115 protein-coding genes and 1 pseudogene (1 of these 116 running past the window's edge) are annotated in these 110,572 nt (G+C 68.2%); 49 read left to right on the top strand and 67 right to left on the bottom strand.

Translation table 11 applies throughout. The annotated features are described in order from the left end of the window. The 5 genes from ON21_RS26745 to ON21_RS26765 all read right to left on the bottom strand — a co-directional run. Positions 1-535 carry the 5' portion of a phosphoglyceromutase gene (locus tag ON21_RS26745; RefSeq protein ID WP_039802172.1) on the bottom strand. 203 nt of this gene lie to the left of the window's left edge, so the window shows 535 of its 738 coding nt (coding positions 1-535); its start codon is at positions 533-535; its stop codon lies off the left edge, out of view. 82 nt (positions 536-617) lie between these two features. Next, positions 618-1,508, bottom strand: a complete 891-nt coding sequence (locus ON21_RS26750; protein ID WP_039802174.1) for an ROK family protein — start codon at positions 1,506-1,508, stop codon at positions 618-620. A 71-nt stretch (positions 1,509-1,579) separates the two neighbouring features. Continuing rightward, the gene (locus ON21_RS26755) at positions 1,580-2,083 is read right to left on the bottom strand and encodes a type III secretion system chaperone family protein (RefSeq protein ID WP_039802175.1); all 504 of its coding nucleotides are present in this window, start codon (positions 2,081-2,083) and stop codon (positions 1,580-1,582) included. Continuing rightward, positions 2,080-3,525: a D-inositol-3-phosphate glycosyltransferase gene (mshA, locus tag ON21_RS26760; protein WP_039802178.1), complete on the bottom strand. Its 1,446-nt coding sequence runs from the start codon at positions 3,523-3,525 to the stop codon at positions 2,080-2,082. Before mshA ends, ON21_RS26755 begins: the two co-directional genes overlap by 4 nt. A 77-nt stretch (positions 3,526-3,602) precedes the next feature. Continuing rightward, positions 3,603-4,424, bottom strand: coding sequence for an alpha/beta fold hydrolase (locus tag ON21_RS26765; protein ID WP_039802180.1), 822 nt, complete (start codon positions 4,422-4,424; stop codon positions 3,603-3,605). A 70-nt stretch (positions 4,425-4,494) separates the two neighbouring features. On the opposite strand from ON21_RS26765, the gene ON21_RS26770 reads away from it, so the two are divergent. Both ON21_RS26770 and mscL read left to right on the top strand, forming a co-directional pair. Further along, complete coding sequence (locus tag ON21_RS26770; RefSeq protein WP_039802183.1) at positions 4,495-5,232, top strand: SDR family NAD(P)-dependent oxidoreductase; 738 nt, start codon at positions 4,495-4,497, stop codon at positions 5,230-5,232. Between the two features lie 128 nt (positions 5,233-5,360). Then, a complete protein-coding gene (gene mscL / locus ON21_RS26775; protein WP_051021378.1) occupies positions 5,361-5,834 on the top strand; it encodes a large conductance mechanosensitive channel protein MscL in 474 nt (157 codons plus the stop codon). A 6-nt stretch (positions 5,835-5,840) separates the two neighbouring features. On the opposite strand, the gene ON21_RS26780 is transcribed toward mscL, so the two are convergent. Together ON21_RS26780 and ON21_RS26785 are read right to left on the bottom strand one after the other, a co-directional pair. Further along, the gene (locus tag ON21_RS26780) at positions 5,841-7,064 is read right to left on the bottom strand and encodes a L,D-transpeptidase (protein ID WP_039802185.1); all 1,224 of its coding nucleotides are present in this window, start codon (positions 7,062-7,064) and stop codon (positions 5,841-5,843) included. Positions 7,065-7,147: 83 nt separating this feature from the next. Beyond that, positions 7,148-8,188, bottom strand: coding sequence for a UDP-N-acetylmuramate dehydrogenase (locus tag ON21_RS26785; protein WP_039802354.1), 1,041 nt, complete (start codon positions 8,186-8,188; stop codon positions 7,148-7,150). A gap of 140 nt (positions 8,189-8,328) precedes the next feature. Between ON21_RS26785 and ON21_RS26790 the strand changes: the two genes are divergently transcribed. The 3 genes from ON21_RS26790 to ON21_RS26800 all read left to right on the top strand — a co-directional run bounded on the left by ON21_RS26790 (position 8,329) and on the right by ON21_RS26800 (position 10,232). Then, the gene (locus ON21_RS26790; protein ID WP_039802187.1) at positions 8,329-8,814 is read left to right on the top strand and encodes a DUF2505 domain-containing protein; all 486 of its coding nucleotides are present in this window, start codon (positions 8,329-8,331) and stop codon (positions 8,812-8,814) included. A 120-nt stretch (positions 8,815-8,934) separates the two neighbouring features. Further along, positions 8,935-9,456: a DUF2505 domain-containing protein gene (locus ON21_RS26795; protein WP_039802189.1), complete on the top strand. Its 522-nt coding sequence runs from the start codon at positions 8,935-8,937 to the stop codon at positions 9,454-9,456. Then, a complete protein-coding gene (locus ON21_RS26800) occupies positions 9,426-10,232 on the top strand; it encodes a class I SAM-dependent methyltransferase (protein WP_245562744.1) in 807 nt (268 codons plus the stop codon). Before ON21_RS26795 ends, ON21_RS26800 begins: the two co-directional genes overlap by 31 nt. A 10-nt stretch (positions 10,233-10,242) precedes the next feature. Here ON21_RS26800 and ON21_RS26805 read toward each other — a convergent pair whose 3' ends face one another. Next, positions 10,243-10,851: a hypothetical protein gene (locus ON21_RS26805; protein WP_039802358.1), complete on the bottom strand. Its 609-nt coding sequence runs from the start codon at positions 10,849-10,851 to the stop codon at positions 10,243-10,245. Between the two features lie 99 nt (positions 10,852-10,950). On the opposite strand from ON21_RS26805, the gene ON21_RS26810 reads away from it, so the two are divergent. Next, the gene (locus ON21_RS26810; protein WP_051021380.1) at positions 10,951-11,673 is read left to right on the top strand and encodes an LmeA family phospholipid-binding protein; all 723 of its coding nucleotides are present in this window, start codon (positions 10,951-10,953) and stop codon (positions 11,671-11,673) included. Between the two features lie 68 nt (positions 11,674-11,741). Here ON21_RS26810 and deoC read toward each other — a convergent pair whose 3' ends face one another. Then, entirely contained in the window at positions 11,742-12,410 is a 669-nt protein-coding gene (gene deoC / locus ON21_RS26815) for a deoxyribose-phosphate aldolase (RefSeq protein WP_039802191.1), read from the bottom strand. Positions 12,411-12,565: 155 nt separating this feature from the next. Between deoC and ON21_RS26820 the strand changes: the two genes are divergently transcribed. Continuing rightward, complete coding sequence (locus ON21_RS26820; RefSeq protein ID WP_039802193.1) at positions 12,566-13,105, top strand: GNAT family N-acetyltransferase; 540 nt, start codon at positions 12,566-12,568, stop codon at positions 13,103-13,105. A 108-nt stretch (positions 13,106-13,213) separates the two neighbouring features. Here ON21_RS26820 and ON21_RS26825 read toward each other — a convergent pair whose 3' ends face one another. Both ON21_RS26825 and ON21_RS26830 read right to left on the bottom strand, forming a co-directional pair. Then, positions 13,214-13,630 carry a type II toxin-antitoxin system VapC family toxin gene (locus ON21_RS26825; protein WP_039802195.1) on the bottom strand — a complete coding sequence of 139 codons (417 nt, stop codon included), beginning with the start codon at positions 13,628-13,630 and terminating at the stop codon, positions 13,214-13,216. Beyond that, positions 13,627-13,878, bottom strand: a complete 252-nt coding sequence (locus tag ON21_RS26830; RefSeq protein WP_039802363.1) for a FitA-like ribbon-helix-helix domain-containing protein — start codon at positions 13,876-13,878, stop codon at positions 13,627-13,629. The genes ON21_RS26825 and ON21_RS26830 overlap by 4 nt, the downstream gene beginning before the upstream one ends. 136 nt (positions 13,879-14,014) lie before the next feature. Between ON21_RS26830 and purU the strand changes: the two genes are divergently transcribed. Continuing rightward, positions 14,015-14,914: a formyltetrahydrofolate deformylase gene (gene purU, locus ON21_RS26835; protein ID WP_373281157.1), complete on the top strand. Its 900-nt coding sequence runs from the start codon at positions 14,015-14,017 to the stop codon at positions 14,912-14,914. Positions 14,915-14,933: 19 nt separating this feature from the next. On the opposite strand, the gene ON21_RS26840 is transcribed toward purU, so the two are convergent. The 5 genes from ON21_RS26840 to ON21_RS26860 all read right to left on the bottom strand — a co-directional run bounded on the left by ON21_RS26840 (position 14,934) and on the right by ON21_RS26860 (position 19,074). Continuing rightward, complete coding sequence (locus ON21_RS26840; protein WP_039802197.1) at positions 14,934-15,977, bottom strand: alpha/beta fold hydrolase; 1,044 nt, start codon at positions 15,975-15,977, stop codon at positions 14,934-14,936. A 92-nt stretch (positions 15,978-16,069) separates the two neighbouring features. Beyond that, a complete protein-coding gene (locus ON21_RS26845) occupies positions 16,070-16,360 on the bottom strand; it encodes a DUF2516 family protein (RefSeq protein ID WP_040870424.1) in 291 nt (96 codons plus the stop codon). A gap of 82 nt (positions 16,361-16,442) precedes the next feature. Beyond that, the gene (locus tag ON21_RS26850; RefSeq protein WP_039802201.1) at positions 16,443-17,114 is read right to left on the bottom strand and encodes a heparin-binding hemagglutinin; all 672 of its coding nucleotides are present in this window, start codon (positions 17,112-17,114) and stop codon (positions 16,443-16,445) included. After that, positions 17,111-17,617, bottom strand: coding sequence for a helix-turn-helix domain-containing protein (locus ON21_RS26855; RefSeq protein WP_039802203.1), 507 nt, complete (start codon positions 17,615-17,617; stop codon positions 17,111-17,113). The genes ON21_RS26850 and ON21_RS26855 overlap by 4 nt, the downstream gene beginning before the upstream one ends. 104 nt (positions 17,618-17,721) lie before the next feature. Beyond that, positions 17,722-19,074, bottom strand: coding sequence for a DUF445 domain-containing protein (locus ON21_RS26860; RefSeq protein ID WP_157170980.1), 1,353 nt, complete (start codon positions 19,072-19,074; stop codon positions 17,722-17,724). A 217-nt stretch (positions 19,075-19,291) separates the two neighbouring features. Here ON21_RS26860 and ON21_RS26865 point away from each other — a divergent pair, with 217 nt between their 5' ends. From ON21_RS26865 to ON21_RS26880, 4 genes and pseudogenes are all read left to right on the top strand, one after another. Further along, a complete protein-coding gene (locus tag ON21_RS26865; RefSeq protein ID WP_039802205.1) occupies positions 19,292-19,975 on the top strand; it encodes a TetR/AcrR family transcriptional regulator in 684 nt (227 codons plus the stop codon). Positions 19,976-20,197: 222 nt separating this feature from the next. Beyond that, entirely contained in the window at positions 20,198-21,610 is a 1,413-nt protein-coding gene (locus ON21_RS26870) for an ABC1 kinase family protein (protein ID WP_039802206.1), read from the top strand. Positions 21,611-21,647: 37 nt separating this feature from the next. Next, positions 21,648-22,898 (top strand): annotated as a pseudogene (locus tag ON21_RS26875) (saccharopine dehydrogenase family protein). A 13-nt stretch (positions 22,899-22,911) separates the two neighbouring features. Next, positions 22,912-23,547 carry a class I SAM-dependent methyltransferase gene (locus tag ON21_RS26880; protein WP_039802209.1) on the top strand — a complete coding sequence of 212 codons (636 nt, stop codon included), beginning with the start codon at positions 22,912-22,914 and terminating at the stop codon, positions 23,545-23,547. A 1-nt stretch (position 23,548) separates the two neighbouring features. Here ON21_RS26880 and ON21_RS26885 read toward each other — a convergent pair whose 3' ends face one another. From ON21_RS26885 to ON21_RS26905, 5 genes are all read right to left on the bottom strand, one after another. Further along, complete coding sequence (locus ON21_RS26885) at positions 23,549-24,133, bottom strand: TetR/AcrR family transcriptional regulator (protein WP_063821144.1); 585 nt, start codon at positions 24,131-24,133, stop codon at positions 23,549-23,551. Positions 24,134-24,223: 90 nt separating this feature from the next. Beyond that, complete coding sequence (locus ON21_RS36085) at positions 24,224-25,003, bottom strand: RsmA family anti-sigma factor (protein WP_157170981.1); 780 nt, start codon at positions 25,001-25,003, stop codon at positions 24,224-24,226. A gap of 131 nt (positions 25,004-25,134) precedes the next feature. Further along, positions 25,135-25,365, bottom strand: coding sequence for a tautomerase family protein (locus tag ON21_RS26895; protein WP_039802211.1), 231 nt, complete (start codon positions 25,363-25,365; stop codon positions 25,135-25,137). A 19-nt stretch (positions 25,366-25,384) separates the two neighbouring features. Then, positions 25,385-26,143: a 2-keto-4-pentenoate hydratase gene (locus tag ON21_RS26900; RefSeq protein ID WP_039802212.1), complete on the bottom strand. Its 759-nt coding sequence runs from the start codon at positions 26,141-26,143 to the stop codon at positions 25,385-25,387. 124 nt (positions 26,144-26,267) lie between these two features. Beyond that, positions 26,268-27,329 (bottom strand): YncE family protein, encoded by a 1,062-nt coding sequence (locus tag ON21_RS26905; protein WP_039802214.1) that lies wholly within the window; start codon positions 27,327-27,329, stop codon positions 26,268-26,270. Between the two features lie 148 nt (positions 27,330-27,477). Here ON21_RS26905 and ON21_RS26910 point away from each other — a divergent pair, with 148 nt between their 5' ends. Then, a complete protein-coding gene (locus ON21_RS26910; RefSeq protein ID WP_051021399.1) occupies positions 27,478-28,419 on the top strand; it encodes a LysR family transcriptional regulator in 942 nt (313 codons plus the stop codon). 156 nt (positions 28,420-28,575) lie between these two features. Further along, positions 28,576-29,466, top strand: a complete 891-nt coding sequence (locus tag ON21_RS26915) for an SDR family oxidoreductase (RefSeq protein ID WP_245562745.1) — start codon at positions 28,576-28,578, stop codon at positions 29,464-29,466. A gap of 57 nt (positions 29,467-29,523) precedes the next feature. Here the strand turns inward: ON21_RS26915 and ON21_RS26920 are convergent, their stop codons facing one another. Together ON21_RS26920 and ON21_RS26925 are read right to left on the bottom strand one after the other, a co-directional pair. Next, entirely contained in the window at positions 29,524-29,715 is a 192-nt protein-coding gene (locus ON21_RS26920) for a hypothetical protein (RefSeq protein WP_039802216.1), read from the bottom strand. Between the two features lie 61 nt (positions 29,716-29,776). Further along, on the bottom strand, positions 29,777-30,523 hold the full coding sequence (locus tag ON21_RS26925) for a GntR family transcriptional regulator (protein WP_063821141.1): 747 nt from the start codon (positions 30,521-30,523) through the stop codon (positions 29,777-29,779). Between the two features lie 177 nt (positions 30,524-30,700). On the opposite strand from ON21_RS26925, the gene ON21_RS26930 reads away from it, so the two are divergent. The 6 genes from ON21_RS26930 to ON21_RS26955 all read left to right on the top strand — a co-directional run bounded on the left by ON21_RS26930 (position 30,701) and on the right by ON21_RS26955 (position 34,918). Continuing rightward, a complete protein-coding gene (locus ON21_RS26930; protein WP_039802218.1) occupies positions 30,701-31,093 on the top strand; it encodes a hypothetical protein in 393 nt (130 codons plus the stop codon). Between the two features lie 38 nt (positions 31,094-31,131). Next, positions 31,132-31,794, top strand: coding sequence for a hypothetical protein (locus tag ON21_RS26935; RefSeq protein ID WP_051021384.1), 663 nt, complete (start codon positions 31,132-31,134; stop codon positions 31,792-31,794). Continuing rightward, entirely contained in the window at positions 31,791-32,516 is a 726-nt protein-coding gene (locus tag ON21_RS26940; protein WP_039802220.1) for an ESX secretion-associated protein EspG, read from the top strand. The genes ON21_RS26935 and ON21_RS26940 overlap by 4 nt, the downstream gene beginning before the upstream one ends. A 23-nt stretch (positions 32,517-32,539) precedes the next feature. Then, positions 32,540-33,388, top strand: coding sequence for a polyphosphate kinase 2 family protein (locus ON21_RS26945; RefSeq protein ID WP_039802222.1), 849 nt, complete (start codon positions 32,540-32,542; stop codon positions 33,386-33,388). A 187-nt stretch (positions 33,389-33,575) separates the two neighbouring features. Continuing rightward, entirely contained in the window at positions 33,576-34,355 is a 780-nt protein-coding gene (locus tag ON21_RS26950; RefSeq protein WP_039802224.1) for a DsbA family protein, read from the top strand. Next, positions 34,352-34,918: a vitamin K epoxide reductase family protein gene (locus ON21_RS26955; RefSeq protein ID WP_051021385.1), complete on the top strand. Its 567-nt coding sequence runs from the start codon at positions 34,352-34,354 to the stop codon at positions 34,916-34,918. Before ON21_RS26950 ends, ON21_RS26955 begins: the two co-directional genes overlap by 4 nt. A 6-nt stretch (positions 34,919-34,924) precedes the next feature. Here ON21_RS26955 and ON21_RS26960 read toward each other — a convergent pair whose 3' ends face one another. Further along, positions 34,925-36,049, bottom strand: coding sequence for a S1C family serine protease (locus ON21_RS26960; RefSeq protein WP_051021386.1), 1,125 nt, complete (start codon positions 36,047-36,049; stop codon positions 34,925-34,927). Positions 36,050-36,207: 158 nt separating this feature from the next. Here ON21_RS26960 and ON21_RS26965 point away from each other — a divergent pair, with 158 nt between their 5' ends. After that, a complete protein-coding gene (locus ON21_RS26965) occupies positions 36,208-37,260 on the top strand; it encodes an NAD(P)-dependent alcohol dehydrogenase (protein ID WP_039802225.1) in 1,053 nt (350 codons plus the stop codon). A 70-nt stretch (positions 37,261-37,330) separates the two neighbouring features. Continuing rightward, the gene (locus ON21_RS26970) at positions 37,331-38,527 is read left to right on the top strand and encodes an AI-2E family transporter (RefSeq protein ID WP_051021387.1); all 1,197 of its coding nucleotides are present in this window, start codon (positions 37,331-37,333) and stop codon (positions 38,525-38,527) included. A gap of 19 nt (positions 38,528-38,546) precedes the next feature. On the opposite strand, the gene ON21_RS26975 is transcribed toward ON21_RS26970, so the two are convergent. Then, complete coding sequence (locus ON21_RS26975; protein ID WP_039802227.1) at positions 38,547-39,848, bottom strand: phthiocerol/phthiodiolone dimycocerosyl transferase family protein; 1,302 nt, start codon at positions 39,846-39,848, stop codon at positions 38,547-38,549. Positions 39,849-39,963: 115 nt separating this feature from the next. Here ON21_RS26975 and ON21_RS26980 point away from each other — a divergent pair, with 115 nt between their 5' ends. Together ON21_RS26980 and ON21_RS36090 are read left to right on the top strand one after the other, a co-directional pair. Next, positions 39,964-40,527, top strand: a complete 564-nt coding sequence (locus ON21_RS26980; RefSeq protein WP_039802229.1) for a TetR/AcrR family transcriptional regulator — start codon at positions 39,964-39,966, stop codon at positions 40,525-40,527. A 315-nt stretch (positions 40,528-40,842) separates the two neighbouring features. Next, the gene (locus ON21_RS36090; protein ID WP_051021388.1) at positions 40,843-42,168 is read left to right on the top strand and encodes a tetratricopeptide repeat protein; all 1,326 of its coding nucleotides are present in this window, start codon (positions 40,843-40,845) and stop codon (positions 42,166-42,168) included. Here ON21_RS36090 and ON21_RS26990 read toward each other — a convergent pair. The 6 genes from ON21_RS26990 to ON21_RS27015 form a co-directional block, all read right to left on the bottom strand. Further along, complete coding sequence (locus ON21_RS26990) at positions 42,158-42,724, bottom strand: TetR/AcrR family transcriptional regulator (RefSeq protein WP_039802231.1); 567 nt, start codon at positions 42,722-42,724, stop codon at positions 42,158-42,160. The genes ON21_RS36090 and ON21_RS26990 overlap by 11 nt on opposite strands. Further along, positions 42,724-43,146 (bottom strand): VOC family protein, encoded by a 423-nt coding sequence (locus ON21_RS26995; RefSeq protein WP_039802233.1) that lies wholly within the window; start codon positions 43,144-43,146, stop codon positions 42,724-42,726. The genes ON21_RS26990 and ON21_RS26995 overlap by 1 nt, the downstream gene beginning before the upstream one ends. A gap of 106 nt (positions 43,147-43,252) precedes the next feature. Then, a complete protein-coding gene (gene metE, locus ON21_RS27000) occupies positions 43,253-45,559 on the bottom strand; it encodes a 5-methyltetrahydropteroyltriglutamate--homocysteine S-methyltransferase (RefSeq protein WP_039802235.1) in 2,307 nt (768 codons plus the stop codon). A gap of 367 nt (positions 45,560-45,926) precedes the next feature. Next, positions 45,927-46,799: a 3-hydroxybutyryl-CoA dehydrogenase gene (locus ON21_RS27005; RefSeq protein WP_039802237.1), complete on the bottom strand. Its 873-nt coding sequence runs from the start codon at positions 46,797-46,799 to the stop codon at positions 45,927-45,929. Between the two features lie 246 nt (positions 46,800-47,045). Beyond that, complete coding sequence (gene aceA, locus ON21_RS27010; RefSeq protein WP_039802239.1) at positions 47,046-48,335, bottom strand: isocitrate lyase; 1,290 nt, start codon at positions 48,333-48,335, stop codon at positions 47,046-47,048. Between the two features lie 858 nt (positions 48,336-49,193). Then, a complete protein-coding gene (locus tag ON21_RS27015) occupies positions 49,194-49,565 on the bottom strand; it encodes a hypothetical protein (RefSeq protein ID WP_039802241.1) in 372 nt (123 codons plus the stop codon). Positions 49,566-49,684: 119 nt separating this feature from the next. Here ON21_RS27015 and ON21_RS38735 point away from each other — a divergent pair, with 119 nt between their 5' ends. From ON21_RS38735 to ON21_RS37400, 3 genes are all read left to right on the top strand, one after another. Continuing rightward, positions 49,685-49,921 carry a hypothetical protein gene (locus ON21_RS38735; protein ID WP_157170982.1) on the top strand — a complete coding sequence of 79 codons (237 nt, stop codon included), beginning with the start codon at positions 49,685-49,687 and terminating at the stop codon, positions 49,919-49,921. A 268-nt stretch (positions 49,922-50,189) separates the two neighbouring features. Next, complete coding sequence (locus tag ON21_RS27025; protein ID WP_039802244.1) at positions 50,190-51,083, top strand: helix-turn-helix domain-containing protein; 894 nt, start codon at positions 50,190-50,192, stop codon at positions 51,081-51,083. Next, complete coding sequence (locus ON21_RS37400; RefSeq protein ID WP_083880917.1) at positions 51,080-51,292, top strand: DUF397 domain-containing protein; 213 nt, start codon at positions 51,080-51,082, stop codon at positions 51,290-51,292. Before ON21_RS27025 ends, ON21_RS37400 begins: the two co-directional genes overlap by 4 nt. An 88-nt stretch (positions 51,293-51,380) precedes the next feature. Here ON21_RS37400 and ON21_RS27030 read toward each other — a convergent pair whose 3' ends face one another. From ON21_RS27030 to ON21_RS27040, 4 genes are all read right to left on the bottom strand, one after another. Continuing rightward, positions 51,381-52,808: a class I SAM-dependent DNA methyltransferase gene (locus tag ON21_RS27030; protein WP_245562746.1), complete on the bottom strand. Its 1,428-nt coding sequence runs from the start codon at positions 52,806-52,808 to the stop codon at positions 51,381-51,383. Between the two features lie 152 nt (positions 52,809-52,960). Then, the gene (locus ON21_RS37405) at positions 52,961-54,199 is read right to left on the bottom strand and encodes a restriction endonuclease subunit S (RefSeq protein ID WP_157170983.1); all 1,239 of its coding nucleotides are present in this window, start codon (positions 54,197-54,199) and stop codon (positions 52,961-52,963) included. Beyond that, on the bottom strand, positions 54,196-56,952 hold the full coding sequence (locus ON21_RS27035) for a type I restriction endonuclease subunit R (protein WP_039802248.1): 2,757 nt from the start codon (positions 56,950-56,952) through the stop codon (positions 54,196-54,198). The genes ON21_RS37405 and ON21_RS27035 overlap by 4 nt, the downstream gene beginning before the upstream one ends. A gap of 407 nt (positions 56,953-57,359) precedes the next feature. After that, positions 57,360-58,205: an alpha/beta hydrolase gene (locus ON21_RS27040; protein WP_039802389.1), complete on the bottom strand. Its 846-nt coding sequence runs from the start codon at positions 58,203-58,205 to the stop codon at positions 57,360-57,362. A 71-nt stretch (positions 58,206-58,276) separates the two neighbouring features. On the opposite strand from ON21_RS27040, the gene ON21_RS27045 reads away from it, so the two are divergent. Then, positions 58,277-58,717: a MarR family winged helix-turn-helix transcriptional regulator gene (locus tag ON21_RS27045; RefSeq protein WP_039802251.1), complete on the top strand. Its 441-nt coding sequence runs from the start codon at positions 58,277-58,279 to the stop codon at positions 58,715-58,717. Positions 58,718-59,110: 393 nt separating this feature from the next. Here the strand turns inward: ON21_RS27045 and puuE are convergent, their stop codons facing one another. The 9 genes from puuE to uraD form a co-directional block, all read right to left on the bottom strand. Continuing rightward, the gene (puuE, locus tag ON21_RS27050) at positions 59,111-60,013 is read right to left on the bottom strand and encodes an allantoinase PuuE (RefSeq protein WP_039802252.1); all 903 of its coding nucleotides are present in this window, start codon (positions 60,011-60,013) and stop codon (positions 59,111-59,113) included. Beyond that, positions 60,010-60,987: an allantoicase gene (gene alc / locus ON21_RS27055; protein ID WP_039802390.1), complete on the bottom strand. Its 978-nt coding sequence runs from the start codon at positions 60,985-60,987 to the stop codon at positions 60,010-60,012. The genes puuE and alc overlap by 4 nt, the downstream gene beginning before the upstream one ends. 44 nt (positions 60,988-61,031) lie before the next feature. Further along, positions 61,032-62,246, bottom strand: coding sequence for a DUF6986 family protein (locus tag ON21_RS27060; RefSeq protein WP_039802254.1), 1,215 nt, complete (start codon positions 62,244-62,246; stop codon positions 61,032-61,034). Next, on the bottom strand, positions 62,243-65,005 hold the full coding sequence (locus tag ON21_RS27065) for a molybdopterin-dependent oxidoreductase (protein WP_039802392.1): 2,763 nt from the start codon (positions 65,003-65,005) through the stop codon (positions 62,243-62,245). Before ON21_RS27065 ends, ON21_RS27060 begins: the two co-directional genes overlap by 4 nt. Then, complete coding sequence (locus ON21_RS27070) at positions 65,005-65,847, bottom strand: FAD binding domain-containing protein (protein WP_039802256.1); 843 nt, start codon at positions 65,845-65,847, stop codon at positions 65,005-65,007. Before ON21_RS27070 ends, ON21_RS27065 begins: the two co-directional genes overlap by 1 nt. Before the next feature lie 378 nt (positions 65,848-66,225). Next, complete coding sequence (locus tag ON21_RS27075) at positions 66,226-67,587, bottom strand: 8-oxoguanine deaminase (RefSeq protein WP_039802258.1); 1,362 nt, start codon at positions 67,585-67,587, stop codon at positions 66,226-66,228. Next, positions 67,575-68,480, bottom strand: a complete 906-nt coding sequence (gene pucL / locus ON21_RS27080; protein ID WP_039802260.1) for a factor-independent urate hydroxylase — start codon at positions 68,478-68,480, stop codon at positions 67,575-67,577. Before pucL ends, ON21_RS27075 begins: the two co-directional genes overlap by 13 nt. Positions 68,481-68,482: 2 nt before the next feature. Then, positions 68,483-68,800: a hydroxyisourate hydrolase gene (uraH, locus tag ON21_RS27085; protein ID WP_039802262.1), complete on the bottom strand. Its 318-nt coding sequence runs from the start codon at positions 68,798-68,800 to the stop codon at positions 68,483-68,485. Continuing rightward, positions 68,797-69,300, bottom strand: a complete 504-nt coding sequence (uraD, locus tag ON21_RS27090; RefSeq protein WP_039802264.1) for a 2-oxo-4-hydroxy-4-carboxy-5-ureidoimidazoline decarboxylase — start codon at positions 69,298-69,300, stop codon at positions 68,797-68,799. The genes uraH and uraD overlap by 4 nt, the downstream gene beginning before the upstream one ends. A 136-nt stretch (positions 69,301-69,436) precedes the next feature. On the opposite strand from uraD, the gene ON21_RS27095 reads away from it, so the two are divergent. Then, positions 69,437-70,033, top strand: coding sequence for a nucleotidyltransferase family protein (locus ON21_RS27095; RefSeq protein WP_051021389.1), 597 nt, complete (start codon positions 69,437-69,439; stop codon positions 70,031-70,033). 13 nt (positions 70,034-70,046) lie between these two features. Beyond that, the gene (locus ON21_RS27100) at positions 70,047-71,066 is read left to right on the top strand and encodes an XdhC family protein (RefSeq protein WP_039802269.1); all 1,020 of its coding nucleotides are present in this window, start codon (positions 70,047-70,049) and stop codon (positions 71,064-71,066) included. A 1-nt stretch (position 71,067) separates the two neighbouring features. On the opposite strand, the gene ON21_RS27105 is transcribed toward ON21_RS27100, so the two are convergent. From ON21_RS27105 to ON21_RS27120, 5 genes are read right to left on the bottom strand one after another with little or no spacing between them, the layout of a single operon-like run. Then, positions 71,068-72,156, bottom strand: a complete 1,089-nt coding sequence (locus ON21_RS27105) for an ABC transporter substrate-binding protein (protein ID WP_039802271.1) — start codon at positions 72,154-72,156, stop codon at positions 71,068-71,070. Positions 72,157-72,216: 60 nt separating this feature from the next. Next, entirely contained in the window at positions 72,217-73,014 is a 798-nt protein-coding gene (locus ON21_RS27110; RefSeq protein WP_039802273.1) for an ABC transporter permease, read from the bottom strand. A 52-nt stretch (positions 73,015-73,066) separates the two neighbouring features. Beyond that, the gene (locus ON21_RS27115; RefSeq protein WP_039802275.1) at positions 73,067-73,813 is read right to left on the bottom strand and encodes an ABC transporter permease; all 747 of its coding nucleotides are present in this window, start codon (positions 73,811-73,813) and stop codon (positions 73,067-73,069) included. After that, positions 73,810-73,941 (bottom strand): hypothetical protein, encoded by a 132-nt coding sequence (locus tag ON21_RS40655; protein WP_281032699.1) that lies wholly within the window; start codon positions 73,939-73,941, stop codon positions 73,810-73,812. The genes ON21_RS27115 and ON21_RS40655 overlap by 4 nt, the downstream gene beginning before the upstream one ends. Further along, complete coding sequence (locus ON21_RS27120) at positions 73,938-74,741, bottom strand: ABC transporter ATP-binding protein (RefSeq protein ID WP_039802394.1); 804 nt, start codon at positions 74,739-74,741, stop codon at positions 73,938-73,940. The genes ON21_RS40655 and ON21_RS27120 overlap by 4 nt, the downstream gene beginning before the upstream one ends. A 142-nt stretch (positions 74,742-74,883) precedes the next feature. On the opposite strand from ON21_RS27120, the gene pnuC reads away from it, so the two are divergent. Together pnuC and ON21_RS38740 are read left to right on the top strand one after the other, a co-directional pair. Beyond that, a complete protein-coding gene (gene pnuC / locus ON21_RS27125) occupies positions 74,884-75,585 on the top strand; it encodes a nicotinamide riboside transporter PnuC (RefSeq protein WP_039802276.1) in 702 nt (233 codons plus the stop codon). Positions 75,586-75,974: 389 nt separating this feature from the next. Then, positions 75,975-76,871 carry a hypothetical protein gene (locus ON21_RS38740; RefSeq protein ID WP_157170984.1) on the top strand — a complete coding sequence of 299 codons (897 nt, stop codon included), beginning with the start codon at positions 75,975-75,977 and terminating at the stop codon, positions 76,869-76,871. Positions 76,872-77,150: 279 nt separating this feature from the next. Here the strand turns inward: ON21_RS38740 and ON21_RS27135 are convergent, their stop codons facing one another. The 5 genes from ON21_RS27135 to ON21_RS27155 all read right to left on the bottom strand — a co-directional run bounded on the left by ON21_RS27135 (position 77,151) and on the right by ON21_RS27155 (position 81,871). Continuing rightward, on the bottom strand, positions 77,151-77,942 hold the full coding sequence (locus tag ON21_RS27135; RefSeq protein ID WP_039802280.1) for a DeoR/GlpR family DNA-binding transcription regulator: 792 nt from the start codon (positions 77,940-77,942) through the stop codon (positions 77,151-77,153). 111 nt (positions 77,943-78,053) lie between these two features. Further along, positions 78,054-78,755, bottom strand: a complete 702-nt coding sequence (locus ON21_RS27140; RefSeq protein ID WP_051021391.1) for a TetR/AcrR family transcriptional regulator — start codon at positions 78,753-78,755, stop codon at positions 78,054-78,056. 92 nt (positions 78,756-78,847) lie between these two features. Beyond that, the gene (locus ON21_RS27145; RefSeq protein WP_083880921.1) at positions 78,848-79,741 is read right to left on the bottom strand and encodes a carbohydrate ABC transporter permease; all 894 of its coding nucleotides are present in this window, start codon (positions 79,739-79,741) and stop codon (positions 78,848-78,850) included. Continuing rightward, complete coding sequence (locus tag ON21_RS27150; RefSeq protein WP_039802282.1) at positions 79,738-80,619, bottom strand: carbohydrate ABC transporter permease; 882 nt, start codon at positions 80,617-80,619, stop codon at positions 79,738-79,740. Before ON21_RS27150 ends, ON21_RS27145 begins: the two co-directional genes overlap by 4 nt. A gap of 1 nt (position 80,620) precedes the next feature. Beyond that, positions 80,621-81,871: an extracellular solute-binding protein gene (locus ON21_RS27155; protein WP_245562747.1), complete on the bottom strand. Its 1,251-nt coding sequence runs from the start codon at positions 81,869-81,871 to the stop codon at positions 80,621-80,623. A gap of 160 nt (positions 81,872-82,031) precedes the next feature. Between ON21_RS27155 and ON21_RS27160 the strand changes: the two genes are divergently transcribed. From ON21_RS27160 to ON21_RS27180, 5 genes are all read left to right on the top strand, one after another. Continuing rightward, on the top strand, positions 82,032-82,943 hold the full coding sequence (locus ON21_RS27160; RefSeq protein WP_039802284.1) for an SIS domain-containing protein: 912 nt from the start codon (positions 82,032-82,034) through the stop codon (positions 82,941-82,943). A 223-nt stretch (positions 82,944-83,166) separates the two neighbouring features. Next, entirely contained in the window at positions 83,167-84,207 is a 1,041-nt protein-coding gene (locus ON21_RS27165) for an ROK family protein (protein ID WP_245562748.1), read from the top strand. A gap of 501 nt (positions 84,208-84,708) precedes the next feature. Further along, positions 84,709-85,866 (top strand): N-acetylglucosamine-6-phosphate deacetylase, encoded by a 1,158-nt coding sequence (locus tag ON21_RS27170; RefSeq protein ID WP_039802404.1) that lies wholly within the window; start codon positions 84,709-84,711, stop codon positions 85,864-85,866. An 8-nt stretch (positions 85,867-85,874) separates the two neighbouring features. Next, a complete protein-coding gene (locus tag ON21_RS27175; RefSeq protein WP_281032700.1) occupies positions 85,875-86,816 on the top strand; it encodes a hexose kinase in 942 nt (313 codons plus the stop codon). Between the two features lie 103 nt (positions 86,817-86,919). After that, entirely contained in the window at positions 86,920-87,744 is an 825-nt protein-coding gene (locus tag ON21_RS27180) for a class II fructose-bisphosphate aldolase (protein ID WP_039802286.1), read from the top strand. Positions 87,745-87,982: 238 nt separating this feature from the next. Here ON21_RS27180 and ON21_RS27185 read toward each other — a convergent pair whose 3' ends face one another. Together ON21_RS27185 and ON21_RS27190 are read right to left on the bottom strand one after the other, a co-directional pair. Continuing rightward, positions 87,983-88,195, bottom strand: a complete 213-nt coding sequence (locus tag ON21_RS27185; protein ID WP_174372210.1) for a DUF397 domain-containing protein — start codon at positions 88,193-88,195, stop codon at positions 87,983-87,985. 9 nt (positions 88,196-88,204) lie between these two features. Further along, complete coding sequence (locus tag ON21_RS27190) at positions 88,205-89,065, bottom strand: helix-turn-helix domain-containing protein (RefSeq protein ID WP_039802289.1); 861 nt, start codon at positions 89,063-89,065, stop codon at positions 88,205-88,207. A gap of 188 nt (positions 89,066-89,253) precedes the next feature. On the opposite strand from ON21_RS27190, the gene ON21_RS27195 reads away from it, so the two are divergent. Continuing rightward, complete coding sequence (locus ON21_RS27195; protein ID WP_039802407.1) at positions 89,254-89,556, top strand: hypothetical protein; 303 nt, start codon at positions 89,254-89,256, stop codon at positions 89,554-89,556. 58 nt (positions 89,557-89,614) lie between these two features. Then, positions 89,615-90,055, top strand: coding sequence for a DUF4254 domain-containing protein (locus tag ON21_RS27200; protein ID WP_051021393.1), 441 nt, complete (start codon positions 89,615-89,617; stop codon positions 90,053-90,055). On the opposite strand, the gene ON21_RS27205 is transcribed toward ON21_RS27200, so the two are convergent. From ON21_RS27205 to ON21_RS27230, 6 genes are all read right to left on the bottom strand, one after another. Beyond that, entirely contained in the window at positions 90,056-90,340 is a 285-nt protein-coding gene (locus tag ON21_RS27205; protein ID WP_039802292.1) for a DUF3349 domain-containing protein, read from the bottom strand. It abuts the gene before it with no gap. A gap of 13 nt (positions 90,341-90,353) precedes the next feature. Further along, positions 90,354-90,689 carry a DUF3349 domain-containing protein gene (locus ON21_RS27210; protein ID WP_063821143.1) on the bottom strand — a complete coding sequence of 112 codons (336 nt, stop codon included), beginning with the start codon at positions 90,687-90,689 and terminating at the stop codon, positions 90,354-90,356. Positions 90,690-90,700: 11 nt separating this feature from the next. Next, positions 90,701-90,985 carry a hypothetical protein gene (locus tag ON21_RS27215; protein WP_039802294.1) on the bottom strand — a complete coding sequence of 95 codons (285 nt, stop codon included), beginning with the start codon at positions 90,983-90,985 and terminating at the stop codon, positions 90,701-90,703. Between the two features lie 11 nt (positions 90,986-90,996). Continuing rightward, positions 90,997-92,205, bottom strand: coding sequence for an inorganic phosphate transporter (locus ON21_RS27220; protein WP_039802296.1), 1,209 nt, complete (start codon positions 92,203-92,205; stop codon positions 90,997-90,999). A 90-nt stretch (positions 92,206-92,295) separates the two neighbouring features. Continuing rightward, on the bottom strand, positions 92,296-93,516 hold the full coding sequence (locus ON21_RS27225; RefSeq protein ID WP_083880922.1) for a lipase family protein: 1,221 nt from the start codon (positions 93,514-93,516) through the stop codon (positions 92,296-92,298). A gap of 191 nt (positions 93,517-93,707) precedes the next feature. Then, positions 93,708-95,219, bottom strand: coding sequence for an ATP-dependent DNA ligase (locus ON21_RS27230; protein ID WP_039802413.1), 1,512 nt, complete (start codon positions 95,217-95,219; stop codon positions 93,708-93,710). 93 nt (positions 95,220-95,312) lie between these two features. Here ON21_RS27230 and ramB point away from each other — a divergent pair, with 93 nt between their 5' ends. Beyond that, complete coding sequence (ramB, locus tag ON21_RS27235; RefSeq protein WP_039802298.1) at positions 95,313-96,719, top strand: acetate metabolism transcriptional regulator RamB; 1,407 nt, start codon at positions 95,313-95,315, stop codon at positions 96,717-96,719. 86 nt (positions 96,720-96,805) lie between these two features. Here ramB and ON21_RS27240 read toward each other — a convergent pair whose 3' ends face one another. Beyond that, positions 96,806-98,032: an MFS transporter gene (locus tag ON21_RS27240; protein ID WP_039802299.1), complete on the bottom strand. Its 1,227-nt coding sequence runs from the start codon at positions 98,030-98,032 to the stop codon at positions 96,806-96,808. 74 nt (positions 98,033-98,106) lie between these two features. Here ON21_RS27240 and ON21_RS27245 point away from each other — a divergent pair, with 74 nt between their 5' ends. Further along, positions 98,107-98,952 carry a TetR/AcrR family transcriptional regulator gene (locus tag ON21_RS27245; protein ID WP_245562749.1) on the top strand — a complete coding sequence of 282 codons (846 nt, stop codon included), beginning with the start codon at positions 98,107-98,109 and terminating at the stop codon, positions 98,950-98,952. A gap of 11 nt (positions 98,953-98,963) precedes the next feature. Here the strand turns inward: ON21_RS27245 and ON21_RS27250 are convergent, their stop codons facing one another. Continuing rightward, the gene (locus tag ON21_RS27250) at positions 98,964-100,793 is read right to left on the bottom strand and encodes an acyl-CoA dehydrogenase (RefSeq protein ID WP_039802300.1); all 1,830 of its coding nucleotides are present in this window, start codon (positions 100,791-100,793) and stop codon (positions 98,964-98,966) included. Between the two features lie 373 nt (positions 100,794-101,166). Here ON21_RS27250 and urtA point away from each other — a divergent pair, with 373 nt between their 5' ends. The 6 genes from urtA (at position 101,167) to ON21_RS27280 (ending at position 106,831) form a co-directional block, all read left to right on the top strand. Next, positions 101,167-102,441 carry an urea ABC transporter substrate-binding protein gene (gene urtA, locus ON21_RS27255; RefSeq protein WP_039802301.1) on the top strand — a complete coding sequence of 425 codons (1,275 nt, stop codon included), beginning with the start codon at positions 101,167-101,169 and terminating at the stop codon, positions 102,439-102,441. Between the two features lie 126 nt (positions 102,442-102,567). Next, positions 102,568-103,452, top strand: a complete 885-nt coding sequence (urtB, locus tag ON21_RS27260; RefSeq protein ID WP_039802302.1) for an urea ABC transporter permease subunit UrtB — start codon at positions 102,568-102,570, stop codon at positions 103,450-103,452. Further along, complete coding sequence (urtC, locus tag ON21_RS27265; RefSeq protein WP_039802304.1) at positions 103,449-104,585, top strand: urea ABC transporter permease subunit UrtC; 1,137 nt, start codon at positions 103,449-103,451, stop codon at positions 104,583-104,585. The genes urtB and urtC overlap by 4 nt, the downstream gene beginning before the upstream one ends. Continuing rightward, positions 104,582-105,436, top strand: a complete 855-nt coding sequence (gene urtD / locus ON21_RS27270; RefSeq protein ID WP_039802307.1) for an urea ABC transporter ATP-binding protein UrtD — start codon at positions 104,582-104,584, stop codon at positions 105,434-105,436. Before urtC ends, urtD begins: the two co-directional genes overlap by 4 nt. Next, positions 105,429-106,121 (top strand): urea ABC transporter ATP-binding subunit UrtE, encoded by a 693-nt coding sequence (urtE, locus tag ON21_RS27275; RefSeq protein WP_039802309.1) that lies wholly within the window; start codon positions 105,429-105,431, stop codon positions 106,119-106,121. Before urtD ends, urtE begins: the two co-directional genes overlap by 8 nt. A gap of 8 nt (positions 106,122-106,129) precedes the next feature. Then, positions 106,130-106,831, top strand: a complete 702-nt coding sequence (locus tag ON21_RS27280; protein WP_039802312.1) for a GntR family transcriptional regulator — start codon at positions 106,130-106,132, stop codon at positions 106,829-106,831. Positions 106,832-106,835: 4 nt separating this feature from the next. On the opposite strand, the gene ON21_RS27285 is transcribed toward ON21_RS27280, so the two are convergent. After that, positions 106,836-107,708: a hypothetical protein gene (locus ON21_RS27285; RefSeq protein ID WP_039802314.1), complete on the bottom strand. Its 873-nt coding sequence runs from the start codon at positions 107,706-107,708 to the stop codon at positions 106,836-106,838. A 228-nt stretch (positions 107,709-107,936) separates the two neighbouring features. Here ON21_RS27285 and ON21_RS27290 point away from each other — a divergent pair, with 228 nt between their 5' ends. Further along, complete coding sequence (locus tag ON21_RS27290; RefSeq protein WP_083880926.1) at positions 107,937-108,470, top strand: carboxymuconolactone decarboxylase family protein; 534 nt, start codon at positions 107,937-107,939, stop codon at positions 108,468-108,470. On the opposite strand, the gene ON21_RS27295 is transcribed toward ON21_RS27290, so the two are convergent. Continuing rightward, positions 108,467-109,243: a TetR/AcrR family transcriptional regulator C-terminal domain-containing protein gene (locus ON21_RS27295; protein WP_039802316.1), complete on the bottom strand. Its 777-nt coding sequence runs from the start codon at positions 109,241-109,243 to the stop codon at positions 108,467-108,469. The genes ON21_RS27290 and ON21_RS27295 overlap by 4 nt on opposite strands. Before the next feature lie 120 nt (positions 109,244-109,363). On the opposite strand from ON21_RS27295, the gene ON21_RS27300 reads away from it, so the two are divergent. After that, positions 109,364-109,741 carry a VOC family protein gene (locus ON21_RS27300; RefSeq protein WP_039802318.1) on the top strand — a complete coding sequence of 126 codons (378 nt, stop codon included), beginning with the start codon at positions 109,364-109,366 and terminating at the stop codon, positions 109,739-109,741. A gap of 29 nt (positions 109,742-109,770) precedes the next feature. Here ON21_RS27300 and ON21_RS27305 read toward each other — a convergent pair. Further along, positions 109,771-110,572: NAD(P)H-binding protein (locus ON21_RS27305; RefSeq protein ID WP_039802320.1), on the bottom strand; the 802-nt coding region annotated here is incomplete at its 5' end.

Genomic DNA, 110,572 nt, shown 5'->3' on the forward strand with positions numbered 1-110,572 from the left:
CCGCGACCAGCACGGTCTTGCCGGACAGCAGTTCCTTGGAGATGGTCGACTCCCAGTACGGCACCATCCGGTTGACCACGTCGAGCAGGCACTCGGTCTTCGGCACTTCGATGCCCGCGTAGCGCGCGTCGCCCTCCTGGCTGTACTCGTTGGCCGGATCGATCGGCGGCGGCGGGGTGTCGTAGCTGCGGCGCCACAGCATGAACTGCTCGTCGCCGTACTTCTCCCGGATCTGCGCCTTGTTCTTGCCTTGCAGCTCACCGTAGTGGCGCTCGTTGAGCCGCCAGTCCCGGATCACCGGGATCCAGTGCCGGTCGGCGGCGTCCAAGGCGATGTTCGCGGTGGAGATCGCGCGACGCAGCAGCGAGGTGTAGACCACGTCCGGCAGGATGCCGTGCTCCGCCAGCAGTTCCCCGGCACGCTTGCCCTCGGCGATGCCCTTGTCGGTCAGATGCACGTCCACCCAGCCGGTGAACAGGTTCAGGGCGTTCCATTCGCTTTCGCCGTGGCGCAGCAGCACGAGGGTGTACGTCATGCGGCCATCCTCCCATGCGCGCTGCGCCGGGTCGCATCGGTTCCCGCCCCGCCGCCCCGCCACCGGCGGGGAAAGCGCGATGTCAGACGGGTTCCTCCGCGGCGAGCACGGCCGCGCCCGCCAACGTGGCGCCATGGGTGATCGCTGAGAGTTCGACCCGCAGCCCGCGCAGGAACTTCAGCCCGGCATGCGCGTCGACCGCGGCGCGCAGCGGATCCCACAGTGGCGCACCGGATTGCGCGAACCCGCCGCCGATCACCACCCGGTCGACGTCGAGCAGGGCGGCGGCCGAGGCGATCGCCGCGCCGAGCGCGGTGCCCGCCCGGTGCAGCGCGGCGACGGCGATCTCGTCGCCCGCGTGCGCGTCCGCGGCCAGCCGCACACCCGTGCCGCCGGACCACCCCTGCTCGCGCGCCCAGCGCACCGACGACATGCCGCTGGCGACCGCCTCGACGCAGCCGCGGCCGCCGCAGCCGCACGGCGTGTCCCAGCCGGGGACGACGATGTGGCCCACGTGCCCCGCATTGCCGGTGCGCCCGAGCAGCACTTTGCCGTCCGCGACGATCCCGCCGCCGATTCCCGAGGACACCGTCATGGCCAACGCGTCGGACACCCCGCGCAGCGCGCCCAAGCGGTGCTCGGCCAGCGCGAGGCAAGCCCCGTCGATGGCGAAACGAATCCTGGCGGCGGGAAAAAGCTCCTGCACGGCGGCGACGATCGGGAAGCCCGTTTTCCACTCCGGGATGTTCAACGGTCCCGTGACGCCGGTGCGCACATCCACCGGCCCGGCCGCGCCGATCCCCACCGCGCCGACCGGTTCCGGACCGGCCACCGCGAGCAGCAGTTCACGGCAGGCGTCCCACACCCGCGCGTCCGGCACGTCCACCCGGCGCACCTCGCGCACCTCGGAACCGGGGCCGACCACCCCGGCCGCGAACTTCGTCGCACCGATGTCCAGAGCGAGAATCGCCACTGCCGTATCCCCTTCGCCGAGCCGAGCCACCCGAGATTGTCACCCGGCGGGCCGGAGCGGGCGATGACCGGCTACGGCTTGTCGGCGGAATCGACCAGGTGCTCGAAGGCGCGCAGGTTCTGCAGCGACTCGCCGCGCGAGACGCGCCACTTCCATTCCCGCCGAATGGATTCGGCGAAACCGAGTTCGAGCAGCACGTTGAAGTCGGCGTCGACGGCCTCCAGGATCTGGCCGAACACCCGATCCAGTTCGTCGGCGGTGACGGCGTGCCCGGACATGCGGCCCACCAGATAGATGTCGCCGACCCGGTCGAGGGTGTAGGCGACGGCGTAGAGCCTGCGGTTGCGGCGCAGCAGGAACTTGTACACGCCCTCGAAGTTCTCGTCGGGCTTGCGGCAGACGAACGCTTCGAATCGGACCCCGTGCTTGCCGACCGTGACCATCACCGTGGTCTTCAGCTTGCGTTCACCGGGCAGGACGACGACGAACGTCTCCTCCCCCGGCCGGGTGTATTCGATCTCCCTGTCGCGCAGCGTCTCATCGATCAGCCGCGCGGTTGTCTGTACCTCGTTCACCGGCGTACTCCCATCCGGCGCCGCCACAGCGCCCGCGATCTCGCCTGACTGTTCTCGCCGAGGAGGGCGGCCGTCCGCTCTGCGGCGAGGCCGGTGCGGTCGGCGGATACCTTGTCGTAGGCATCCTCCCGCACCTCGCTATGCGCCAGGCCGCGTCCGCCGAAGGCCGCTCGCTCGTCCCGGAAGCCGGCCAGGGCCGCGGCGTAGCTGGCGAGCAGCCCGTCGGCGGTGTGCGCCCAGGAGAAATTGGCCGCGTGCGTGACGGCCCGCTCGCCCATCCGGCGCAGCCGCTCCGGGTCGTCCAGCAGGTGGCGCAGCGCGTTCGCCCAGTCCGCGGTGCGGTGACCGGGGACGAGCAGGCCGGACACTTCGTGCCGTACGGCCGTGCCGAGACCGCCCACGTCGGCGGCCAGCACCGGCGTGCCGCTGGCCTGCGCCTCGATCGCGACCAGGCCGAAGGACTCGTTGTAGCTCGGCACGGCGACCAGGTCGGCGGCGCGGTAGACCAGTACCAGCCGCTGCGGCGGCTGCGGAGGCAGGAAGCTGACCCGCTCGGCGATGCCCAATTCGGCGGCCAGATCGATCAGCGCGTCCGGCCGCTCCAGCCCGCTGCCGGACGGACCGCCCACGATCAGCACGCGCAGTTTGCGGTCCGGGTCGGCACGCAACACCTCGGCCGCGGCGCGCACCAGCACGTCGGGCGCCTTCAGCGGCTGGATCCGGCCGACGAACGCCACGATCCGCTCGTCGGCGGCCAGTCCGAGTTCGGCGCGGGCGACGGCCTTGTCACCAGGGCGGTAGCGGGTCAGGTCGGCGCCAGGCGGTACGACGTCGATGCGCTCGGGGTCGGCGCCATAGAGGTCGACCAGTTGGCGGGCCTCGTCGGCGGTGTTGGCGACCAGCCGGTCGGACTCGGCGATCACCTGCTTCTCGCCGATCTCCCGGGTCGCCGGTTCGGGACAGTCGCCTTCGGCCAGCGCGGCGTTCTTCACCGCCGCCAGGGTGTGCGCGGTGTGCACCAGCGGCACCCGCCAGCGGTCCCTGGTCAGCCAACCGACCTGGCCGGACAGCCAGTAGTGCGAGTGCACCAGGTCGTAGTGGCCGGGCAGATGCCTGGCCTCCTGCCGCAGCACCTCCGCGGTGAACGGGCACAGCTGGGTCGGCAGATCGTGCTTGTCCAGCCCCTCGAACGGACCTGCCACCACGTTGCGCACCAGCACGCCGGGCGCGGCCTCCTGGACCGGCGGGACGTTCGACGCCGTGGCCCGGGTGAAGATCTCCACCTCGGTGCCGCGCCGAGCCAGCTCGACGGCCGTTTGCAGCACATAGACGTTCATGCCGCCCGCGTCGCCGGTGCCCGGCTGAGCGAGTGGTGAGGTGTGCACCGATAACACGGCGATACGGTTCGGCCGTAGGTCCAGGCGCTGACTCACACTATCCATAGTGCACGTTGCGTTCCCCGGCCCAGACACGCTACCCGCGGCAAGTGAGAGCTATCACAGAGCAGACATGAATCCGATCACAGGCTCTCGACGAACGCGCTCACCTCGGCGACGAACCGGGAACGGTCCTCGATGAACAGGCCGTGCTGGGCGCCCTCCCAGAACGACGCACGCGCGTTCGGCACGGCTTCTGCGATGTAGCGGCCGTTGTCGACGGGGACGACACGGTCGGCCGTCCCGTGCAGCACGAGCACCGGAACGTCCAGCGCGCGAAGGGTCTCGGTGTTGTCGACGGTCCGGTAGAACAGCGCTTTGCGCACCGCGGGCGGGGTGGCGAGACTGGCCCCGAACAAGCGCTGCGCGTCCGGCCCCTTGTCCGCGCCCGGTCCGGTGTTGGCGTTGCCGAACACACCGAAGGCGCGCACCGCCCGCCCCGCGCTCTCCTCGAAGACGCCGGGAATCGCCTCCCGCATCATGCTGCCGGTCGCCGCGCCCGGCACACCGGGGCCGATGTTCGCCATCGAGCCGGTGTACACGACGCCCGCCACGGCGCCGGTGCCATAGGCGGTCAAGTAGTCGGTCAGCACGATCCCGCCGTAGGACCAGCCGAGCAGCACCGCCCCGGACGTGATGCCCTCGGCCGCCAGCACCGCCGCGACGTCGGCCGCCCAGTTCTTCGGATCGTCGTAGCCCACCGCGGGCGCGTCGGAGTAACCGTGGCCGCGCAGGTCCACGGCGATCACCCGCGAGTGCGCGGCGAGGTCGTCGGCGGCTCCACCCCAGCAGCGCAGATTCGCCGACCAGCCGTGCAGCAGCACCAGCGGCCTGCCGTGCGCCGGGCCGCTCACCCGGTAGACGATGTTGGTTCCGTCCGCGCTCACCACGTCCCGAATAGCCATGCACCGAGGCTAACCGTGCTCGCGGGACCGCCAGGACCCGGCAAACCTCGCGCACCTAGGATCTGTTCGCATGAGCACTCGCACCGCCGTCGTCACCGGAGCCAGCTCGGGAATCGGGGAGGCCACCGCCCGTGAGCTGGCGAAGCAGGGCTATCACGTCTACGTCGGCGCGCGCAGGGTCGATCGCCTGCGCCGCCTCGCCGACGAGATCGGCGGCACCGCGGTGGCACTCGACGTCACCTCGGACGAGTCGGTGCGGGCGTTCGCCGAAGCGGTCGAGCGCGTCGACGTGCTGGTCAACAACGCGGGCGGCGCCAAGGGCCTGGCCCCGGTGGCCGAGGCCGACCTGGACGACTGGCGCTGGATGTGGGAGACCAACGTGCTCGGCACCCTGCGCGTCACCAAGTCGCTGCTGCCGAAGCTGATCGCCTCCGGCGACGGGTTGATCGTCACCGTCACGTCGGTGGCCGCGTTCACCGCCTACGACAACGGCGCCGGTTACACCTCCGCCAAGCACGCCCAGGCCGTGCTGCACCGCACGCTGCGCGGAGAACTGCTCGGGCAGCCGGTGCGCCTCACCGAGATCGCGCCTGGCGCGGTGGAGACCGAGTTCTCACTGGTGCGTTTCGGTGGCGACGCCGAGCGCGCGGCCAAGGTGTACGAGGGCATCGATCCGCTGGTCGCCCAGGACATCGCGGAGGTCATCGGGTTCGTCGCGTCGCGACCGGCGCACGTCAACCTGGATCAGATCATCATCAAGCCGCGCGACCAGGCGGATGCGGGCCGATTCGCCCGCCGCACCTCATAGCTGGAGTGGATCACTCGGCCGGCGGTGTCGGTCCGGCCGCGAATTGCTGGGACTTCGCTCTTCACCCGTAGCCGTTAGCATCCGAGAAGCCGCAAGCGTAAAGACATCGGATGGGAGTGATTCGGCTCATGCTCAAGGGCTTCAAAGAGTTCCTGATGCGCGGGAACGTCATCGACCTCGCGGTCGCCGTCGTCATGGGCACCGCGTTCACCTCTGTGGTGACCTCGGTGACGAAAGGTGTGGTCAATCCGCTGCTCGCGGTGTTCGGCAGCACCAACCAGCTGGGCCTCGGCGTGCAGCTGATTCCCTCGAAGCCCGCCACCTTCATCGCCGTCGGCCCGATCATCACGGCCGCCATCGATTTCTTCATGGTCGCGGCGGTGCTGTACTTCGTGCTGATCCTGCCCATGAAGACGATCAAGAACCGCTTCGGCACGCCCAAGGCGGCCGAGCCGACCCAGATCGAGCTGCTGACCGAGATCCGCGACCTGCTCGCCGAGCGGCACGAAGCGGTTCGCGCCCAACGCGACGCCGACCGCAAGGTCGAAGCGGAACACGCCGACGACGACGCGACCGAAGAGCAGAGCGTGAAGGTGCGCTAGCACCGGTCAGCGCGCGCCGGCGGGCCGCGGGGGCAGGGGTGTGGCGGAGACCACGGCCGACGGCGCACCCTGCAACGCCGACATGGTCTTCCAAGTGTCCCAGTCGATGGTCCAGTCGTAGAGGTCGCCGTCGGCGGCCGAGAGCGGGATCGAGGTCCCGGTCACCTCGACCGGATCGCCGTACAAGGACGTGGGGAAATACGCCTGGGCATCACCGGGCGACAGATTGATGCAGCCGTTCGTGACGTTCGCCGAGCCCTGGGCCGACAGCGATTCCGGGTTGGCGTGGATGAATTCGCCGTTGTTGGAGATGCGTACCGCCCAGCGTTCGCGAACGTTGGTGTAGTACGGCGGGTTCGACATCATGAAGTCTTCGTACTTCTCGGTGACGACGTGGATGCCCGAACGGGTCACGTTGCGCGCCTCGTTGCCCTCGCCGTAGCTGACGGCGAAATCGAAGATCGTCTGCCCGTCGCGGACCACCTGCATGCGGTGACTCGGGGCGCTCGCCTTGACGATCTGGCTGCGGCCGATACGGAAATCCGTGGTGAGATCGGAATCGCCGTAGTTGCCGCCGCCCAGGTCGAGGCCGTAGAGCCGGGCCGAGACGTGCACGCTGGTCCCGGGTGTCCAGTAGTTCTTCGGCCGCCAGTGCAGGCGGGAACCGCCGTCGTCGGGGAACCACGCCCACGCGCCATCGGTGGGCGGGTCGGTGGTGATCGTGAGCGCCTTCTCCACCGCGGCCTTGTTCGTGACGGAGGTCTTGAACTGCAGGATGATCGGCGCCGCGATACCGACTTCCTGGTTGTCGCCGATGTTCAGCGTCGCGGGGACGGTGCTCTTGGGCGTGATGGTGTGGAACGAGCCGTCGATCGGGATCGGCTTGCCGTCGGTGCCGACGGCGGTACCCGACCAGGTATAGGTGGCGTCGTAACCGAGCGGCTCGGTGATGGTGTAGGAGCGTCGGTCCGGCGCGAGTTCGCCGCGCACCTGCTTGCCCGCGGCGTTGGTCAGCGCGACCTGATCGAGCGTGCCGTCGCTGATCGTCACCGACACCGGCGCGGTCGGATTGACGTTCGTCGCGTCGTCGGCGGGGGTCAACGTCGCTTTGGCGATCGGACCGGCAGCGGGACGCGGCTTGCCGGAGCCGCGGTCTATCGTGCAACCGGCCACCAGGGCGACGACCACCAGCAGGACGGCCGACACCACGGCAACCGATCGGTGGATCATCGGGCGGTGGTTCACTTCGTCGAATCTACGCGCGGCACACGCGGCGACCCGTCGACCCAGCGTGTGGTGTCTGCCTCAACGGATCAGAGCGTGACGCCCACGGTGACCGGTTCGGGTTCCAGCCGGATCCCGAAGCGCTCGGCCACGCCGTCGCGGACCGTCCTGGCCAGCGCCACCACATCTGCCGCACTGGCGCCGCCGCGATTGGTCAGCGCCAGTGTGTGTTTCGTCGACAGCCTTGCGGGCGCCCCGTCACCGGGGAAGCCCTTGGCGAAACCCGCCCGCTCGATGAGCCAGCCCGCGGAGAACTTGACCCCGTCCTGCGCCGGGTAGGTCGGCACCGCGACGTCGCCCACGTGAGCCGCGATCGCGGCGCGCACCTGGGCCACTCGCTCCGGCGCGACCACCGGATTGGTGAAAAAGGAACCAGCACTCCAGGTGTCGTGGTCGGCGGGATCGAGCACCATGCCCTTGCCCGCACGCAACCGCAGCACCGCCTCCCGCACCTGCGCCGCGGGGCGGGACTCGCCGTCCGAAGCGCCCAGCACCGAGGCCAGCTCGCCGTAACGCAGCGGCACGCTGGAACCGTCGGCGCGCAGCGCGAACTCGACCGCCAGCACGACGGCGTCGTCGCGGTGCTTGAGCACGCTGGTGCGGTAACCGAAGCCGAGTTCGCCCGGTTGCACCCAACGGATCTCGCCGCTGCCGCGATCCAGCAGGCGTACTCGGCGCAGCAGGTTCGCCACTTCCGCGCCGTAGGCGCCGACGTTCTGCACGGGCGTCGCCCCCGCCGAGCCGGGAATGCCGGACAGGCACTCCAATCCCCCGAAGCCCGCCTCGACCGTCGCGCGCACGACGGCGTCCCAGTTCGCGCCCGCCTCGGCGAGCACACCACCGTCGCCGATGTCGACGCCGGTGGTGGCGACCCGGACCACGACACCGTCGAAGCCGTCGTCGCCGATGAGCAGATTGGAGCCGCCCGCGAGCAACAGCACCGGGACGCCCGCCGCGTCCAGCGCGCGCACCGTGGCGACCAAGGCGTCGGTCGTCGCGCATTCGGCGACCAGGGCGGGCCCGCCGACCCGCAGCGTGGTCAGCTCCGCCAGCCGCACATCGGCGCGCAGCCGCGCACCGGTACCGGCGAGGAGGTCCGACGGCGCCACTCGTGAAGTTCGCACGGTGGTAAACGGTAGCGTGCGCACCGATGGCGGATCGGACAGCATGAATCGTGGGACTCGAGCGCTACACGGTAGCGTGTGGACCCATGGCTACACCGCTGGCGTACACGGCCCGCTATACCCATCCGACCGCCGCGGTACGCGCGGCCTTCGCGAACGACCAGTACTGGAAGGATCGCATCGCGGAGGTCGGCGGCCCGAACGCCCGGCTGGAGTCGGTCACCGTCAGCGGTGACGATGTGCGCGTCGAGATGGTGCAGGCCATCGCCGCCGAACGGCTCCCCGCCGCGATCACCGCGGTGCGGCCCGGCGATCTGATCATCCCGCGCGTCGAACACTGGACCGGGGACCAGGCCACCTTCGAAGCCCGCGTCGAGGGCGCGCCCGCCGAGGTCCGCGGCGCCATCGCCCTGGCCGCCGACGGCTCCGGCGCCGTGATCACGGTCGACGGCACCATCGAGGTGAAGATTCCGCTGTTCGGCAGCAAGATCGAAAAGGCGATCGCGGAGCACCTCACCGAGCTGCTGAAGAACGAGGCGGAGTTCACCGATAAGTGGCTCGCGGCACACTGACCGGCCTCGCGAGCACGTAACTGTTCGAGATCACATCGTGCGGTCCCGGCCTTCGTGTCGGTTCCACACTCCACCCGCCCGCCGAGGTCGGCGCCACCGTCCCCGGTAACGTGTGAGCCCATGGCACGCCGATTGGACTACTCCGCCCGCTATCCGCTGCATACCACAAAAGAGCTGTACGCGGCGCTGTCGAACCGCGATTACTGGGATGCGCGGATGGGAGAGATGCGGAAGTACACCCCCGGCAACGAGGTGGTCAGGCTGGAGGCGACCGACGACGGGATCACCGTCGAACTGCACCACGTCCTGCCCCGCGACATGCTGCCGGAGATCGCCCAGACGGTGATGCGCAAGGACATGGTGATCACCCGCAAGGAGTTCTACAGCCCGTACGACGCGGAAGAGACCACCGGTAAGTACTCGGCGTCCATCCCCGCCGGTCCCGGCAGCCTCGGCGGCACCATCCGCCTGTTCCCCACCGACACCGGCTGCACCATGCGGTTCTCGTCGGAGGCGAAGGTGTTCATCCCCATGGTCGGTCCGCGCCTGGAGCAGCTGATGCTGGTGAACCTGGTCGACCTGTTCCGCGGCGAGGCCGAGTTCACGGTGCAGTGGCTGGAAGAACAGCACCCCACTCGCTGACCAAACCGGTCGGCACCATCACTCGTGGCACCACCGCCGTCAACCGTCTCCGCCGCAGCGACCGCTGGCTGATCAACGACGAATCCGTCGCCGACCGGCTGCGCGTCGCGCCCGATCCGCTGGTCGTCGACCTCGGGTACGGCGCGAGTCCGTGGACCACGTTCGAGCTGGCCGCTCGGCTGCGCACGATCCGCCCCGACGTGCGGGTGGTCGGCTTGGAGATCGACCCGCAACGGGTGGTGCCCGGCCGCGACGGCGTCACCTTCGCACGCGGCGGGTTCGAATTGGCCGGGCTGCGACCGGTTCTCGTGCGCGCCTTCAACGTGCTGCGGCAGTATCCGGAATCGGCGGTCGGCGAGGCATGGTCGACGGTGCTGGCCGGGCTGGCGCCGGACGGCGTGCTGGTCGACGGCACCTGCGACGAATTGGGCAGGCGCTGCGCATGGATCCTGCTCGACCGGGACGGGCCGCGCTCGCTCACGCTGGCCTGGGACCCTTTCACCGTCGAGCGCCCCTCCGACCTCGCCGAACGCTTGCCGAAGGCGTTGATCCACCGCAACATCCCAGGCGAACCGATCCACGCGCTGCTGACCGCCGCGGATCGCGCGTGGGCCCACGCCGCGCCGATGGCGCCGTACGGCCCCCGCGTCCGCTGGCGCGCGGCAGCGCGGGCACTGCACGCGGAAGGTTTCCCGATCCGCCACTACCGCCGCCGCCTGCGCGACAACGTGCTCTCGGTGCCGTGGTCGGCGGTGGCGCCGCTCGCTCCGAGCTAGCGCAGTTTCGTCACGCTACGGCAAGCGCCTGGTACACCCGTCGTGCGGCGCGCGGCGACAAGCGCGCCCCCGCGTCGGTGATCTCCTCGCCCGCGCACCGGTGGATGGCGACCGCGTCGGCCACCACCTCGTTCAAGGCGGACTGCCCGATATCGGCCTCGGCCAGATCGAGCACCGTGCGCACCGGAGTCGTCACCAGGAACGCGCCTGCCGATTCCACGTCGGCGGCAGTCAGCGCGCGGCGCACGACCACCAGCCGCGGCGTCACCGGCGGACGTCCCGCGCGCGCCGACAGATGCAGGAAACGCGGGTGCAGACTGCCGAGCCCGTGCAGGTCCGCCGCACTCTGATGGGAGACGACCGCGGCGCCGTCGAACCAGGCCGCCCACATCGCGTATTCGTCGAGCGGGCCTTCCGGCCATCCGGCCAATCGCAGCATGCCGACTCCCGCCCTGGTCACCGAACCGTCCCCGAGAGCCGCTCGCACCCGCGCTCCGCACCCGGTGCGCAGCACCTGGCGGGTCGTGAAGAAACCGGCGTGCCGACCAGCCCAGCGGCGCAGAACACGCCATCCTTGTTCCGCGGACCCCATCGCGCGGCTTGCCGCTTCGCCAGCCATGCGCATCAGGCTACGCTCGCATTTTGTGCTTCATGTCACATTCGAACCCCTCACTGCCTCCTCAGAGACGGCACAGAAAGGTCGGGAAGAATTTCGGCCATGAGTACGAACGCAACCTCAACCTCGACGATCAACCGGCGGACCCTGCTGATCGCCCTGACCGTGGTAGCGATTCTGCTCGCCACGGTCTTGGTGGGCGGCGAGGCCTACGCCAGGCACACGGTGTCGAACTGCATCAGCTCGCAGTTCGAGAAGGAGATGGGGTCGAAGATCGACGTGAGCTTCGGGCCCAAGCCGATGCTGCTCACCTGGATCGACGGCAAGGTGCCTTCGGTGAAGGTGGACAGCGCCGACTCCAAGTTCGGCCCCGCCGTCGGGATGGTGGTGCACGCCGTCTTCCGTGACGTCGACGTCGACGACCACAGCGGGGGCCGGATCGGCAGTTCCTCGGCCGACGTCTCCTGGAGCAACGAGGGGATCAAGGAGACCCTCGGCGGCATGGTCAGCGGAGTGAGCTCCTCGGAGAGTACCGGCATGCTCACCCTGTCGGTGCTCGGCGGCTTCGCCGAACTCCAACTGAAGCCGCAGATCGTGAACGGCACGGTGCACGTGGAGACGATGTCGGCGGAGTTGCTCGGCATCGGCCTGCCCGCCGACCTGGTGCAGGGCATCGTCGACCTGTTCACCAAGAGCCTGGAGAGCTACCCGCTCGGCATGACGGCGACCGACCTGAAGGTCACCGACTCCGGCGTCGACGTCCACCTCTCCGGTGGGCCTACCCAGCTCGAGCCCGCGGGCAACAGCTCCGACACGCGCTGCTGAACGCGCACCGCGGCAAGGTCTTCGCGGCGACGAGCTTCGGTGAACTCCACGAACGTTCGGGCCGATGGTCAGAGCGGGAAACCGTCGAGCACTTCACGCGATTTCGACAGCCCCAGCCGGGTCGCGCCCGCCGCGATCATCTCCGCGGCCGCCTCGGCGGTCCGGATGCCGCCACTGGCCTTGACGCCGAGCCGGTCGCCGACCGTCTCGGCCATCAACCGCACCGCGTGCGCGCTCGCGCCGCCCGCGGGATGAAATCCCGTGGAGGTCTTCACGAAATCGGCTCCCGCGCGCTCGGCGACCCGGCACACCTGCACGATCGCCTCGTCCGGCAGCGCGGCGGATTCGATGATCACTTTCAACAGCGCCCGATCACCGACCGCCTCGCGGACCGTGACGATGTCGGACAGCACCGCCGTGTGATCACCCGCGCGAGCCGCGCCGACGTCGATGACCATGTCCACCTCGGCGGCGCCCTGATCCACCGCGAGCCGCGCCTCGGCGCCCTTGACCAGCGAATGATGCTTCCCGGAAGGGAATCCGGCGACCGTCGCGACCACCAGTCCCGGCGCGCGCACCGGCAACATGGACGGCGATACACAGATCGCGAGCACGCCCAGCGCCCGCGCGTCTTCGATCAACGCGCCGACCTGCGCGGGAGTCGCCTCCGGGGCGAGCAACGTGTGATCGATCATGGCGGCCACTTCGGCCCTGGTCAGCGACGTGGAACTTGCCATGGGGTCAGAGTCTGGCACACCGCGCGCGAATTCCGTTGCGCGCCTGGCAGCAGTTCGCGCACACTCGTAACTGATGGCGCATCGGACAACGTGACGCCACGGTCGACTGACTAACGTGTGCGGATGGGCCCTACTTCGTTCGGGAGGAGACGACCGTGCTGATCCGTCGCGAACGCGTCGACGACGCCGCTGCGATCGCGGCGGTACATCGCAGCGCATTCGCGCCGCGCTATGCCCCCGCCGCGGCCGGTGACCGTCCCGACGCCGATCCGCCCGAGGTGGACTTGGTCGCGAAGTTGCGCAGTGACGAGGGCTGGATCCCGACGCTCTCGCTGGTGGCGATCGAGCACGACAGCGTGGTCGGCCACCTGTGCCTGACCAGAGCCGCTGTCGGCCCGTTCCCCGTGCTGGCGCTCGGCCCGATCGGCGTGCTCGCCGACCATCAGGGCTCCGGAGTCGGCTCGGCCCTCATGCACGCGGCGCTCGGCGCCGCCGACGCCCTCGACGAACCGCTGATCGGCCTGCTCGGCAGCCTGGAGTTCTACCCGCGCTTCGGTTTCGTCCCCGCCGCCCGCTTCGGCATCACCCCCGACGACCCTGCGTGGATCAGCCACTTCCAGGTCCGCTCCCTGTCGGCCTACGACTCCCAGATCACCGGCGAATTCCATTACGCCGAACCGTTTTACAACCTCTGATCGCCCGCTCAGCTCAGGCGCCCGGCTGCGCAGACGAACTGCGCTGCAGGACGCCCAGCACGTCAGCCTGATGCACAATCCTCGCCCTTGCCGAGTACGTAGACGACACTAGGCCCACGGGTCGATGACGGGCACCCCGGCAGCTTTGAACGGCGCGGTATCGCGAGTGGCGACGGCCATCCGAGCAGCACTAGCAGTCGCGGCGATATAGCCGTCGGCAATGCCGATCGCGGCTCCGGTAACGCGGGCCGCGGCCATGAGTTCGGCATACACCGCGGAGGTGGCGACATCGAAAGCGAGCACTCGCCCCGCGAATAGGGGCAACACGCGGGTTTCGAACCTGTCGCGCAGGTTGTCTCGCCGCCTGCCGGGAGGCATCGCGGCAATCCCGAACCGCAACTCGGCCACAGTGACGGCCGACAGGTAGAGAGTGCGCAGAGGTTGAGCGTTGATCCAAGCGACTACGCCAGGGTCCGGAGCCTTGCGCAGCGGTTCGGAGATCACATTCGTATCGAGAACGATCACTCGAACTCCATAGGGCCAGCCGGCCGTCGATCACGAGCGTTCAACGCTTCGAACTCGTCATCGGTGAGCTCGACCTCGCGCCCGATCTCCGCCAACAACGACCCGAGCTCGACCTGCGCCACAGGAGAAACGGCTTCGATGAGGATTGCCCGGACTTCCGCCTCGGTGCTGCGTCCATGCTGCGCGGCACGTACGCGCAGGGCCTCACGGACGTCGTCAGGTAGATCACGAACGGTCAGCCTTGCCATATCCACTCACCCGCTCCAGTTGATAGCAATAGCGCCATTGCCTTCATTGACTCCAATCGTAGACCACACTGGAACTCGGAGCATTCTCTCGACATCGGCCCAGGCTCGGTGATCTGCGGACAGCGCACCTGAAAGGATGGTGCTCATGAGTTCCGCTCCACCCGCCCTGGACGACCGCCGTTACGTGCTGACTCTCGGCTGCCCGGATCGTCCGGGCATCATCGCCCGGATCACGTCGTTCATCGCCGAGTTCGGCGGCTCGATCGTGGAGGCGGGGTATCACTCCGACGCGGACACCGGCTGGTTCTTCACGCGTCAGGCGATCCGAGCCGCGACGGTGCCGTTCGGGATCGCGGAACTGCGTGACCGGTTCGCCGGGGTGGCGGCCGATCTCGGTCCGGAGACCGAATGGCAGCTACTGGACTCCGGCGCGCGCCGCCGCGCGGTCCTGCTGGTCAGCAAGGACGGCCATTGCCTGCACGACCTGCTCGGACGCGCCGTCAGCGGTGAGCTGCCCGCCACCATCGAGGCGGTGATCGGCAACCACCCGGATCTGGCGGCGATGACCGAGGCGCACGGAGTGAAGTTCCATCACGTGCCGTTTCCCAAGGACCCGGCCGAGCGCGGTCCCGCCTTCGAGGAAGTTCGCGCCCTGGTGGACGCGCACGATCCGCACGCGGTGGTACTGGCGCGATTCATGCAGGTGCTGCCGGCCGAGCTGTGCGAGCACTGGGCGGGCCGGGCGATCAACATCCATCACAGCTTCCTGCCCTCGTTCGTCGGCGCTCGCCCGTACCACCAGGCCTTCGCCCGCGGCGTGAAGCTGATCGGAGCCACCTGCCACTACGTGACCGCGGAACTGGACGCGGGCCCGATCATCGAGCAGGACGTCATCCGCATCGACCACGCCGACGAAGTGCGCGACATGGTCCGCCAGGGCCGCGACATCGAGCGAGTGGTCCTGGCGCGCGGCCTGCGCTGGCACCTGGAGGGCCGCGTTCTTGTGCACGGCCGCCGGACGGTCGTCTTCTCCTGACCGGCGCGAACCCGGAGCGTCAGCCCGCGAGATCGGCGCGGCTGGACTTGTGAGCCGCGGCCAGGACGCGCGCGAGTTCCTCGTTGAACCGCTCGTAGGCCTCGACGTTGCCGAGATGTCCGGTGGGCAGCACCTGGTACCGCGCCAGACTGCCGGTCTGCCGGAGCAATTCGACGATGCGCTCGGAGTGCACCGGCGGCGTCATATCGTCGAACTGCCCGGAGATCACCGTCGTGGGGACCACCAGGTTCCTGGCCGCCTCCCCGACGTCCATCGTGGCCAGCAGGAAACCGAACTTCGAGCGCACCCGGGCCGGACACGACCGCACGATGGCCATGCTGAAATCCAGCAGCTCGCCCTTGGCCGCGGTGCTGAGGATCTGACGCGCGAACAGCCAGCGCACCGGCGCGATGGGCGGGAAGACGATCGGGGCGCCGAGACCGAGCCTGCCGAACAGGAACGGCAGCGGCACCTTCAGTTGCAGCAGCCGCAGCGGACGGTTCAGCAGCGGAACGACCGTGGTCTCGAAGACCAACCGGTCCGCCGCGGTATTGGTCAGCAGCACCGCGAGCGCCTGCCGCGCGACCCGCTCGGGATAGCGTGCGGCCCAGGCCTGCAGCGTCATGCCGCCGAGACTGTGGCCGACCAGCACGGCCCGCTGTCCGGGCGCGAGCGCGGCGTCGAGCACGGCGGCCAAGTCGTCGGCCAGCAGGTCCATGGTGAGTTCGCCGGCCCCGTATTCGCTCTCGCCGTGACCGCGCTGGTCGTAGGCGATCACTCGATGGTCGCCTGCGAATGCGTTGATCTGCGGATTCCAGTATTCGAGGCAGCAGGTCCACCCGTGGACGAGCACGATGGCCGGGGCGTCCGACGGACCGTAAGCGTGCACGCGCAGCCGGGCGCCGTCACCCGCGCGGACCGGTATCACCTCGCGAGGCGCGGTCGGGGGGTTGAACGCGGTGGTCTCGTAGGTACGAGACCGCAAGTCGGCGCTGTGCGCGTCGCGCAAGCTCCGGAGCAGACCCGGGAAGCTCGTCAACGCGGTCGGCAGCATGGCACGCATCGGACACTCCTTTGTGTTACTGGTAGATACAGTAACCCCGATTCGCGCCGCTTGCTAGTGCAAGCACCCTTACCTGTCGGCAGACTCCGCCCTCACCAGCGCGGACCCCGCTGCACCTCGTCCACCTTGGGCCGGACGTCGGCCAAGTAGACACCCGTGGCGATGATCGCCGCGAAGGAGAGCAGGCCCAGACCCGCGGGCGAGAGCAGGAGCACGAGCACAGCCGCCCCGAGAATCGCCAGCCAGATCGGCTTGGTCAGCTTGTCCACCGCGGTGAACGCGTCCGGACGCTGACGCACGGCGTGGATCAGCGCGAAAATCGTCGCACCGAGCGCCGCCAGCCACAGCACCAGCAGGATCATCCCGGTCAATCCGTGCACCATGTTCACCCCACCCATCATAGAAGCAACGCCCCCGCACACCAGGGGTGTGCGAGGGCGTCGAAATGCCTCAGCGGCGGGTTGTTCAGGCCTTCTTGGGGGCGGCCTTCTTCGCCGGGGCCTTCTTGGCGGCGGGAGCCTTCTTGGCCGGAGCCTTCTTGGCCTCACCGTTGGCGACCGGAGCGTCCTCGGTGGTCACCTCGACGACCTCGGCCTCGACGACCGGCGCAAGATCGGCCACCTCGTCGGCCGCGACCTCGGCCTCGGTCTTCGCCGGACGGCCGATCAGTCCGTTGACGCGCCCGAGCACGTCCTCGGCGCGGCTCACCGCGTCGCCGTAGAGGGTCTCGACCTTGCCGATCCGCTCGTCGACGACCTGGTTGGCGCGCAGCCGCTCGATGGTCTCCTCACCGCGGACGGCGAGGTCGGCGTAGATGTCGAGCGCCTGCCGGTAGTACTTCTCGGCCAGCGCGCGCAGCTCCTCGGCGGTGAACCGCTCGCGCAGCTCGGCGAGGTCGTCCGGCAGCTCCGAGGGCAGTCCGGACAGCCGCTCGCGCAGCGACTCGAACCGGTCCTGGACGTCGGCGGGAACGTTGGCGAAGCGCTCGCGCGCCTCCTCCACCCGGGCCTGCACCTCGGTGGCGGCCGCACGTTCACGCACCTGGGCGAAAACGTCGTTGACGGCGGCGTAGAGGGCGTCACCCGCGCCGACGGTGGCGAGCAAGGGCTTGGTGACGGTGGCGTTCTTCTCGGTCATGGTGTTTCGTTCTCCTGGCGTGGCGGAGTTTCGGTTGTCGTGCGCGGAACGTCGCTGTCCCATACGTCCCCCCCTACCTCGTTTCCTCCGTTTTCCCGGCGAAACGATTCATAGATGTCCAGCAGCACCTGCTTCTGCCGCTCACTGATGAAGGTGTCGGCGAGCAGTGCGTCCCGGACCGGACTGTGCGGCCGCTGCTCGAGATAGCCAGCCCGTACGTACAAGACCTCCGAAGAGACCCGCAGCGCCTTCGCGATCTGCGTGAGCACTTCGGCGGACGGATTACGCAGTCCGCGCTCGATCTGACTGAGGTACGGATTGCTCACCCCCGCCAGCTGGGCGAGCTGACGCAACGAGACTTGCGCGGCTTCTCGCTGCGCCCTGATGAAGCCTCCGATGTCGTGCGCCGCACTGACGACGCGACCCCCTCGTTCGCCGACGCCGGACGAATGCTCGTTCGGTCTATCGGTGTACTCGGCGGAAACCTCGGGCTGGTCAGCCATCACTCACCTTCTGGCGGTTGTACGAATTCGATTCTAGGTCAGGGTGCTAGCTATTGCAAGCAGTCTGCTAGCAGCGTTTCGGCAAACGTTCCGCACGCCGCGGATCAACCGCCGAACATCAGGTGGGAAATCGTGTAGATCGCCAGTCCGGCAAGCGAACCGACGACGGTTCCGTTGATGCGGATGAATTGCAGATCCCGGCCGACCTGCAATTCGATCTTCTTGCTGGCTTCTTCGGCATCCCACCGGGCAACCGTGTCGGTGACCAGGGTGCTGATCTCACCGGCATAGTTTTCCACCAGGTAGCGCGCGCCGCGATCGATCCAGCCGTCGACCTTGGCCCGCATATCCGCGTCGTCGCGCAGGCGTTCGCCGAGCTGCTGCACGTTCTCGGCGACCTTGCGCCGCAGCGTGCTGCTCGGATCGTCGGCGGACTCCAGGATCAGCCGCTTCGCCGCGCGCCATGTGGCCGAGGCCAGCCCGGTGATCTCCTCCCGGCCCATGATCTGCGCCTTGACCCGCTCCGCCTTTTTGATCATGGCGTCGTCGAATTGCAGGTCCTCGGCGAATTCCTCCAGGAACCGATTGGCGGCGAGCCGAGCCTCGTGCTCCGGATCGGAGCGGACTTTCCAGGTGAACTCGACCAGTTCCCGATAGATCCGCTCGGAAAGCAGGATGTTGACGAATTTCGGCGCCCACTGCGGCGCGTCCCGCAAGACGATCCGATCGATCGTCTCCTGGGATGCGAGCGCCCACTGGTGGGCGCGCTCGGCGAGCAGATCCAGCAGCGCCAGCTGCCGGTTGTCGGCGAGCAGTTCCGCCAGCACCCGACCGATCGGCGGACCCCACAGCGGCTCGGCGATCCGCTTGACGATGGTGTTGTCGATGACCTGCTCCACGTCCTCGTCGCGCAGGACGCCGACGACGGCGCGCAGGATCGTCGAGCTCTCCTGCGCCACGCGCGCGGCGTGACCGGGATCGGCCATCCAGCGCCCGACCCGCCAGGAGATCTGCGCCGAGTTCACCTTGGCCGACACCACCTCGGGCGCCAGGAAGTTGGTGCCGACGAAAGTACCGAGACTCGCGCCGAGCTGGTCTTTCTTCCGCCGGATGATCGCCGTGTGCGGAATCGGCAGGCCGAGCGGGTGACGGAACAGGGCGGTCACCGCGAACCAGTCCGCCAGCGCGCCGACCATGCCCGCCTCCGACGCGGCCCGCAGGTAACCGACCCAGTCGCCGCCCGCCCCGCGCGATTCGGTCCAGCGGCAGAACAGATAGATCGCGGTGGCCAGGGCGAGCAAGCCGGTGGCGAACGCCTTCATGCGCCAGAGGTCACGACGCTTGGCCGCCTCGTCGAGCACGGCGGCGAAGCCGAGGGGCGCGGCGGCGGGCGTGGCGTCTCCGGCGCGCTCGCCCCGGGCGTTCAGCACCGCGGTGTTGCCGGGAGCTTTCTCCATGCCTCCCATTCTGCTGTGCGCGGCGAAGTCGGCCAGTCCGCGAGCGAATGTGCACACTCCGGACGCCCCCTGCGCTGTGGTTCCTACCGCATCCGGGCTCAAAAGCGCATATCACGGGTAGCGGGGACCTAAGCTGGTAGCCACCGAGCCCGAACGAACGAGGGAGCCCACGCTGTCCACCGAAGACCTTGTCGATATCGACGAGCGACCGTCGGCGGTGCGCGGCGGCCGGATGGACGGCCGCAAGCGCCGGTGGCGGCAACACAAGATCGACCGCCGCGAAGAGCTCGTCGACGGCACCCTCGCCGCCGTGCGCGCTCGCGGCAGCAACGCGGGCATGGACGAGATCGCCGCGGAGATCGGCGTCTCCAAGACCGTGCTCTACCGCTACTTCTCCGACAAGAACGACCTGGTCCACGCGACCATGCAGCGGTTCATCGAGACCACGCTGATGCCGCGGGTGTACGGCGCGATCAGCCTGGACGCCGACGAGTACCAACTGGTGCGCTCGGCCCTGGCCGAGTACGTCGGTACGGTCGACGAGGATCCCGAGGTCTACCGCTTCATCATGGGCAACGGCTCGGCCGACCAGTCCTCGCTCGCGGAGTTCGAGAAGCTCTTCGCCGAGGTGGTGTGCGCGGTCATCACCGAGCGCGCCAAAGACCGTGGCGTGGCGACCGAGGGCGCCGCGCTGGCGTCCTACGTGCTGGTCGGCGGTATCCAACTGGCCACGCACTGGTGGACCACCAACAAGTCGCTGTCCCGCGAGGACGTGATCGACTACCTCACCATGCTCGCCTGGAGCGCCATCGAGGGCATGGCCCGTGCGGGCGGCTCGCCCGCGGCGTTCAACGCGCAGCAGCACGTGCTGCCCGCACCCGAGACGCCCGCGCAGGACTGATCGAGCCCATCGCCCGTGGTGCTAGCTGGACCGCTTGCAAAAGTTCACCAGCGCTCTCGACTTTGCCGAAACCTTGGCTAGTCTGAACCCGAGCGGTGCGCCGAGTGCGTTGCGTCACCGCCGGCGCCGTACTCGACGGCGGTCCGCGCGGGACACCACTGTCCCCCGTGCTGCCGCCTGCGCGTCCGTCGCTCCGACCGCGGCACCAACGGAGGTACCTCGATGGCGAAGCAAGTACCGACCTCTCGGCTTGCTCGTGGCACGAAACTGGGCGCGGTGGCAGCCAGTACGGTGCTTCGCAACCAGCGCACGCGGTTGACCATGCGGGGCAGATCCGAGGCCGTCCGGGCGAAGATGGCCGAGGAATCGATGATCCGCACCACCGAGCAGGTGGTCACGGTGCTGGGCACCATGAAGGGCGTCGCCATGAAGCTCGGCCAGATGATGTCGGTGCTCGATCTGGATCTGGTGCCCGAGGATCACCGGGAGCGGTTCCAGAAACGCCTTGCCGTGCTGCGCAACGCGGCACCGACGGTCTCCTTCGCGGCCATGCGCCAGGTGATCGAGGACGATTTCGGCAAGCCGCTCGACGCGGTCTTCGCCGAGTTCGACGCCGAGCCCGTCGCGGCCGCCTCGATCGGCCAGGTGTACCGGGCGCGACTACACGACGGCCGCGAGGTCGCGGTGAAGGTCCAGTACCCGGGCATCGACGCCGCGGTGCGCGCCGACCTGAAGAATCTGGCCATGTTCCGGCGCGTGCTGCAGTCCGCGATGCCGTGGGTGACGCCAGCGGTGCTGGACGAGCTGCGGCTGAACATGGAGGCCGAACTCGACTACCGGGCCGAGGCGGCCACCCAGTTGCAGATCGCCGAGCTGTACGCCGGGCACCCGTTCGTCATCGTTCCGCGCTCGCTGCCGGAGTTCTCCACCACGCGGGTGCTGGTCACCGAATACGTGGAGGGCAAGGGCTTCGAAGAGATCCGGCAGCTGCCCCAGGCGGAGCGCGACCGGATCGGCGAGATCATCTACCGGTTCTACGTAGGATCGCTGTTCACCTTCAACGAGTTCTGCGGCGATCCGCACCCGGGCAACGTGCTGCTGGCCGGGGACGGCCGGGTCGGCTTCCTGGATTTCGGATTGTTCAACCGCATGGATGCCGAGCACGTGCAGTTCGAGCTGGTCTGCCTGCGGGCCGCCGCCGAAGATCGCGCCGAAGACCTGCGCGAGTTGATGATCAAACGCGGCGTCATCGATTCACCGCAGGAGATCGGCGCGGAGGAGTGCCTGGAATACGTGCTGGCCGCCTCGGAATGGTGTCTGATCGACGAGGAGCTGACCATCACGCCCGAGCTGGCCAGCGGCGCCTTCCTGCTCGCGGTCGACCCGAGGGCCAGCGAGTTCACCGGGATGAAGCAGCAGAATCTGCCGCCGGAGCACCTCTTCTCGCGCCGCGCCGACTTCCTGACCTTCGGCATGCTCGGTCACCTCGGCTGCACTGGGAACTGGCATCGCATCGCCAGGGAATGGCTCTACGACGAACCACCGGTCACCGAGCTCGGCCGGGCCCATCACGCCTGGCTCGCCGACCGCCCGCACGCCGCGCCGCAACGGGCGCGCAAGAAGACCACCAAGTAGCCGCCGACCCGGCGGCGCGACCGCAGAACGGAAGACCATGGCAGACACACGGGAATTCGACCTAGTCCTCTTCGGCGCGACGGGTTTCGTCGGCAAGCTCACCGCGGAATATCTCACCGGAGCCGCGCCGGAATCCGCGCGGATCGCGCTGGCGGGACGATCGCTGGACAAGTTGACCGCCGTACGCGACGGCCTCGGTCCGAAGGCCGCGAACTGGGGCCTGGTGGTGGCCGACTCGAAAGACCAAGCCGCGCTGGACGAACTGGCGGCGCGCACCAAGGTCGTGGTCACCACGGTCGGCCCGTACCTGCGCTACGGGATGCCGCTGGTGGCGGCGTGCGCCAAGGCAGGCACCCATTACGCCGACCTCACCGGTGAGCCGCTGTTCATCCGTGAGGCCATCGACGCCTATCACGAACAAGCCGTCGCGACAGGCGCGAAGATCGTGAATTCCTGTGGCTACGACTCGATTCCGTCCGATCTGAGCGTGTACCAGCTCTACCGCCGCACGGTCGAGGACAACAGCGGCGAGCTCGTCGACACCACGCTGGTGGCTTCGCTCAAGGGCGGCGTCAGCGGCGGCACCATCGATTCCGGCCGCGCCATGATGGAGGCGGTCGCCGCCGACCCGGCCAAGGGCAAGGTGCTGTCGCACCCGTACTCGCTGAGCCCGGACAGGTCGATGGATCCCGACGTCGGCCGCCAGTCCGATCAGGCGCTGTCGCGGGCGAGCGCCATCGACCCCAGCCTGGACGGGTGGGTGAGCACGTTCGTCATGGCCGCGCACAACACCAAGGTCGTTCGCCGCTCCAATGGGCTGCTGGGCTGGGTGTACGGCAAGAACTTCCGCTATCGCGAGGTGATGAGCGCGGGGAAGTCGCGGCTGGCGCCGCTGGTCGCGGCGGGCATGGCGGGCGGCATCGTGGCGGGCTTGACCGCGGGCGCGCTGCTGTCGCGGGCCTCGGCCGGGCGCAAGCTGCTCGATCGCGTGCTGCCGAAGCCGGGCACCGGGCCCAGCGAGCAGGCCCGCAAGAGCGGCTGATTCTCCATGAAGACGTTCGCGCACACCACCTCGGGCGCGAAGTACGTGGCCACCTTCTCCGGCACCGGCGACCCGGGCTACCAGGCCACCGCCGTGCTCCTCGGCGAGAGCGGTCTGTGCCTGGCGTTCGACACCGACAAGCAGCCCGAGCTAGCTGGCATTCTCACCCCGGCAGCGGCGATGGGCGACGCGCTCACCGAGCGGCTGCGCGCGGCGGGCATGACGATCGCCGTCGAGCGTGCCTGAGGGACGCGCTTCGGTGAATCTCGCACGAAAGACGATGAATGCCCCTGCGCTCGCCGCGGTGTACGAGCGAGCCTGGCGGCCCACACTGTTCTATCTCGCCAGTGGGCGAACCACCGCGGCCGACCGGCGCGACGCGGTCTCCACCCTGCGGCTCGGCGGCGCGCAGAAGGTGCTCGACATCGCTTGCGGGCCGGGCAATTTCACCAGGTATCTGAGTGAAGCGCTGTCCGGCAACGGCTATGCGATCGGCTTGGACTATTCCGAGCCGATGCTGGCGCGCGCCGTCGCGGACAACGCCGGACCGCGCGTCGGATATCTGCGCGGCGACGCCCGCGCACTGCCGTTCGCGGACGAGACCTTCGACGCGGTCTGCTGTTTCGGCGCGCTCTACCTCATCCCCGACCCGATCGTGGCCGCCCGCGAGATGATCCGCGTCCTCGCCCCCGGTGGCCGCATCGCCATCACGACCAGCCACCGGGCCCCCAACCCCATCGGCGAGATGAGCCGCGTCGTAGGCGGTTTGAGCGGCCTGCGGGTGTTCGGCAGCCGGACGTTTCCCGCCCTGTTCGCCGAGCAGGGCTTGGTGGAGATCGACCAACGGGTCCATCGCCTGCTCCAGTACGTCAGCGCGACGAAACCCCCGCGCTAGATCAGCACGACGGAGCGCCGCCTTCGGCGGTGCGCGGTACTCGATCGACGGTGACGGTCCGGATCAGGAACTCGAGTTTGTCCACGACCTGATCGAGCGCCCGGGGGCTGCGCTCCACCCGGCACATCGCCACCGTGCCCTCGACCGCGGCGACGATCAGCGTGGCGGTCTGCTCGGCGTCGACCTCGTTCGCGCCGTGGTCGCGCAACGACCGCGCCAGCAGTCCGGTCCAGTTCTCGAACGCGGAAGCGGCGGCGCGCTGCGGCTCGTCGTCGTCTCCCCGATCCTCGATCGAGACCGCGAGCACCGGGCAACCGGCCTGGAAATCGTTGTCGACCAGAACCTTTCGCCACATGTCCACGAACGACCGCAATCCGGCGACCGGCCCGGCGGGCAGCCCTCGCGCGAGTTTGCGGGCGGCCAGCGCATCGGCGAAGCGCACGGCTTCGGCCGCCAGCTGCGCTTTGCCACCCGGGAAGTAGTGGTAGGTGGAGCCCAGCGGGGCCTGGGCGTGCTTGGCCAGCTCCCGCACGCTGGTCGCGTTCAGACCGCGGCGGCGGATCATGTCGGCCGCGCCTGCCACCATCCGATCCCGCGCCTGCGGCGTTTCGGCCACCCTTCTCCTCCCTCGCTCATGACGACTGTCATAGCCTACCGCGTCCGCCTCCGCGCGAGGTCAGCCGATGTCCTGCAACACCCTCCGCTGCGGGTCATCGGTAGTGCAGCCGGTTCCGACGACCAGAGCGGTGATGGCGGGCGGTTGCGGGCCGTTGAGCAGGATGAGCACCGCGTCGCGGCCGTGGAACGCGATGTCGGCCGCGCCGAGGACGGCACGGTCGAGCCCGTTGGCGTGGACACAGCGCCGCAGCGCCTCCGGGTCGGCGAGAGAGCCGGTGACGGTGTGGCGGCCCAGCGCGCCGAGGGCCATGGTGGCGGTGAGGCCGTCGTTGCCGATGGTGGATCGTGCGATGGGGGCGGGGTCGTCACGGCCGTCCAGCGTCGAGATGACCGAGCCCGCTGCGATGACGGCGACGATTGCCGCGGCCGCCGCGGCGAACCAGCGCGCCCTGGTGCGGTGTACGTCGACAGCGACCGAGGGAAGCGTGCCTGATTCGGAAACTTCTGGGTCGCAGGGAAATTCGCCGTCCCGCACGCGCGCGGGCAGATGAACCGTGGCGTTCTGCGCCACGTCGTCGGATGGCCGGAGCGTGTCGACGAATTCGGTGAGCCGGGCGGTGACCTCCTCCGGCATGGCGTGGATGATGTGTTCGTCCCGGCCCAGTGCACCCAATTCCGCGCTCACCTCGTCCAGCCCGCGCAGATATCGCACCGCCTGCTGATCACGCGAGACGATGGGCCACAACCGCTCGTGTTGCGCGGCAGTCACATTGCCGGCATGCAGGTCGGCCAGCAACTCCGGCGTGAACGGAGGCTGCGGCACCGTCCGCGTTGCCATCGCACCTCCGTTGTTCGCATCCGACATCGCACGATTCCCTCGACACAGGACCCGCCTGCGCATCGGTCACACGTTCGTCACTACTACTGACGCATCCCGACCACCCCAGGTTCCCTGGATGGCCGAGAAAATCACCCCGCGCTGCTGGTGTCGTATGCCGATGCTGCCGACTCGGCGTGGTAGTCGGAATAGGTCTCACCCGCGATGAAGAACAACTCGGGCGAGTACTTGTCGATGAGGATGCGGACAGTCTCACCCGGTGCACCGAGAAACCGCGACGCCGCTTCGGTGACGGCTCTGGCGAATTCCTGAAGTTCTTGCGTCTGGTGCTTTTCGACGAGCGACACCTGGATGATAGGCATGGACTTGCTCCTTTACCGGCTATGCGCAGCGCAGCGTGAGGCGACCGAGATGGCCGATGTCGACGGTGACGGCATCGCCGGCCGCGATCGGAACCGCGGCGGTCAGCCCGCCGGAGAAGATGATCTGGCCTCGGCGCAGGCCGGTGTCGCCGTCGGCGTGCAGACGGCGAGCCAGCCAGGCCACGGCCCGCGCGGGATGGCCCATGACTGCTGCGCCGGTCGCGGATTCCACGACATGGCCGTTCTTTTCCATCGTCACGCCGACGAGGTCCAAATCGAAGTCTTCGAGAGGTCTGGATGGCCCTACGAGATAGCGGCCCGCTGCTACGTTGTCGGCGGCCAGGTCGGCGGGGGTGAAACGGTAGTCCTCGAAGCTGGAGTCCAGTATCTCGATGCCCGCGGCGACGGCTACGGTGGCGCCCAGAACGTCGGCGACGTCGATGTGTGGGCCGGTGAGGTCGGCGCCGAGGGTGAACACGATTTCCGGTTCGGCACGGGGCTGGATGAGTTCGCCGGTCGGCAGAGGTCGACCTGGGTCCAGCGCCATGGCGGCCTCCAGGTACCCGTAGAGGGGGGTTTCGACGCCGACCTGCCGTTGCTTGACGGTGGAAGTCAACCCCAGCTTCCACCCAGCCAAGCGCCTGCCCCGTCGGCGGTACCGCTGGACCGCGTAACCCATTGCGAGATCCAGGCTCGGATCACTGTCGGTGAATGGCGCGATTGCGACGTGTCGACGACGGGCGGTATCGAGCCGTGCCGCGATGTCGGTGATGGTCATTATGTGAGGGCTCCCTGGGTGACCTCGAGGCGTACGCGCCCGAGATGGTCGAAAGCAGTGAGTGGGCAACGTCGCCTGGTCGCATTCGTGGCAGCGGAAGGCACCCGCACCGATGCCCGGCGGATCAGTGGGGACGCGGTATGTAGGCCAGGCCGTGAGCGCCGGGTTCGCCCCGCTTCGGGATGTCCAGCGAGCTGAGCAGTTCCCAAGTCCGCAAGTCGACGATGTCGACGGTCGATGAACTGACGGACGCGATGTAGCCCAGTCGCCCGTCGGGAGAAGAGGTGATCGTGAGAGGGAACGCGCCGGTCAATTCGACTTGGGCGATCTGCTCGCGGGTATCCGTTGCGAAAGCGGTCAACCTCCCCGGGATCTGTCGTCCGAGTTTCGAAGACGCGTCGGCCGACATCCGCAGTTCTCCGGCGAGGAGGCTGCCGGTGCTGGTCAGACAGACCGGGAACACTACGTTCTCGGTGGACAGCACATCGACGACCGTGGCGGTCTTGGTATCGATGACGCGGATCCCGGCAGGTGGTTGTTCGGCGTTGCGACCCGGCTCGAACGACCCATATGGCGCGGCGACATAGAGTTCGCCGCCGTCCGCGGAAACCGCGAGCCCCTCACTGCCGGGAACTTCTACGGTGGTGGTCAAGGTCTCCGCGACCAGGTCCACGATGGAGATGAACGGTGCCTCCTTATTGCTGGCATAGCCTTTCTCGCCGGACGGGTCGATGACGAACCAGTGCGGCCCGGGCGCGCCGGTGTCGATGCGCCCTAGCGGTTTCCGCGTCTCCGTATCGATGACAACAACGCCACCAGGGCGTTCGTTGGATCCCTCGACGCTGACGTACAGGCGGCTGCGTGCGGTATCGATGGCCAGACCGTGCGGCCCGTGCTCTGGAGTTATGTCGATGACGTCGACGATCCGTCGTAGGTCGGGGTCGATGACGGTCAACTGGGTACGTCGGCCGGCGTTCGCATGGTAGTAGCCCGAGTAGTAGGTGTTGGTGCACCACAGCAGACGCCGCGTCGGGTCGAAACACAGTTCGTGGGGCTCGGCGAGGAGTTCGACGGCCCCCAACTCCTTGTCGGTAGCGGCGTTGAAAAACGTGACTGTCGGGCCACTTTGGCTGACCACGGCCAAGATATCTCCGTCGCGGCCGTCGCGGGCCGAGGGAACAGTCATTGCGGTTGCCTCCTGGACTCGGGTGCATGGATGGATCTCGTGGGTAGCTACGCTCCTAGCCTTCACTCAGGCCATTTATCAGGCAATGCAATGATTGGTAATTAATAGTTATCGCTGAAGTTAATAAACTTGGGGTGTGGTGTCGTCGATGGATCTGAATCTGCTGCGCGTCTTGGATGTTCTCCTGCAGGAGAACAGCGTCACAGTGGCTGCCGAACGGCTGGGGACCTCTCCGCCCGCGGTCAGCCGTTCGCTGTCCACACTTCGCAGAGTCACTGGAGATCCCCTGCTCGTGCGTGCCGGACAGGGCATGGTCCCGACCCAGCGCGCCATCGAGATCCGGGATACCTTGAGCGCATTGCTACGTCAGGCCGATCAAATCCTGCGCCCCGGTGTCGAATTCGATCCCCGCGACCTCCGACGAACCTTCGCTGTGCAGGCCGCCGATCTCTTCCTGACCGGATGGGCCGTGCCCCTGCTCGAAAGACTGCGGCGCTGCGCACCCGGGATCGATGTCGTCTTCGTGCCCGAGTCGACGGAAGGCACCGCCGCGCTCCGGCGCGGTGATGTCGACGTGGAATTGGGCGTCTTGCAACACCTCGACCCGGAAAGCCGCGCCGAAACTTTGCTGACGATGCCGGTCATCGGAGTGGCCGGGGAGGGGAATCCGCTGTTCGACGCACCGATCGACGCTGCCAGGTTCGCCGCGGCGGACCATATCGGAGTCTCGCGGCGGGGGAAGCTCCGTGGCCCCATCGACGATGCCCTTGCGCGATTGGGCTTGGACCGCAGAGTCGCGGTCGTCGTACCCAGTCACACCAGTGCGATTCTGTTGGCCCGATCTACCGATCTTGTCGCTTTGACAGCCGCGAACTGGCTGAGCGCCCTCGCCACCGATCTGGGTCTGCGAACCTTTCCGATTCCACTCGAACTGCCACTCGTCGAAATAGGGATCGCCTGGCATCCGCGCAACGACAACGATCCCGCTCACCGATGGTTTCGCAGCCAATTGTCGGCGATAGTCCTACAGTCGCGGCTGGTCACAGGCAGCGACGCTGCTGCCGACCGGCGGACCGGCGACGACGTGTAACCGTCGACGGTCACGCCCACTCGCCAGCTCACGGCGCGCCCCGGAGTATCGCGATCGACGACGCACACCCATCCGGACTCGATCGCGCACTATCGGATACGACGGGGCACTAGCCTGACTCGACAAGATCGCGTATTCCAGCCAGAGGACCCCACCATGAACAGTCCCCTATCCATGCCCGCGTCCGCTCGAGGAGAGGCGACCGGGGAGCTGCTCGCGGGAAGGACCGCCGTGATCACCGGAGCCAGCCGTGGCATCGGCCTTGCCATCGCGATCAGGTTCGCGGCGGAGGGCGCGAACGTCGCGATGATCGCCCGCACCCAGGAGCCACACCCCAAACTGCCCGGCACCATCCACACCGCCGCCGCGGAGGCGGAAGCCGCGGGCGGCGCCGTACTGCCCCTGGTGGCGGATGTCCGCGACGACAAGGCGATGGCCGAAGCGGTCGATCGGATCGTCGAGCGCTTCGGCGGCATCGACATCCTGGTCAACAACGCGGGATCGGTCGACCTCACCGGTGCCGAGCAGATCGGCATGCAGCGCTACGACCACATGCAAGCCGTCAATCTCCGTGCGCCTTTCCTGCTGTCCAAGCTGGCGCTGCCGCACCTGCGCGCCTCGGCGCCGGCCGGGCGGAATCCGCATATCCTCACGCTTTCCCCACCGCTCAACATGAACCCTGAACATGTGGGCAACGGAGTGGCCTACACCGTCTCCAAATACGGTGTCAGCGTCGCCACCATCGGTCTGGCACAAGAGTTCCGGCCCTATGGCATCGCGGTGAACTCGCTGTGGCCGCGCACGAAGATCGACACCGCGGCGGTGCGCAACCTGCTCGGCGGCGCGGAAGCGGTCGCCGCATCGCGCAACCCGTTCATCTGCGCGGACGCCGCTTTGCTGATCGTGACCAGCCCCGCGACGACCTACACCGGGCAGCTTCTCCTGGACGAGGATGTCCTGGCTGCCCATGGCCGCACCGATCTGGACCACTACCGGGTCGTACCGGGTTCCGGCGCGCTGGCCAACGACCTCTTCATCGACGCGTAGACCAGGTATCCGAAACACGCACCGGCACTGAAGTTTCGGACGACCACCGTGAATCGGTCACGGCGCGGGCGAAGCGGTGCCGAGATCGACCATGCGGTGCAGGATCGCGGGCGCGAGCGCCAATTCGAATTCGGTTCCGCCGCTTTCGAAGACGAAGGCCAAGAAGTCGTCACGCGGCACCGGGGCCAGGCGGACCGAACACTGCTCTCCCACGACCACCCAGCCGCCGACGGTCAACTGATCGGACATCGCCCCTCCCACCCTTCGACACTTCCGACAAGTGGACTATGCCAGTGGCGGCACCGGGGTGTCAACGGCGGAAATCGGCCGCTGAACTGGCCGGATACTCGTGCTCCATGATCGGGCGGCCGGGCGGGTGGACGCTCTCGCGGTACTCCAGCGCGACGCCGAGGGCGTCCAGGCCGATGCGGTACACGACCAGCACCGCCGCCGGATGCGGGAGCGCGAGACGGCGGCATTCGTCATCGGTGGCCAGCCGAGCGCCGACGCTCTCCCGCACGACCGCGGCGGCGCGGCCGATCGCGGCTTCCAGATGCCGCACGACCGCGCCCGACACGGGCACGGACCCGCGGACCAACGCGGCGGCCTCGGCGAAATCGCCCGGATACCAGCATGTGACCAGCCGCATGGCCCCGGAATTGCTCTCGCTCGTCAGCTTCAGAGTGATCACCGGACTCGCCTCGGGCAGACCGAGCGAATCGGTGACCTCCCGTGGTCCTTCCACCATCTCCGCTTCCAGCACGGTCACCGAATCGCCCTCGGACGCAGCCGGTCCGTACCGGGGCGCGCTCTCGCGCAGCAGCGCCGACCGGTCGGCCACATAGGTGCCCGACCCACGGCGGGAAGTGACGATTCCCTGCTGACGCAGGGTATTCAGCGCTTTGGCGGCGGTGGGCCTGGCCACCTTCCAACGTGCGGCGAGTTCGCGCTCGGACGGCACTTCGGCGCCGGGAGCCAGGTCCCCGCGCTCGATCAGATCTCGCAAATGCCCGGAGATCTGCAAGTATTTCGGAACTACGCCATCGATTTCGGCCACTGGTCGCCTTCCCCACACCGCCCCTCGGACCGCTGGTCAGTGTAACAACGGCGAAGCCAGGCACCGGGGCCTGCGCACAAGCTCCTACCGAGGCGATCCGCCGCGTTGTACCGAGCGGTAAAGTGCCGATCCAGTACAGCGCGGTACGAACAGGACCGAGCGGAAGGGGGCTTCCAGGTGGCGGTACCCGATACCGGGCAGGGGACGGCGCGAGAGCTGTACGCGGCGGCCATCGGCGCAGGCGGGGGTGAGCGGTTCGAGCTGGACACCGCGGTCGCGGAGAATCTCGCCGCCGCGTGCGACCGGCTGGTCGACGATCTGGGCCGCGCGATGGCCGACGAACACTTCGTCACCGACGTGAGCGGTTTCCCCGATCTGCCCACCGGACACGGCCTCACCCGCGGGTTCGCCGCCAAGGGACGGCAATACCTGGACACCCTGGCCGCGTTCCAGGAAACGGCGCTGCTGTTCAAGGCCGCGTATCTCGCCGCGGCCAACCGGCTGGCCGACGCCGAGGCGGCGAATCAGGCCGCGCTGCGGCTGGTCGCCGATTATCTGGAGCCGCATTGAGCGCGAACCCGTGCGCGGGGACCGACTGAGGGGGACCGATGGCAGACTCCGCGGCACGCGCCGCCGCCGACGGCATCCGGCAGGAGCTGGCCGGCTTCACCGACGGCGCAACCGATCCCGCCTACGCGCCGGATCGCGAACTGTTCGGCGCCTACACCCACCAGCAGATCTGGGAGCTGGTGCACGAAGCGCTCGACCCGGCGGCGCTCGGCCGGATCGCCGCGGCATGGCAGGTCAACGCGACCGCGGTGGCCGAAGCGTTCCAAGCCTTCTCCGATGCCACCAACCGGGAGTTCGCGCGCTGGTCCGGCCGGGCAGCCGACGCCGCCGTGAGCGCGACCAGGCAGTTCGTCCGCACGGGCGGGGAAGCGCACGACGTGTGCCGGGCAGTCGCTCGCCTGATGGAGTTGAATAGCGATGCCGCGCAGGCGATCCGGGGCGCGATCGCGCCGCCCCAGCGGTACCGTCCGCTGGCGGACCCGGCCGCCGAGGCGGTTTACGGTGGAAAACGTAGGATGGAACACGATAGTGCGGCGGCAGACATCGAGGCGGATGTCCGGGACACGATGACGTACGTCTACACCCCGACGATGCCCGCCACCGGCGATCGCGTTCCCCGATTCCCCCGGCCGCACGACGGTTCGGCGGCCGACAACGCGCCGGGCGATCCGGATTCCGTCCGCGGAGGCGGCGCACGGTGAAATGGGTGCTCACCCCGGACGAGTTCACGCATGTCTGGACGAACGAAACGAGCCTGGACCGTAGGCCCTACCCGGTCAACATGGTCCCCGCGGCCACGGCGCGGACCGAGTCGGAGTACCACGCCCTCCATCTGCCGCAGCGCTTCGCCAGGCAGGCCGACCCGGATCTGGCCGCCGCGCTGGTGCTCTGCGCACGCAACGACGCCACCACCATCACCGTCTCCGGCGAACGCTCCGCGCTCTCGCGCAACGGCAGCGGGTCGGAGGTCGAACGGATTCTCGCGTTCGCCGCCGTGGTGCACAACCACGCGGGCATTCTGGTCGCCACGCCGGACCGGGTGACCGTGCAGATGTGCCACGCCCGTGCCGTGGGCGAACGTTTGGTGCAGATCATCGGTTCGGCCCGGCCGGGCAAGCTCGCCCCGATGCGGGAGCCGCAGGACGCGGTGCTGAATTCGGATCGCACCGAGCCGTTCGTCACCAATGGCCATCGCGGTGCGGCGAAGTTCCGCCAAACCCTGCGCAAACCGGTGGACGGACGTGGCTTCATCACCGTCACGGTGCAGCCGGAGAACCCGATGTCCCCGCCCACCCGCCATCGCACCTGGCTGGACTTCACCGGCGACGGTCGCTACTTGCTCACCACCACGCACGATCTCATCCTCACCCCCGTGTCGGACGAGGAGTTCGCGGCTCAGTTGCTGCGGCTCGCGCAAGTGTGACACGGGCGGATTAGGGTTGAGCCATGCCGAAGCAGTGGACGGTGTCGCCTACCGAGGCTCTGCGGGCCGACGGCTTGCGCGTGGCCGAGTTGGACACCTCCGGGACACCGGGTTTCACCGGCGGCAAGAAGGCGGGCTCGGCCTTGCTCGCCGAACGCGCCCAAGTGCTGTCGGATCTGCAGGAGAAGCTGTACGCCAACGGCCGGGCAGGCGGCGACCGGCGCAACGTGCTGCTGATCCTGCAAGGCATGGACACCGCGGGCAAGGGCGGCATCGTCCGGCACGTCATCGGCTCGGTCGACCCGCAGGGCGTCGACCATGCCGCGTTCGGCGTGCCGACGCCGGAGGAGAGCCGCCATCACTATCTGTGGCGCATCCGCAAGGCGCTGCCGCGCGCTGGCCAGCTCGGGGTGTTCGATCGCTCGCACTACGAGGACGTGCTCGTGGTGCGGGTGCACAATCTGGTGCCGCCGACGGTGTGGGAACCGCGCTACGACGAGATCAACGCGTTCGAGCGGGAACTGGTGGACGAGGGCACCTCGCTGGTGAAGGTCGCCATGTTCGTCTCGCTCGACGAACAGAAGCGGCGGCTGGCCGAGCGACTGGAACGCACGGACAAATACTGGAAGTTCAACCCGTCCGACATCGATGAGCGCGCGTTCTGGCCCGCGTACCTGGACGCGTACCAGGCGATGCTGGACCGCACGTCCACCGAGTACGCGCCCTGGCACGTCGTACCCGCCGACCACAAATGGTTCTCCCGTCTCGCCGTCACCGAACTGCTGATCGCGGCCCTCGAGCGGCTGGGACTCGACTGGCCGCAACCCACCTTCGACGTCGAGGCGCAGAAACGTCGGCTTGCGCGGGCCTAGACGAGCGCGTGCTCACCTCATGGGCATCACACCGCGCTGAACGGCGGCCGATCGGGACTTTTCGGAATCTCTCAGGTAGGCCGACGATGATGGCGGCGGTGGGCCGACCACGCGAGGAGGTGGTCGGCGGATCTACGATCGTGGCGGCAGAAAACGTCCGGCGAGCGAAAGGCGTGGTGAGCGCACGGTGAGCAAGAACCAGGGTGGGAAGTCGAACCCGCTGCTGGCGGCGGAACGCGCCGACCGCAACCGCAAGATCTTGATCCAGGTGGCCGTCGCCGCCGTGCTCGTCGCGCTGATCGCGGCGATCGGCATCGGCATCGCGGTGAAGAAGGCCCGCAAGGACGATCCCGGCCCCGCTCCGTCCATCGCCGCGACCGGCACCGCGAACGCGGGCCCCGTGCCCGCCTCGATCACCGACAACGGCGCCGTCCGCGTCGGCAAGCCGGACGCGAAGGTCACCGTGCGGGTCGTCGCCGACCTCCAGTGCCCCGCGTGCAAGGCCTTCGAGGCGGCCAACGGGCAGGTGCTCGAGGAGGCGGTGGCGAGCGGCACCGCGGCGGTCGAGTACAACATCATCGCCTTCCTGGACAAGGCGTCCACCACGCGCTACTCCTCGCGCGCGGCCAACGCCGCCTACTGCGTCGCGGAGGCCGACCCGTCGAAGTACCAGGCCTGGCTGAGGACGATGTTCGCCCAGCAGCCCGCTGAGGGCGGCGCGGGCCTGCCCGACGAGCAGTTGGTCCAGATCGCCAAGAGCGCCGGTTACACCGACGACGCGGTCGCCCAGTGCATCACCGACCACAAGTACGACAAGTACGTCCAGGCCCGCACCAAGGAAGTGCTGGACAGCGGCATCCAGTCGACGCCGTCGGTGTTCGTCAACGGCAAGAAGGTCGAGTCCAGCCAGCAGGTCTTCGGCGCAGGCGGTCTCGCACCCGTGATCAGCGCCGCCGCGGGCCAGTGATCACGGCGGGGCCCCGGGCCGCGTGGGTCCTGTTGATCGGCGGGCTGGCCGGCTGGCTGGCCGCGGTGGCACTGACCGTGGAACGGTTCAAGCTGTTCACCGATCCCGGCTATACGCCCTCGTGCAGCATCAACCCGATCCTGTCCTGCGGGTCGGTGATGGTGACCGATCAGGCCGCGGTGTTCGGGTTCCCGAACCCGCTGATGGGCATCGTCGGCTTCTCGGTCGTCGTCACGCTCGGCGTGCTGTCGGTGGCCGGGGTCGGCTTCCCGCGCTGGGTCTGGGGCGGACTGTGGCTGGGCACCCTGCTCGGGGTGGGCTTCGTCTGCTGGCTGATCTTCCAGAGCCTGTACCGGATCAACGCGCTGTGCCCCTACTGCATGGTGGTGTGGGCGATCATCACGCCGCTGCTCGCGGTCTGCACCGACCAACTGTGGGGGCGCTCACGCGGTCCGCTCGGCGTGCTCGCCGAGTGGCGCTGGACGATCGTCGCGCTGTTCTTCGCGGTCGTGCTGCTGCTGGTGTTCCTGCGCTTCCAGGACTACTGGCTGTCGCTGGTCTGAGCCGGATCAGTTCGGCGGGCCCGCGACCAGCCCCACCGGCACCGTGCGCGAGCCGCCTGCGCCGGTGATGCCCAATCGCACGGTCTCGCTGGGCTTGCGCCTGTTCAGCGCGGTGCGCAGCGACTGAGCGTTGGTGACGGCGTGATCGTCGATCGAGGTGATCACGTCCCCGGCGGCCAGGCCTGCGGAGTAGGCGGGCATGCCGTAGATCGCCATGTCCACACGGGCTCCGGTACCGGACGGCAGCGCGTTGGAGACGAGCACACCGAGCGTGGCCGTCGGGCCGATGTGCACGGTGTCGGTGGGGGTGCCGGAGCGGATCTGCCGGACCACCCGCATCGCGGCGTCGATCGGCACCGCGTAGCCGTTCGCCGGGTGGTCGGCCGTGCGCGTCCCCTCGCCCGACGCCGCGGCGATGACCCCGACGACGGCCGCCTTGTGATCGACCAGGGCTCCGCCGGACTGCCCCGGCGTGACCGCCGCCGCGACCTCCAGCATACCGTTGAGCGCCTTGCGCGACAGATCGGCGGCGTTGATCGCCACGATCGCGCTGTCCAGATCGGTGAGCGGGCCGTGCACCGCGGTGGGCGTGCCGCCGGTACCGCCCGCGTTGCCGATCGCGAGGACCTCCTCCCGCAACCGCAAGTCGGCCGAACTGCCGATGGTCGCGATCGGCAGCGCGTTGGCCGCGGCCAAGTCCAGCAGGGCGATGTCGGCGTCGGCGTCATAGCCGAGCACCACCGCGTCGTAGACCTTGCCGTCGCCCACGTCGGTGACGGTCACGGTGTCCGCGCCCTTGACCACGTGATGGCTGGTGAGCACCTCGCCGTCGGCGGTGAGGACGATGCCGGACCCCGCCGCACCCGGCCCGGAGCGCTCGGCCGAGGCGTTGATGTTGACCAGCGCCGGCCGCACCGCCGCGGAGACGAGGCCCGCGTCGAGCGGCTCGGGCGGAACGAACGCGACCGAGGCCGCCGTCCCCGCGGGGCCGGGGTGGTCGCGGTCCGGCAGATCGCCGCGATAACCGAGGAACGCGGCGACCACGAGCATCAGGGTGACGACCAGCACGAACACCCGGCCACCGCCCGGCGCGCGACGCGCCCCGATCCACTGTTGCCGTTCTTCGTCCATGGCTCTCCCGCCTCGGCCGAACCTCCCGACTCCATTGTCGCCGCTGCGCGCCGCCGAAGATCATCGAACCGGTGAGCTCGCCGGAAAAATGACCCGTGAGCGTGCCTTTTTCGGATCACAGTTGGCAACAGCACCCATGCGACGGTAGGCATGTCTCCATGAGCACTGCCGCCGCCTACGCCCTGCCCGCCCCCGATGGCTCGTTCGAGAAGGTCACGATCCAACGCAGGGACCTGGGTTCGCGCGATGTGCTGATCGACATCAAGTTCGCGGGAATCTGCCACTCCGACATCCACACCGCCCGCGACGAGTGGGGCGGAACCCGCTACCCCTGCGTGCCGGGGCACGAGATCGCGGGTGTGGTCGCCGCGGTCGGATCCGCGGTCACCAAGCATCGGGTCGGCGACCGCGTCGGCGTCGGTTGCATGGTCGATTCCTGCGGGGTCTGCGCGCCGTGTCTCGCCGACGAGGAGCAGTACTGCACCGCGGGCGCGACCATGACCTACAACACCCCGGTCGACCCGGCGGTGGAGCCCGGCGGGCACACTCTCGGCGGGTACTCCACGCAGATCGTGGTGACCGAGAACTTCGTGGTCGCGATCCCCGACGGGATCGGCCTGGACGTCGCCGCGCCGCTGCTGTGCGCGGGCGTCACCCTGTACTCGCCGCTGCGGCACTGGGGGGCCGGGCCGGGCAAGAAGGTCGCCATCATCGGCATGGGCGGGCTCGGCCACGTCGGGGTGAAACTGGCGGCCGCCATGGGCGCCGAGGTCACCGTGCTGAGCCACTCGCTGAGCAAACAGGACGACGGCAAGCTATTCGGCGCCACCGGCTACTACGCGACCAGCGACAAGCAGACCTTCCGCGAACTGCGCGGCCGGTTCGACCTGATCCTCAACACGGTGTCGGCGAACCTGCCCATCGATGACTATCTGCGCCTGTTGAACCTGGACGGCACCCTGGTGATCCTCGGCCTACCGGAGAACCCGATGAGCGTCAAGGGGTTCAACCTCGCCGCGTACCGCCGCTCGCTGGCGGGCTCGATGATCGGCGGCATCGCGCAGACCCAGGAGATGCTGAACTTCTGCGCCGAGCACGGTATCGGCGCCGAGATCGAGTTGATCGCCGCCGACGAGATCGACGGAGCCTACGACCGGGTCGTGGCCAGCGACGTGCGCTACCGGTTCGTCATCGACGCCTCCACCATGTGAGTCCGCTCGCACCGGTGCGGCGGCGCGGTATCGGGCCGCTAACCGGCCGTCGCGTGGGTACCTTGGCCTTGTGTCTGCGGAGGACGAAGACGAGACGCCAGAGCCGGCCAGCACCGCGGGCGGTATGCCGCCATGGCTACCGCGCGCGTTCCTGCTCGCCGCGGCGACGGTCACCGGGTTGCTCGCGGCCTTCTGGGTGCTGGAGCGACTGCGGAGCCTGCTGACGATTCTGCTCGTATCGGTGTTCCTCGCCTTCGCGATCGAACCGGCGGTGAATTCGCTGGCACGGCGCGGCATGCGGCGCGGCCCCGCGACCGGACTGGTGTTCCTCGGCCTGATGGTCCTCGTCGTCGCCTTCTTCTGGACGCTCGGGGCGCTGCTGGTCGAGCAGGTCACCACGTTGGTGCAGCACGCACCCGTATACGCCGATCGCGGCGTCGACTGGATCAACCACACCTTCCACAAGGATCTGTCCAGTACGGACATCCAGAAGTACGCCACCGACTGGAGCTCGACCCTGGAGGGTTACCTCACCGGATTGGCGGGCAACGTCTGGGGCATCGGCACCGCCGCGCTCGGCGCGATCTTCCAGGGCCTCGGCATTCTCCTGTTCACCTACTACTTCGCCGCCGACGGCCCCAGGATCCGCACCACAGTCTGCTCGCTCCTGCCGCCGCGGCGGCAGCGCCACGTGTTGCGCGCCTGGGACATCGCGGTCGACAAGACCGGTGGCTACATCTATTCCCGCGGACTGCTCGCGCTCGCCTCGACGCTCGCGCACTACGTCATGCTGCGGCTGCTGGACGTGCCGTCGGCGTTCGCCCTCGCGCTGTGGGTCGGTGTGGTCTCCCAGTTCATTCCCACGGTCGGCACGTATCTCGCCGGCGCGCTGCCGGTGATCGTCGGTCTGGTGCACGGGCCGAGCACCGCGCTGTGGATACTCGGCTTCATCGTGCTCTACCAGCAGTTCGAGAACTACGTGCTGCAACCGCGCATCACCGCGTCCACCCTGGACATGCACCCGGCCGTCGCTTTCGGGGCGGTACTGGCGGGCGCGGCCCTGCTCGGCGCCACGGGCGCGCTGCTGGCCATTCCGGTCACCGCGACGGTGCAGGCGTTCTTCGGCGCCTACATCCGCCGCTACGACGTCCCCGCCGACGTGGAGGCCGATATCGATCGCCGGACGGGCGCACCCAAGCGCCGCCGTAAGTTCGCCAGGCGGTTGACCCTTCGCCTGGCAGGCCGTCACGAGCCACCCACGGAGTGAGCTCGCGACGGCCCCCGCGCTAAGCGGCGCGAACCGCGGCCAACGCCCGAACCAGCTCCCTGCGCACCTCGCCCAGCTGTGCCCGGCTGTGCCGTGCGATGTCGTACTCCACCTGAATGGTCATCCGGTCGCCGATGGTGAACACGGTGAGCTTCGGCGGCATGCCCGCCGCCATGGCGAAGACGTCGTTGCGGACGATCCACAGCCCGGGCGGGGTCGAAAGCGCGGGCAGGCGACCGATATTGGAGATGGCGAAGGTGTTCGGCGACGAGAACAGGGCGGCGATCGCCGGGTCGGTCACCCGCTGGGCGGCGAGCATCATCAGCAGTGCCTCGCGGCGCTCGACCGAGGCGCGCATGCCCGACGCCACCGCGTGCGCCAGCGCGATCGGATCCGCTTCCGACTCGACCAGCGCGTAGGTGCCCACTCCCGAAACGCAGTTGAGCACGGTGCTCGCGGGCAACGGCGGCACCAGGTCCGCGCGAACGTCGACCGCGTGGCCGCAGATCATCGGCAGCGCCCCGGCCGATGGCTCCAGCTGCGCGCGGAAGGCGGCGAACGCCGCCCCGCTGACCAAGCTGTTGACCGACACACCGTGGACGCGCGCGGCGGCGACCACCGCGGCGGTTTCGGTGTCGTCCAATTCGATGCGGTCCAGGGTCATCCGGTGCGGCGGGTGCGCGGCGCCGTCGCCGAGTTCGGGCAGGTTTCGCGGCGCGAGATCGGGGCTCATCATGGCCGCGCCCGCCCGCATCAGATCGAGCAGCCCAGCGACCTCGGCGTCGGAGACGATCCGCGCCAGCCTGGTGTCCATCGCCTCGGGCAGGCGCTGATCCGGATTCGCCGGTGGTGCGGGCGCGTCGGTCACCTGTGCTGTGTAGCGCTCCCACAACTCGGCGAGCAGCGCGAAAGCTGATCTGCCGTCGGCGATTCCGTGGTGGATCGCCAGCACGATCCGGTCGCGGTCGCCGTCGTGCAGGAGATACGCGTGGAACAACCCGTCGGTCCAGTCCTGCGGCGTGTTCACCAATTGCAGGTATTCCGGCTCGCCACCCTCGGTGATCGTCAAGCGCGGCCGATAGGACTCCTGGAGCCGGAAGTACTTCGTCCCCTCGGCGTCGACCACCTGGGTGCTGCGCAGGAGCGGATGCCCGGCGGCCAGTTCGGCGAGTACGCGGCGCAGCGCGGACACATCGAGGCCGCCTCGCACGGTCGAACCGATGAACAGCGGCATGCCGCCCACCGGGATGCTGCCGATTCTGGTGTCGGAGCCGAAGTAGCTGCTCTCGAAGGGGGACAGGGGGCGCTGATCGGTCATCATCTCGTTCCTTCTCGCGGGGATGAGCTCAACATACGCATGTTTCAAACGCTTGTCACATACGTACGTTTCAAACGATCGTCACAAACGCTCGTATGGCCCTTGCTAAGGTGCTGGAGTGGGAACCCGCGAAGACCTTCTCGCCGCGGCCAAGCAGTGCTTGGCCGAGCGCGGCTACGCGCGCACGACCGTGCGCGAAATAGTCGCCGCCTCCGGCAGCAACCTGGCCGCGATCAATTACCACTTCGGCACCAGGGACAAGCTGCTCAATCAGGCGATGATCGAATCGAGCGCGGAGGCGGTGCAGCGGATCGCCGAGGCCCTGCCGCAAGACGACCCCGTGACACCCGGAGCGCGCCTGGAAATCTTCTGGCGCAAGCTCATCGCTTCGTTCGCCGAGGACCGACCGCTCTGGTCGGCGAATATCGAGGGCATGGCGCAGGCTCTACACTCCCCCGAGGTACGCGCCGAGCTGGCGATCGCGGAGGAACACGCGCGCGAGCAGCTCTGGCAGCTGTTCGGCCCGACCCGCGGCGCGGCGACCGACCGCGCCGTCGGCGCTGTGCTGCACGCGTTGATCGGCGGTCTCATGGCCCAGTGGCTGGTCGATCCGGAAAACGCGCCCACACCCGACGACGTGATCACCGGATTGCGCACGCTCGCAACCGAGATCGGCGACTGAACCGCCGGCGTCCCGGCCGCGCCGACCCGCCTACCCGAGCGGTTCCGGCCCGTCGGCAGCTCGCCGGGCGTCCCGCTCGGCGGAGGCGCCCGACGTATCCGCCAGAGCCTGGGCGAGCAAGGCCCGCGCCGTCCCGGCAGAGGGTGTCGGCGGCGTCGGCACGGGACAGATCTCCGGTCGAACAGCGACCGGCAACGCGTGCCGCCTAGCGTTTCTCGGCTCGAGAAAGAGCCTTGGGTAGCCATGGATCGCGCGCCGATGTAGAACTCTCGGAAAAGGATCCGCACCACTCGGTGCCGAGGCTGGATGGGAACAATGCTGAAGCGGCCGCCTGACCTGGCCTTCGACCTCGGCAAGATGCACCGCAGGCGCAACGACGTGGCGGCCGCACGCGAGGCGTTCCAGATCGCCATCGCCTCGGGCCATCCGAACTGGGCGCCCTTGGCGGCCGCGGAGCTGGGCGGGCTGCTCAGCGCGGCGGGCGACAAACCGGCCGCGGAAGGCGCCTACCACGTCGCGGTCGATTCCGGCCATGAGGACGCGGCGCCGCGCGCGGCCTACAACCTCGGCCTGCTGCTGGCCGAGCGCGGCGACATCGCGGCAGCGGAAGCGATGTACGAGCGCGCCGCCGAATCCGGGCATCCCGACGCGGCGCCGCGGGCCTGGATCAATCTCGGCTACTCGCGCGCCAAGCGTGGCGACTCGGACTCGGCGCGCACGGCCTACCAGCACGCGATCGGCGCGGGCCCCGGCGATATCGCCCGCTTGGCCCTGTCCAACCTGGCCTATCTTTTGCGCACCGAGGACGATTTGGACGGCGTGAAGGCCGCCTACCGCGCCGTCATCGACGGCTGGCCCGCGGATCAGTCGCTCATCGTCGCGGGCGACCTGGTCCAGCATCTGAGCGAGGCGGGCGATCTGGCGGGCGCCAGGCAGGTGAGCCGGTCCCTGGCCGAATCGGACGATCCCGCGGTGGCCGCGCGGGCCAGTTTCGACGTCGGGGTTTTCAGCGAACAGCTCGGTGAGCCGGACATGGCCCTGGCGGCTTTCCAACGCGCACTCGATTCGACGGATGCGGAAGCTCGTGTCCGGGCGGCGGCGGCGCTCGCGCCGATCTACCACGAACGCGCGGCGACCGTGCTGCGCGAGACGGACTGGGCGGGGCTGGCGCACGCCCACGGACCCGCGAGCGACGCTCCCGCCATGCTCGCCGACCTGATCAGCGACGCCGTCGAGGACCAGGCACGCGGCATCGTCTTCCTGTACTCCTCGGTGCTGCACCAGGGTTCGATCTACTCGGTCACCGCGCCCGCCGCCGAGGTCGTGCTGGGCGCCCTGCTGCACGAGCGCACCGACGTGACGTACGCCCGCGCCTGGGTGCGCGAGCCGCAGCCGCTGCGCTTGGAACTGCTCAACTGGCTGCACGAGGTGATCGCCACCGCGGCATGGCAATCCGCCGACGAGGACGCCGGCGAACTCCCTGCGACCGACCGCACCGCCGCCGCGGCCTGCTTGGCACTGCTGCCGCGCGTCCGGGCTGCCACGGCGGCCGCACTGGCCATGGCCGAGGCCGAAGCGGTGTCCAACGCCGCGACCGAGGTGCTCGCGACGCTCAGCGCGCTGCCCGCCGTCAACGGGTGATCGCGCGCAGCACCGCCGCGACCGACTGTTCGGCGAGTTCGTCGGTCAGCGGCAGGTGCCCGAACAGCGCACGGTAGTAGATCGGCGCGGCGACCGCGTCCAGCACGAAATCCAGGTCGATGCCCGGGTCCACTTCACCGCGGGCGATGGCCGCGCGCAACGCCGTCGCCGTGGTCCGCCGCCGCGGTTCGAAGACGGTGGCCAGGAAGTGGGCGCGCAACTGTTCGTCCCCGGCCAGGTCCGCGACCAGCGCGGGCAGCACTCGGTGCAGCGACGTATCACGCAGGGCGACGACCAGATCCCGCATGGCGTGGGTCAGGTCGGCGCGCAGGTCTCCGGTGTCCGGGGTCGGTCGCAGGCCGAGCAGTCCGGCGACGACGTCGACCACCAGGTGCCGCTTCGACGGCCATCTGCGGTAGATGGCGGGACGGTGCAGCCCGGCCCGGGACGCCACCTGGCCGATGGACAGGTTCGCGTAGCCCACCTCGTCGAGCAGTTCCCGCGCGGCGGCGAGCACCGCGGCGTCGATTCGGTCGTCGCGGGTTCGTCCCGCCATCAGAAGACCGGCCGCGGCATCAGCACGACGCGCCAGCCGTCCGGATCGGGAAAGGTCAAGCCGCCGTTGGCCGCCCAGAACGGATTCTCGGCGGGCACCGGTTCGACGCCGAACTCGCCGAGCCGCTGTGCCACGTCGTACATATGCGACTCGCCCGCGAAGTAGAGCACCAGCAGATTCTCCTGGCTCGGCGCATCGCCGGGGCTGCCGTGCACATGCGTGGTGAATTCCAGATGGTATGCGGCCCCGGGCAATCCGAGCATCACCCCGTCGTAACCCGCGTGGTTGCGAAATCGGTAGAGCTCACGCAGGCCGAGCCCTTCGACATAGAACCGCACCACTTCGTCGAGCCGGTCGGTCGGGCGGGCGATGCGGACCTGCGCGACGCGCAGCCCGTCCGGCCAACTGTTGTCGGTGTCCATAGGTCAACGATACAGTACGAACTGTACCGAAATGAGCCGCCTGGAACGCCGCGGGCCGCCCCCGTTCGATCGAACGAAGACGGCCCTCGGCACGTTCCGCCTCAGCTCACTCGGCGGACTCCACCCGTCTGCGGACACGGCGCGCCGCCGCGACCAGGTTGCGCAGCGACGGCTCGAGCTGCCAGTAGTGCCGGGTCTTCAGGCCGCCGTCCGGGTTGGCCCACAGCCGCTGCGGCGTCACCGCTTCGGCGGCCGCGGTGAGCAATTCGTCCAGCTCGTCGATGTCCGGGATACGCGCGGACCGGCTCTCGTACACGCCGGGGCCGACGCCGTGGCTGAGCCCGTGCCCGGAGGCGTAGTCCTCCTTCAACGCGCGCAGCACCCATTCGATCGAGCGCGTCGCGACGATGGCGGTGACGTCGGCGTCGAGTTCCTCGATCGCCTCGACCACCTCGGCGCGGCCGGAATAGCCGATGTGCGTGTGGATCTGCGTCTCCGCCTGCACCCCCGAGGTGGCCAGGCGGAACGCGCCGATCGCCCAGCGCAGGTACTCGGCGCGGCCCTCCGGCCGCAGCGGCAGCATCTCCCGGATCGCGGGCTCGTCGACCTGGATGATCGCGATGCCCGCCTTCTCCAGATCCACCACCTCGTCGCGGATGGCCAGCGCCACTTGATCGGCGGTCTCGTGCAGCGGCTGGTCCTGCCGCACGAAGGAGCGGGCGATCATGGTGACCGGCCCGGTGACCATGCCCTTGACCGGCTTGTCGGTGAGCGACTGCGCGTAGGTGATCCACTCCACCGACATCGGCGCCGGGCGCGACACGTCGCCGTAGATGATCGGCGGCCGCACACAACGTGATCCGTACACCTGCACCCAGCCGAAGCGGGTGGTCGCGAAACCGTCGAGCAGCTCGGCGAAGTACTGGATCATGTCGTTGCGCTCGTGCTCGCCGTGCACCAGCACGTCCAGGCCGATGTCCTCCTGCAACCGGATCGTCGCCTCGATCTCGGCTTCGATCCGCTTGCGGTACTCCTCGTAGGACAACCGGCCCTCACCGAGTTCGTAGCGCGCCTGGCGGATCCGGTCGGTCTGCGGGAAGGAGCCGAGCGTGGTCGCAGGCACCGGGGGCAGGTTCAGCTTGCGCTGCTGGGCTTCCCTACGCACCTCGTAGGGCTCCCGCGAGCGCATGTCCGAGGTGATCGCGTAGACCCGCTGCCGCACCGCGTGCTTCTGCTTGAAGTGCACCTCGGTCGGCCGCTTGCGCCACTTGTCCGACGGGCCTTCGGTGAGCGCCTTGGCGAGCGAGACCACCTCGCCCACCTTCTGTTTCGCGAACGCGAGCCGGTCGGCGACATGCCCCTCGATGTCGTATTCGACCAGCAGGTCGTAGGGCACGTGCAGCAGTGTGGTCCCGGTCGAGACGACCAGGTCCGGGCACACCTGGGCCAGCTCGTTGAGGTATTCCAGCGTGACGTAGCGGTCGGCGCGCCAGACATTGCGCCCGCTGATCACGCCCGCGTACAAGCGCTTGCGGCGGATGCCGGGCACCTCGGCCAGGTCCTCCGGGCGCATCCGGTGACTGGCGAGGTCGAGGCCGATCGCCTCGACGTTGGTGCTCGCGAGGATGGTCAGCGCTTCGCCGAAATCGCCGTACTGGCCGGTGACCAGGATGCGCGGCCGCAGCGGGGCCTTGCCCAGCCGGTGATAGGTCGTTTCGAACGCGGCCAGTTCGGCGGGTGTGCGCTCGCTGGTGAACGCGGGTTCGTCCAGCTGCACGCAGGTGGCGCCGCGCTTGGCGAGGATCTCGAACAGCTCCTCGTAGACCGGCAGCAGCTTCTCCAGCAAGCTCAGCGTGTCGAATCCGCCCGACTCGCCGGGGATGTGCCCGGCCTTGGACAGCAGCAGCAGCGAGACCGGGCCGAGGACGACCGGGCGCAGTTCGATGCCGACTGCCTTCGCGCGGTCGAATTCGTCCAGCAGCGCCTCCGGGTGCAGCGAGAACTCGGTGTCGGCGTCCACTTCCGGCTGACGGTAGTGGTAGTTCGTGCCGAAGAACCGGACCAGCTCGAGCGGCGGCAGATCCGGACGGCCGCGCGCCATCAGGAAGTAGAAGTCCAGTGGATGCAGGCCCTCGCGATACGGCTCGAATCGCTTGGGCACCGCGCCGAACAACAGCGCGTTGTCCAGCACGTGGTCGTAGAACGAGAAGGTGTTGCCCGGCACCTGGGTCAGTCCGGTGGCGGCCAGCTCGTTGAACTGGGTCTCCTGGATCTCACGGCCGACCGCCAGCAGTTCCTCGCGCTCGAGCGAACCGTGCCAGTAGGCCTCCAACGCCCGCTTGAGCTCGCGGTGCGGCCCGATCCTGGGATAGCCGAGGATGCTGGACCCGTAGCCGTCGGTCACGTTCACCATGAGCGGGATACCTTCTTTCGATCACCTGCGCGGCCCTTGCCGGGATCGACGGATCGATCTCGGCGCTGCGCTCCGGATACCCAGCCGAACCGTCGCCATTGCCCGGCTGTTGTGCAGCTTATGCCGATTGCCGTGCCCGGCTCGGCAACACCGATTTCTGGTCGGCTCCGCATCGAGGTCCGACAGCGCCACCGATCGGGAGCCATCGCCGCGGCGCACCCGCCGACAGTCGTCCGGTGCCCGCTTTCCCGACCATGTCGGGTGCGAGTCTTACGAGCGCCGTTCGCGGCCCGTCTCGCGTCCGAGTGTCCGTTGCGCATGCGCCGCAGGCGCGAGCAGCGGACGCTCGGACGCGAGACTTCGAGATCTAGCGGTTGTTGTACTGGTAGAAGCCCGCGCCGGTCTTCTTTCCGAGCAGTCCCGCCTCGACCATGCGCATCAGCAGCGGAGGAGCCGAGTACAGCGGCTCCTTGAACTCGCCGTACATCGAGTCGGCGATGGACTTCACGGTGTCCAGGCCGACCAGGTCGGTCAGCGCCAGCGGACCCATCGGATGGGCGCAGCCGAGCACCATCGCCTTGTCGACGTCCTCCTTGGTGGCGAAGCCGGACTCGACCATGCGGATCGCCGACAGCAGGTACGGCACCAGCAGCGCGTTGACCACGAAGCCCGAGCGGTCGGCCGAGCGCACGACCTGCTTGCCGAGCACGTCGCCCGCGAAGGCCTCGGCCCGCGTGGAGACCGACTCGCTGGTCTTGAGCGTGGTGACCAGCTCGACGAGCGGCAGCACCGGGACCGGGTTGAAGAAGTGCATGCCGACCACGCGCTCGGGGTTCGCCGTGGCGACCGCGATCTTCATGATCGGGATGGAGGAGGTGTTGGAGGCCAGCACGGCCGAGGGATCGGTGACGACCTTGTCGAGCTCGGCGAAGATGCTCGTCTTCACCTTCTCGTCCTCGAGCACCGCCTCGACCACCAGCTGGCGGTCGGCGAAGTCGCCGAGGTCGGAGGTGAACCGCAGGCGCCAGGCGGCCTGTTCGCGCTCGCGCTCGGTGATCTTGCCGCTGCTCACGCCGCGATCGAGGGACCGGAGGATGCGTGCGCGGCCCGCCGCGGCCAGTTCCCGGGTCTGCTCGTACACCAGTACGTCGACGTGCGCCCTGGCACACACCTCCGCGATTCCCGCGCCCATCTGGCCGGCGCCGATGATGCCGACGCGTTGGATCTTTTCGCTGCTCACGTCCCGCTCCTGCTGGGTTGTCTGGCTCTGGGGTGGCTGGTCTGCGAAGGTGTCGCTCCGGTGTGAGCGCGCCCTTCGATGGTCCAAGGTATAGGGATGCCCTCCCCGCCGGGGCTGTTCAGCGGGGAGGGCAGTACACCCCTACCGGAGTAGAGGATTGTCGGTCTTCACGTCGGGAACCTCACTTCCCTGGTGACCACCTGATGTGTTTTTCGAACGGCCGCGACGAGGCACGGCCGTTACGACTCAGTGGAACTGACCCTCTTCGGTCGAGCCCTTGAGCGCCGCGGTGGAGGTGTTCGGGTCGACGGTGGTGGCGATGGTGTCGAAGTAGCCCGCGCCGACCTCACGCTGGTGCTTGATGGCGGTGAAGCCACGCTCGGCGGCGGCCTTGAACTCGCGCTCCTGCAGGTCGACGAAGGCGGTCATGCCCTCGCGGGCGTAGCCGTAGGCCAGGTCGAACATGCCGTAGTTGAGCGAGTGGAAGCCGGCCAGGGTGATGAACTGGAACTTGAAGCCCATCGCGCCGAGCTCACGCTGGAACTTCGCGATGGTCGCGTCGTCCAGGTGGGCCTTCCAGTTGAAGGAGGGCGAGCAGTTGTAGGCCAGCAGCTGGTCCGGGAACTCGCCGCGGACGGCCTCGGCGAACTTGCGCGCGACCTCGAGGTCCGGCACGCCGGTCTCCATCCAGATGAGGTCGGCGTAGGGGGCGTAGGCCTTGGCACGCGCGATGCAGGGCTCGATGCCGTTCTTCACGCCGAAGAAGCCCTCGGGGGTGCGGGTGCCGTCCAGGAACTCACGGTCGCGCTCGTCCACGTCCGAGGTGATCAGGGTGGCGGCCTCGGCGTCGGTGCGGGCGATGATCACCGACGGCACGTCGGCGACGTCGGCGGCCAGACGCGCGGAGGTCAGGGTGCGGATGTGCTGCTGGGTCGGGATCAGCACCTTGCCGCCCAGGTGGCCGCACTTCTTCTCGGAGGCGAGCTGGTCCTCCCAGTGCACACCGGCGGCGCCGGCGGCGATCATGGCCTTCTGCAGCTCGTAGGCGTTCAGCGCGCCACCGAAGCCGGCCTCGGCGTCGGCGACGATGGGGGCCAGCCAGTTGGAGACGGAGGTGTCGTTCTCGATCTTGGCGATCTCGTCGGCGCGCAGCAGCGCGTTGTTGATGCGGCGGACCACGGCCGGAACCGAGTTGGCCGGGTACAGCGACTGGTCGGGGTAGGTGTGGCCGGACAGGTTCGCGTCACCGGCGACCTGCCAACCCGACAGGTAGATGGCCTTCAGGCCGGCGCGGACCTGCTGGACCGCCTGGTTGCCGGTGAGGGCGCCGAGGGAGTTGATGTAGTCCTCGTTGTTCACGAGATCCCACAGGATCTCCGAGCCGCGGCGGGCGAGGGTGGCCTCCTCGACGACGGTGCCCTGGAGCTTCGACACCTGCTCCGCGGTGTAGTTACGGGTGACGCCCTTCCAGCGGGGGTTGGTGTCCCAATCCTTCTGGATTTCCGCGGCGGTCCTCGGGGTGCCGGTGGTCGACATCTGTGACTCCACTTCTTCGTTCGGTGCTGCCGCCGGTCGAGCTACGAAGCAGCTCGTACTGCTGGAGCGGCAATTTGCAGGCTTGCTAGGCCCTTGGGGTGTACTTCCACACGATGGCACACGAAGAAATAGCCGTCTACCTGTTGTTAGTGTGAATCTAAGCTAGGTTTTCCACCCTCTTTGCTAACCCTGCAAAATTTGCCCTCGAATTGCAGCAGTGCAATCTACCGGCCGGTAGCTCTGACATGGGCTTTTAGCGTAACGCTCGTACTGTTAGCGATCGACGAGCGGTCCCCCTTACCCCGGTGCCGCCATTCCCAACTGTGAGGACCTTCACAAGCTCGCTGTGGCCTACACCACCTCTCGATCACAGGCTCCGATCGCCCGGCCTCCCTCGGTTTTCCGCGATCCCTCCACCCGCCCACCTGCCATGCGCGCTCCGCCCCCATGCGCGCTTTCCAGCCACCCGCAGCCACCCTCATCTGCGCTTCCCAGCCCCATGCGCGCTTCCCGACAACCGTCAGTCGGATTTCTCGGACCATCCCCCTAGCCCGTGCCGTCGCGCGGAGTCCGGCGTGATGCGCCCGGCCGCGATCAACGCCGCGAAGGCGGCGCGTTTGCGGGGACAGTCGTGTTCACGATGCAACTGCATCGCGCGATGAGCGTCCGCGAGCGTCAATGTTCGCCCCGGCCGGTTACACGTCCACGCCTCAGGCCAGGCCACCGGCCGCAACGAACAACGGGTTCGGGCGGCCCCGCGCGTGGGGCCGGGACGGCGCGGCCGGGCGATCGGCCAGACACACGCGATCCCGACCGCGGCGAACGCGCCACTCCCGACCACGGCGAGAACGCTGTGCACTATATGCCAGACGCCCACGGCCGCTCGCCTTCCACAGCACCGCCGTTGTCCGCGTCCGCCGGAGACAGCGCCAACTGCGCGAGCCCGTCGAGCACTTGCCGAAAGGTCGCCACGTTCGGGGCTTCCTCGAGCGCCAGCCCGTGCTCGCTGTTGTCGATAGGGAAAGCGATACCGCGTCGATGAGCCCGCTCTCGCGGGCTGAGCCGCTGCGGCACGATCCGGCCGCTCTGCACCAGCGTGCAGTAGGCGACCCATTTCCAAGCGCACTGCTCGATCCGGCAGGCACGATGACGCCGCATCTGCTGGTGCGCCAGTTCGAGATCAGCGGGCGCGCAGACGCGCGGCGGAGCGACGATCACGTGTCGGTTCATCACGCCGCCCCCGCTCCGACCCTCGGCCCAGCCTGCGCCGACCGCACCCAAGTGCACTGCGGGCAAACGGTTTCCAGATCGAACCCCGCATCACAGACCAACGCGGGCTGGTTGTCCACATGCTCGAGATCGAAAACAACGAGCACTTCGATCTCGAGCCCGCCCGCGATCGTGAGCACGTACCCGATCGGATCATCGACATCGACCGGCGGACGAACCGTGTAGATGTATTGATAGCCGAGCGCGAGAGCATGCCTCTGCACTGCATCGGCATGCCGTGGTGCGTCCGCGCCGGACACGTGATTGCGAACGAGCCCGATCGCCTTCGGCTTACCACCTACCTCGTTCCGCCGTGAAACGGCGCTACGCGCATCTGCCATGGTGCCCCCAGAACCTCGTCGATGTATTGACTTCGGGGCGTCCGGATGACCAGCAGTTCCAGGATGTTTCGGTATGGATGACACCCGAACGCTGTGATCCAGCACACCATCACCCGATACAATGAATCGAGCTGATCTGGGATTCCCAAGTGAACTCGTCCCAACTCGCAGGATCGGTCCCAGATCGCGGTTGCGGAGCGTTCCAACTCCGCCTTCCATCAATCCCGAATCTGCAGGGGGTGCAATGAACTCGACTGGGGAAGACGAGGCCTCAACCCTGCCCAGGCGACAGCTTGGGCGGTTTCTTCGCGAGACGCGTGAGGGACAGGGGCTCGCAATCGACCAAGCCGCGAAGCTGGCCGAACTGAGCAAGAGCGGACTGCACCGCATCGAGACAGCGCAAGTAGCCAAAGTGAAGATTCGCGAGGTCAAAGCCCTCTGCGAGGTCTACGGTGTGAACCCCCCGGACACTCGCCGCGCGGTGGAACTCGCCGAACAAGCGCAACTCAAGGGCTGGTACACGGCTTTCGGGGGCCTGTTCACCGACACCTTCAATATGTACGTCGGACTCGAGGCGTCTGCACGTCGACTGGTCATTTATCACGAGCAGATTCCAGGGCTACTGCAAACGGCCTCCTATGCGCGAGCGGTGATCAGCGCGTTCTACGCGGATGACGCACCGGAACACATCGATCGGCGCGTAGAACTTCGAATGAAGAGGCAGGCGATCGTCACTCGCAAGTCTCGCCCCCTCGAGCTGGAGGTTTTGCTGCACGAATCGGCGCTGCACCGGGTCATCGGTTGTCCGCGAGTCATGGCGGCTCAGCTGCGGCATCTGGCCGAGATGAGCAAGCTGCCGAATGTCACCGTGCGCGTGCACCCATATACCGCTGGCATGGTTTGGGGCATCCTGCACGGCCAGTTCGTTGTCCTCGACTTCGGCGTCGATCACAAGGGACGACCTGCAGAGCCGCCGATCGTCTTCCTCGAAGGCGGCCCAAGTGCGGACGTTTACCTCGAAAAGACGGACGAAGTGCGGAAGTACTATGAACTCGCTGCGGCCATCCGGACGTCGTCGCTGGATGAAACCAGATCGCGAGACCTGCTGAGGCGGGTAGCAAGGAGCTACGAGGCGTGAAGACCGACCTATCCGGGGGGAAGTGGTTCAAAAGCAGCCACAGCGAGAGCGGGGGCCAATGTGTCGAGGTCGCCTGGCTGGGCAATACCCATGTCGGCATCCGCGACTCCAAGAAATCCACTGGCCCGGCCCTAGTCTTCACACTTGGCGAGTGGGACGCCTTTACTGCAGCCGTTCGACACGGACAGTTCAGCCGGCCAGCCGGATAGCAGCTCCGGACGACCGCCACGAGTGGCACATGAGCGAGAGCCCTTCTCGCGTTTGCCGCAGGCTTGTGCCACTCGTGGCGAGAGATGGTCAATCCCTGAAGATTACAGGTGCGGCACCCGGCTCCAATGCGGAGGCGATCGCCTCGAACTCGGCAAGGGCGGCGGTCAGGTCTTCGACGATCTCGCGGGCGATGATCTCTGGTGCCGGCAGGTTGTCGCTGTCTTCGAGCGAGTCGTCACGCAGCCAGGTGATGTTGAGGTTGGTTTTGTCACGGGCGCAGATTTCGTCATAGGTGAACGACTTCCAGCGCTCCGACTCGACACGCTCGGCGCGGTCCTTGCCAGGCAGGTAAGCGGAGACGAAGTCATCGAGGTGGTGTCTACGTAGCGGGTTCTGCTTGAGGGTGAAGTGCTGGTTGGTGCGCAGGTCGTACACCCACAATCTGCTGGTCCAGGGCTCTTCGGCCGCGGGCTTTTTGTCGAAGAACAACACGTTGGCGTTGACATTCTGGGCGTAGAAGATGCCGGTCGGCAACCGCAGGATGGTGTGCAGGTCGAAATCGTTCAGCAGCTTCCGCCGCAGGGTCTCACCAGCACCGCCCTCGAACAACACATTGTCGGGCAACACAACGGCGGCACGGCCGTTCATGTCGAGGATCGTCATGATGTGCTGCAGGAAGTTGAGCTGCTTATTACTCGTGGTGACAACAAAATCCGAACGCTCGATCTCGCGATCCTCCCGGACCTCCCGCCCATCAGCCCCGACCATCGTCAGTGACGACTTGCGTCCGAAAGGCGGATTCGACAGTACGATGCTCCACCTCTGCCCGGGATCGGCGATAAGAGCATCTCGGACCTCGATGAGGGAATCACCGTTCGGGGTGCCGATTCCGTGCAGCAACAAATTCATTGCGGCCAGGCGAGCCGTACCGTCGACCAGCTCGAACCCGGTGGCGAAATCGTCACGCAGATGGGCACGCTTGGCCGGTGTGAGGTTTTCGGCGCCGCGGGAGGCATGTTCGTGAGCGACAAGCAGGAAGCCACCGGTGCCGCAGGCCGGATCAACAACGGTGTCGGTGGGCTTCGGGTCGATGACATCGACGATTCCGGTGATCAACTCGCGCGGGGTGAAGTACTGCCCCGCGCCGGAGCCCTTGTCGGAAGCACCCTTGGAAAGCAACTCCTCGTAAGCATCCCCCTTGAGATCGGTGCCGGATGCAGACCAGTTCTCCCGATCAATGAGGTCGACGATGAGCCTCTTCAGTTTCGCCGGATCCTGAATCCGATTCTGTGCCTTGCGAAAGATCGTGCCCAGCGTGCCGGGCTGCTCCGCCAGACCCACCAGAATCTGCGTGTAAGCCACCTCGAGCGCGGTGCCTTCGGCATCCAACAGCTTCTGCCAGGAGTATTCTGCCGGAACGACCCGCTGGGGATTCAGCCTGCGAGTTTCTCTCTCGTGCGCCATCTTCAAGAACAGCAGGTAGGTGAGCTGCTCGGTGTACTCGATGACGCCCACGCCATCATCCCTCAGGACGTGGCAGTAGGACCACAGTTTTTCTACAAGGCGGCGGGACTCGGTCATAATTGAACAGTCTCCCAGGTACTAGATGCCGATCAGGCGACACGCTGGCCGCCGGAGGATGGAATACAGCCAGAGCCTGCTGGTGGTTACGCGAGGATCAGTTCCGCTGCTGCGGCGAAGTCCGAGTTGTGACCGGACAGTCGGCCCGAGAAGGCGGCAGTGAGGAGCGCATGGCGAAGGGCATCTGCGTGGGCGATTGCAGTCTTCCGATGCCGATCGAGTCGAGCAACTGCTACGCGGAGGCCGTAAACCCGCTTCACGAGCGCAACCTGATCCCCCATGCTGGGTAGTGGGAGTTGCACGGCTCCGAGGTCTCTTTGATTGACCTTAAATATGCCAGCCGTGGTTCGTGCGATATTCTCGATCTGCTTCCGCACCATCGGGGAATTCCACACAAGCGCGAGATACTCGGCTGATATTTTGCTGACATCGGGGCGAGCCCGAACCAAAGTATCGGGGAACGCAACTGGATCGGGAGTTTGATCGACGAGACCACCCCGACCAACTAGGCGAAGGCTTCCATTGCCGCGCGAAATCAAAAAGTCGCCGCGCTGCACCAGCCAACGCTGGGCTTCATTTTGTGTCCACGCGCCATCTTTGCGTTCACTCAGATCGATTCGGTCCCCCTGAAGGGCGGTGAGACGCAGGACCGGGAATCCACCTTCAAGAGACGGAACCGACCGCCCGTTCGCCAGCGGTACTGTAAGAAGGCCTGCGAGCGGGCATAGCGAGAAACTGATGTCTTCGAGTGCGGAACTGAGCAGCCGCTCATGCAGTCTTTCGGTACGGGATGCCGCTGTAGCTAGATATCCGCAGCCCGCGTCGATATGGGAGAGGTAATCTTCGAGGACTTGGACAATACGATACTGTTCAGCGAGAGATGGAAGCGGAACAGGTACTTGGCGAAGTTTTTGTTGAGGAAGGTGCGCAATCGCGGAACCGGTCGACAGGCTCGCGAGAGTACCATTGCGTGAATAGTATTCGAGCAAGTAGCGCAAGTACCGAGTATCGAGAGCCGCGCTGGGGCGTACTCGGTGAAGCGCTTTCTGGTAGGCGAGGTACTCGGTACGACCGTGCCAAATCGCACAGCGTCCAACTTCGCCGCCCTCGCACACAAGAAGATCGCCTTCCTCCACGGCGAAACGCTCACGTTCCTCGTCTGCCATTTCCATCGTTAGGAGGTCCGAAGTGTCGATCCGGCCCCACTGAACGTTGATGTTGCGGAGATAAGGAACGTGCGGCAGCCCTTGAGATTTGCCATTATCGAGCATCTTGCCGAGAGCCGTGTCTGCCACCTCGCCCAGCGCAACAATCGGCCAATTCACGCTGTCAGCTCCGTGTTCAGCTCGTCGATGAGGTCGGCGGCGCGATCGCCGAGGTCGCGCAACGCACCGTCGGTACCGCCTCGTTCGGTGAATGGAGCGTCGTCAAGGTCTTCTGGGGAGATCCCCGCCGAGGCTGCTATCACCGACACCATGCGGTCCAGCCACCACCTTTCCGTTTCGTTGAACACAACTCCGGCTTGCTCCTGCTGAGCGAGCCACCCGGCGTACCGCTGCCGAACCCGATCAGCGTAGGGGACGAGTTCGTCGTCGACGCCGACGGTGTAGCGGACCAGGGAGACCAGGTCGGTCAGGGTGCGGTGGCTGCTGCGCGCACCGTCGCCGACGCGGACTTCCAGCGCGCTGTACGCGTTCCAGATGATGTCGGGTGTCCAGTTGTGCGGTGGACGGGCGATGCGGTCGGCGAGTTCCTGAATGTCTCGGAAGGATGCGCGGCGGTCGCGGGCTTCGGACAGCAACTGGATGGCGGTGATCTCGTCGCGATGTTCGTCTAGGTACGCGCGCCAAGATTCGACAACCGAGCGGGCACGAGAGGTGTCGACGACGCCGTGCGCGTCGAGCAGCACGTCTCGACTCACCTCGTCGATGATCCGATCATGCGCGCGGCGGAGTTCGAGTATGCGGTTGCGCAACTCGGGGTTGGCGGCGATCGGCTCGATCGCGCGGTCCAACAGGTCCGACACTGCCATGCCGTTCTCAATCGCCTCGGCCTGGATGTCAGGATTGACTGCGTCCACCAGTCCGCGGACGATGTCGCGCACCGTTCCACCAGCAACCTCGTCGAGTTCGGTCCGTTCTGCATCGGTCAGATCGAGTTCGAGTTTGGCGAGGCGAGCGGCGAGAGTTGCGGTCTCGTCCTCGGTGAGAGTAAGCGCGGCTGCTTTGTCCAGGAGTTTCTTCAGCGACGCCTTGCGGTCGCGATTCAAGGGCGGTTCGACGAAGACGTGTTCGGTGACTCCGATGGCATCAACGATCACGAAGCGAGTCTTAGCGGTGGCATCTGGGGTCACTGCCCGGTAGTCCGCAGTCGAGATTGTCCGAGCGCCACGACCCTTCATCTGCTCGAAGTACTGCGCCGATCGCACATCACGCATGAAGAACACGCATTCGAGCGGCTTCACGTCGGTGCCGGTAGCGATCATGTCGACCGTGACAGCGATACGCAGAAATTGGCTGGTGCGGAACGCTCGTAAGTGCCCCTTCGCGTCGCGGGTACTGTAGGTTATCTTCGCGGCGAAATCATTCCCCTTGCCGAATACCTCTCGGACAATCGTCACGATCTCCTCAGCGTGGGCATCATCCTTGGCGAAGATCAACGTCTTGGGCACTGTCGTACGACCCGGGAAGATCTCGGTGAACAGCCTGTCCCGGAATGTTTCCAGCACGGTGCGGATCTGCGACTTGCTGGTGACGGCACGATCGAGCTGGCGGGCGGTGTAATCTACATCGTCATCGAGTGCTTCGAGCCTTTCCGCACGGGTACGCCGATCAACCTTTGGCACCACTGTTCCGGCTTCGATGTGGGAGCCCTGCTCACTGATCTCAGTGCGAATCCGATAGATTTCGAAATCGACGTTCACGGAATCGGCCACAGACTGGGGGTACGTATACTCCGAGACGAGGTTCTGTTCGAAGAATCCGAACGTCTGCTTCCCTGGCGTTGCGGTCAGGCCCACAATATGTGCGTCGAAGTAACGCAGAACTCCCTGCCACACACCATAGATCGAACGATGCGCTTCGTCGACGATGATGAGATCGAATGTCTCCGGCGGCAGTTCCCCGTTGTATGAAACAGTTACGGGTGCATCGGGGATGTAGTCGTCCAGGCTGGGGTCATCGACATCGGTAACTTCTTCACCACGCAGGAATTTAAACACCCGCTGGATGGTCGAGACGACCACATTGGATGATCCCAGTAACCCGGCCTTGGTGAGCTTGTCGACATTATATATCTCGGTAAACCGGCGGCCGTCGCCGGGCGTGCGGTAGTTCTGGAACTCCGCAAGGGTCTGGTCAGCGAGATTGTTGCGATCGACCAGGAACAGGATACGGACGAACCCACCGTACTTGAGCAGTCGGTATGACTGCGTCACCGCTGTGTACGTCTTCCCCGCTCCCGTGGCCATCTGCACCAGACTGCGCTTGTAACGCTGCTGCGCCAAACTCCGCTCGACGCCTCGGATCGCCTCGATCTGCGCCGGTCGCAAACGCGACGTATCCAACTCGGGAAGCGAGCGAACCTTACCCCGCCAAGTGGGTGCTTCGCGGCAAGCCTCAGCGTCTCTCAGAACCCGCGCCAGCGTCGCAGGCTTGGGGAAGTGGAAGAGCGCGCGAGAGCGGGGTTCGGGGTCGTATCCATTGGTGAAGTGGAGTTCGGTGCCACTCGACTCGAAGACGAACGGTAATCGGCCGTCGACCGTCAGCGCCTTCAATCGAACCTCCGGCGGCAGTCCCTCGGCGTACATCGCCGACTGCCACTCCACCCCGGACAAGGGCGTCCCAGTAGGTTTGGCCTCGATGACGCCGACCGCCTTCTTGCCAACGTAAAGCAGATAGTCCGCGCGGCCGTGCCCCCGCGCCATAACGGCCTCGCGCACCGCGACCCCCTGCGCAGCGAACAGGTTGAGGGCACGCCGGTCTTGAACCACCCAGCCCGCGGCGGCGAGCTGAGAGTCGATCAGCACCCGGGCACGCTGCTCCGCGGCCAGATGCTGTTCCGCGGCAATGTCATTCATAGAAGTCGAAGATATCGGATAGCAACAGCATCTAATAGGTTCAAGTTGAGCAGATTACGCGGCGCAGGAGCAACGCGCCTGAATCCGTGCGCGGTTGCGATGTCTTCATCTGGTGGCGATGAGTCCGTTATGCAGACCAAGCAGTCGGCTTTGCGAACGGATGTTCGCCAGACGGGCTGATAACGTTCAGCGATTTCGGTACTCGACACGGCGTTCGACCCGCGCACGAGCTACCGACCGGGTCATCACATCAATCGATGAGAATCGCATCGGGCTCGCCGGTGGCGCGCCCGATGCGGATTGCGTGCACATCATAGCGCTCCTGTCACTCGGCACATAATCGCTCGTGATGTGCGCGGCCTACGCCTAAGACAACCAGCACGAACCCGGTCTCGCGTGTCTGTCGCCTAACGGCAACACCCCTCTTCCGCGAGGATTACGCGAATGCGCGCATCCCATCCCGCCGGATGCGTCAGATTCCCGTTGTGCCCGCCGGGAAATTCCACCACCGACACGCCGCGCAGTGCCGCCAGCTCGTGGGCGGCCTTGCAATCGAAGACATGCTGCGGGGTGGTGCGCCCGCAGGCCGGGACGATGCGCACCGGCGAGTGCAGCAAGGCCGCGACGTCGAGGTGGTCGGCGCGGATCGCGGCGAAGTCGTGCCCGAGGAAGTATTCGAAATTCGCGGCGCGCTCGGGACCGAGCGGCGGTGCGGTCACGCCGGGTTCGCGATCCTGGCTGTTCGGATCGATCCCCAGCGTCCGCACCATCGGAGCGAGTGCCGCCTGCCAGCCGAGCTCGGCGAACACCTGCTCGCAGTGTTCGAGTTCGCCCATTTGGGTGGCGCGGTCGGCGGCGGCGAGCAGCCACGGCGTGACGGGCTCGTGCGCGATGAGAGTGTGCAGCCGGCCCGGGTGCTCGACCGCCAGATGCAGTCCGATGGCCGCGCCCATGCTGCAACCCAGCATTGCCACGGGCTCGTCGGTCAACGTCGAGAGCAGGCGGTTGACATCGTCGGCGTGCGTCGCGACCGAGGCGGGCACACCGGGATCGCGAATGATGCTGCGGGACAGGCCGCGGCGGTCGTAGGTGACGACGGTGAAACGCCGCTCCAGATGACCGACCAGATCTTCGCCGCGCCGCGCGTCCCCCTCTCCGCTCTGCCCGATCAGCAGCATCGGGCCGCTGCCGCGAACTTCGTAGTACAGGTCGGCGCCGGGGACTTCGAGAGTGCCGGTGGAAATCGTGTTCATGCCGACCACGATAATCCATCAATTTAGATACATCAACTCTGATGCATCTAGTTTGATGTAAAATCCTCGTCGTGGACGGAGTCGAACTGTTCCTGCTGGGCCGGGCATTGATGAAGATCGGCGAGGAGGCGTTGCCGGCGGCCGGACTCGGCGGCGGGCACCGCCCCGTGCTCGTCGTGTCGAGCGACATCCTCGAGCACCCGGACAGCACCGTTGGCGAAATCGCCACCCGCACCGGACTACCGCAAAGCGCGGTATCCACCGCCGTCGCCCGGCTCAAGGAAACCGGCGCGGTCACCTCCACGGTCGACCCACGCGACCGCAGGCGCACCCTGATCCGCGCGGCCGACCAAGCCTCCCCGCGAGTCGCCGAAGTGCGAGCGACACCCGTGGACGAAGCGGTCGCGGCGGCGCTGCCCGACAACGACCCGGCCGCCGTACGCGAGGTACTCGACGCCCTCACTACCCTCACCCGCCACCTACGTCCCCGCGAACACCGCGCCGCCCCCTGACACCCACCCGACCAGTGCGACGAGTGGCACATCAGCGAGCGTCTTCTCGCGTTTCGCCCAGCCATGTGCCACTCGTGGGCGGGTCAGGGGAGGTAGACGCAGCCGCCCATGCCGAGGTAGCTGCGGATGGAGCAGATCAGGTTGTTCACCGTTTTGCCGGAGCCGGAGGAGGAACCCGTGCTGGGCGTCTCGGCGATCGCGGCGGGTGCGGTGGCCGCGGTCGGCGAGGACCAGGTTCAGCACTTGACCCCTGACGCCACGAAGCCTACGAATCACCGAATGCCCGACACAGACCGCACTTTTCAGGGGTCGCGCTGTCTCCGCGCACGGCTCAGCCTCCGGCGTAGCGGAAAGTCGATTGCTGTCGGCGATCCGGCTTGCCGGTTCGGCCGTTCAGGACGACGCGGGCGGGGGGTGGACCGCGTGCCAGTGGCGGGCGATGTCGATGCGGCGGGTGATCCAGACCTGGTCGTAGGACTGGATGTGGTCGAGTAGGCGTTCCAAGGCGGCGGTGCGGGCGGGGCGGCCGATGAGGCGGCAGTGCAGGCCGATGGACAGCATCTTGGGGGCGCCCTCCGCCCCCTCGCGGTAGAGCACGTCGAAGGCGTCTCGGACGTGCGCGAAGAATTGCTCGCCGGTGGGGAAACCGGCGGGTGAGGCGAATCGCATGTCGTTGGTGTCCAAGGTGTAGGGCACGACCAAGTGGTCGTGGTCGTGCACGCGCACCCAATAGGGCAGGTCGTCGGCGTAGGAATCGGCGTCGTAGACGAAGCCGCCGTGCTCGACCACCAGCTCCCTGGTGTTCGGCGAATCGCGGCCGGTGTACCAGCCCAGCGGTGCCGAGCCGGTCAGTTCGGTCAAGATGCGCACCGCCTCGGCCATGTGCGCGCGCTCGGTGTCGCGGTCGGTGAGCTGATAGGACTTCCAGCGCAAGCCGTGGCAGGCGATCTCGTGGCCCAGTTCGCGGAAGGCCGCCACCGCCTCCGGGTTGCGCTGCATGGCACGGGCTACGGCGAAGATCGTCAACGGCAACCCGCGTCTTTCGAAGACGCGCAGCACCCGCCACAGGCCGGCACGCGAGCCGTACTCGTAGAGCGACTCCATGCTCATATGGCGGTTCGGAAATGCCTCGGCGGGAGTCATTTCCGACAGGAACGTCTCGGAGAACTCGTCACCGTCGAGAACGTTGTTCTCGCCGCCCTCTTCGTAGTTGAGCACGAACTGGACCGCGATTCGCGCCTCCCCCGGCCACTTCGGGTCCGGCGGACGCGGGCCATAGCCGACGAAATCCCTCATGCGCCGAGCTCGCCGTACAGCCGCAGCCGCGCCATGCCGCCATCCGGATAGATGTCCAAGCGCACCTCTTCCACCGAGGCGGCCATCGGCGCGATCGGGAACCGGTGCCTGGTGTCGGGTTGCAGTGCTGTGCGCGGCAACAGCTCCAGCTCGGTGCCGTCGTTGGTGCGCCCGGTCAGCCGGGCCGCGCCAGGACTGTTGCCGAGGAAGTAGGACGTGTCCAGCTCGGCGAGCCGGATCAGTCCAGGTCCGGCCAGGCGGATGCGCACCCAGTCGTTGCCGTCGTCCCGACGGCGTGCGGTCTCCCAGCCCTCACCCATGGAGCGCGCCCGGCCCGGGTACAGCAACTGGTTCGGCGAACTGTAGAAGCGATTGGAGCAGTCCAGCACCAGCGCGCCGTTCTCCAACGCGGCCAGATCCAAGGGGCCGAGGCCGAGCAGGCGCGGATCGGGTCGTCCCTCGCCGTGCACCCGCAATCTCGCCACGCCACCGTCGGGGTGCATGGTGAGCTTCACGTGGGTCCAGCGCTTCTCGTTCTCGACGGCGAACAAGTTGCGGCTGTCGCCCGTTACCGGCGAGCGATCGACCAGCATCACCCAATCGTCGCGCGCGGCGATGGTTTCCGCGGGCGGATAGTCCTCGATCTCCAGCGCGGACACCGAGACGGCGGGCGGGTAGTTGCCCTTGAACCACGCCGTGTCCACCACGATCCCGCGGATCACGCCCGGCACCCCCAGCCGCACGATCGCGGAGTCGTCGCCGGGCTGCCCGCGGTGCCGACGAGTCTCCCAGCCGTCGTAGATCTGCCCTTTGTGCCCGAAGTCGGACGGCCGGTATCGGGCGGGCCCCGGGTTGATCAAATTCTCCTTCTCCGCGAAGAAATCGTCGTTCGCCCAGATCACCGCGCCGCCGAGCGGCCGGACCGCCAGATCGGGCAGCAGCAAGAACTCTTCGTCGTCGCCCCGGTCGCGCATCGCGTCTCCTGTGTCGTGCGGGGTCGTCCCGTCCGGATGGCCGATCACGGCGCCTCCGGTATCGGCGCGCGTGCCGCCAGTGCCCGCAGAACCGTTTCGGTGAGTTCCGCGGCGCCCGCGTCCGGGCGGGCCCCGCAATCGATGCCGCGCAGGACGGTTACGGCCAGCGCTTCCGCGGTGGCGGGCTCGTCGATGATGTCGCCGCCGCGCCGCGCGAGGTAGTCCCGCAGGCGCGGCACCGCGACGTCGATCGCCCGGCGGAAGAAGTCGTAGGTGGCCAGCCAGCGGGTGACCAGGTGACCCGGATGCATGTCCCAGCCCTGGTAGTACCCGCGCCGCAACGCCCGGGCGACCAACCGGTGGTGGTTGCGCAGCGCGGCCTCCGGATCGGCGTCGGGCACGATCTGGGTGGAACCGTCGCACACCCACACCCCGGTCTGCGCGGCCGCGACCTGCATCACCGCCTTGGCGTAGTCGGCAGCCGGATGGTCGAGCGCCTGATCCGGTGCGGCGACACCGCACGCGGCGGTGTAGTCGTAGGTACCGAAATGCAATGCGCTGCAACGTCCTTCGGAACGAGTGAGCATGGCGGCCACCGGCGCGGCGCCATCCGCGGCCAGGATCGCCTGCGGGCTCTCGATCTGCAACTCGAAGCGCAGGCTGCCCTCGGCGATGCCGTACCCGCGTTCCAGGCCCACGCACAGCTGCACCAGAGCCGTAACCTGCTGCACGGCACGAATTTTCGGCACGGTGAAGACGAATCCATCGGGCACGCCACCCGCGCCCTCCAGCACGAGGTCGAGCGTGCGCAGCGCCCGCCGCCGCTCGCCGCCGCCCAAACCCTTCATCCGGATGCCGCTGCCGGCCGGGCCTCCCGGGCGCCGCGCCCAGGCCGCCAGCACCGCGCCCGCCGCCGTGGCCGCGCGGTCCTCCTCGGCGTCGGCGCGCAGGCCGTAGCCGTCCTCGAAGTCGATACGCAGATCCTGGACCGGGTCGGCTTCCAGCCGCTTGCGCACGTCGGGCAGCGAATCGGTCTCGTCCAGGGTGGCCAGCAGGTCGTGGTGGCGGTCGAGCAGTTCCACCGCGGTCGCGCCCCATTCCTCGGGAGTCTCCTCGGCGACCCGGTCGGCCGGGACGTACACGGTGTGGATCGGTTGGGAGCGGCCGTTCGAGCCGGGATACCGGCGGCGCAACTCGGTGTCGACCTCGTCGAGCAGGGCCTCGACCCGGGCGCGGACGTTCTCCGGCAGCTTCGTCATCGTGCCTCCTTGTCCCGCAGCGCGGCCCAGACCCGGTCCGCGGTCATCGGCAGCCGGTACAGCCGAACGCCGATCGCGTCGCGGATCGCGTTGGCCAGCGCGGGTGCGACCGGGTTGTACGGCGATTCGCTCATCGACTTGGCGCCCAGCGGGCCGAGCGCGTCGGACGTCTCGGCGAAGTAGACCTCCGTGCGCGGCACGTCGGCGAACTGCGGTATGTGGTAGTGCCGCAGGGTCTGCGCACCCACCACCCCGTGCGCGCTGCGCATGTCCTCGTACAGCGCCGTGCCGATGGCCTGCGCCGCGCCGCCCTCGACCTGCCCGCGGCACTGCACCGGGTTGAGCACCGTGCCCGCGTCGGCGGCCTGGATCGACTGGAGGATGCGCACCGCGCCCGTGTCGGGGTGCACGGCGACGCGGAACGCGTGCACGTTGAAGCTCACCGATCTGGGGCTGCCGTCGTGCTCCGCGCGGGCGGTGAGATCACCGCCGGTCAGCAGATCGGCCGCGGTGAGCAGCCGGTCGCCGCAGTGAACGCCGCCGGAATTCAGCACGCACTCCCGCTCCGCGACGCCCGTCAGCTCCGCCGCCCTGGCCAGCAGGAGCCCGCGCAGCGCGCACGCCGCCGCGTACACGGCCTTGCCCGCGACCACGATGCCGGTGGAACCGAACGCGCCGGTGTCGTGATCGACCAGGTCGGTGTCGCCGTGCCGGACCACGATGCGGTCGACCTCGGTGTCCAGCGCGGTCGCCGCGAGCTGCGCGTGCACCGTTGTCGTACCGTTGCCGAACTCCGCCGTGCCGGAACGGATCTCGTAGCGGCCATCGGGCAGCAGAGTGGCCGTCGCGGTGGACCGGTGACCGCGCGGCGGAACGGTCGCGATCATCGCCGCGGCCATGCCGGTGCCGACCCGCCACTGCGGGCCGGGCGCGTGCACGTCGTTGCCGCGCAGCAGCGCGCGTTCGGCGAGGTCGAGGCACTGGTCCAGGCCGTAGCTGCCGAACATGAGATCGCTCTCGTTCACCGCGGCGCCGACGAACCGGTCGCCGGGCACCACGGCATTGCGGCGACGCAGTTCGAACGGGTCCATGCCGAGCGCGTGCGCGAGCTCGTCCAGAGCCGACTCCACCGCGAAGATCACTTGTCCGAGACCGTATCCGCGGAACGCGCCGGAGGGAATGTTGTTGGTGTACACCGCCTGCGCGTCGACCCGCTTGTTGGCGCAGCGGTACAGCTCCACCGACTCGGCGACGCCGTGATACATCACCCCGCCGCTGTGATTGCCGTAGGCGCCGGTGTCGGCGAGCACGTCGACGGCCAAGGCGGTCAGCACACCGCGCGCGTCGGCGCCTGCGGTCACCTCCACCCGCATCGGATGGCGGCAGGTCGCGGCGGTGAACTCCTCGGAACGGGTGTACTCGTACTGCACCGGCCGACCGGTGCGCAGCACGGCCAGGGCGATCAGGTCCTCGGCCAGCAGCTCCTGTTTCGCGCCGAACCCGCCGCCCACCCTGGCCGTGAACACCCGCACCTGTGCGGCCGACCGGCCGAACAGGCGGCACAGTTCGTCGCGGACGAGGAACGGAACCTGGGTGCTGCACCGGATGACCAGCCGTCCGGCGTCGTCCAGCCAGCCGACCCCACCGTGCGTCTCCAGGTGCACGTGCTGCCCGCGCGGCGAGTGCCAGACCCCGCGCACGACCTGGGCGGCGGCGGCCAGGCCCGCCGCGACATCGCCCACCTCGCCGTGCAACTCGGCGACCAGGTTGCGTTCCGGATCGGCGATCCGGGCCGAGGCAGGCTTGTCCCCGTGCAGCTTCGGCGCGTCGGCGCGTAGCGCTTCCTGCGGGTCGAACACCGCGGGCAGGACCTCGTAGTCGACCTCGAGCAGACGGCAACCTTCGCGGGCGATCGCGACGCTGTCGGCCACCACCGCCGCCACCCGCTGCCCCACGAACCGCACCGTCCGGTCCAGCACGTAGGTGTCGTCGGGGTCGTCGGTGCGCAGTTCGTGACGCGCGGTGGAGAACGGCACGTCCGGTGCGTCGGCATGGGTGAGCACGGCGTGCACGCCCGGCAGCGCTTCGGCGGCGGCGGTGCCGATGGAACGGATCCGCGCGTGGGGGTGCGGACTCCGCAGCACCGCGATGTGCAGCGGGGCGGCCGGTGGCGCGTTGTCGGCGTCGCCCGGTCGCGGCCAGTCGAAGGTGTACGGCTCGCGTCCGGAGACGATGCGCGGCCCGGCCGGGGCGCCCGCTCCGGCGATCGCCGCGTCCGGATCGGGCGCGACGGCGGCGGGATCGTCCGGGGTGAGCTGCTCGCCGAGCGCGGCGCGGATGGCGCGGTAACCCGTGCAGCGGCAGAGGTTGCCCTTCATCAACTCGGCGAGTTCCTCGCCCGGAACGCCGGCCTGCTCGTCCGCGGCACATCCGAGCCCCGCGGCCGTGACCACCATGCCCGCGGTGCAGAACCCGCACTGGAACGCCGCGTCGGCGACGAACCGGCGCTGCACCGGATGCGGGTGCTCGGGCGTTCCCAGCCCGGCGGCGGTGGTGACGGACCGTCCGGCGGCGCGATAGGCGGGAAAGACGCAGGAGTGCACCGCCATTCCGTCGACCAGCACCGAGCAGGCCCCGCAATCGCCCGTGTCACAGCCCTTCTTCACCGCCAGACTGCCGCTGTCCCGCAGCGCCGTCCGCAGGCACTGCCCAGGCCGCGCCGCGATGTCGACGGTCCTGCCGTCCACTTCGAATCGCATCAGCATCCCCGCAGTTCCGCCGCGACCTCGCCGGCGAGCACCCCCGCGACATGCCTGCGCCACTCCGGCGACCCGTGCGGATCGTCGAACCACAGGGCCGGATCGACAGTGTCCACGGCATCGCGTATCTCGCCCTCGGCGGGCGGTGCGGCGAAGTCCAGCACGACGGGTCTGATCGTGGCGGCCGTAATGGTGACCGCGCTACGGCCACTTCCTTCTCGCCGCCCCATCACGACGGCGCCGGACCGGCCAAGCGGGGCGAGCGCGATCTTCCGAAAACTGGTGCGCGCCAGCAAACTCGAGCGCGGCAAGCGGATCGAGCGCAGCACTTCCCCGGGCCGCAGCACCGTACGTCCGGGACCGACGACGAACTCCCGCATCGGGATTTCCCGATCGGCGCCGTCCTGGGCCCACACGAGTGCCGTTCCGTCCAGCGCCACCAGCGCGCCGAGCACCGCTCCCGCGGGCAGCGCGAGGCAGACGTTGCCCCCGACGGTCGCGGTGCGCCAGATCTTGTGCGAGGCCAGCAGCGCCCGGCAGGAGCTGGCGAACAGCGCCGTCCCCGGCCACTGGTCGCGCAGCACCCCCGTCCCCAGCTCACGGCCCGGCGCGGCGCCGGCGAACTCGGCCAGGGTGCAGGTCGCGGCGATGTCCAGCCCGCCGTCCACGATCTCCAACGCGGGCCACCCCAGGCCGGTGATGTCGACCAGACGCAGCAGCTGGTCCTGCGGCTCGGAGAACAGGAAGGTCCCTCCGGCGAGCACCGCGGTGGAAGCACCGAGCACGGCCAGGTCTTCTCGCTCCCGAGCGATCACCACCTCGCGGATCGTGTCCAGGTCCACGTCTCACCTCGTTCCTGCCTCTCCGTCACCGTAGAGCCAGTCGGTTGCCGCCATATTGCGCGCGACCCACCGCAGATTGCGCGGCCGTTACCGCGCCGCACGACGGCCGCCCACGCCCGGGAACCGCCCCGCCCGCAGGCTGTGCGGGCAGGCCGTCCACGACACCACGCCTCCGCCTCGTCGGCCCGTCCGAGCCGACCCTGCTTCAGTATTGCTCGTCCCGCCTGACCAGGCACGACACCTCGCCCAGATCAGCGCGGCGATTCTCGGCGACGAGCTGTCCCGACCATCCACAGCACCGGCCTCGACCAGCACGGGCCATACGGCCACCGCACCCCCTCCCGGCGGCATCACCGACGCCCGATCAGCGCGAGTCGTTCAACCGGCCTTCGCGAGCAACGTCGCCTGCGCCCGCGCGACCTCGGCCGCCACCACCTCCGTGTCGACCGTCCTGACCTCGCCGTCACGCACCACCTCGCGCCCGTTCACCAGCAGCGCCGCCAGCGGCGGGGGCGAGCCGAGCACCAGGGCGGTCACCGGATCCGCGATCCCGGCGTGCGCGACGGTGTCCAGCCGCCACAGCGCCAGATCCGCCAGCTTGCCCACCTCGATCGAACCGATGTCGGCGGCGCGGCCCAGCACCCGCGCGCCGCCCATGGTGGCCAGTTCCAGCGCGGTGCGCACGGTCATCGCATGCGGTCCACCCCGGTTGCGCGCCCACAGCAAGGCATGACGCGGCTCCTCGATCATCGAACCGGCCTCGTTGCTGGCCGCCCCGTCGACGCCGAGTCCAACCGGGACGCCCGCGCCTACCAGATCGACGATGCGAGCGACGCCCGCGCCGAGCCGCGCGTTCGACGTGGGGCAGTGCGCCACGCCGGTACCGGTCCGCGCCATGGCGCGGACAGCGCCGTCGTCCAGGTGGACGGCGTGGGCGTACCAGACATCGGGACCGAACCAGTCCAGCCGCTGCATGTACTGCGCGGGCGTACAGCCGAAAGTCGCCAGACAGTAGTCCTGCTCGTCGACGGTCTCGGCGAGGTGGGTGTGCAGCCGGACCCCGGTGTCGCGGGCCAGCGCCGCCGACTCGCGCAGCAGGTCCGGCGTCACCGAGAAGGGCGAGCACGGCGCCAGCGCGATCCGCAGCATGGCGTCGGACGACGGGTCGTGCCACCGCGCGACGGCCTCCGCGCTCGCGGCGAGGATGTCGTCCAGGCGTTCCACCAGGTGATCGGGCGGCAGGCCGCCCGAGCTCGCGCCCAGATCCATCGAGCCGCGACAGGGATGGAACCGCAGGCCCACCCGCGCCGCCGCGGTGATCTCGGCGGCCAGCGGGTCACCGCCGTCGCGCGGGAACACGTAGTGGTGATCGGTGGTGGTGGTGCACCCGGTGCGCGCGAGGGCGGCGAGCGCACCCGTGGCCGCCACGCGCACCCCGTCCTCGTCGATGCCTGCCCAGACCGGGTACAGGGCGGTGAGCCATTCGAACAGCGTGTGGTCGGTGGCCAGGCCGCGGGTGATCCATTGGTAGAGGTGGTGATGGGCGTTCACCAACCCGGGTGTGAGCAGGCAGCCGCGCCCGTCGACGCGCCGCGCACCCGGGCCGAGCTCCGGCGGATCGCCCGCGCCGACCGCGTCGATCCGGTTGCCGCGCACGACGACGTGCCCGCGGGCGTACTCGGTGCCGTTGGCGTCGACGGTCGCGACGGCACAGTCCGCGATGACGGTCACCTGGTCCACGCGGGGCCCGCTTCCGGCGCGTCGGCCCGCGCCACGGTGGCGTGGATCAGCCCGTAGGGACGGTCGTCGGCGTGGTAGACCTCGCCGTGGTTCTCGATGCCGAAGCGGCCGAGATCGTAGTCGAAGTGGTGCTTGTTCGGCGCCGCGAGCCGGATCTCGGCCAGCACCGGGAACGCCCCCAGCGCGGCCTTGCCCATTTCGAACAGCGTCTGCTGCAACGCCTTCGAATGCACGGTCGCGAAGGTCTCCACCAATCGCGCCCGCACGCCGGTGTAGACCTCGTCCCAGTCGACGCCCTCGCTGCTCGCGAAGCGCCACTCGGCGATCAGCGAGGTGGCCAGCATCCGATCGCGCGTCGGCGCGAGCACGGTGAACTCGTCGGTCAGGAAGTCGGCGAACTCCGAGCCGGTCGACTTCAGAATGGTCAGGTCCTTCACCCCGCCGACGACCCAGGCCCGCCGCTCGGCGCCTTTCCCGGTTACGGTGACCGCGGCCGTGCGCACTTCCGGACCCTGCCGCACCCAGGTGTGATCGTGTTCCACACCGCCGACCGTGACGCGCTGCCAGGCGTATTCGTCGACCTCGATCCGCGCGCTGCGCACCGGTTCGATCTCGGCGACGAAATGATCGGCCAGCGCGAGCGCGTAGTCCTCGACAGCCCGCAGCCCGGGACGCTTCGCGAAGGCGTAGGCCGTCTGCTTCTGCGAGTCGGTGGGCAGGACCTTCGCTTGGTCGCCCGCGACGTACGCGTCGGCGAAATCGCCGCGCAGCACCGTGGATACGTTCACGTCGCGGATCTCGTGGCGTGCGCTCTGCCGGTGGATGCGCACGATCCGATTCTCCGCCTTGCCGTATCGATGGTCGGTCAGCACGATGGGTCCGGTCAGTTTCATGCTCAGCTCCCTCGATAGGTGGAAAAGGCGAAGGGCGACAACAGCAACGGGACGTGATAGCGCCGTTCCTCGGTCACGGTGAACACGATGCTCACCTCGGGATAGAAGGTTTCCACCCCTTGGCCGGCGAAGTAGGCGCCGGTGTCGAACACCAGCCGATAGGTTCCGGATTCGAGCGCTTCGCCCAATGCCCTGATCCGCCCGTCCGCGCCCGTTTCGCCCGAATCGAGCTGGCGGTTCTGTTGGTACAACGTCACCGTGACGCCCGCGGCGGGCACGCCGCGCACCGCGTCGAGCACATGCGTGCTCAGCGTGCTCACGACCGCCCCACCAGCAGCGCGCGCAGCCGGATCCGATTGATCTTGCCCAATTCTGTTCGCACGACCTGCCTTTCGGTCTCGGGATCATTGCGTAACCGGGCGTTGAGCAGCGCGAGCAGCTCCTCGCCCGTCTTTCCGCTCGCACACACCAGATAGATGTGCCCGAACCGTTCCTCGTAGGCACGGTTGCCTTCGGCGAGCGCCGCGCGTACCGCGTCGGCCGCACCCGCCACCCCGGCCTGCTCCCGCGTCGACGCGGCGGAGCGCGGTCGCTCGCCGATTCTGGGATGACCCGCCAGCGCCAGGTCGAGCTCGGACTCCGGCAACCGCGCCAACGCTTCGTCCGCCGCCTCGAGCAGCGCCTCGACGCTGCGGTACGGACGGCCCGCGACCAGCGACCGCGCGAAGCCCGGCGACGAGCAGCAACCGAGCACCGCCCGGTAGGCCGCGTCGTCGGACAGCGCGTCGAACGCCGCGATACCGCGTCGCTGATCCGTCATCGGACCAGCATCGAGTACGACCGGACGAGCCGCCACCGGAAGCGGAGGGATCAGCTTCGGCGTGTCGCTCCGGGACCACGCCTGAGCACCGGTTTCCCCTCGTGCGACGCAGACCTGCCGGTATTACCTTTTATGCATGGCCGACCCTGATCGCTCCGCTGTCGCACCATGCGCCGGCGTCGTGCTCGCCGCCGGCGCCGGAACCCGCTACGGAAAACCCAAAGTGCTCGCCGAGGACGGCGCCTGGCTGCGGGCCACGGTCGCCGCGCTGCGCGACGGCGGTTGCGACCCGGTGATCGTGGTGCTCGGCGCGACCGGCCCCACGCCGCGGATCGTCGATCTGCCGTCGGACGTGCGGCACGTGTGGGCGGCGGACTGGGCGACCGGGCTGAGCGCATCGCTGCGGGCGGGCCTGATCGCCGCGGCGAGCACCCCGGCGCGCTACGCCGCGATCATGCCGGTCGACACCCCCGATATCGGCGCCGACGTGGTCGCCCGAGTGCTCGCCGCCGCGCTCGCGGCCCCCAGCGGCTTGGCCCGCGCCGTGTTCCACGACACACCCGGCCACCCTGTTGTCATCGCCCACAAGCACTGGAACGCCATTTCTGGATCGGCCTCAGGAGATTCCGGCGCCCGCACCTATTTGACCGGCAGAAACGATATGGTGTGCGTCACGTGCGACGATTTGGCGACGGGGGTCGATCGTGATTTCCCGGCCACGACCGCACGGTGATCGGAGCTAGCAGATGCGGGACATCGTCGACGACCTGTTGCGGGTGTGGTACTCGGGCCGTACCGGCGGACTCGGCACCATCGTGCGCACGGTGGGCGCCGCCCCCTTACCGGTGGGCTCGGCGATGCTGGTCGACCCGGACGGGGGCGTCTACGGGTCGATCGCCGCGGGCGGGCTGGAGGACATCGCGTACGAGGCCGTGCTCCAGGCCGCGCGGACCGGCCGTCGTGCGATGCACCGTTTCGGCTTGGACGGGGGCGCGAACGGCGAGGGGATGGTGGACGTCTTCACCGAACCGTTCTCTCGAAGACACTTCCCGGAGTTCCCGGACGTCGCCGCCGAGATCGCGGCGCACCGCAGGGTCACCGTCTTCACGGTGGTGTGGAACTCCGACGCCGACCTGATCGGCCAGCACCTGATCACCGACAAGAGGCACGCCACCGAGTTGGTCGCGCTCCCCGATTCCGACGTCTTCGTCGCCTCGTTCGCTCCGCCGCCGCGCCTGATCATCTTCGGCGCCAATTCCTTCGCCGCCGCGCTCACCGTGCAGGCCGATTTGCTCGGCTACCGGGTGACCATCTGCGATTCCCGCCCCAATTTCGCTACGCCGGAATCGTTTCCCGGCGCGGAGGTCGTGGTCGACTGGCCGCACCGCTACCTCAACATCCTCTCCGCGGCCGGTGAAATCGACAGCAGCACAGCGATAGTCGTGGTCTCGCACGATCCTACGTTCGAGATTCCGCTGCTCACCGTGGCGCTGCGACTACCCGAGCTCGGCTATCTCGGCGCCGTGGGGTCACGCCAGGTGCACATTCGGCGCATGGAGGACCTGCGCGCAGGCGGATTCGGCGAGGAGACGCTGTCGCGGCTGCACTCGCCCGCAGGATTCGACATCGGCGCGCGCACCGCGCCCGAGATGGCCGTCGCGATCGCGGCCGAGCTGCTGGCCGCCCGCGCCGCGCAGCCGGTGCGAGCGGTCGATCCGTACAGCGGCGAGATCCCGATCACGCCGAAGACAGCCGTGGGACTCTAGCTCATTTCAGGCCGGGATTCTCGGCATACACCTCGCGCAGTACCGACAGGTCGAACAACTGCGCGGCCTTGATATCGATCTTCGCGGCGCGCAGCGCGGCGATGTTCTGCTCGATCAAGGCGTCGGTCATCGAGAGCAAGCCGCCCGTGGCCGTATCCGCCGAAACCACCAGATCGTTCTGCGCCACGGCCTCTTTGGTCTGCTCGGCGAGATCGAGCTTCTGATCCTTGCCGTACACCTCGACCGCGAGCCGCGCCGCTTCGGCCGGGTCGGCCACCGCGTCCTTCCAGCCTTTGATCTCGGCGACGAGGAACGCCTTGAGCTTGTCGCGCTCGTTGTCGATGGTCGACTGCGCGACCGTGAGCGTCTCGGCGACCAGCGGCAGGTTGAAGTCGGCGAACAAGAAATGGGTGTTCTGGAAGCCCTTGGCCGCCAGGGTGATCGGTTCGTTGGTCACGTAGCTGACCCATCCGTCGACCTCGCCGTTGGCCAGCGGGGTCGGGTCGAATTGCGCGGGCACGACGGTGACATCGCCCGGCTTCAACCCGTTGGCGGTGAGCAGCGCGTTGAAGATCAGCTGGTTGGTGTCCTGCACACCGATCTTGCGGCCCTTCATGTCCTGCGGCGTCTTGATCGGTTTCGCCGCGGAGGACACGATCGCGAACGGGTTCTTCTGATAGGTGGTCGCGACGATCTTGGCGGGCAGGCCCTCCAGGATCGCGGGTGCGGTGGTCTGCGGCGCGGACAGGCCGAGCCACACCTTCCCGGTGTCCAAGCCGGCCTCCACCGACGTGCTGGCCGCGCCGCCCGCGATCAGGTCGACCGAACCGAAACCCGCCTCCTTGAAATAGCCTTTCGAATCGGCGAAGTATTCGCCCGCGAATTCGATGTTCTTCAGCCAGGACAGCTGCACCGCGACGCCGCCGTATTTCGAGCCGTCCGCGGTGGTGCCGCCCGGCCCATCACCGGAGTTCCCGCCGCAGGCGGCCAGCGCCCCGGCACCGCCGAGGGCGGCGCCGGCGAACGCGGAGTAACGGAGAAACGAGCGTCGGTTCAGGTGCCCGAACGTGGAGCGGTGCGCGGGTGTCATGGGCCGAATCTAAAGGCAGCGCGTTTCATTTTCTTTACTTTGACGTTCCGAGCGAGGAATTCACAGTCGTCCCGCTTCCGGTCCGAACCGGGCGAGCACCAGGTTCTCCACGACGCCGACGATCGCGTAGAGCACCACCGAGACCAACGTGACGATGACGATCGATGCCCACAACTTGCTGTACTGGAAGGTCGGGATCGCCCGGATCAGGCTGGCGCCCAGACCGGTGCCGCTGCCGAGCCACTCGCCGAGCAACGCGCCGATCAGCGCACCCGGCACCGAGATCCGCGCGGCGGCGAACACCGACGGCAGCGCGGCGGGCACGGCCACCATGCGCAACCCGGTCCAGCGCGACCCGCCGTACGCGGTCACCAACTCCAGCGCCTGCCGCGGCGCGTCACGCAATCCCGCCATGATCATGACCAGCGCGGGGAAGAACACCACGATCGCGGCGAGCACCGCGACCCCGGCCACGCCACGGCCGAACACCAGCACGATGATCGGCGTGAGCGCCACCAGCGGCACCGAGCGCAGCAGCATCGCCACCGGAAGGAAGGTCTGCTCGAGCGCGGCGAAGGACACGAACAGCGCGGCCACCACCAGTGCGGCGAGCATGCCCGCGCCGAAACCGATGGCCGCGTCGCGCAACGTGATCTGCAGATCGTCCAGGATCGCCTGCCGCGCGGTCGCGGCGTTGGGCGCCGTCACCAAGTAGGTCCAGATATCGCCCGGCGTCTTGCCGACCCGCGGGCCGACCTGCGGAAACGCTTTCAAGAATACGTACCAGATCACCAGCATCAGCAGCAGCGAGGTGCACAGCGGGAACAGGAAGATCCCGATCCGTCGCAGCAGATTCATCGGGCGGCCCCCGTAACCTCGTTCGGCGCAATACTCGTCGTACCGTCGGGCGTCACCGCGCCTCCCGGACGGTCCAGGGCGCGGCCAGGCGGGCGACCAGCGCCACCAGCGTGTAGCCGACTCCGGCCAGCGCCGCGGCGGCCAGCGCCATGCCCCAGGTGCGCGGCACGTTGTAGGAGGTCTGCGCGGCGGTCAGCGCCACCCCGATGCCGCTGTCCACGCCACCGAGGTACTCGCCGATGATCGCGCCGAGCACGGCCGACGGCGCGGCGATCTTCAACGCCGCGAACGTGCTCGGCAGCGCCGATATCGCCTGCACCCGGTACAACTGCTGCCAGCGCCCGCCGCCGTAGGCGCGCACCAGTTCCAGGCTGGTCCGGTCGGCCGAGCGCAACCCGGCGACGGTGCCGACCATGGTGGTGAAGAAGCAGTACATCGCGGCCAAGAAGACCGTCGGGGTACGACCGCCGAACACCACCAGGATGATCGGGCCGAGCGCGAGCAGCGGGGTGCAATAGCTCAGGATCGCCAACTGGGTGGCCAGCGACTCGATCGGCGGAACCAGCACGATCAGGACGGCAAGGGCGATGGCCAGGCCGTTGCCCCAGACGAATCCCTGCAACGCGCCGAGCGCGGTGATCCGGAAATTGGGGCCGTACAGGTCCCAGCCGTCGGTGTACATGGTGTGCAGCACCTGCCAGGGGCTGGGTATGGTGCCGCCCGCGACCTCGACCGCCGCCAGAGCCCACCACACCGCGACCAGCCCGAGCACGCCGAGCACGCCGCCGAAGCGCTTCACGCCGTGTCTCCCGTCCGCCGCACGCAGCGCGCGAACGGGTGCCGCCGCGCCGACCAGGTGTGCGCGCTCGACCGCTGCCAGCCCGGCCTGCGATGGCGCAGGCAGCGTTCCGGTTGGTGCTCGTTCATGCGACGCCTCCTTTTCCCGCGCTCCCGAACAGCAGCTCCGACAGATAGTCGTGCAGTTTGTGGAACTCCGGTGTCCGCATCATCTCCGGCAGCCGCGGACGCGGCAGATCGATTTCCACCAGTTCCAGCACCCGCCCCGGCCGCGGGCTCATCACGGCCACCACGTCCGACAGGAACACCGCCTCGGCGATGCCGTGGGTGACCATCAGCGTCGTCGCGGGCTTCTCGGTCCAGATCCGCAGCAACTCCAGATTCAGCCGCTGTCTGGTCATGTCGTCGAGCGCGCCGAACGGTTCGTCCAACAGCAGCACGGTCGGCTGCACCACCAGTGCGCGCGCGATCGAAACGCGCTGGCGCATGCCGCCCGAGAGCTGCGCGGGCTTGGCCTTCTCGAAGCCCTCCAGCCCGACCAGGCGGATCAGGTCATCGATCTGCCCCGGTTCCGGCGGGATGCCCGCGACTTGCAGCGGCAGCGCGATATTCGACGCCACCGACCGCCACGGCAGCAGCGCCGAATCCTGGAACGCGATGCCGAAGGCGTGCCTGCCCCGCAGTTCGGCGGGCGTCGCGCCGTCGATCAGCGCCTTGCCCGCCGTCGGCGTCTCCAGACCGGCCAGAATGCGCAACACCGTGGACTTGCCGCAGCCGGACGGACCGAGCAGCGACAGGAACGCGCCCTGCTCGGTGTGCAGATCGACGCTCGCCAGCGCCTCTACGGTTTTCCGCCCGACTCGGAAGGTCTTGGTCAATCCGCTGAGATGAATTCCGGTCCCCCCGGCGGTGCCGCTCTCCGTGCTCATGACGGCCACCATAGGAGCAGCCCGTTGCACGGACATTGCGAATGGCGTCGCCAGATTGCGCAATCGTTACGGTCCGCACGCGCATTTCCGATCGCGGCGATCCGATCGGATGAGATGCGCCCCGCCGCGGGTTACACGACAGGTGAACCCGATCCTCGCGCTGCTCGACGCCAAGCTGCACATCGCGGGCTCGGAGATCCTCTGGCGCGAGGTGATCGGCAACGGCTTCGGCTTGGCCTCCGCGATCGGCGGCATGCGGCGGCGGGTCTGGGCCTGGCCGGTCGGCATCGCCGGGAACGCCCTGCTGTTCACCGTGTTCGTCGGTGGGGTGTTCCACACTCCGCAGCACCTGAACATGGCCGGGCAGGCCGGACGACAGCTGATGTTCGTCGCGGTCAGCGTCTTCGGCTGGTGGAGCTGGTACCGGCACGCGGCGCGCGGGACCGAGCTCGAGCACCGCGGCGTCGATCCGCGCTGGGCGAGCACGCGTGAACGCGTCGTCCTGGTGGTGGCGATGCTCGCGGGGACGGCCGTTTTCGCCCGGTTCTTCGAATGGCTGGGATCTTACGGTCCATGGGCCGAAGCATGGATCTTCACCGGGTCGGTGCTGGCCACCTACGGCATGGCACGCGGCTGGGCCGAGTTCTGGTTGATCTGGATCGCCGTCGACCTCGTCGGGATTCCGCTGCTGATCCGAGCGGGCTACTACCCTTCGGCGACGCTGTATCTGGTCTACGCGGGATTCGTCGTGTGGGGCTTCCTCATCTGGGTGCGGACCATGCGCCGAGGCACCGGCAGCGATGCGGCGCTCGCTCGAGTGGCGGCCACCGCCCCGGGCGAATAACCGGATGTTCCCGGTTCACATATCGGTAACCTCGTCGCTACCGTCCAGAATCCACCCCTCACCACATCAATTCCCATTAGCGGGAACAATCACGGCGACCGGGGATTGCCGACTACGCCGAACCTCTTGCCACACAACCATTGTCACATACCTGAAACAAATCGTATCGATGGGGGACATTGCCCGACGGCCCCCGCTGTCCGCCGAATCCTGCTGACGCGAAGATCGGATGATACGGTTCACAGCAAACGGTCCGCAGCACGCACCATGCGTCATCGGATCGTCAATTCGAACGTGAGTTTGTTTTCGAGGTCCGGCGTATGTTTCCCGAGCGCTTGCATGGGGTTTCCCGAGCGATCCTGGGAGGCGCCGAAGACATAGTTCGGGCATTGAGCAGATATGCGGCACACGACGGTGGTGCGATCAAGTCTCGGAGCGAGGGGCTTCGTCGTATTGCCGACCGAGCCAGGGCGGCCGACGAACAAGGCAGCCGGAATATCGCCGCCGCATCCGGTCTGCCAAACAATTCGTCCAGAGCCGAATTTTCACCGACGAGCAATGCGGGTTCGCAACTTCCCATTCGTCGGCGGCCCGGCGGAACCGAGCGGATCAACAGGCAGATCGGCGAGGGACTACTAGAACGACATGGCATCGAGGCGTACGGGTTCGGCACACCGGGCGTCAGTACAGATACGGTCCGTGGCATCGCCGCAGCCTTGGACGATATGCTCGCCAAATATCCGCACACCAGAATTCTATCCATAGAGATCGGCGACGTCGAGGGAGATATCGCCAGGGCGCTCGAAGACAGAGTCGGCCTTACCGATCTCAGAGCGACCAGGATAACATTCTCCACCAAGTACGCCACAGACCCGGTACTGCTCTCCACAGACGTATCCAAAGCGGTGCAGAGACGACATTTCGTCCCGAGATCCCACGGCCCGGCATATAGCACCATTGTTCACGAATTCGGCCATGCGCTAACTTACGCAGGTCGCTCGGCGGCTGTGGGCAAGGCCGACTCGGCTTTGTTGGATCATTATCGAAAGACATACGGCCACAAGGGCTCTGACAGCGACACGGACGAATCCTACCTAAAATGGCGTGACCAGCTGAGCGGCTACAGCTTCTGGAAAAATGGGGAGTTCCATCCGGTCGAGGCCCTGGCTGAGGCGTTCGCCGACGTCGAGCTGAATGGCGCCCGTGCCAGCGAACCCGCACAGGTTATGCATAGGCTACTGGTGGATACGGCAGAGTCGCAGTGGCGGAGAGAAGGATTGATGTGAGGGGCAGAGGTTTGTCAGCCGATCAGCTTCGACGCAACTTCGATACGAACCTGGCACGTGCGAAAGAGGGGCTGGCTCCAGGATCTCATTCAGGTCTCGGGCCTCGTGTCGAGGACACGTTGATCGCGATAGCGCTGGCCTACCCGGCAGCCAGTGATGAACTCATCGCGAGAGCCCAACGAGAGTTCGCTCAGGAATTGGACAGACCCGACGACAGCGTGTAGCGACGTCGGGTCGAACGGCCTTCAGCCCGGCCGCGCGAGCTTGCGCGACGGCGGATTACACCACGTCGACCCGCACGCCGGCCGCGCGGATGGCCGCCACCGCGGCCGGGTCCGCGTCGGTATCGGTGACCAGCACCTGCACCTGCTCGATGCCGCAGATGCGGGCCAGCGCGGTGCGCTCGAGCTTGTCCCCGGTGGCCACCACGATCACCCGTCCGGAGCGCCGCACCATCTCGGTGGTCACCCCGGCCTCGTCGATGTGCCTGCACTGGGCGCCGCCCTCGACGGAGACAGCGTTCACGCCGAGCACGAGATCGTCGAGCCGCAGCTCGGCGAGGGCGCGTTCGGCCAGCGGACCGTGCAGCTCGTAGGACTCCCGCCGGGCCACACCGCCGAGGACGATCGTGCGCACGTGTGGCCGCAGCACCATCTCCCCCGCGATGTTCAGCGCGTTGGTGACGATGGTGAGCTGCTCGTCACCGGCCGACCCGAGATCCGTGCGCCCGGCCAGCGCTCTGGCCACCGCCGTGGTCGTGGTGCCGCCGTTCATCCCCACCACCGCGCACGGATCGACCAGGGACGAGGCGTGTTCGGCGATGCGCTGCTTGGCCTCCCCCGCACTCTGCCGATACCGCGCGGGCAGATCGTAGGCCACCGAGGTCGCGACCACACCGCCGTGCGTTCTGGTGGCCAGCTGCTGTTCGGCGAGCGCGGTGAAATCGCGGCGCACCGTCGCCGCGGACACGCCGAGCCGCTCGGCGGCCTCCTCCACCGAAAGCCGCCCGGATTCGGCGAGCAGTTCCAGCAATCGGTTCCACCGTTGCGGACGATCGGTCGGTCCGGTCATCTCACACCGTCCCGGTCGCGCGGGCAACCCGCTGTTTCGGCGAACACGCGAACAATAGGAACACACCCACCCGCCGCGGGCGGAAATCCGCACGGCCGACACCGGCTCGGCTCAGACCGCATCGGCCTCGGCGACGGGTCGGTCCAGAAGCCTCGCGGGATGCGCCGGGCAAAGACCGGAATGCACGAAGTAGGCGATCTCTTCGCAGATCTCGTCCAGGCTGACCGCCGTATCCGGCGCCGTGCCCTGCACCAACTCCTGGGCCAGGGAGGTGACCGCGCCGATCACGGCCAGCGCGAAGAGATCGAACCGCCGGGGGCCGGTCTCGCCGCGGCCGACGGCGCGTTCGGCCTCGCTGATCAGCAATGCCGACAGCAAGCGGCGCTGCTGCCTGCGCCACTCCTCCACCGCCGCGCTCACGCCGACCACCTCGACATAGCAAACCCGCGCGGACCGGGCGTCGGCACACGTGACGCTCAGATAAGCGCGGAAACTCGCTACCACGCGGGTGGGCAAGGGCTCGTTCTCGGTGGCCGCCAGGGCGGCGAGCGCGCATTCCAGCGCCCGGGAGGTGATGCGATTCCCCAAGGCGATGAGCAGAGCTTCGCGACTGCCCATGTCCTCGTAGAAACTGCGCGTGGAGACGTTCGCCACGGCGCAGAGGCGCTCGATCGAGGTGGCCGCGTAGCCCTGGGTGCCGAATAGTTCCAGGGCGGCATCGATCAGGCGGGTCTGCCGCTGGGCAACCCGCTGCTCCTTGGACAGCCCGCCGTAGCTGCGACCGTCCTTGGGTCCGTGATCCCGCCGTGTCACCGTTCGATGCTACCGCGCGGCTACCCACCCTCAGGTGCGCCGAACACTGGAGTGGCGGCGATTCCGCCATCCCGGCCGCCCATGCTCGCAGGCTATTTCACGCTGCCCGCGGTCAATCCCGCCACCAATCGCTTCTCGATGAGAGCGAACAGCAGCACCACCGGAACGATGCCGACGGTGGAGATCGCGAACACGTACTGCCACGCGGTGTCGTACTGACCGACGAACTTCGTCAGCGCCACCGACAGCGGTTGATTCTCCGGCGTGGTCAGCACGACCAGGCTGGCGGCGAATTCGTTCCAGCACGCCACCACGACGAAGATCGTCGCGGTCACGATGCCCGGCCAGACCAGCGGCAGGCTCACCCGCACCAGGATCTGCCCGCGGCCGAGTCCGTCGAGCATCGCGGCTTCCTCGATCTCTCTGGGAATCGCCGCGAAGAAGCTGTGCAGGATCCACACCGCGAAGGACAGGTTGAACGCGGCGTTCACCAGGATCATCGCCAGCCAGGTGTCGTTGATGCCGAGCGCGAAGAACTCCCGGATCAACCCGGTGACCAGCACCGTCGGCTGCAACATCTGGGTAACCAGCACCAGGCCGAGGAACACCGCGCGTCCGGGAAAGCGATGGCGCGCCGTGTAATACCCCGCCGGGATCGCCACGGCCAGCACCACAGCGGTGGCGCAGACCGCGATGATGATCGTGCTGATCAGGTTGAACGGCAGCGGCGTCTCGGGCGTGTCCCACATCGTCGCGTAGTTGTCCGGATGCCACGACCGCGGCAGATACGTCGGCGGGATGCGCAGGATCTCGGCCCTGCTCTTCAGCGAACCGAGCACCATCACGACGAACGGCAGCAGGAACACCGCGGCGAGCACCACACCGATCGCGGTGAGCTCCCAGCGGCGTCGTGCGCGTCGCGCGGGCGCCACAGGGGCGACCGACGTCGCGGTCGCCCGCTCACGTTCCTCCACCCGCGTGCTCATCGGTCGATCTCCGCGGTGGGACGGACCAGCTTCACGTAGATGGCGATGATGACGACGATCAGCGCGAAGTTCAGCACGCTCATCGCCGCGGCGGTGTCGATCTGCTGGTTCTGCCGGATCAGCTTGAACGTCAGCGTCGTCGTGGTGTCCGCGGAGAATCCGGCGATGCTGCCGGTGATCACCTGCAGGATCGGCAGCGAGTTGAACACGTTGATGATGTTGATGATGGTCGCCACCGCGATCGCCGGACGCAGCTGCGGCAGCGTGAGATAGCGGTAGCGCTGCCACGCGCCCGCGCCGTCGACCCGCCCCGCCTCCTCGATCTCCGCTGGAATGGATTGCAGGCCCGCCAGGATGGTGTACGTGGTGAACGGCACCGACACGAACACCGCGACGCCCATCGCCACGAGGAACGCCTGCGTCGGCTGCTTGGTGAAGCCGTAACCGCGATCGAGCAGCCCGATGTCCACCAGGAACCGATTCGCGATGCCCACGTCCGGATCGAGCATGTAGTAGAAGATCGTGGTCGTCATCACGACCGATGCCGCCCACGGCACCAGGATCGCCATCCGCACCGCGGTGCGTCCGGGGAAGTCCTTGTTCAGGAACTGGGCCAGCGCCGCGGACAGCACCAGCGTGACCAGCACGACGCCGACCACCCAGACCATCGTGTGGACCAGCACCGAACCGAGCTCCGAGATCTCGAACAGGGCACGGTAATTGGCCAGTCCGGCGCCGCCGCGGTCCTGGCCGTAGGCGCTGAGGTCCCTGGTGCTGGTCCACACCATGTAGCAGGCCGGGAAGGCGACGACGGCCGCGATCAGGATCAGCGACGGTCCGATCCACGGCAGCGCCGCCGGTAGCCCTCTGCGCCGCACGTTATTTCGTTGCTTCCTGGACCCGTTGCAACACCTGAGCGGGGTCCGCGCCCTGTGCGATGGTGCCCATCTGCTGACGAATGACGCCCTGCGCCACCGCCCACTTCGGGTTGTTGCTCGGATAGAACCGCGCCACCGGGAGCGTGGCGGCGAACGCCTTGGTCACCGGGTCCTCCGCGAGAGCGGTGGCGGCGCTGTGGGTGACCGGGATGAATCCTTCATGCTTGACGAAATCCGCGTACACCGCGGCCGAGTAGAAGTAGTCGAGGAACTTCCTGATCGACTCGGCCTTGGCGCCGTCCTTCTTGAACGCCATCAGGTGATCGGCCACCCCGAGCGTGACCGGGTTCCCGGTCTTGGTCGGCGAAGGCGCGGTCGCGTACCGCAGGCCCGGATTCTTCGCGGCGATCTGACCGATGGTGGGCGGCAGGGCTTCGATCATGCCGATCTTGCCCTGGATGAATGCGTTGATCACGTCCTTGCGGTCGGTCGCGCCCGGATTCGGCTGGGTAGCACCGGTATCGATCAGCTCGCGCATGGCCCGCACCCCTTCCAGGTTCTCCGGGGTGTCCACGGTGATCCGATCGCCGTCGGCCCACGAGCCGCCCGCGCCGAAGGTCCAGATGGAGGTTTCGCCCTGTGCCTCCTCACTGCCCAGCGGAAGCCCGTATCCGGAGACGCCCCCGCCGAGCGCCTGGATCTTCTTCGCCGCGTCGGTCAGCTCGGCCCACGTCTTCGGCGGCCGGGTGATGCCCGCTTTCTCGAACAGTTCGGTGTTGTAGAACAGGGTTCGGGTGGAGGCGAACAGCGGCAGCGCGTATTGCGCGCCGTTCAGCGACGCGTTCTGCGCGAAAGCGGGCTGGATATCGGCGAGCACCGGCGCGGAGACGATGTCGGCGGCGGGGTAGAGCAGGCCGTCGCCCGCGAAACTGGCGTAGGCGTCGATATTCAGGATGTCCGGTGTGGTCGACTGCGATTGGAGCTTGGTGCGCACCACGTCGTTGATCGAGTTCCACGACTCCATCTGCAAGTTGACGGTGATGCCCGGGTTCTGCTTCTGGAATTCGGCGATGATGCCGTCCCACAACGCCTTGGTGCCCGTGGCGCCGTCACTGTAGGCGGGGGCGAGGAAATTGATCGTGGTGGCCGAGTCCGCACCACTTTTCGAACCGAACCCGCAGGACGACAGTGCCAGCGCGACGCCGGTGACCATCGCGACGCCGGCAAGCACGCGGTGGAATGGTCTTTTCACGAGCAGAACCTTTCAGATTTACCCACCCGGCGCCAGCGGAGCCGCCGATGATGGGAGGACGCACCGTAGGTGCACCTCAATCTAGCCCGAATTGTGATTATATGTGACTGGTTTCGCGATATATTTGACATAAACGATCACACCGAGCGAAGCTGTTCCCGTGCCTACGCCTGCCGACCACACGCCGGAGCGGTATCTGGCCACCGAGGTGGCCACCCAACCGGAAGACTGGACGCGCGCCGCGGTCGTCGCCGCGGATCATCGCGCCGTGCTGCCGGAGCCGGGAGAGCGAGTGGCGGTGATCGGATGCGGCACTTCGTACTTCATGGCGCGCGCGATCGCCGCGCTGCGCGAGGGCGCGGGACACGGCATGACCGACGCCTGGCCCGCCAGCGCGGTCCGCCCTCGCGAGTACGACCGCTACCTGGTGATCTGCCGCTCCGGCACGACCACCGAAGTGGTGCGCGCGATGCGCGAGATCCCGGCACACGTCCCCAGGGCGGTGATCTGCTCCAGTCCCGGCACGCCCGTCCTGGAACTGGGCGACCCGATCCTCATCGACCAGGTCGATGAGCGGTCGGTGGTGCAGACCCGCTTCGCGACGACCACCCTCGCCATCCTGCGCAACCATCTCGGCGAGGACCTCGCCCCCGTGATCGCCCAAGCGCGCGCGGTGCTCGCCGAGGATCCCGCCGAGTCGCTGGCCGCGGTGCGCCGCGCCGAGCAGATCAGTTTCGTCGGTATGGGATTCGGGGCGGCCATCGCCGACGAGGCCGCGCTCAAGCTGCGCGAATCCTGTCAGTCCTGGACGGAGGCGTATCCGGCGACGGAGTACCGCCACGGCCCGATCGCCATCTCGGCGCCCGGCCGCGCGGTCTGGGCGTTCGGCGCACTGGAGCCGGGCTTCGTCGACGACGTCGCCGCCACCGGCGCCCACCTGGAACATCGCGACATCGACCCGATGGCGGACCTGGCCCGAGTGCATCGGCTCTGCCTCCTGCGTTCCGCCGACCTGGGATTGGACCCCGATCACCCGCGCGGCCTGAATCGCTCGGTGGTTCTGAAGTCGTGACCGAGGGCGCGCGGTGAGCAGCGAACAGCCGGTGCCCGCACATGTCTCGGACACCTCACCGCGAAGCCAGGTCCCCCGCCGAGCAGCCATGACCATTCCGGTGGCGGCATCCGGCATCGACGAGCTGGTACACCCGGAATCGCTATTCACGCCCTACGGCACGGCAACGCCACGGGCCGCGCATGCACCAATGCACGAGTTGCCACGAACTACTGTGCCGGGGATGGGAACCGAACAGTCGCGGTCGGGCTCCGGCGCCGGATCGCCCACCTCCGTGCCGGACTGGGCGGGCCCCGGCAACCGGCCGACCGCGCGCCGGGATTCGACCGGGCAGCCCGAGGCCGCGGCGCTGCCGGACGACGCGCTCGTGCTCGGCATGGATGTCGGCGGCACCACCATCAAAGGAGAAATCGCCGATTCCGCAGGCACGACGCTGGCCGTGGGCACGGTGGCCACACCGCAAGGTCCGGCCGCGTTCGATGCAATGGGCGAGTTGGGTGATCGGTTGCTCGCGCAACTCCCGGAGTGTGATCGCCGCCGGGTACGTCGCGCGGCCGTCGTGTTGCCCGGCATCGTCGATACCGCGCGATCGGTCGCCGTGTTCAGCAGCAATGTCGGCTGGCGGAACGTGCACGTGGGTGACCGCTTCCCCGAGCGCTGGGGTATGCCGACGCTGATCGAACACGATGTGGCCGTGGCCGGTTGGGCGGAATGGCGGTACGGCGCCGGGCAGGGTTACGAGAACGTGTGCGTCGTCATCCTCGGCACCGGTATCTCGGGCACGCTGTCGGTCGGCGGGAGGTTGGTGCGCAGCAGCTACGGACAGGTCGGCGAGTACGGGCACGTGCCGGTGCGGCGCGTGGGTGGATTGCCGTGTCCCTGCGGCAATACCGGCTGTGTCGAGACGGTCGCCTCCGGCGCGGCCATCGCGCGGGCCTACACCCGGCGCACCGGACGCGAGATCGGCGCGGCGGAAGTCTTCGCACTCGTGTCCACCGACCCCGACGCGGCTGCCGTCGTGGCGGACGCGATCGACGCGCTCGCCGACGGTCTGCTCGGCATCGTCCACGCGGCCTGCCCCGAACTGGTCGTCCTCGGCGGCGGGCTCGCCGGAGCCGGCGCTGCGCTCACCGATCCACTGCACCGGGCCCTGTCCGACCGGCTCCGCTTGGTCCCCGCTCCCCGAGTCGTCCTTGGCCGTTTCGGCGCACGCGCGGGCTTGGCAGGCGCCACCCTCTTCGCCCACCGCGGGGCGTTGACATGAGGCCGCGTGCGGAGCCGACGAACCGAGCGGCAAGCGGCACGCTCGGCGATGGCCTCGCACCGGTCGTCGGGGCGGGATCGTTGTCGTGTCGGCGATCGCCGAGCTGGTCCACACGGTGTACGTCACCTCGACGACACGTCAGCAGATTCCCGGAACGGCACCGCGGGCAGCACCCATGATCCGAAGTCGTTTCCCGGCGGGACGGATGCGGCTGGACATGGTGACCACCCGCGCCTCGAACCCGTGCGGCGCGGTCGTGCACGCGCCGCGGCACTTTCAGGCCATCCCGGGCGCACCGCCGTTATTCGAACCGTCGCACGCGGCGAGGGTCGGCGGGCGCAGCTGCCGCGCGGTCCTGCATCCGACGCACCGCAGTCAGACCATCCCGGGCGCACCACCGTCCCCGACCGTCGCACGCGGCGCGGGTCGGCGGGCACGGTGGACATCCCTGTCCAGCAGCCGGCCACACACCGCGAGGGCCGCGAACCGAAGGGCATGCACATGACAGCACACACCCAACTCATCCGGGGACGCATCGTCTCGGCGAGCGTCACGGTGGACGACGGCGTGGTGATGGTGTCCGAGGATCGGATCGAGGCGGTGCGGTCGTTCGCGCAGTGGCGTGCGACGCATCGCGATTTACCCGAGCCGCCATTTTCGGGAACCGTGCTGCCGGGGCTTGTGGACATTCACAATCACGGCGGATTCGGGTACCGGTTCGATACCGTGCGCGAAGAGGACGCCCGTGCGGCGGCGCGATCGCACCACGCGCGCGGCTCGACCACGGTGGTGGCGAGCGTGGTCACCGGCCCCGCCGCGGAGATGGTGACGCAGACCGCCACCTTGCGCGAACTCGCCGAGGAAGGCGTGCTCGGCGGTATCCACGTCGAGGGGCCGTTCCTGTCCGAAGCGCGCTGCGGGGCGCAGGACCCGCGCTATCTGCGCGACCCCGATCTCGGGCTGACCGACCGGCTGCTGGCCGCGGGTGGCGCGCACCTGCGCGCGATGACACTCGCGCCGGAACGTCCCGGCTACGCGGCCGTCGCCCGGCGGCTGGCCGACAACGGTGTGACGGTCGCGCTCGGCCACAGCGACACCGACTACGCGTCATTCCGGAACGCGTTGGCTCCCAACGGTTCGGCGAGCATCGTGACGCACTTGGCGAACGGCATGCCGCCACTGCACCACCGGCACCCCGGCCCGGTGGCCGCGGCGTTGGTGGCCGCGGCGGCCGGTGACGTGATCGTGGAGCTGATCGGCGACGGCGTGCACGTGGACCCGGGCTTCGCCGCGCTGGTGTTCGCGTCCGCGCCGGGGCGAGTCGCGCTGGTCACCGATGCCATGCAGGCCGCGGGGCTCGGCGACGGCGAGTACCAGCTCGGCCCGCAACCGGTGACCGTCCGTGCGGGCGTGGCGCGCATCGCCGACGGTTCGATCGCGGGCGGCGTGAGCACCCTGCTGGAATGCCTCGCGCGAGCCGTGCGCGACTCCGGCGTCCCGCTGCGCGACGCGGTCCTGGCGGCCACCTCGGTTCCCGCTGCCGCGCTCGGGCTTGCCGATGTCGGTGACCTGCGGCCCGGCTATTTCGCCGACATATTGACAGTCAGTGACAATCTCCAGTTGCGCGGGGTGCTCAGACGTGGACAGTGGTTGAGGTGATCCTCACCGTGACAATGAATCCCGCGTACGACATGACCTATCGCGTCGAACGCTTCGAACGCGGGCAGGCCCACCGGGTCAGGTCGGTGGAGCAGCGCATCGGCGGCAAGGGCATCAACGTGACCCGGGTGCTGAATCAGCTCGGCAAGTACGCCAGGGCCACCGGGTTCTCCGACCACGCCTTCGCGGCCGCCGCCGAACTGGAGATGCCGGTCGACTTCGTCCACGCGCTGCCCTGGGTGCGCCGTACGGTGGTGATCAGCGAATCGGAGGACGGCACGGCCACCGCGCTCTGGGAACCGGGCGCGCGGGTGTCCAATCCGCACGCCGCCGAACAGTTGGCGGTCCGGGTCGCGGGGCTGCTGCCGGAAATCGCCGGGTTGGTCATCTCCGGGTCGCTGCCCGGCGGCATCGAGCCCTCGCTGCCCGCCGAAATCGCCCGCACCGCCATCGCGGCCGACGTGCCGACCATCTGCGACGTGGACGGCGAGGCGCTGCGCTTGGCGGCCCAGGTGCCCGGCATCGTGCTCATCCCGGACGAGGCCGAACTACAGCGCCTCACCGGCGCCCGGCCGACGACCGCCGAGGACATCGTCATCGCAGCGAAGCCGCTGATCGACAACGGTGTGCGCGCCCTGATCGCGACCCGCGGCGCCGAGGGGATCGTCGCGGTGACCGCCGAAGGCGCGTGGTCCGCGGCGCTCGCCGAACCGCTCGCCGGAAATCCCACCGGCGCGGGCGATGCCGCGGTGGCGGCGGTGATCGCCGCCCTTTCCTCCGAAGCGCGCCCGGACTGGGCCGCCCTGCTCGCCGACGCGGTCGCGACCTCCGCGGCCGCCGTCGTCGTCCCGGTGGCCGGTGAGATCGACCGCGGCGTGCGCACCCGCCTCACCCCGACCGTGCAGGTTCGCGACCTGAACTTGTCCACACCGCAGCAGACTTCCCCATGACCGCCGGCCGTCGCCCACCGCACGCGGGCGGGCAGAAGGCTCGCGCGCATCGGAGCGCCTGGGCCTCGTATGCGCGCCGCTCGCTCTCCCGAAAGCACCCCCCATGCCGCTGACCTCGATCCCGGATCTCATCGCCACGGCCCGCCCCGGCGGACTCGGCGCGTTCAACGTCATAACCCTCGAGCACGCCGAGGCAATCGCAGCCGCCGCGGAATCGGCGAGAAAGCCGGTGGTGCTGCAACTCTCGGAGAACACCGCGCGCCATCACCGTGGGCTCGCCCCGCTGGCGCTGGCCTGCCTGCGCATCGCCGCCGACAGCGAGGCCGCGATCGCGGTGCATCTCGACCACGCCACCAGCGCCGAATTGATCCATGCCGCCGTCGATCTCGGCATCCGCTCGGTGATGTACGACGGCTCGGCCCTCGACTACGCAGACAACCTCGCCGCCACCGCCGCGATCACCGCTTGGTGCCACGAGCGCGACGTGCACATCGAAGCCGAACTCGGCGAGGTGGGCGGCAAGGACGGCGCCCACGCCCCCGGCGCGCGCACCGATCCCGACGAGGCCGTCGAATTCGTGAGCGCCACCGGCGTGGACGCACTCGCGGTAGCCGTCGGCTCCTCGCACGCCATGCACACCCGCACCGCCGAACTCGACAACGACCTCATCGCCCACTTGGCCGCGAAGGTCCCCGTCCCCCTGGTGCTGCACGGCTCCTCCGGCGTCCCCGACCACGGCCTACGCGCCGCCGTCGAACACGGCATGACGAAGATCAACATCGCGACCCGCCTCAACATCCGAATGACCGCCGCCATCCGAGACCACCTAACCGCGTCCCCCCACCTCTCCGACCCCCGCGAGTACCTCACCCCCGCCCGCACCGCCATCCAATCGGAAGTCGAGCACTTCCTCCACCTCCTCGCCTGACCGCGAGTGGCACACCACGGAGAGGTCTCTCGCGTTTGCCGCAGCCATGTGCCACTCGCGAAAGCGATCGGCCGGCGGCGCGTGCGAGGGGGTGCGCGCCGTCGGCCGATCGGGTGGTGGGCAGGGCAGTTGTCCACCGGTGGAGCTGTCGATGGATCGCTTCGCATCGACGGGGACACTCTTGCGGATGGAGCTGTGTGCGGGGTGTAGTGAAACTGAGAGTCTGCTGGGAGACGGGTCAGGGGAGGTCGGCGGTGCGGATCGCCGTGGTGAATGCCATCCACTGGGTCGGGGTGAAGGCCAGCGTGGGCGATGCGGCCGATGCTCCTGGAAACTTGCTGTCCCGAACCAGCACTCGACCGCCGTCGAAGCACACCTCTACGCAGGCCTGGCTGTCGCTGGAATACGACGACTTGAACCAGCTCGGCACAGGGAAATTCGAGCTATCCACAATTCGAGCTTACAAGTCGGCCGCTTTGGCCTCGATCAAGCCGAGTGAGTCCTTTCGGGACATGGCGTGCTCGGCCAGCGCGCTGTCGAACATCGTGTTGAGATGTCGCACCGGCTCGACCTCCTCGATCAGCCCGAGCTGCACGAGAGTCTCGCTCCAGGCGACATCCGGCAGTAGCGGGTTGTCGAAGCCGAGCACATGAAAGGTCGCGCCGCCGAGCAGCACTCCGCCCGGCGCGTCGAACGGGATGATCCTGATGTCCACGGTTTCGGGGTAACGCTCGATCAGCGACGCCAGATGGCGAAGTTGCCCGCGAAGCACATCACCGCCACCGGTGCGCTGGGAAATCGCCGCTTCGCCGATCACGGCGACGAGGTGTAGCGGATCCGGCCCGGTCAGCCTTTCTTGGCGACGCATGCGGACCTCCACCCACCGGTCGATCTCGACCCTTCGAACCCGGGCGAGGTCATTGGTGAACAGTGCCCGCGCGTACTCGCGCGTTTGCAGCAACCCAGGGATCAAGACGCTCTCATAGGTCCGAATGGTCTGCGCCCCGTGCTCCAACCCGTAGAGGCGGATGACTTCGTCCGACAACAACTCCCGGTACTCCGACCACCACCCGCGCCCCTTCGCGATGTCGCGTAGGCGCAACATTTCCTCGCGCTCATCCTGGTCGAACTCGAGCAAGCTCATCAGCTTTCGCAGCTTGTCCTCGGCCAGCACGCGTTCTTTCTCCACCTTCGACCAGTACGACAGCGTGAAGCCGAGTTCCTTGGCGAGGACGGAAGCGGAGACGTCGAACTCGGTGCGGCGGCGCTTGATCCGGAGCATGAGCTCCCAGCGCGCCACCGTGGGCGAGAGTGGTGCCATCGTCCGATGAGTCCTTCCGGCTCCGGCTGTTCGTGCAGATGACCGTACCCGGATCCAGACCTGGGCGTTTTTGTCAAATTGACTGGTCAACTTGACCTTTCACTAGGCGGCATCTACTCTTCTTGTGTTGCGCATCACAGCGGGGGCTTTCCACAGAACCCGCTCCGGCGGGGATGGAGGGGGTTCTGATGTCCGTGCATGTCGTCGACCGCACTTGGATCGTGAGTGATCGGACGCCGCATCAGGCGAGGCGGGTCAGCGATGACGCGTGGGTGGTGTCCTATCTGCGCGGCCGGATGGTGAATACCGAGCAGGCGACAGCGGCTATCCAAGCGGCGGAGATGATTTCGCTGACGGAGGAGTTGGTGCGCCGCGTCGGGCTCACGGCCATGGAAGCCGTCGGCCTCGTGGTTCTCGAATCGCCATGGGATCCCACGCCGTCGCGCACTCGGTACCGATTGCCGCGCCCGGGCGGGCGGCATCGTCGGTGATCCTTCGCAATCTCGCGTGACGCCCGGCGCGACCATTCGATCCAGGGGGTTGAACGCAGTGGAACCACTGCCGACCAAAGAGCTCGTCCTGCGGGCGTGCCGCACGGCGCCGCATCGCGCCCACCCGATTCTGGAATCCGCCCACCTACTCGCGGAGCTACACCAGCGCCGCCTCCGCTGCGAACCGGGTGGGACGAGCGACATCGACCAGCACCGCGCCCGCCTCGTGCTCGCCATCGACCGCTGGGTAGCCACCGGGGCGCCACCGCCGCACGGCGGCGCGCACATGCACACCGAAACCGTGGGCATGGTGGTGGACCGGCTCGCCCAGTTCTCCACCTGCGCGTACGACATCCTCGCCCGCGCACCGGAATGGGCGGTGCACAACGCCTGGGAACGCCTCGCCGAACTCGCGCTCGGCTATGAAGACCTCGCCTACGAGGTCGCGGCGGGCGTGCGCCGCCTCCCCTATCTCAGCGGCCCCCGGGAGCAATCCTGATCAGTCCTCGCCCGGCCACGCATTGGCCTCGACCCGGGCGCGCACCCGGGCCACGTCGGCCTCGGACGGCATGTCGTTGGTGATCTTGGTGATCATCACCTGGATGTCGGCCTGGTCGATGTCCGCGCCGCCTGCGCCGGCCAGTTCGGCGGCGATCCGGGCGACTTCCTCGTCGGACAGGCGGCGGCGCAGCAGGGCGAGCAGCGGGACGTAGTCGGCTTCCGGGATCCCGTCCGGGTATCCCACCCGCAGCCAGGTGATGATCGCGTGCAGGAAGGGAGGCATCGGCGCGGCTCGGTCAGTCGGAATCGGCGGGCGGATCGGCCAGCGGCCAGCCGCCCGCGGCCAGATGGGACGCGACGCGAGCCACGTCGCGCTCGTCCGGCTGCTCCTTGGCGAGCCGCGCGATTGCCTGCTCGATCTCGGTGTGCGTGATCTCGCTGCCCGAGTTCGAAGCGACCAATTCCTCCGCGATCGCCACCACCTCATAGTCGGTGAGGTGCCGGTGCAGCACGGCGAACAGGGCCACGTAATCCGACTGCGGAACGCCCTGCGGGTAGCCCGCGCGCAGCCAGCCCACGACTTTGCCGAGCAGTTTCGGCCGAACCGGGACAGGTTTCACTGGATCGGTCACGCTGGCACTCCTCACGCCTGCCCGAACAGATGGATGCCGAATCTGGCCGCGAGAAACGCCTTCGCCGTGTACAGGATGCCGCTGACGATCGCGACGACGACCAGCACGAAGCACGCCACCGCGACCGCGACCGCGAGAGCCGGATAGTTCCGCCGCACCGTGCCCGCGTCGGTCGTCGCGGTCATCGACCAGAACCGCACCCCGATCGCGAAGATCATCGGCAGGCCCGCGCCGAGTACCAGTCCGGCCACGACGACTTTCCACAGCGCGTTGAGATTGGTGACGAGAGTGTGCACGCCTGGTCCTCCTACACCTGAGCGGATCGGTTCGAGTCCGCCGACGCGGTCCGGTCCGGCGGCGCGACCGCAGGAGGATCGGTCCCCTCGCCCGGCCACTCGTTGACGTTGCCGGTGTGCACCGGATCGCGCCGCGAGCGCAGGTACATCAGCGTCGACAACCCGATCAGCAGGGCGAAGACCACCAGCACCCCGGCCAGTCCGCCGATGAGGTGGGCGATGGCCCAGCAGATCGCCCCGGCCACGGCGGCCAGCGGCAGTGTGAGCAACCATGCGACCACCATGCGCCCCATCACGCCCCAGCGCACCTCGGCGCCCTTGCCCAGGCCGGTGCCGAGAATGGAGCCGGTCGCGGTCTGCGTGGTCGACAGCGGCAACCCGAAGTGGGCCGAGGTCAGGATGATCGCGGCCGAAGCGGATTCCGCCGCGAGCCCCTGCGGCGAGTCGATCTCGACCAAACCCTTGCCCAGCGTTCGGATGATCCGCCAGCCGCCGAGGTAGGTGCCCGCCGCGATGGCGAGGGCACACGCGGCCATCACCCACAGCGGCAGGTCGTCGTCCTTGGTGAGCGTCCCGTGCGCCACGAGCGCGAGGAAGATCACGCCCATCGTCTTCTGCGCGTCGTTCGTACCGTGCGCCAGCGAGACCAGCGAGGCCGAGCCGATCTGGCCCCAGCGGAATCCCTCGGTGACCTTGCCCTCCTCGGCTCCGCGCGTGATCCGGTACACCAGCCAGGTGCCGATCGCCGAGACCAGCGCGGCGACGATGGGCGCGAGCACCGCGGGCACGATGATCTTGGTGACCACGCCGTCCGATCCGGACGCCCAGATCACCCCGCCCCAGCCGAGCGCGGCCAGCGTCGCCCCGATCAGACCGCCGAACAGCGCGTGCGACGAACTCGACGGCAGACCGAACAGCCAGGTGAGCAGGTTCCACAGGATCCCGCCGACCAGGCCGGCGAACACGATGACGATCAGGTCCTGGCCTCCCACGGCGTCGAGCCGCACGATGCCTTTCGCCACGGTGGCGGCGACGGCCACCGACAGGAACGCGCCGACCAGGTTCAGCACCGCCGAGAGCGCGACCGCCACTCGTGGCCGCAGCGCGCCGGTGGCGATCGAGGTCGCCATCGCGTTGGCGGTGTCGTGGAAGCCATTGGTGAAATCGAATGCGAGCGCCGTGACGATGACGATCAGGAGAACCAGTAATTCGACGGTCACGCCTCCAGTGTGCTGCACCCCCGGATCGCACAGCCATGCCGGTTACCGGAAGTTCGTCCGACCCCCATGGACTAGCCTGATTCGTCCTGGTCAGCCGGATCGAGTGCACTGCGCGGCGACCGGCCGCCCGGCGAACCGATCATCGATCCAGGAGTTCGCGCCGGGGATGCCGCTGAGCCCGACCAGGAAGTGCTCGCCGAAATGGATCCGGAAAGCCACCGGGGTCCCGGCGCCACACCAGTCCGCGTAGAGCTTCTCGGCGCCGGCCAGCGGCACCCACGGATCGTGTGTGGCGTGATAGAGGTACACCGGCACCGTCGGCGCGCTCGCGCCCAGCCGGTTCGCGGCCAGGATCTCCCTGACCATGGGCAGCTCGGTGGGCGCGGCGGCGTGGGTCAGCGCCTGCACCGGAATCGGCGCCACGGCACCGCCGAACGCCTCCGCGGTCATGCACAGGTCCTTGCCGACCTGGGCCAGTCGCCAGCCGTCGTCGGTCATCAGGCCGAGCAGTTCGGGATACTCCCGCGCCAGTCCGAGGGTCGCGGCCAGGAACACCCCGGACGCGGCGTTGCGTCCGTTCATGGTGGACAGGAGCATGTCGAAGTCGGCGGGGACACCGCCGAACGCCGCACCCACCAGATTCAGCTCGGGCGCGTACCACGGCGCCAGCTGTGCGGCCCATCCGCTGGCGATGGCGCCGCCGGAGTATCCGGTGACCACCGTCGGCGCATCCGGTCGCAATCCGAACTCCGGCGTGTTCACCACGGCCCGGATGGAGTCGAGCACCGCGTGCCCGGCCATCAGTCCCGCCGCGTACGCCTGCCGAGGTCCCTGATGGTCGGGCACGAGCACGGCGTAGCCCTTGGACAGCGGAATCTGGGCGGCCCAGAACTCGGCTGTCGGCTCGTTCCTGAGTTTGTAGGACGGTGCGCACCGATGCCCGAGCGAGTCGATCGCGGCATTGAACGACAGCACCGGGCGCGGACCCGGTCCGGTCCACGGCGCCTGCGGCACGAGCAATGTCGCGGCCACGGGCACCGGCTGGTCCTTGGAATCGGTGGACCGGATCAACAGCTCGGTCGACCGCAACGGGAACGCGGTCAAGCCCGTTCCCCCCGCACGGGAGGCGAGAATCGTTCCCGGACGCAGGTTCTCGTACTCCGGCGGCGGAGTGTAGAACGGATCGTCCAGCGGCGTGGGCAGGATCCCCGAGTACTCGCGCGACGGCGTGAGGAACTGCTCGATCGGATTCGCCTGCACGGGCGTACCGATCGCGCTCACCGCCAAGGCGCCCAGCAGCGCCGCTACCATCGGGGCACATCTTTCGCGCAGAGCTCTTCGCATCAACCCACCCGCCCGCCGATTCCTCGTCCGGAAGAACGAACCGGCCGGACCACTGCATTGTGGCAGCCATCCGGAACCTTGCGCTGCCCATACTTACAGTGGCTCGACCTGCTCGGCAGCCCGACACGCGCCCACCGCGGGAGCGCCCGCGCTTCACATCACGGCAGCAAGGCGCGAATGGTATCGATGGTGTCGGCCTCGGGCGGCTCTTTGTCGGGGCGATACCGCACCACACGGGCGAAACGCAGAGCGACACCGCCGGGGTAGCGCGAACTCACCTGCACACCGTCCAGGGCGATCTCCACGACGAGTTCCGGCCACAGATACACGGTGTGCTGATCGCGCGAGCGCTCGTGGCGGGGGAATTCGTCGGTCTGCCATTGCAACAGCGCGTCGGTGAGTCCCTTGAAGGTCTTGCCCACCATGACCGGCTCGCCGCCGTCCGGGTCGCGCGCGCCGAGATGCAGGTTCGACAGGTAGCCCGTGCGGCGGCCGTAGCCCCATTCCGCGCCGAGCACGATCAGGTCCATGGTGTGCGTCGGCTTGATCTTCTGCCAGGACCGGCCCCGCCTGCCCGCCGCGTACGGCGCGGTCAACGACTTGATCATGACGCCCTCGTGCCCCGCGGCCAGCGCGGCGTCGAAGTATTCCGCGGCCGCCTCGGCATCCGGGCGCAGCAACGCGGGAATGGTGTGCTCGCCGGCCACCTTCGTCAGCGCGGCGCGGCGCTCCGACAGCGGAGCGTCGAGCAGGTCGCGGCCGTCGAGGTGCAGACAGTCGAAGAAGTACGGATGCAGCAGCAGCTCCCTGGTTGAGCTCACCTCGGCGAAACGGCTCATGGTCTCCTGGAACGGACGCGGCCGTCCGGCGTCGGTGAGCGCCAGCGTCTCCCCGTCCAGCACGACGCTCGAACAGTCCAGGCCCGCGACCAGTTCGACGAGTTCCGGAACGCTCGCGGTGATCTCGCGCAGCGTCCTGGTGAAGATACGAACCCGGTCGCCGTCCCGGTGCACTTGGATGCGCGCGCCGTCCAATTTGTGCTCGACGCTCACCTCTCCCTGGAACTCGACCAGCGCCTCGTCCAACGTCGCACCGGGCGAGGCGAGCATGGGCTGGATCGGACGGCCGACTTCGAGCCGGAACTCCGCGAGCGCCGCGGCTCCGCCGGTCAGCGCCGCGACGGCGGTGACCGGCAGCCGGCCCGACAACATGTACGCCCGGCGCACCAGATCGGGCGGCACGTCCGCGGCGACCGCCACGGCTTCGGTGACCACGGCGGTGAGCGCGCCTTGGCGCAGCTCCCCGGTGAGCAGGCGCACCAGGAAGCCCTGCTCGTTCGCCGTCGCCGCGGACCACAGCGCCGCGAGCAGCTCTTTGCGCCGGGCCGCGGAACCGGCGCCGGAGGTGACGGCCAGCTCGCTCAGCGCCGCGTGCACCGCCGACACGGTCAGCGTGGGCAGCGGCGCGGGCGGGTGGTCGAGCGTGGTGAGCGTGCGCCATCCCGTGCCGATCCGCCCCTGCGGTAGCTCGCCGGACGCCCAGGCGACAACGGGCACGAGCTCCTCCGGCGCGGCCGCGCTCAACAGCGCGGCCAGCGTGGCGATCTTCGTCTTGCGTGACCTGGTCGCCCGTACGGTCTCCGAGGCCAGCACGACATCCGAGAACAACACCCTGCCGACGGTAGCCGCTCGGTACGACACCTGTCTGCGAGGAGTGTTAATCGGTAATTGGCACGGATGCGAAAGCGGTCCTAAACTGGACGCATGGCCAAGACTTATGTCGGCGCTCGGCTGCGTCAACTGCGGACCGAACGCGGGCTCAGCCAGGTGGCGCTGGCTCAGCAGCTGGAGATCTCGGCGAGCTATCTCAACCAGATCGAGCACGACGTACGCCCGCTCACCGTCCCCGTGCTGCTGAAGATCAGCGACGTGTTCGGCGTCGACACGACCTTCTTCTCCGCCGCGGACGACACCCGGCTCATCGCGGAACTGCAAGAGGTCGTGATGGACGAGGAACTGGGCATCGAGGCCGACGCCCAGGAGATCGCGGACATCGTCTCGGCGCACCCGAGCATGGCCCGCGCGCTGGTCAACATGCACAACCGCTACCGCAACACCTCCGCCCAGCTGGCCGCGGCCACCGAGGACCGTTTCGCCGACGGCGCGGGTAGCGGCGCGATCAGCAAGCCGCACGAGGAAGTGCGCGACTACTTCTATCAGCGCCAGAACTACATCCACGAGCTGGACACCGCCGCCGAGGACCTCACCGCGCGCATCCGTTTCCACGGCGGCGACGTGAACAGCGAGATCGCCAGAATCCTGCGCGCGCATGACGTGCGGATCACCGAGCGCATCGACCTCGGCGAAGGCGTGCTGCATCGCTACGACCCGCAGACCCGCAACTTGGAGATCGCGCCGCATCTGTCCGGCGGGCAGCGAACCTTCAAACTGGCCGCCGAACTGGCGTACTTCGAGTGCGGCGAACTGCTGGAGAAGCTGGTCGACGAGGGCAACTTCGCCTCCGAGGACGCCCGCAAGCTGGCCATGCTCGGGCTGGCCAACTACTTCGCCGCGGCGACGGTGCTGCCGTACACGCACTTCCACGAGGTCGCCGAGGACTTCCGCTACGACATCGAGCGGCTGTCGGCGTTCTTCACGCAGAGCTACGAGACCATCTGTCACCGGCTCTCCACGCTGCAACGCCCGTCGCTGCGCGGCGTGCCGTTCTCCTTCGTGCGGGTGGACCGGGCGGGCAACATGTCCAAGCGCCAGTCGGCCACGGGTTTCCACTTCTCCTCCAGCGGCGGCACCTGCCCGCTGTGGAACGTCTACGAGACTTTCGCCTATCCGGGCAAGATCATGACCCAGATCGCGCAGATGCCCGACGGCCGCAAATACCTCTGGGTGGCGCGCACGGTCGAGCGCCGCGCCACCCGTTTCGGCCAGCCGAGCAAGACCTTCGCCATCGGCCTCGGCTGCGAATTGCGGCACGCGGCCCGGGTGATCTACGCCGACGGCATCGATCTCGACGAAGTGCAGCCGACGCCGATCGGTGCGGGCTGCCGAGTCTGCGAACGCGCCAATTGCCCGCAGCGCGCGTTCCCGCCCCTGGGCAAGGTGCTCGACATCAGCGAACACCGCAGTTCCGTTTCGCCGTATGTGCTGAAGTAGCCGCGGCGGTTCCACTGCGGCACTGCTCCTGAACGGAAATCCGGCCGGTATCGGAGTATTTCGATACCGGCCGGACGTTTGTTCGCTCAGACTGTCACTGCCCTCCGCTGCATACGAAGACCGATCACCGTCATGCCCAGCGCCGCGACGAGCAACAGCGCCAGCGTCCAAGCGAGAGCCGAGAAGCCGTGCGGCGCCGCGGCGGCGGCGACCAGCGGGCCGACGGTCGCGCCCACGTAGAAGGAGAACATCGCGACCGACATCGCGGCAGCCCGGGATTCGCCGCCGAGCTCACCCGCGCTCTGCAGCACGGCCGGAGCGATGATGCCAAGTCCGCCGACCAGTACGGCGAGCAGCACGGCCAGCGCGGCCGGATGGGTTCCCTCGAAGGTCGCGATCACCATCGCCGCGGCGGCGATCAGCACGCCCAGCGCGATCTGACCGTGCTTGGACAGCCGGGCCAGCGGCACCGCGAGCAGGGGAAGCGCGACCATCACCGGCAGCGCGCCCGCACGCAGCGCGAGCAGTTCGCCCGAGCCACGAACCACTCCGGTCAGCTCGAGACCGGTGTACACCCCGACCATCACCGCCATGCTCAGCGCGCCCGCGATCAGCATCGGCACCAGCGGCCGGATGCGCAGCACCGCGGGAATCGCGGCGTAGCTGTGCCGCAGCGGCTTGTCCTGGCCGGTGGGCGCGTCGGCCAGCAGCGCGGATCGCAACACCAGTGCGAGCACGGCGAAAGCGATCGCGGAGGCGACGAACACCGTGCGCCACGGGAACGCGCCGACCATCCACTGCGACACGATCTGCGCGACCACGGTCGCCGCGAGGAACGAGGTGGCCACGGACATGGTGGCCACCGCACGGTGCGCGGGGGCGACGCGGGTCGCCACATAAGCCATGATCGCGGGCGGAATCGAGCCGACCACCAGGCCCTGCGCTACCCGGAGGCCGACGGCCAGCGGCGCGCTGAACGCCAGACCGGTCAAGAGCGTGACCACTGCGGCAACCAGCATGCCGGTGACCAGCACCCGGCGGTGACCATAGCGATCCGACAGCGGCCCGAACAGGACGAAGCCGCCCGCGTAGCCGAAGGCGAACGCGCTGATGATCCAGGTCGTCACGGCGGGACCGACGCGCCAATCGGCCTGCATCGCGGTGAAAAGCGGGATCGGAACGTACATCTGACCGGTGGCCAGCAGCGCGGCCAGGACGAAGAAGGGCACGGTGCGCCCGGTGTGGGCACGCGACGAGACGACTCGGGTGCGCGTCCGGACCGGAGCCACGGACTGGAGAGTGGGCATTGCCATGGCTCGAAGGTAGGCCCGGACGGGCCACGTTGTCAACCAAATAGTTGGTTTAATGGAGTGGTAAAGTGTCGGTCATGACCGCCACGATGAAACGCAGTGACGCGACCAGGCAGGCCCTGTTGCGCGCCGCCCGCGACGAGTTCGCCGAGCATGGGCTGGCCGGCGCGCGGGTCGACCGGATCGCGGACGCGGCGGGCGTCAACAAGGAGCGCATCTACGGGCTGTTCGGCAGCAAGGACAAGCTGTTCGACGTCATCCTGATCGACACGCTGCGCGAGTTCATCGACGTGGTGAAACCGCTGGCCGACACCGAACCCGGCGCTTACGTCGGCAAGTTGTACGACTACCACCGGGACAACCCCCAGCTACTGCGTCTGATGCTCTGGGAAGCACTGCATCGCGGCGCCGACGCGCACGACATCGACGGCTGGCGCGCCGCGCACTACGTGCGCAAATTCGACCGCGCGCAAGAGCAGTTCGACGTGGACTCCGCGAACGCGGGCCGCCTGCTACTGGCCCTGTGCGGCCTGGCCAATTGGTCACTCGCCGTTCCGCAGACGACCAAACTGCTGCTCGGCGAGGCCGCCGCGGAGGACAGGAACGCCACCCGAGCGTTCCTGATGGAGTTCGCCAGGGCGGCGATGCGCCGCGACGCGGCTCCCGGCGAGCGCGAAGCACGCCTGCCCGAGGTCGAACTGGTCAATGAGTTGACCAGCGGGGACGAGCCGTCCGGAGTCGACCGCGCCGCGCAGCGGCTCCGCGACGCCCAAGCCGCCGCCGACGCCGCCCGCGAAGAACTGGCCACCGCCCTACGCGCCGCCCACGCCGCGGGCGCGAGCGCCAACCACCTCGCCCGTCAGGTATCCGGCACCCTGTCCCGGCCGGTGGTCCTCAAACTGCTGTCCCAGCCCGAGACCTGACCCGCCGAGCCTTAGAAACCATCTTCTTCCAGGTTCATGATGTCGTTGTCCAGGGTGGCGACGATTCCGCGCACCGCGCTCAGCGTCGGCAGCACGTTCTTGGCGAAGAAGCTTGCGACGGCGACCTTCCCGGCATAGAAGGCACGGTCCTTCTCCGGCGCGTCGGCGGCCAGCGCGGCGGCCGCGATCTCCGCTTGGACCAGCAGTCGCCAGCCGATGAGCAGATCACCGACCGCGAGCAGGAAACGCACCGAACCCAGGCCCACCTTGTACAGTTCGGTGGGCTTCTGCTGGGCGGCCATCAGGAAACCGGTGAGCGAGGCGGCCATCGCCTGCACGTCCTCCGCGGCGGTGCGCAGCAGTTCGCGCTCGGTGGCGAACCGTCCGGTCTTCGCGTCCAGGAACGCCGCGATCCGTGCGTTGACGTGCCCGAGCGCCACACCTTGGTCGCGAATGATCTTGCGGAAGAAGAAGTCCTGCGCCTGGATGGCGGTGGTGCCCTCGTACAGCGAGTCGATCTTCGCGTCCCGGATGTACTGCTCGATCGGATAGTCCTGCAGATAGCCGGAGCCGCCCAAGGTCTGCAACGACTCGGTCAGGTACTGGTAGGCCCGCTCCGAGCCGACACCCTTGACGATCGGCAGCAGCAGATCGTCCACCCGGTGCGCCAGATCGGGGTCGGCCCCCGAAACCAGCTGCGCCACATCGGGATTCTGATGTGCGGCGGTGTACAGGTACACCGCGCGCAGACCCTCCGCGTACGCCTTCTGCATGGCCAGCGAGCGACGGACATCCGGGTGCTGGATGATGGGCACACGCGGCGCGGCCTTGTCGGTCATCTGCGTCAGATCCGCGCCCTGCACCCGCTCCTTGGCGAAGTCGAGCGCATTGAGGTACCCGGTCGACAAGGTGCCCGAGGATTTGACGCCGACCATCATGCGCGCGTTCTCGATCACCTGGAACATCTGCGCGATGCCGTTGTGCACCTCGCCGACCAGCCAGCCCTTGGCGGGCGTGCCGTGGCCGCCGAAGGTCAACTCGCAGGTGGGCGAGGATTTCAGGCCCATCTTGTGCTCCACACCGGTGACGAACACGCCGTTGCGGTCGCCGAGTTCCAACGTCTCGGGGTCGAAGAGGAACTTGGGCACGTAGAACAGCGACAGCCCCTTGGTGCCCGGCCCGGCGCCCTCGGGACGGGCCAGCACCAGGTGGAAGACGTTCTCGGCGGTGTCGCCCACCTCCGCACCGGAGATGAAGCGCTTGACGCCCTCGATGTGCCAGGTGCCGTCCTCCTGGCGGATCGCCTTGGTTCGGCCCGCGCCGACGTCGGAACCGGCGTCGGGCTCGGTCAGCACCATGGTGCCCTGCCAGCCCTTCTCGAAGCCGAGCGTGGCCCAGTGCCGCTGCTGCTCGGTGCCGACGTCGAACAGCACGGACGCCATCACCGGCCCCATGCCGAAGAACGACGCCGACGGGTTGGCGCAGGTGATCATCTCCGCGACCGCCCAGACCAGCGCCGCGGGGGCGGGAGTGCCGCCCATGCCCTCCGGCATGCCGAGCCTGCCCCAGTCCGCGTCGCGCACGGCGGCGACGGTCCTACGCAGCGGCTCCGGAACAGAGATCGAGAAGGTGGTCGGGTCGTAGCCGACCGGATCGCGGTCGGCCGCCGCGAAGGAGTCCGCCACCGGCCCCTCGGCCAAGCGCCGAACCTCCGACAGGATCTCCCGGACGGTGTCGGAATCGAGGTCGCCGTACGCGCCCGTATCGAGCAGCTTGTCCAGCTCGAGCACTTCGAACAGGTTGAACTCGATATCCCTCAGGTTCGCCTTGTAGTGGCCCACCTGGTCCTCCTCGACTCGAGTCCGCGGCCCGCCGCCGCGGCATGGGACGGTTCAGACGTCGTACGAGTCGAAGCGTGCCGCATCGCGGCGACGCTACGCAACCGTAGCCATATACGCCCCGGCCAGCGGGTTTGCCGGGATCTCACAACGGTTCACCAGCCGTTCACGGAAAAGGTTCACATCGTCGAAACAGACGAAACGGACTTGTCATCGAGAGATATTCCGGCGCAACAACTCCTGTCTACCGTTCCATCACGAATACAGCCGTTGTATACAGCCCCGTCTACAGCCGTGAGCGGGGCGAAGACGGCGGTGTTCGACGCGGCGCCCTGCCGACGCCGCCGCAACACCTGATGAGGAGAGGGCTCGCCCCATGCCAGATTTCCGTGCCAACCATCGCTCCGGGCGTTTGGTGCGAGCGATGGCGGTACCCACCGCGGTCGCGCTCGCCGGCCTGTTGCTGACCGCCTGCGGCGCCAAGGACGACGCCTCGACCACCGGGTCGGGCGCCGCGTCCTGCGTCGACACGTCGAAGGACACGATCAAGGTCGGTTCCCTGCACTCGTTGTCCGGCACCATGGCCATCTCCGAGGTCACCGTCGCCAACTCGACCAAGCTCGCCGTCGACCAGATCAACGCCGCGGGCGGGGTGCTCGGCAAGAAGATCGACCTGGTGCTCGAGGACGGCGCCTCGGACCCGAAGACCTTCGCCGAGAAGGCCGAGAAGCTGATCAGCTCCGACTGCGTCGCCGCGGTGTTCGGCGGCTGGACCTCCTCGAGCCGCAAGGCGATGAAGCCGAAATTCGAGAGCCTGAACTCGCTGCTCTACTACCCGGTGCAGTACGAGGGCCTGGAGGACAGCAAGAACATCTTCTACACCGGCGCCACCACCAACCAGCAGATCGTCCCGGCGCTGGACTACCTGAAGCAGAAGGGCATCACCTCCCTCTACCTGGTGGGCAGCGACTACGTCTTCCCGCAGACCGCCAATCGCGAGATCAAGGCGTACGCCGCCGCCAACGGCATCGAGATCAAGGGCGAGGACTACACCCCGCTCGGTTCCACCGACTTCTCCACCATCGTGAACAAGGTCCGCGCCGCCAAAGCGGGCGCGGTGTTCAACACCCTCAACGGCGACTCCAACGTCGCGTTCTTCCGCGAGTACACCAACGCGGGCCTGAAACCCGCCGACATGCCGGTGGTTTCGGTCTCCATCGCCGAAGAGGAAGTGGCCGGCATCGGCGCGCAGAACATCGCCGGACAGCTCACCGCGTGGAACTACTACCAGACCGTCGACAGCCCGGTGAACAAGAAGTTCGTCGCCGACTACAAGGCCGCCTTCGGCGCCGACAAGCCGACCTCCGACCCGATGGAAGCCGCCTACGCGTCGGTCTACCTGTGGAAGAACACCGTCGAGAAGGCGAAGTCGTTCAAGGTCGAGGACATCCAGGCCGCCGCCGACGGCGTCAGCTTCGACGCGCCCGAGGGCCTGGTCACCATCAACGGCTCCAACCACCACATCACCAAGACCGCCCGGATCGGCGAGATCCGTCCCGACGGACTGATCTACACCGTGTGGGACTCCGGCAAGGCCGTGACGCCGGACCCCTACCTGAAGTCCTACGACTGGGCCAAGGGCCTGAAGTAGTCCGCGGCTGTCCGCGGCCCAGCTCCCGGTGCCCGCCCGTCGACACAGTCGCGACGGCGGTCACGCGGAGCGCGTAATGAGGGGGGCCGCGGACAGCATCGGACCGGCAGACACAGGAGCTTTCCCATGGATGTGGTTATCGGACAGCTCTTCACCGGGCTGAGTCTTGGATCCATTCTCTTGCTCGCCGCGCTCGGTCTCTCGCTGACCTTCGGTCAGATGGGCGTGATCAACATGGCGCACGGCGAGTTCATCATGGCCGGCTGTTACACCACTTATGTCGTGCAGAAGGTCATCACGTCGGTGGGGGTCTCGCTCGTCGTCTCCCTGCTGATCGGTTTCCTCGTCGGCGGCCTGCTCGGCGCCGCGCTGGAGATGGGTCTGATCCGCTGGATGTACGACCGTCCGCTGGACACCCTGCTGGTCACCTTCGGCGTCGGGCTGGTGCTGCAACAGCTGGCCCGCGACATCTTCGGCGCGCCCGCCAAGAACGTGATCGCGCCGGAATGGCTCAGCGGCGGCGTCACGATCCTGGGCGCGGTGGTGCCGAAGACGCGCATCTTCATCCTGGTCCTGGCGGTGGTCGCGGTGACCGCGCTGGCCGCGGTGCTCAAAGCGACGCCGCTCGGCCGCCGCATCCGCGCGGTGGTGCAGAATCGCGGCTTGGCCGAAACCTCTGGCGTCTCCAGCCGTTTCACCGACATCAGCACGTTCTTCATCGGCTCGGGACTGGCGGGCGTGGCCGGTGTCGCGCTGACGCTGATCGGTTCGACCAGCCCGACCATCGGGCAGAGCTATCTGATCGACGCGTTCCTCGTGGTGGTCATCGGCGGGCTCGGCCAGATCAAAGGCACGGTGATCGCGGCGTTCGCGCTCGGGCTGCTCAATTCCTACATCGAATACTCGACCACCGCGTCCATCGCGAAGGTCATCGTCTTCGTCGTCATCGTGATCTTCCTGCAGGTCCGCCCGCAGGGCCTGTTCACCGTCCGGACAAGGAGCCTCGCATGACCACGCTCGTCCAACGGTGGCGCGCGCACTCCTCGCTCGGCGCGCTCGCGGGATTCGCCGTCGCCGCCGTCCTGTTGTTCGCGGTCGCGCCCGCCGTGCTCAGCGACTTCCGGCTCAATCTGCTCGCGAAGTTCCTGTGTTTCGCGATCGTCGCGGTCGGCATCGGATTGGCCTGGGGCCGGGGCGGAATGCTCACCCTGGGGCAGGGTGTGTTCTTCGGCATCGGCGCTTATCTCATGGCCATGCATCTGCAGATGGCCGACGCCGCCCGGCTGGGCAACGACGTGCCGGAGTTCATGGAGATCGCGGGCATCCGCGAATTGCCGTCGTTCTGGAAACCGTTCGCGTCGGCTCCGGTGGCGCTGCTCGGCATCCTCGTACTACCCGCGCTGATCGCGGCGGCACTCGGCTACGGCGTGTTCAAACGTCGCGTGAAGGGCGCCTATTTCGCCATCCTCAGCCAGGCGCTTGCCGCCGCGCTGGCCATCCTGCTGACCGGTCAGCAGAGCATCGGAGGGTTCACCGGCCTGTCGGATTTCCGCGCGTTCTTCGGCTTCAAGCTCTCCGATCCGGCGAACCGGCGCATGCTGTTCTTCTTCGCCGCGGCCGCGTTGCTGGTGGTGGTCGCGCTGGTGCGGCAGTTGATGCACAGCAGATACGGCGAATTGCTCGTCGCGGTGCGCGATCAGGAGGAGCGGGTGCGCTTCCTGGGCTACGACCCGGCGAACGTCAAGATCGTCGCCTACGTGGTCGCCGCGTTCTTCGCCGGCATCGCCGGTGCGCTGTTCACCCCGATCGTCGGCATCATCTCCCCCGCCGACATCGGCGTCGTCCCGTCCATCGCGTTCCTCATCGGCGTCGCGATCGGCGGCCGGACCACGCTGCTCGGGCCGGTGCTCGGCGCGATCGGCGTGGCATGGGCGCAGACGGCGCTGTCGGAGGAGTTCCCGTCCGGATGGACCTACCTGCAAGGTGTGCTGTTCATCGTGGTGGTCGGTTTCGTCCCGGCGGGACTCGCCGGATTGTGGCCGATGCTGAAAGGCCTGTTGGACAACAGGCGTCCCGCGGCGCCGCCCGCGCAGGTGGTCGAGGCGCTGCCGGAACCCGCGACGGAGAAGGTGGAATCGCGATGACCGAGACGACCCACGAACCGAAGCTCGGCGGCAACGCGGGCATGTCCAGCGAGTACCTCGAGATCCGCGGTCTCTCGGTGAGTTTCGACGGTTTCAAGGCCGTCACCGACGTCGACCTGACGGTGTTGCAGGGCGACCTGCGCTTCCTCATCGGCCCCAACGGCGCGGGCAAGACGACGCTCATCGACGCGATCACCGGACTGGTCCCGGCGACCGGATCGGCGCAGAAGACCGGCGTGGAACTGCTCGGTCAGAAGGTGCACCGGATCGCCCGGCTCGGTGTCGGACGAACATTCCAGACCGCGAGCGTGTTCGAGCAGCTCAGCGTGCTCCAGAACCTCGACATCGCCGCGGGCGCGGGCCGTTCGGCGCTCACCATGCTGCGCCGCCGCAAAACGGTGCTGCCCGCGATCGAGGAGGCGCTGGAGACCACCGGCCTGGCCGACCTGCGCGACAAACCCGCCGGGGTGCTCGCGCACGGGCAGAAGCAATGGCTCGAGATCGGCATGCTGCTGGTGCAGAACGCGTCGGTGCTGCTGTTGGACGAGCCGGTGGCCGGGATGAGCGCCGAGGAGCGTGAGGAGACCGGAAATCTCCTGCGCCGCATCGGCGGCGACCGGGTGGTCGTGGTGGTCGAGCACGACATGGATTTCATGCGCGCCTTCGCCACCTCGGTCACCGTCCTCGCCGGCGGCCGAGTGCTCAGCGAGGGAACCGTCGAACAGGTGCAAGCGGACCCGAAAGTCCAAGAGGTCTACCTGGGCACCGCCGCGGCGGTAGGGACCGAACTGGAGGACGCGTCGATCGCGCCGAATCCGGAGTCACCCCGGAAAGGGGACAGCGATGCTTGAACTCACCGATATCCACGCCGGTTACGGCCGCACCGAGGTGATCCACGGCGTCTCGGTGACCGTCCCGGACGACAGCGTGGTCGCCGTCATGGGGCACAACGGCGCGGGGAAGACCACGCTGCTGCGCACCGCCGTCGGGCTGATCGGCACGAAATCGGGCCGGATCGAGTTCGACGGGGAGGCCATCACCAAACTGTCGCCGTCGCGCCGGGTGCGGCGCGGGATCGCGTATGTGCCGCAGGGTCAGCAGAGTTTCCCGCAACTGACCACAGCGGAGAATCTGCAAGTGGTCGCCGACGGCCGCAAACGCGGCAAGGCCCTGATCGACGAATCGCTGGACCTGTTCCCCGCGCTGCGTGAGCTGCTCACCAGAAAGGCGGGCCTGCTGTCCGGCGGCCAGCGCCAGCAACTGGCCATCGCGCGGGCGCTGATCACCGAGCCCAAGCTGCTCATCCTGGACGAGCCGACCGAGGGCATCCAGCCGTCGGTGGTCGCCGAGATCGAGCGCACCATCATCGATCTCACCCGGCGCGGCGGACTGAGCGTGCTGCTGGTCGAACAGCACATCGGCTTCGCGTTGCAGGCGGCGCAGCGCTACTACGTGCTGCGATCGGGCCGGGTGACCTCCACCGGCGCGGGTGGGGCGGGCGCCGAGCGCGAAGTCCGATCGGCGATGGCGATCTGAGCGCCGCCATGGCCCGCGACAGGGGTCGGATTCCGCTACGCGAGCAGGTGTACGACTCGTTGCGCCGGGATCTGGCCACCGGAGCCATCGTGCCGACCGAACGGCTCGGCGAGGAACGTCTCGCCGAGGCGTACGGGGTGTCGCGCACCCCGGTGCGCGAGGCGCTGGCCCGATTGCAGGCGGACGGGCTGGTCGAGCGGCTCGCCGACGGCCTCTACCCGTATCGGCCCCGGCTCGACGAACTCGATCACCTCTACGAGTTGCGGCTCGTGCTGGAGGCCAGGGGCATGCAACGGGTGGCGCTGCCCGGCGAGGCGACCGCGCACGATCTGGCTCTCGTGCGCGCGGAACTGGACACCTGGCGCGCACTGCGCGACGACCCGCCCGAACCCGGCCCCGCGCTGGTGGCCGCCGACGAACGGTTCCACACCACCTTGCTCGCCGCCGCGGGCAACGCCGCACTGGCCGACGCGCTCACCGCCGTGCACGTCCGTGTGCGTCCGGTGCGCACGCTGGACATGCCGACTCCGGAACGCATCGCCACGATGACCGCCGAGCACATCGCGATCGCCGAGCACCTGGTATCCGGTGCGGTGGACACGGCGCTGGAAACGCTCACCGCCCATATCGATACCTCGCGCACCCATGTGCTGGCTCGCGCGCAGTACGCCATGCGCCTGACCAAACTGGGCCGCGCCGTGCGGGATTGACCGGTCAGCAGTTCTGCTGGAAGGGGTAGCACTGCGTGGGCCGGTACGCCGGCGGCGACGGTGTCGGACTCGTCGTGCCGGTCGCCGGGATCGGCTGCGCCGAGTCGTGCGCCAGCGCGGTGGCGATCACCCCGAGCACGAACAGCACCCCGACCACGGCGATCACGATGACGGACCAACCCGCGTAGGCCTGGCTCTTCGTCGCGACGCCCGGTGTGGGCTCGACTCGCGGCTTCGGTGCGCGCGGGATGGTCGTGACCGGCTCCGGCGCGTTCTCCTCGAATCCCGACTCGAGCAGTTCTTCGCGGGACGGCGCGATCTCCGCTAGACCGAGCGCGCCGCACGCGCCGATCACCCGGTCCGCGGTCCAGTCGCGCGGTCCCGCCGAGAACCCCTCCAGATAGATGCGCAGTTCGGTCGCGTCGGTGACGTTTCCGACGACCACGTCCAACCCCGGACGCAGATTCGTGCGCGCCGGGCGCACCACGGCGCCGCGGAACGGGACGAGCACGACGGCGCCGCTGATGTGTCCCGGATCCTGCAACGCTCGCTGGAGCATGTGCTTGACCGCGTAGATGCCGTGTTCCACGCGCTCGGCGGGGCTTCCGTTCTCCGGGTCGTCCAGGTCCACCGGCGCGTCGCTGATCTTCCACGGCCCTTCGGCCGGTGTGCTCAGAATGCCGCTCTGCCTGCGCTGGAATCCGTGCACCTCCAGCACGGTCAGCCCGCGCGGGGTCCAGACCACCGCGTCGACACGCCGGTTGTCCGCCTCGAGATCGATCACGGCGAGGCCCGCCGTCGGATACGACCGCAGACACGCGACGAATTCCCGCTCAGCGCCGGAGAGCTCCGCTCCCGGCCTGACCCTCACCAGCATCTTTTCCCCTGACGACCTGTTGTCCACACCTGACGCCGCGGAAACGCGCTGCGGCCGCGGCAACCCGCACCGGTACTGATGATGACGGGATACCCCGCCGAAAACCACTGGAAAGCAAAAGAATGGTGGCGCGCCGGGCGGGATACTGCCAAGTAGGCTCTCATCTCGGTCGGCACCGACGCCGGCCGCACAGACCACGCGGAGGTGGCAACCGGCATGGTTTCAGCGCTGCAACCACGCATCTCGCCCGGACGGCTCCGGGAGCTCGGTGCGCTCAATTGGGTTTTCTGGCAGGTGCTCTCCCGCGCCGCGGGCACCCATGACGCCCATTTGTTCAGCACGCTCGGCCGCACCCGAGGCCTGTTCCGCGGTTGGCTGCACTACTCGGGCAAGCTCATGCCGGGCGGGAGGTTGCCTCGCCACGAGTCCGAACTGGTCATCCTCCGGGTCGCGCATCTGCGCGGCTGCGAGTACGAGATGGACCACCACATCCGGCTCGGCCGCCGCGCCGGGGTGACGAGCGAAATCCTGGAGCGGCTGCGCAAGGGCCCCGCGGCGGCGGGTTGGTCGGACAAACATCGGGCTCTGCTGGCCGCCGTGGACCAACTGGTCGAGACGCGCGACCTCGACGACGACACCTGGGCCGAGCTGGCGAAGCACTACGACGAGCGCAGCCTGATCGAGATCGTCCTGCTGATCAACCAATACGACGGGCTGGCCGCCACCATCACCGCCCTGCGCATCCAGCGCGACGGAGTCTAGGCGGACGAGCCCTCGATACGGCGGGCCAAACCGTCCAGCACCAGAGTCAGCCCGAACTCGTATGCGTGGTCGGCGCTGTAGGCGGCGTCGTGCGCCTGGCCCGCGGCCGTCCCGACGCGCGCGGCGAGCGGGTACCGCCGCGCGTCGAAGACCTGCGCCAGCACCGGCGCGGCGCGCTCCCACCACTGCCCGTCGGACATGGCGCTGTCGGCCGCCGCCCGCGCGCTGTCGATGGCGATGCGGGCGACGGACGTGACGAAACCGAGCACGAAGGTCAAAGCGGCGTCCATCGCTACGTCGTCGAGGCCGAGTCCCGCGAATGCTTCCAGCTCGTGGTCGTATTTGGCGGCAAGGCCTGGCCCGAGCGGTGGCCGGGTGGTCGGCAGATACGCCACCCATGGATGACGGGCCAGCATGGCGCGGTTCTCCGCGGCGATCCGGGCGACCCGCTCGCGCCAGGGCAGACCGGTGAGGTCCGCGCGCTCCATCTCGGCGTACACCGTGTCCAGCATCAGGTCGATCAGCTCGGACTTGCCCGGCACATAGGTGTAGGTGGCCATGGGAGTCAGACCGAGCCGGTTGGCGACCGCGCGCATCGTGACCGCCCCGATCCCCTCGGCGTCGGCGATCTCGATCGCGGCGGCGACGACCGCCTCGACGCTGCTGCGCTGTTTCGGACCCCGCCCGGTGCCCGATTCGGACGGAATCCGCCATAGCAACTCCAGCGTGCGCACCGGGTCGCCGGCACCGCTGCGCTCGTTCGGCTGTCTCATCGCCGCCTCCTAACCCGCCTCGATCGTATCGATGTGACACACATCATGATGCGCGCCGTCCATAAACCCTCTACAAAGTACAATGTACTTAGTACAGAGTTCAGCCGTCGAGGAGGGCCCATGAACATCACCGCTTCCGCCATCTCGCTCAACGTCCCCGACCCGGCCGCCTCGGCGCGGTTCCTCATCGAGCACCTCGGCTTCGAGGAGAAGATGTCGGCCGACGGGTTCGTCTCGCTCGACCGCGGCGACGCCGGGCTGAACGTCATCTACCTGCGCACCGGGCTGGCGAGCTTCAAACCCGAGAGCAAGGCGGGCAGCGCGGGCGACGGCCTGCTCGTCGTCTTCGTCGTCGACGACATCGACGCCGAATACACGCGGCTGCGAGCCGAAGGCGTTCCGATCGTGACGCCCATCGAGACCGAGGAGTGGGGCGAGCGGTACTTCCAGATGAGCGATCCGAACGGGATCATCATCCAATTGGTGCAGTGGGTGTAAGAGGGCTTCTCGCGGCCGCGCGAATGACGTCAGGCGAGTGCCGCGCGGAAGACGTCGACAGCGGGGGTCGCGGGGCGGCCGAGCAGCCGCGCCAAGTCGCCGGAGCGTACGTCGAGGACGCCCTGCGCGATACCGGCGTCGGCGTCGGCGAGCGCCGCGGCGAACTGCGCGGGCAGGCCCGCCGCGACCAGTCCCGCCGCGTAGTCCGCCTGCGGAAGGTCCTCGTAGCGCACCGGCTTGCCCGATGCCTCCGAGATCGCCTGCGCCAGCTCGGCATAGGTGAGCCGCTCGTCGCCGCCGAGCTCGTACACCCGGCCCGCGTGGCCGTCGGTGGTGAGCACCTCGGCGGCGGCTTCGGCGTAGTCGGCGCGCGCCGCGCCCGCGACGCGCCCTTCGCCCGCCGCGCCGTGCAGCACACCCGACTCCACCGCATGCGCCAGACCGCCCAGGTAGTTCTCCCAGTACCAACCGTTGCGCAGAATGGTGTGCGGCACAGTCGAATCCGCGAGTACCGCTTCGGTGCCCTTGTGCTCCTGCGCGAGGATCAGCGGATTGTCGGTCGCGCCGGGAATGCTGGTGTAGGCGAGCAGTTCCACTCCGGCCCGCTCGGCGGCGCGAATGACGTTGGCGTGCTGCTCGACTCGCGCGCCGAACTCGTTGCCGGAGACCAGCAGCACCCGATCGACACCGTCGAGCGCCCGGTCCAGCGCGGCCGCGTCGCCGTAGTCGGCCTGCCGGACGTCCACCCCACGCTCGGCCAGGTCGGCCACCTTCGCCGGGTCGCGCACGATCGCCACGACCGTCGTCGATCCCCCCTTCAACAGCGCCTCC

Origin of the sequence: Nocardia araoensis NBRC 100135 (genome assembly GCF_000308435.1) — a bacterium.
GTDB classification, from domain to species: Bacteria; Actinomycetota; Actinomycetes; order Mycobacteriales; family Mycobacteriaceae; genus Nocardia; species Nocardia araoensis.

Excerpts from the sequence above, each read along its gene's own strand:
- ON21_RS27205 (WP_039802292.1), bottom strand. The coding sequence starts at position 90,340 with ATGCCTCCCTTCCTGCACGCGATCATCACCTGGCTGCGGGTGGGATAC.
- ON21_RS27035 (WP_039802248.1), bottom strand. The coding sequence starts at position 56,952 with ATGAATGACATTGCCGCGGAACAGCATCTGGCCGCGGAGCAGCGTGCC.
- ON21_RS27300 (WP_039802318.1), top strand. The coding sequence starts at position 109,364 with ATGAACATCACCGCTTCCGCCATCTCGCTCAACGTCCCCGACCCGGCC.
- ON21_RS26915 (WP_245562745.1), top strand. The coding sequence starts at position 28,576 with ATGAACAGTCCCCTATCCATGCCCGCGTCCGCTCGAGGAGAGGCGACC.
- uraD (WP_039802264.1), bottom strand. The coding sequence starts at position 69,300 with ATGACGGATCAGCGACGCGGTATCGCGGCGTTCGACGCGCTGTCCGAC.
- ON21_RS26840 (WP_039802197.1), bottom strand. The coding sequence starts at position 15,977 with ATGCGTGCCATGCTGCCGACCGCGTTGACGAGCTTCCCGGGTCTGCTC.
- ON21_RS27240 (WP_039802299.1), bottom strand. The coding sequence starts at position 98,032 with ATGGCAATGCCCACTCTCCAGTCCGTGGCTCCGGTCCGGACGCGCACC.
- ON21_RS36085 (WP_157170981.1), bottom strand. The coding sequence starts at position 25,003 with ATGGCAACGCGGACGGTGCCGCAGCCTCCGTTCACGCCGGAGTTGCTG.
- ON21_RS27195 (WP_039802407.1), top strand. The coding sequence starts at position 89,254 with ATGTCCGTGCATGTCGTCGACCGCACTTGGATCGTGAGTGATCGGACG.
- urtC (WP_039802304.1), top strand. The coding sequence starts at position 103,449 with ATGACCACGCTCGTCCAACGGTGGCGCGCGCACTCCTCGCTCGGCGCG.
- ramB (WP_039802298.1), top strand. The coding sequence starts at position 95,313 with ATGGCCAAGACTTATGTCGGCGCTCGGCTGCGTCAACTGCGGACCGAA.
- ON21_RS26780 (WP_039802185.1), bottom strand. The coding sequence starts at position 7,064 with ATGATCCACCGATCGGTTGCCGTGGTGTCGGCCGTCCTGCTGGTGGTC.
- ON21_RS27280 (WP_039802312.1), top strand. The coding sequence starts at position 106,130 with ATGGCCCGCGACAGGGGTCGGATTCCGCTACGCGAGCAGGTGTACGAC.
- ON21_RS26830 (WP_039802363.1), bottom strand. The coding sequence starts at position 13,878 with ATGGCAAGGCTGACCGTTCGTGATCTACCTGACGACGTCCGTGAGGCC.
- ON21_RS27120 (WP_039802394.1), bottom strand. The coding sequence starts at position 74,741 with ATGAGCACGGAGAGCGGCACCGCCGGGGGGACCGGAATTCATCTCAGC.
- ON21_RS26995 (WP_039802233.1), bottom strand. The coding sequence starts at position 43,146 with ATGGACACCGACAACAGTTGGCCGGACGGGCTGCGCGTCGCGCAGGTC.
- ON21_RS38735 (WP_157170982.1), top strand. The coding sequence starts at position 49,685 with ATGCTCGAGATCGAAAACAACGAGCACTTCGATCTCGAGCCCGCCCGC.
- alc (WP_039802390.1), bottom strand. The coding sequence starts at position 60,987 with ATGCGCGACCGGGGCGACGACGAAGAGTTCTTGCTGCTGCCCGATCTG.
- metE (WP_039802235.1), bottom strand. The coding sequence starts at position 45,559 with ATGGTGAACGTGACCGACGGCTACGGGTCCAGCATCCTCGGCTATCCC.
- pucL (WP_039802260.1), bottom strand. The coding sequence starts at position 68,480 with ATGAAACTGACCGGACCCATCGTGCTGACCGACCATCGATACGGCAAG.
- ON21_RS27165 (WP_245562748.1), top strand. The coding sequence starts at position 83,167 with ATGGGAACCGAACAGTCGCGGTCGGGCTCCGGCGCCGGATCGCCCACC.
- ON21_RS26900 (WP_039802212.1), bottom strand. The coding sequence starts at position 26,143 with ATGACCATCACCGACATCGCGGCACGGCTCGATACCGCCCGTCGTCGA.
- ON21_RS26990 (WP_039802231.1), bottom strand. The coding sequence starts at position 42,724 with ATGGCGGGACGAACCCGCGACGACCGAATCGACGCCGCGGTGCTCGCC.
- ON21_RS27095 (WP_051021389.1), top strand. The coding sequence starts at position 69,437 with ATGGCCGACCCTGATCGCTCCGCTGTCGCACCATGCGCCGGCGTCGTG.
- ON21_RS27065 (WP_039802392.1), bottom strand. The coding sequence starts at position 65,005 with ATGCGATTCGAAGTGGACGGCAGGACCGTCGACATCGCGGCGCGGCCT.
- mscL (WP_051021378.1), top strand. The coding sequence starts at position 5,361 with ATGCTCAAGGGCTTCAAAGAGTTCCTGATGCGCGGGAACGTCATCGAC.
- ON21_RS26885 (WP_063821144.1), bottom strand. The coding sequence starts at position 24,133 with ATGGTGGCAGGCGCGGCCGACATGATCCGCCGCCGCGGTCTGAACGCG.
- ON21_RS27100 (WP_039802269.1), top strand. The coding sequence starts at position 70,047 with ATGCGGGACATCGTCGACGACCTGTTGCGGGTGTGGTACTCGGGCCGT.
- urtD (WP_039802307.1), top strand. The coding sequence starts at position 104,582 with ATGACCGAGACGACCCACGAACCGAAGCTCGGCGGCAACGCGGGCATG.
- ON21_RS26895 (WP_039802211.1), bottom strand. The coding sequence starts at position 25,365 with ATGCCTATCATCCAGGTGTCGCTCGTCGAAAAGCACCAGACGCAAGAA.
- ON21_RS40655 (WP_281032699.1), bottom strand. The coding sequence starts at position 73,941 with ATGAACGAGCACCAACCGGAACGCTGCCTGCGCCATCGCAGGCCGGGC.
- mshA (WP_039802178.1), bottom strand. The coding sequence starts at position 3,525 with ATGGATAGTGTGAGTCAGCGCCTGGACCTACGGCCGAACCGTATCGCC.
- ON21_RS26870 (WP_039802206.1), top strand. The coding sequence starts at position 20,198 with ATGGCGAAGCAAGTACCGACCTCTCGGCTTGCTCGTGGCACGAAACTG.
- ON21_RS26905 (WP_039802214.1), bottom strand. The coding sequence starts at position 27,329 with ATGACTGTTCCCTCGGCCCGCGACGGCCGCGACGGAGATATCTTGGCC.
- ON21_RS27040 (WP_039802389.1), bottom strand. The coding sequence starts at position 58,205 with ATGAACACGATTTCCACCGGCACTCTCGAAGTCCCCGGCGCCGACCTG.
- purU (WP_373281157.1), top strand. The coding sequence starts at position 14,015 with ATGGTGCTCATGAGTTCCGCTCCACCCGCCCTGGACGACCGCCGTTAC.
- ON21_RS26850 (WP_039802201.1), bottom strand. The coding sequence starts at position 17,114 with ATGACCGAGAAGAACGCCACCGTCACCAAGCCCTTGCTCGCCACCGTC.
- urtE (WP_039802309.1), top strand. The coding sequence starts at position 105,429 with ATGCTTGAACTCACCGATATCCACGCCGGTTACGGCCGCACCGAGGTG.
- puuE (WP_039802252.1), bottom strand. The coding sequence starts at position 60,013 with ATGAGGGATTTCGTCGGCTATGGCCCGCGTCCGCCGGACCCGAAGTGG.
- ON21_RS26855 (WP_039802203.1), bottom strand. The coding sequence starts at position 17,617 with ATGGCTGACCAGCCCGAGGTTTCCGCCGAGTACACCGATAGACCGAAC.
- ON21_RS26765 (WP_039802180.1), bottom strand. The coding sequence starts at position 4,424 with ATGGCTATTCGGGACGTGGTGAGCGCGGACGGAACCAACATCGTCTAC.
- ON21_RS27170 (WP_039802404.1), top strand. The coding sequence starts at position 84,709 with ATGACAGCACACACCCAACTCATCCGGGGACGCATCGTCTCGGCGAGC.
- ON21_RS27110 (WP_039802273.1), bottom strand. The coding sequence starts at position 73,014 with ATGAATCTGCTGCGACGGATCGGGATCTTCCTGTTCCCGCTGTGCACC.
- ON21_RS27025 (WP_039802244.1), top strand. The coding sequence starts at position 50,190 with ATGAACTCGACTGGGGAAGACGAGGCCTCAACCCTGCCCAGGCGACAG.
- ON21_RS27015 (WP_039802241.1), bottom strand. The coding sequence starts at position 49,565 with ATGAACCGACACGTGATCGTCGCTCCGCCGCGCGTCTGCGCGCCCGCT.
- ON21_RS27135 (WP_039802280.1), bottom strand. The coding sequence starts at position 77,942 with ATGACCGGACCGACCGATCGTCCGCAACGGTGGAACCGATTGCTGGAA.
- ON21_RS26920 (WP_039802216.1), bottom strand. The coding sequence starts at position 29,715 with ATGTCCGATCAGTTGACCGTCGGCGGCTGGGTGGTCGTGGGAGAGCAG.
- ON21_RS26795 (WP_039802189.1), top strand. The coding sequence starts at position 8,935 with ATGGCACGCCGATTGGACTACTCCGCCCGCTATCCGCTGCATACCACA.
- ON21_RS26975 (WP_039802227.1), bottom strand. The coding sequence starts at position 39,848 with ATGATGACCGATCAGCGCCCCCTGTCCCCCTTCGAGAGCAGCTACTTC.
- ON21_RS26860 (WP_157170980.1), bottom strand. The coding sequence starts at position 19,074 with ATGGAGAAAGCTCCCGGCAACACCGCGGTGCTGAACGCCCGGGGCGAG.
- ON21_RS26945 (WP_039802222.1), top strand. The coding sequence starts at position 32,540 with ATGCCGAAGCAGTGGACGGTGTCGCCTACCGAGGCTCTGCGGGCCGAC.
- ON21_RS26965 (WP_039802225.1), top strand. The coding sequence starts at position 36,208 with ATGAGCACTGCCGCCGCCTACGCCCTGCCCGCCCCCGATGGCTCGTTC.
- ON21_RS26935 (WP_051021384.1), top strand. The coding sequence starts at position 31,132 with ATGGCAGACTCCGCGGCACGCGCCGCCGCCGACGGCATCCGGCAGGAG.
- ON21_RS27295 (WP_039802316.1), bottom strand. The coding sequence starts at position 109,243 with ATGAGACAGCCGAACGAGCGCAGCGGTGCCGGCGACCCGGTGCGCACG.
- ON21_RS26810 (WP_051021380.1), top strand. The coding sequence starts at position 10,951 with ATGAGTACGAACGCAACCTCAACCTCGACGATCAACCGGCGGACCCTG.
- ON21_RS27245 (WP_245562749.1), top strand. The coding sequence starts at position 98,107 with ATGACCGCCACGATGAAACGCAGTGACGCGACCAGGCAGGCCCTGTTG.
- ON21_RS26805 (WP_039802358.1), bottom strand. The coding sequence starts at position 10,851 with ATGGCTGGCGAAGCGGCAAGCCGCGCGATGGGGTCCGCGGAACAAGGA.
- ON21_RS27180 (WP_039802286.1), top strand. The coding sequence starts at position 86,920 with ATGCCGCTGACCTCGATCCCGGATCTCATCGCCACGGCCCGCCCCGGC.
- ON21_RS26790 (WP_039802187.1), top strand. The coding sequence starts at position 8,329 with ATGGCTACACCGCTGGCGTACACGGCCCGCTATACCCATCCGACCGCC.
- ON21_RS27105 (WP_039802271.1), bottom strand. The coding sequence starts at position 72,156 with ATGACACCCGCGCACCGCTCCACGTTCGGGCACCTGAACCGACGCTCG.
- ON21_RS26960 (WP_051021386.1), bottom strand. The coding sequence starts at position 36,049 with ATGGACGAAGAACGGCAACAGTGGATCGGGGCGCGTCGCGCGCCGGGC.
- ON21_RS27190 (WP_039802289.1), bottom strand. The coding sequence starts at position 89,065 with ATGGCACCACTCTCGCCCACGGTGGCGCGCTGGGAGCTCATGCTCCGG.
- ON21_RS36090 (WP_051021388.1), top strand. The coding sequence starts at position 40,843 with ATGCTGAAGCGGCCGCCTGACCTGGCCTTCGACCTCGGCAAGATGCAC.
- ON21_RS27285 (WP_039802314.1), bottom strand. The coding sequence starts at position 107,708 with ATGCTGGTGAGGGTCAGGCCGGGAGCGGAGCTCTCCGGCGCTGAGCGG.
- urtB (WP_039802302.1), top strand. The coding sequence starts at position 102,568 with ATGGATGTGGTTATCGGACAGCTCTTCACCGGGCTGAGTCTTGGATCC.
- ON21_RS27225 (WP_083880922.1), bottom strand. The coding sequence starts at position 93,516 with ATGGTAGCGGCGCTGCTGGGCGCCTTGGCGGTGAGCGCGATCGGTACG.
- aceA (WP_039802239.1), bottom strand. The coding sequence starts at position 48,335 with ATGTCGACCACCGGCACCCCGAGGACCGCCGCGGAAATCCAGAAGGAT.
- ON21_RS26770 (WP_039802183.1), top strand. The coding sequence starts at position 4,495 with ATGAGCACTCGCACCGCCGTCGTCACCGGAGCCAGCTCGGGAATCGGG.
- ON21_RS27060 (WP_039802254.1), bottom strand. The coding sequence starts at position 62,246 with ATGACGAAGCTGCCGGAGAACGTCCGCGCCCGGGTCGAGGCCCTGCTC.
- ON21_RS26910 (WP_051021399.1), top strand. The coding sequence starts at position 27,478 with ATGGATCTGAATCTGCTGCGCGTCTTGGATGTTCTCCTGCAGGAGAAC.
- urtA (WP_039802301.1), top strand. The coding sequence starts at position 101,167 with ATGCCAGATTTCCGTGCCAACCATCGCTCCGGGCGTTTGGTGCGAGCG.
- ON21_RS27145 (WP_083880921.1), bottom strand. The coding sequence starts at position 79,741 with ATGAGCACGCGGGTGGAGGAACGTGAGCGGGCGACCGCGACGTCGGTC.
- deoC (WP_039802191.1), bottom strand. The coding sequence starts at position 12,410 with ATGGCAAGTTCCACGTCGCTGACCAGGGCCGAAGTGGCCGCCATGATC.
- ON21_RS26845 (WP_040870424.1), bottom strand. The coding sequence starts at position 16,360 with ATGGTGCACGGATTGACCGGGATGATCCTGCTGGTGCTGTGGCTGGCG.